Source organism: Agrobacterium sp. 22-221-1, assembly GCF_053522445.1.
The window spans coordinates 285176-379921 of sequence record NZ_JBNWCL010000003.1 but is presented as its reverse complement, the minus strand read 5'-3'; the positions used below and the strand labels follow the sequence as shown (position 1 = coordinate 379921).

Annotated in this window: 89 protein-coding genes and 1 riboswitch (1 of these 90 running past the window's edge); of the genes, 46 read left to right on the top strand and 43 right to left on the bottom strand. The window is 59.7% G+C overall.

What is annotated here, in order from left to right; genetic code table 11:
• Positions 1-351 precede the first annotated feature (351 nt).
• From ACQZ5N_RS07455 to ACQZ5N_RS07445, 3 genes are all read right to left on the bottom strand, one after another.
• On the bottom strand, positions 352-630 hold the full coding sequence (locus ACQZ5N_RS07455) for a tyrosine-type recombinase/integrase (protein ID WP_448732550.1): 279 nt from the start codon (positions 628-630) through the stop codon (positions 352-354).
• A gap of 339 nt (positions 631-969) precedes the next feature.
• Positions 970-2115 (bottom strand): DGQHR domain-containing protein, encoded by a 1146-nt coding sequence (locus ACQZ5N_RS07450; protein ID WP_448732549.1) that lies wholly within the window; start codon positions 2113-2115, stop codon positions 970-972.
• Positions 2116-2641: 526 nt separating this feature from the next.
• Entirely contained in the window at positions 2642-3490 is an 849-nt protein-coding gene (locus ACQZ5N_RS07445; RefSeq protein WP_448732558.1) for a DNA adenine methylase, read from the bottom strand.
• A 562-nt stretch (positions 3491-4052) separates the two neighbouring features.
• On the opposite strand from ACQZ5N_RS07445, the gene ACQZ5N_RS07440 reads away from it, so the two are divergent.
• Positions 4053-4568 carry a disulfide bond formation protein B gene (locus ACQZ5N_RS07440; RefSeq protein ID WP_448732548.1) on the top strand — a complete coding sequence of 172 codons (516 nt, stop codon included), beginning with the start codon at positions 4053-4055 and terminating at the stop codon, positions 4566-4568.
• Positions 4569-4598: 30 nt separating this feature from the next.
• Here the strand turns inward: ACQZ5N_RS07440 and ACQZ5N_RS07435 are convergent, their stop codons facing one another.
• On the bottom strand, positions 4599-5156 hold the full coding sequence (locus tag ACQZ5N_RS07435; protein WP_003585610.1) for an HNH endonuclease: 558 nt from the start codon (positions 5154-5156) through the stop codon (positions 4599-4601).
• A 348-nt stretch (positions 5157-5504) separates the two neighbouring features.
• On the opposite strand from ACQZ5N_RS07435, the gene ACQZ5N_RS07430 reads away from it, so the two are divergent.
• The 3 genes from ACQZ5N_RS07430 (at position 5505) to ACQZ5N_RS07420 (ending at position 7542) form a co-directional block, all read left to right on the top strand.
• Positions 5505-5804 (top strand): hypothetical protein, encoded by a 300-nt coding sequence (locus ACQZ5N_RS07430; RefSeq protein WP_448732547.1) that lies wholly within the window; start codon positions 5505-5507, stop codon positions 5802-5804.
• Positions 5805-5950: 146 nt separating this feature from the next.
• Positions 5951-6556: a transglutaminase-like cysteine peptidase gene (locus tag ACQZ5N_RS07425; protein ID WP_448732546.1), complete on the top strand. Its 606-nt coding sequence runs from the start codon at positions 5951-5953 to the stop codon at positions 6554-6556.
• A 194-nt stretch (positions 6557-6750) separates the two neighbouring features.
• Positions 6751-7542, top strand: coding sequence for a metallophosphoesterase family protein (locus tag ACQZ5N_RS07420; RefSeq protein WP_080854411.1), 792 nt, complete (start codon positions 6751-6753; stop codon positions 7540-7542).
• Between the two features lie 71 nt (positions 7543-7613).
• Here the strand turns inward: ACQZ5N_RS07420 and ACQZ5N_RS07415 are convergent, their stop codons facing one another.
• The 4 genes from ACQZ5N_RS07415 to ACQZ5N_RS07400 all read right to left on the bottom strand — a co-directional run bounded on the left by ACQZ5N_RS07415 (position 7614) and on the right by ACQZ5N_RS07400 (position 13043).
• Positions 7614-8840 carry a glycosyltransferase family 4 protein gene (locus tag ACQZ5N_RS07415; RefSeq protein WP_448732545.1) on the bottom strand — a complete coding sequence of 409 codons (1227 nt, stop codon included), beginning with the start codon at positions 8838-8840 and terminating at the stop codon, positions 7614-7616.
• Positions 8841-8848: 8 nt separating this feature from the next.
• On the bottom strand, positions 8849-10174 hold the full coding sequence (locus ACQZ5N_RS07410) for a polysaccharide pyruvyl transferase family protein (protein ID WP_448732557.1): 1326 nt from the start codon (positions 10172-10174) through the stop codon (positions 8849-8851).
• Complete coding sequence (locus tag ACQZ5N_RS07405; protein ID WP_448732544.1) at positions 10162-11646, bottom strand: lipopolysaccharide biosynthesis protein; 1485 nt, start codon at positions 11644-11646, stop codon at positions 10162-10164. Before ACQZ5N_RS07405 ends, ACQZ5N_RS07410 begins: the two co-directional genes overlap by 13 nt.
• A 161-nt stretch (positions 11647-11807) precedes the next feature.
• The gene (locus tag ACQZ5N_RS07400) at positions 11808-13043 is read right to left on the bottom strand and encodes a glycosyltransferase family 4 protein (RefSeq protein WP_020811771.1); all 1236 of its coding nucleotides are present in this window, start codon (positions 13041-13043) and stop codon (positions 11808-11810) included.
• Positions 13044-13537: 494 nt separating this feature from the next.
• On the opposite strand from ACQZ5N_RS07400, the gene ACQZ5N_RS07395 reads away from it, so the two are divergent.
• From ACQZ5N_RS07395 to ACQZ5N_RS07365, 7 genes are all read left to right on the top strand, one after another.
• A complete protein-coding gene (locus ACQZ5N_RS07395; RefSeq protein WP_448732543.1) occupies positions 13538-14866 on the top strand; it encodes a hypothetical protein in 1329 nt (442 codons plus the stop codon).
• A 144-nt stretch (positions 14867-15010) separates the two neighbouring features.
• Positions 15011-16123 carry an acyltransferase family protein gene (locus tag ACQZ5N_RS07390; RefSeq protein WP_448732542.1) on the top strand — a complete coding sequence of 371 codons (1113 nt, stop codon included), beginning with the start codon at positions 15011-15013 and terminating at the stop codon, positions 16121-16123.
• A gap of 181 nt (positions 16124-16304) precedes the next feature.
• Entirely contained in the window at positions 16305-17156 is an 852-nt protein-coding gene (locus tag ACQZ5N_RS07385; protein ID WP_448732541.1) for a hypothetical protein, read from the top strand.
• 130 nt (positions 17157-17286) lie between these two features.
• Complete coding sequence (locus ACQZ5N_RS07380; protein ID WP_448732540.1) at positions 17287-19545, top strand: polysaccharide biosynthesis tyrosine autokinase; 2259 nt, start codon at positions 17287-17289, stop codon at positions 19543-19545.
• Positions 19532-20209 carry a hypothetical protein gene (locus ACQZ5N_RS07375; protein WP_448732539.1) on the top strand — a complete coding sequence of 226 codons (678 nt, stop codon included), beginning with the start codon at positions 19532-19534 and terminating at the stop codon, positions 20207-20209. The genes ACQZ5N_RS07380 and ACQZ5N_RS07375 overlap by 14 nt, the downstream gene beginning before the upstream one ends.
• A 79-nt stretch (positions 20210-20288) precedes the next feature.
• Entirely contained in the window at positions 20289-21860 is a 1572-nt protein-coding gene (locus tag ACQZ5N_RS07370; protein WP_448732538.1) for an O-antigen ligase family protein, read from the top strand.
• Positions 21861-21916: 56 nt separating this feature from the next.
• Positions 21917-23116 carry a glycosyltransferase family 4 protein gene (locus tag ACQZ5N_RS07365; protein WP_448732537.1) on the top strand — a complete coding sequence of 400 codons (1200 nt, stop codon included), beginning with the start codon at positions 21917-21919 and terminating at the stop codon, positions 23114-23116.
• A 21-nt stretch (positions 23117-23137) separates the two neighbouring features.
• On the opposite strand, the gene ACQZ5N_RS07360 is transcribed toward ACQZ5N_RS07365, so the two are convergent.
• A complete protein-coding gene (locus ACQZ5N_RS07360; protein WP_448732536.1) occupies positions 23138-24238 on the bottom strand; it encodes a glycosyltransferase family 4 protein in 1101 nt (366 codons plus the stop codon).
• Between the two features lie 55 nt (positions 24239-24293).
• On the bottom strand, positions 24294-25442 hold the full coding sequence (locus ACQZ5N_RS07355) for a glycosyltransferase family 4 protein (protein WP_448732535.1): 1149 nt from the start codon (positions 25440-25442) through the stop codon (positions 24294-24296).
• A gap of 414 nt (positions 25443-25856) precedes the next feature.
• On the opposite strand from ACQZ5N_RS07355, the gene ACQZ5N_RS07350 reads away from it, so the two are divergent.
• Positions 25857-27194: an SGNH/GDSL hydrolase family protein gene (locus ACQZ5N_RS07350; RefSeq protein WP_448732534.1), complete on the top strand. Its 1338-nt coding sequence runs from the start codon at positions 25857-25859 to the stop codon at positions 27192-27194.
• A 130-nt stretch (positions 27195-27324) separates the two neighbouring features.
• Complete coding sequence (locus ACQZ5N_RS07345; RefSeq protein ID WP_448732533.1) at positions 27325-28743, top strand: O-antigen ligase family protein; 1419 nt, start codon at positions 27325-27327, stop codon at positions 28741-28743.
• A 9-nt stretch (positions 28744-28752) separates the two neighbouring features.
• On the opposite strand, the gene greA is transcribed toward ACQZ5N_RS07345, so the two are convergent.
• Positions 28753-29235, bottom strand: a complete 483-nt coding sequence (greA, locus tag ACQZ5N_RS07340) for a transcription elongation factor GreA (protein WP_080854398.1) — start codon at positions 29233-29235, stop codon at positions 28753-28755.
• A gap of 274 nt (positions 29236-29509) precedes the next feature.
• Here greA and eglC point away from each other — a divergent pair, with 274 nt between their 5' ends.
• Complete coding sequence (eglC, locus tag ACQZ5N_RS07335) at positions 29510-30907, top strand: endo-1,3-1,4-beta-glycanase EglC (protein WP_448732532.1); 1398 nt, start codon at positions 29510-29512, stop codon at positions 30905-30907.
• 78 nt (positions 30908-30985) lie between these two features.
• On the opposite strand, the gene ACQZ5N_RS07330 is transcribed toward eglC, so the two are convergent.
• The 3 genes from ACQZ5N_RS07330 to ACQZ5N_RS07320 all read right to left on the bottom strand — a co-directional run bounded on the left by ACQZ5N_RS07330 (position 30986) and on the right by ACQZ5N_RS07320 (position 33284).
• Positions 30986-31900 carry a TIM barrel protein gene (locus ACQZ5N_RS07330; RefSeq protein WP_448732531.1) on the bottom strand — a complete coding sequence of 305 codons (915 nt, stop codon included), beginning with the start codon at positions 31898-31900 and terminating at the stop codon, positions 30986-30988.
• Between the two features lie 422 nt (positions 31901-32322).
• Positions 32323-32631, bottom strand: coding sequence for a hypothetical protein (locus ACQZ5N_RS07325; protein WP_448732530.1), 309 nt, complete (start codon positions 32629-32631; stop codon positions 32323-32325).
• A 161-nt stretch (positions 32632-32792) separates the two neighbouring features.
• On the bottom strand, positions 32793-33284 hold the full coding sequence (locus ACQZ5N_RS07320) for a hypothetical protein (RefSeq protein WP_003520865.1): 492 nt from the start codon (positions 33282-33284) through the stop codon (positions 32793-32795).
• 172 nt (positions 33285-33456) lie between these two features.
• On the opposite strand from ACQZ5N_RS07320, the gene ACQZ5N_RS07315 reads away from it, so the two are divergent.
• From ACQZ5N_RS07315 to ACQZ5N_RS07285, 7 genes are all read left to right on the top strand, one after another.
• Complete coding sequence (locus ACQZ5N_RS07315; protein ID WP_059753647.1) at positions 33457-35409, top strand: BTAD domain-containing putative transcriptional regulator; 1953 nt, start codon at positions 33457-33459, stop codon at positions 35407-35409.
• A gap of 8 nt (positions 35410-35417) precedes the next feature.
• Complete coding sequence (locus ACQZ5N_RS07310; protein WP_003520863.1) at positions 35418-35846, top strand: hypothetical protein; 429 nt, start codon at positions 35418-35420, stop codon at positions 35844-35846.
• A gap of 37 nt (positions 35847-35883) precedes the next feature.
• Positions 35884-37083, top strand: a complete 1200-nt coding sequence (locus ACQZ5N_RS07305; protein WP_448732556.1) for a YcaO-like family protein — start codon at positions 35884-35886, stop codon at positions 37081-37083.
• Complete coding sequence (locus tag ACQZ5N_RS07300; RefSeq protein ID WP_448732529.1) at positions 37080-37793, top strand: TfuA-like protein; 714 nt, start codon at positions 37080-37082, stop codon at positions 37791-37793. The genes ACQZ5N_RS07305 and ACQZ5N_RS07300 overlap by 4 nt, the downstream gene beginning before the upstream one ends.
• A complete protein-coding gene (locus ACQZ5N_RS07295) occupies positions 37790-38935 on the top strand; it encodes a hypothetical protein (RefSeq protein WP_448732528.1) in 1146 nt (381 codons plus the stop codon). Before ACQZ5N_RS07300 ends, ACQZ5N_RS07295 begins: the two co-directional genes overlap by 4 nt.
• A 126-nt stretch (positions 38936-39061) precedes the next feature.
• Complete coding sequence (locus ACQZ5N_RS07290; RefSeq protein ID WP_003520859.1) at positions 39062-39499, top strand: helix-turn-helix domain-containing protein; 438 nt, start codon at positions 39062-39064, stop codon at positions 39497-39499.
• 94 nt (positions 39500-39593) lie between these two features.
• Complete coding sequence (locus tag ACQZ5N_RS07285) at positions 39594-39827, top strand: hypothetical protein (RefSeq protein ID WP_448732527.1); 234 nt, start codon at positions 39594-39596, stop codon at positions 39825-39827.
• Positions 39828-40018: 191 nt separating this feature from the next.
• Here ACQZ5N_RS07285 and metE read toward each other — a convergent pair whose 3' ends face one another.
• The 4 genes from metE to xylF all read right to left on the bottom strand — a co-directional run bounded on the left by metE (position 40019) and on the right by xylF (position 46075).
• Positions 40019-42367: a 5-methyltetrahydropteroyltriglutamate--homocysteine S-methyltransferase gene (gene metE, locus ACQZ5N_RS07280; RefSeq protein ID WP_448732526.1), complete on the bottom strand. Its 2349-nt coding sequence runs from the start codon at positions 42365-42367 to the stop codon at positions 40019-40021.
• Between the two features lie 100 nt (positions 42368-42467).
• A riboswitch (cobalamin riboswitch) is annotated at positions 42468-42679 on the bottom strand.
• A 61-nt stretch (positions 42680-42740) separates the two neighbouring features.
• Positions 42741-43523, bottom strand: coding sequence for an ATP-binding cassette domain-containing protein (locus ACQZ5N_RS07275; protein ID WP_059753655.1), 783 nt, complete (start codon positions 43521-43523; stop codon positions 42741-42743).
• An 18-nt stretch (positions 43524-43541) separates the two neighbouring features.
• Positions 43542-44855 carry a sugar ABC transporter permease gene (locus ACQZ5N_RS07270; protein ID WP_448732525.1) on the bottom strand — a complete coding sequence of 438 codons (1314 nt, stop codon included), beginning with the start codon at positions 44853-44855 and terminating at the stop codon, positions 43542-43544.
• A gap of 179 nt (positions 44856-45034) precedes the next feature.
• The gene (gene xylF / locus ACQZ5N_RS07265; RefSeq protein WP_020813430.1) at positions 45035-46075 is read right to left on the bottom strand and encodes a D-xylose ABC transporter substrate-binding protein; all 1041 of its coding nucleotides are present in this window, start codon (positions 46073-46075) and stop codon (positions 45035-45037) included.
• 242 nt (positions 46076-46317) lie between these two features.
• Here xylF and ACQZ5N_RS07260 point away from each other — a divergent pair, with 242 nt between their 5' ends.
• The gene (locus ACQZ5N_RS07260) at positions 46318-47550 is read left to right on the top strand and encodes an ROK family protein (RefSeq protein ID WP_448732524.1); all 1233 of its coding nucleotides are present in this window, start codon (positions 46318-46320) and stop codon (positions 47548-47550) included.
• Between the two features lie 19 nt (positions 47551-47569).
• Here ACQZ5N_RS07260 and ACQZ5N_RS07255 read toward each other — a convergent pair whose 3' ends face one another.
• The 3 genes from ACQZ5N_RS07255 to scpA all read right to left on the bottom strand — a co-directional run bounded on the left by ACQZ5N_RS07255 (position 47570) and on the right by scpA (position 51855).
• A complete protein-coding gene (locus ACQZ5N_RS07255) occupies positions 47570-49114 on the bottom strand; it encodes a glycerol-3-phosphate dehydrogenase (protein WP_448732523.1) in 1545 nt (514 codons plus the stop codon).
• 172 nt (positions 49115-49286) lie between these two features.
• Positions 49287-49703 carry a methylmalonyl-CoA epimerase gene (gene mce, locus ACQZ5N_RS07250; RefSeq protein WP_269831834.1) on the bottom strand — a complete coding sequence of 139 codons (417 nt, stop codon included), beginning with the start codon at positions 49701-49703 and terminating at the stop codon, positions 49287-49289.
• A gap of 13 nt (positions 49704-49716) precedes the next feature.
• A complete protein-coding gene (gene scpA / locus ACQZ5N_RS07245; protein WP_448732522.1) occupies positions 49717-51855 on the bottom strand; it encodes a methylmalonyl-CoA mutase in 2139 nt (712 codons plus the stop codon).
• A 141-nt stretch (positions 51856-51996) separates the two neighbouring features.
• Between scpA and ACQZ5N_RS07240 the strand changes: the two genes are divergently transcribed.
• Positions 51997-52443, top strand: a complete 447-nt coding sequence (locus ACQZ5N_RS07240; RefSeq protein WP_137453764.1) for a GIY-YIG nuclease family protein — start codon at positions 51997-51999, stop codon at positions 52441-52443.
• A 5-nt stretch (positions 52444-52448) separates the two neighbouring features.
• Here the strand turns inward: ACQZ5N_RS07240 and ACQZ5N_RS07235 are convergent, their stop codons facing one another.
• From ACQZ5N_RS07235 to ACQZ5N_RS07210, 6 genes are all read right to left on the bottom strand, one after another.
• Positions 52449-54452, bottom strand: coding sequence for an acetyl-CoA carboxylase biotin carboxylase subunit (locus ACQZ5N_RS07235; RefSeq protein WP_448732521.1), 2004 nt, complete (start codon positions 54450-54452; stop codon positions 52449-52451).
• 4 nt (positions 54453-54456) lie between these two features.
• Positions 54457-54855: a hypothetical protein gene (locus ACQZ5N_RS07230; RefSeq protein ID WP_448732520.1), complete on the bottom strand. Its 399-nt coding sequence runs from the start codon at positions 54853-54855 to the stop codon at positions 54457-54459.
• A gap of 35 nt (positions 54856-54890) precedes the next feature.
• Positions 54891-55451: an RNA 2'-phosphotransferase gene (locus ACQZ5N_RS07225; protein WP_448732519.1), complete on the bottom strand. Its 561-nt coding sequence runs from the start codon at positions 55449-55451 to the stop codon at positions 54891-54893.
• 35 nt (positions 55452-55486) lie between these two features.
• A complete protein-coding gene (locus tag ACQZ5N_RS07220) occupies positions 55487-55864 on the bottom strand; it encodes a hypothetical protein (protein ID WP_003520841.1) in 378 nt (125 codons plus the stop codon).
• Positions 55865-55967: 103 nt separating this feature from the next.
• Positions 55968-56864 (bottom strand): glutathione-dependent disulfide-bond oxidoreductase, encoded by an 897-nt coding sequence (gene yghU / locus ACQZ5N_RS07215; RefSeq protein ID WP_425646201.1) that lies wholly within the window; start codon positions 56862-56864, stop codon positions 55968-55970.
• Positions 56865-56955: 91 nt separating this feature from the next.
• Positions 56956-58488, bottom strand: a complete 1533-nt coding sequence (locus ACQZ5N_RS07210) for an acyl-CoA carboxylase subunit beta (RefSeq protein WP_448732518.1) — start codon at positions 58486-58488, stop codon at positions 56956-56958.
• A gap of 118 nt (positions 58489-58606) precedes the next feature.
• Here ACQZ5N_RS07210 and ACQZ5N_RS07205 point away from each other — a divergent pair, with 118 nt between their 5' ends.
• On the top strand, positions 58607-60025 hold the full coding sequence (locus tag ACQZ5N_RS07205; protein ID WP_448732517.1) for a helix-turn-helix domain-containing protein: 1419 nt from the start codon (positions 58607-58609) through the stop codon (positions 60023-60025).
• A gap of 6 nt (positions 60026-60031) precedes the next feature.
• Here the strand turns inward: ACQZ5N_RS07205 and ACQZ5N_RS07200 are convergent, their stop codons facing one another.
• Entirely contained in the window at positions 60032-60688 is a 657-nt protein-coding gene (locus ACQZ5N_RS07200; RefSeq protein ID WP_448732516.1) for a DNA-3-methyladenine glycosylase family protein, read from the bottom strand.
• A gap of 38 nt (positions 60689-60726) precedes the next feature.
• Here ACQZ5N_RS07200 and gluQRS point away from each other — a divergent pair, with 38 nt between their 5' ends.
• Positions 60727-61626 carry a tRNA glutamyl-Q(34) synthetase GluQRS gene (gluQRS, locus tag ACQZ5N_RS07195; protein WP_269831840.1) on the top strand — a complete coding sequence of 300 codons (900 nt, stop codon included), beginning with the start codon at positions 60727-60729 and terminating at the stop codon, positions 61624-61626.
• Here the strand turns inward: gluQRS and ACQZ5N_RS07190 are convergent.
• Entirely contained in the window at positions 61594-62511 is a 918-nt protein-coding gene (locus ACQZ5N_RS07190) for a YihY/virulence factor BrkB family protein (RefSeq protein ID WP_137453758.1), read from the bottom strand. The two genes, gluQRS and ACQZ5N_RS07190, sit on opposite strands and share 33 nt — an antisense overlap.
• Positions 62512-62690: 179 nt before the next feature.
• On the opposite strand from ACQZ5N_RS07190, the gene ACQZ5N_RS07185 reads away from it, so the two are divergent.
• The 7 genes from ACQZ5N_RS07185 to ACQZ5N_RS07155 all read left to right on the top strand — a co-directional run bounded on the left by ACQZ5N_RS07185 (position 62691) and on the right by ACQZ5N_RS07155 (position 68020).
• The gene (locus ACQZ5N_RS07185) at positions 62691-63524 is read left to right on the top strand and encodes an SDR family oxidoreductase (protein ID WP_448732515.1); all 834 of its coding nucleotides are present in this window, start codon (positions 62691-62693) and stop codon (positions 63522-63524) included.
• A 16-nt stretch (positions 63525-63540) separates the two neighbouring features.
• Complete coding sequence (locus ACQZ5N_RS07180; protein ID WP_003520830.1) at positions 63541-63738, top strand: twin transmembrane helix small protein; 198 nt, start codon at positions 63541-63543, stop codon at positions 63736-63738.
• Position 63739: 1 nt separating this feature from the next.
• The gene (locus tag ACQZ5N_RS07175; RefSeq protein WP_448732514.1) at positions 63740-64318 is read left to right on the top strand and encodes a cob(I)yrinic acid a,c-diamide adenosyltransferase; all 579 of its coding nucleotides are present in this window, start codon (positions 63740-63742) and stop codon (positions 64316-64318) included.
• A 32-nt stretch (positions 64319-64350) separates the two neighbouring features.
• Complete coding sequence (locus ACQZ5N_RS07170; RefSeq protein ID WP_448732513.1) at positions 64351-65124, top strand: rhomboid family intramembrane serine protease; 774 nt, start codon at positions 64351-64353, stop codon at positions 65122-65124.
• A 184-nt stretch (positions 65125-65308) separates the two neighbouring features.
• Positions 65309-66055 carry an electron transfer flavoprotein subunit beta/FixA family protein gene (locus tag ACQZ5N_RS07165; protein ID WP_020012152.1) on the top strand — a complete coding sequence of 249 codons (747 nt, stop codon included), beginning with the start codon at positions 65309-65311 and terminating at the stop codon, positions 66053-66055.
• A gap of 25 nt (positions 66056-66080) precedes the next feature.
• Entirely contained in the window at positions 66081-67022 is a 942-nt protein-coding gene (locus ACQZ5N_RS07160) for an electron transfer flavoprotein subunit alpha/FixB family protein (protein WP_304983710.1), read from the top strand.
• A gap of 116 nt (positions 67023-67138) precedes the next feature.
• On the top strand, positions 67139-68020 hold the full coding sequence (locus tag ACQZ5N_RS07155) for a 3-hydroxybutyryl-CoA dehydrogenase (protein ID WP_003523331.1): 882 nt from the start codon (positions 67139-67141) through the stop codon (positions 68018-68020).
• A gap of 18 nt (positions 68021-68038) precedes the next feature.
• Here the strand turns inward: ACQZ5N_RS07155 and ACQZ5N_RS07150 are convergent, their stop codons facing one another.
• Together ACQZ5N_RS07150 and tlpA are read right to left on the bottom strand one after the other, a co-directional pair.
• Positions 68039-69286, bottom strand: coding sequence for an MgtC/SapB family protein (locus tag ACQZ5N_RS07150; RefSeq protein WP_448732512.1), 1248 nt, complete (start codon positions 69284-69286; stop codon positions 68039-68041).
• Between the two features lie 136 nt (positions 69287-69422).
• Entirely contained in the window at positions 69423-70091 is a 669-nt protein-coding gene (tlpA, locus tag ACQZ5N_RS07145; protein ID WP_448732511.1) for a thiol:disulfide interchange protein TlpA, read from the bottom strand.
• 24 nt (positions 70092-70115) lie between these two features.
• Between tlpA and argH the strand changes: the two genes are divergently transcribed.
• The 4 genes from argH (at position 70116) to ACQZ5N_RS07125 (ending at position 75965) form a co-directional block, all read left to right on the top strand.
• Positions 70116-71516, top strand: coding sequence for an argininosuccinate lyase (gene argH / locus ACQZ5N_RS07140; RefSeq protein ID WP_448732510.1), 1401 nt, complete (start codon positions 70116-70118; stop codon positions 71514-71516).
• 94 nt (positions 71517-71610) lie between these two features.
• Positions 71611-71814, top strand: coding sequence for an LPS translocon maturation chaperone LptM (gene lptM / locus ACQZ5N_RS07135; protein ID WP_003497438.1), 204 nt, complete (start codon positions 71611-71613; stop codon positions 71812-71814).
• A gap of 13 nt (positions 71815-71827) precedes the next feature.
• Entirely contained in the window at positions 71828-73096 is a 1269-nt protein-coding gene (gene lysA / locus ACQZ5N_RS07130) for a diaminopimelate decarboxylase (RefSeq protein ID WP_448732509.1), read from the top strand.
• A 178-nt stretch (positions 73097-73274) separates the two neighbouring features.
• Entirely contained in the window at positions 73275-75965 is a 2691-nt protein-coding gene (locus tag ACQZ5N_RS07125) for a TIGR02302 family protein (RefSeq protein WP_448732508.1), read from the top strand.
• A gap of 268 nt (positions 75966-76233) precedes the next feature.
• On the opposite strand, the gene ACQZ5N_RS07120 is transcribed toward ACQZ5N_RS07125, so the two are convergent.
• The 3 genes from ACQZ5N_RS07120 to ACQZ5N_RS07110 all read right to left on the bottom strand — a co-directional run bounded on the left by ACQZ5N_RS07120 (position 76234) and on the right by ACQZ5N_RS07110 (position 78020).
• A complete protein-coding gene (locus tag ACQZ5N_RS07120; RefSeq protein ID WP_003497441.1) occupies positions 76234-76593 on the bottom strand; it encodes a response regulator in 360 nt (119 codons plus the stop codon).
• A gap of 142 nt (positions 76594-76735) precedes the next feature.
• Positions 76736-77278: a hypoxanthine phosphoribosyltransferase gene (gene hpt / locus ACQZ5N_RS07115; protein ID WP_004445644.1), complete on the bottom strand. Its 543-nt coding sequence runs from the start codon at positions 77276-77278 to the stop codon at positions 76736-76738.
• Between the two features lie 70 nt (positions 77279-77348).
• Positions 77349-78020: a hypothetical protein gene (locus ACQZ5N_RS07110; protein WP_448732507.1), complete on the bottom strand. Its 672-nt coding sequence runs from the start codon at positions 78018-78020 to the stop codon at positions 77349-77351.
• Between the two features lie 201 nt (positions 78021-78221).
• On the opposite strand from ACQZ5N_RS07110, the gene ftsE reads away from it, so the two are divergent.
• The 4 genes from ftsE to ACQZ5N_RS07090 all read left to right on the top strand — a co-directional run bounded on the left by ftsE (position 78222) and on the right by ACQZ5N_RS07090 (position 81639).
• Positions 78222-78881 (top strand): cell division ATP-binding protein FtsE, encoded by a 660-nt coding sequence (ftsE, locus tag ACQZ5N_RS07105; protein WP_003497447.1) that lies wholly within the window; start codon positions 78222-78224, stop codon positions 78879-78881.
• Positions 78874-79881 (top strand): cell division protein FtsX, encoded by a 1008-nt coding sequence (locus tag ACQZ5N_RS07100; RefSeq protein ID WP_065657057.1) that lies wholly within the window; start codon positions 78874-78876, stop codon positions 79879-79881. The genes ftsE and ACQZ5N_RS07100 overlap by 8 nt, the downstream gene beginning before the upstream one ends.
• Positions 79882-80009: 128 nt before the next feature.
• On the top strand, positions 80010-80726 hold the full coding sequence (locus ACQZ5N_RS07095) for a YdcF family protein (protein WP_059755508.1): 717 nt from the start codon (positions 80010-80012) through the stop codon (positions 80724-80726).
• A gap of 115 nt (positions 80727-80841) precedes the next feature.
• On the top strand, positions 80842-81639 hold the full coding sequence (locus ACQZ5N_RS07090; RefSeq protein WP_448732506.1) for a lysophospholipid acyltransferase family protein: 798 nt from the start codon (positions 80842-80844) through the stop codon (positions 81637-81639).
• On the opposite strand, the gene ACQZ5N_RS07085 is transcribed toward ACQZ5N_RS07090, so the two are convergent.
• On the bottom strand, positions 81612-82163 hold the full coding sequence (locus ACQZ5N_RS07085) for a gamma-glutamylcyclotransferase (protein ID WP_269831158.1): 552 nt from the start codon (positions 82161-82163) through the stop codon (positions 81612-81614). The two genes, ACQZ5N_RS07090 and ACQZ5N_RS07085, sit on opposite strands and share 28 nt — an antisense overlap.
• A 49-nt stretch (positions 82164-82212) precedes the next feature.
• Here ACQZ5N_RS07085 and ACQZ5N_RS07080 point away from each other — a divergent pair, with 49 nt between their 5' ends.
• Positions 82213-83214: a DUF2125 domain-containing protein gene (locus tag ACQZ5N_RS07080; RefSeq protein ID WP_020808960.1), complete on the top strand. Its 1002-nt coding sequence runs from the start codon at positions 82213-82215 to the stop codon at positions 83212-83214.
• A 171-nt stretch (positions 83215-83385) separates the two neighbouring features.
• On the opposite strand, the gene ACQZ5N_RS07075 is transcribed toward ACQZ5N_RS07080, so the two are convergent.
• The 3 genes from ACQZ5N_RS07075 to ACQZ5N_RS07065 all read right to left on the bottom strand — a co-directional run bounded on the left by ACQZ5N_RS07075 (position 83386) and on the right by ACQZ5N_RS07065 (position 86267).
• On the bottom strand, positions 83386-84315 hold the full coding sequence (locus ACQZ5N_RS07075; RefSeq protein WP_448732505.1) for a prephenate/arogenate dehydrogenase family protein: 930 nt from the start codon (positions 84313-84315) through the stop codon (positions 83386-83388).
• Positions 84315-85421, bottom strand: coding sequence for a histidinol-phosphate transaminase (hisC, locus tag ACQZ5N_RS07070; RefSeq protein ID WP_448732504.1), 1107 nt, complete (start codon positions 85419-85421; stop codon positions 84315-84317). The genes ACQZ5N_RS07075 and hisC overlap by 1 nt, the downstream gene beginning before the upstream one ends.
• A gap of 84 nt (positions 85422-85505) precedes the next feature.
• Positions 85506-86267: a class I SAM-dependent methyltransferase gene (locus ACQZ5N_RS07065; protein WP_003523306.1), complete on the bottom strand. Its 762-nt coding sequence runs from the start codon at positions 86265-86267 to the stop codon at positions 85506-85508.
• A gap of 106 nt (positions 86268-86373) precedes the next feature.
• Between ACQZ5N_RS07065 and gloB the strand changes: the two genes are divergently transcribed.
• Both gloB and ACQZ5N_RS07055 read left to right on the top strand, forming a co-directional pair.
• Positions 86374-87144 (top strand): hydroxyacylglutathione hydrolase, encoded by a 771-nt coding sequence (gene gloB / locus ACQZ5N_RS07060; protein ID WP_448732503.1) that lies wholly within the window; start codon positions 86374-86376, stop codon positions 87142-87144.
• Positions 87144-87584 carry a cupin domain-containing protein gene (locus ACQZ5N_RS07055; RefSeq protein ID WP_448732502.1) on the top strand — a complete coding sequence of 147 codons (441 nt, stop codon included), beginning with the start codon at positions 87144-87146 and terminating at the stop codon, positions 87582-87584. Before gloB ends, ACQZ5N_RS07055 begins: the two co-directional genes overlap by 1 nt.
• Before the next feature lie 5 nt (positions 87585-87589).
• Here ACQZ5N_RS07055 and ACQZ5N_RS07050 read toward each other — a convergent pair whose 3' ends face one another.
• On the bottom strand, positions 87590-88363 hold the full coding sequence (locus tag ACQZ5N_RS07050; protein ID WP_003523301.1) for a DUF3108 domain-containing protein: 774 nt from the start codon (positions 88361-88363) through the stop codon (positions 87590-87592).
• A gap of 252 nt (positions 88364-88615) precedes the next feature.
• On the opposite strand from ACQZ5N_RS07050, the gene rpmB reads away from it, so the two are divergent.
• The 3 genes from rpmB (at position 88616) to ACQZ5N_RS07035 (ending at position 90142) form a co-directional block, all read left to right on the top strand.
• Complete coding sequence (rpmB, locus tag ACQZ5N_RS07045) at positions 88616-88906, top strand: 50S ribosomal protein L28 (RefSeq protein WP_003509888.1); 291 nt, start codon at positions 88616-88618, stop codon at positions 88904-88906.
• Between the two features lie 162 nt (positions 88907-89068).
• Positions 89069-89713: a queuosine precursor transporter gene (locus ACQZ5N_RS07040; protein WP_003523300.1), complete on the top strand. Its 645-nt coding sequence runs from the start codon at positions 89069-89071 to the stop codon at positions 89711-89713.
• A gap of 90 nt (positions 89714-89803) precedes the next feature.
• On the top strand, positions 89804-90142 hold the full coding sequence (locus ACQZ5N_RS07035) for a pentapeptide repeat-containing protein (RefSeq protein WP_026364030.1): 339 nt from the start codon (positions 89804-89806) through the stop codon (positions 90140-90142).
• A gap of 2 nt (positions 90143-90144) precedes the next feature.
• On the opposite strand, the gene ACQZ5N_RS07030 is transcribed toward ACQZ5N_RS07035, so the two are convergent.
• The 4 genes from ACQZ5N_RS07030 to ACQZ5N_RS07015 form a co-directional block, all read right to left on the bottom strand.
• Positions 90145-91122, bottom strand: a complete 978-nt coding sequence (locus ACQZ5N_RS07030) for an esterase-like activity of phytase family protein (RefSeq protein WP_448732555.1) — start codon at positions 91120-91122, stop codon at positions 90145-90147.
• Positions 91123-91159: 37 nt separating this feature from the next.
• Entirely contained in the window at positions 91160-93064 is a 1905-nt protein-coding gene (cobT, locus tag ACQZ5N_RS07025) for a cobaltochelatase subunit CobT (RefSeq protein WP_448732501.1), read from the bottom strand.
• A 107-nt stretch (positions 93065-93171) separates the two neighbouring features.
• Complete coding sequence (gene cobS, locus ACQZ5N_RS07020) at positions 93172-94161, bottom strand: cobaltochelatase subunit CobS (protein WP_004445672.1); 990 nt, start codon at positions 94159-94161, stop codon at positions 93172-93174.
• Between the two features lie 68 nt (positions 94162-94229).
• On the bottom strand, positions 94230-94746 hold the 3' portion of the coding sequence (locus tag ACQZ5N_RS07015) for a J domain-containing protein (RefSeq protein WP_059755848.1). It continues 119 nt past the right edge of the window; only the last 517 of its 636 coding nucleotides appear in the window; its start codon lies off the right edge, out of view; it ends in the stop codon at positions 94230-94232.

Genomic DNA, 94746 nt, shown 5'->3' with positions numbered 1-94746 from the left:
AATGGCTCCGCACCGCACCCCGCCGCTACCGCCCCGAATACAGCAACCCAAAACCGCTGGAGCGAACTCAAAACTGGATAAAACTTGGGGGCAAGGTCAGTCCCATGTGGATCACTCCGTTGCCCCCGTCGCTCACCGCGTTGGGGGAAGGTTCACATGGCTCAATTCTCAATGGAAATTATGCGCCTAACCGGCTCAGTTCCGCGTGGAAACCAACAGGAGTGCTGGTTCGATCCCGGCTTGGGGTACCATTACCAGAAAATCGCATTGATTTTCTTGGGTTTTCCGCCTCTAGATGTCCAAGTAGTTCACATCGTATAGAAAAGTTGGACACTTTTGTTCTGCTTTTGGTCAATCGTCGCTGTCGTCGGCGGTCTGATCCCTAAGCTTGATAGCGCTCTTCGCCAGCACTTTTTGGCGAGCCGCCTTGGTGTAGCGGATCACTTGTTTCGATGTTGTATGGCCGGTGATTGCCATTATCTGGTGTTCGGTCGCGCCGCGATCCGCAAGGCGTGCCGCGGCGGCTTTTCTCAGGCCGTGGGCGCTGCAATGCGGAAGCTTTGCTTGATCGCACCGCTTCCGAAACCAGTTATCGTAGTTTTGTTGGCTCGCTTTGAAAGCGTGTCGCAAATCTCCCAAACGTTCGCTGCAAGGGAGTAAACAGCGATAGGCTCATTACAATACCAGTGGATGTGGATCGCTGCTAACAATTGTCGCCGAGCCGCGTCAAGCTTCGTGATTTGATCCATTACAAGCCTCAGTGTTTCAAGGCGGACGGCAAAGGCCAGTGGACGACGACGGCTTAGATGTCGTCGTCTGCATCACCAACTTGAGGTGGTCTGTAGTTACTCGGTTCCTACTTCCTGTGCGACAAACGTGAGCGGCGCCGATGCGTGAAAAGATCTGAGAAATGTGGCACACGCGACAAGATTCGAACCTGTGACCTTTGGACTCGGCGCACGCGCCAAACTAGCGGAAGAGGTCATTCTGATCGCTTTTTAACTTTAGTGAACCCGTTAGGATCCTGTAGAGTGCGGCTTCACCAGACGTGCCTGGTTTAAAAGTGTTGGTGTTGAAATCCTCGTCTTTCAGTGGAACTGCTTCAAGATAAGGTAAGAAGTCTTGCGCAGATGGGACTTGTTCTCGGGTTCCAGCGGTCAGGTCCAAGTAGACCGGGCGCAGAAAGCGCATCAACGCCTTGAAGCCGTTTGTTTTCGGCAGCACATTTCCGCTTCTTTGCATGTCATCCCAAGAAGTCGGCCAACGATCCCGCACAGCTGTGAAATAATTGAGGACGATCTGCGTTATTTCAGTATCCTTTTCCTTCAGAAATAATTGACGAAACGGATATCTCTGGTGTTCGTCATAAGAAGGTAACGGTAACGAAATAGTTCGCAGAAAAAAGTTGCGATCCGACATCGGATCTTTCGACATAAGATCCAACAGCGATTCGACGACGGCGGCTTGGGTCAACGATTCGCCCTCCCTCCCTGCGGTAGCGTTTCCTAGGCGCTTGATCCGCTTGTAGAATGGACTGAATTCCAGTTGATCTAATGCTACCGTGATGTGGTGAGCCGTCTTCTGAGGGCTTCTCTTCTTTTCGTAGTCTAGTAGATCGTAGACGAGGCTTCTGTTCACCTTGGTCTGTGCGAGATTAACGGTAGCGAAGATGTTTGCCTGCGTTGCAATGTCGGCGCCCACAAACACAGATACGCTCACTTCGAATGTCTCTCCGTTGAAATTGGTAAGGCCGTCCACTCGGTGTTGGCCGTCAATAATGCGTGCGACGTCGTTGAGGGGAACATCCGCTGACGCGAGCAGGGTAAGGGCGCGCTCATCAGGATCCCAGACCGCATTCGCCTCATCGACGGCGAGGATAATGCTACTAGGAAATGTAGCATCAAACGAATTCACATAGTCTTTTAATTCCCGAGAACGCGTTTGCGACAGACGACGCTGGATGCCGATATATCGGTCAATCTCGTTTTCCTCCAACCGCCGAATATCCGCGACAGCAACTTGCGCCAGGTCTTTGGAATTCATCACGCCGACATAGAAAGCGCCGATTGGCTGCTCAACCTTGAGTGCGGGAAATTTTATTGCATCAAAGGTCATTTTCTCGCTCCGTGACCGTCAGTCACATTCTTCATTATGTCTTTGATTTGATCCCCGTCCGAAAGTCGCAAAGACGGGATCGACCGCTGTTGGTACATTGAGACAATCCAGAGTGCCGCGGCGAAGCCAAGAAGGAACTTAACGTAGGCTTCAGCAAATTCGTGGTTTTCTACTGGCCCTTTTAGATCGCGAAAGTACATAGGCGAAGCAAAAAAGAATAAAAGCAGGGGAAGAACGATTAATGCCAAAATTGTTTTAGGTCTGTGCTTCGAGTAATGTAAATTGAGAAGAAACCACGCGGTAGATGACGCGAGCAATCCAGAGGTATATCCTAGTATATCCCCGTATCTGTAACTGGACATGAACATCGACCATGCAGCAGTCCAAGTCATCTGCGCAGAATCCATTCCTTCATATAGAAGCCGGAGCACGATTGGAACGTGCATAATGAGCAAAACAATCACTGCCTCAAATACCGAGGCACCTAGCATAGAGCCTCGCTCACGCAACAAATTTAAGTTGTCCATCACATTACAACCATTATCTCGTCTACTGCGCGTCGATTCGAACTGCTTGCCGCTAACACGCTGCTACGGCAGAGTTTATGAATTGTTCCCGTGCCTTCATAGAGTTCCAATAGGGAGTGATGAGCAGCGTTGGAAACAATAACCCGCGCACCCCTCTCTCTCGCAGCCACTAGACAATCCCGAAGCCTAATTTGGTCAGCCCAACTGAAGATGTGCTCGTTATACTTTAGAAAACCGTTGTCGTTGTGCTGAACGGTGTATGGCGGGTCCGCGTAGATAAGATCTCCTTGCCCGGCGCGGCCAATAGTCGCCTCAAAGTCGCAAGCCAAGACGTCTGCGGATTGGAGACGATCTGACACCCACCGAAAATTGTCGGTCGGAAGTACAACGGACGATTTCGTACCTTTTGGTACATTGAATTGCCCTCGACGATTTACGCGGTAAAGACCATTCCAGCACGTACGATTAAGATAAATGAATTGCGCCGCTCGCTCGACACTGGAACTAAGGTTCGCTCCCCGCATTTCGTAGTAGTACTTCGTATCATGCCTTGCTTGATGGTGTTCGAGTAGCACCTCGACGTCACGGTACGACGACTTGATCGTGTTATAACATTCCACAAGCCTCGGATTGAGGTCCGACAAGAGCGCGCGAGCAGGACTAATCTTAAAGAAGATTGAAGCTCCCCCCAAGAACGGCTCGACATACGAACCGTTGAAATTGGGGAAAAGGTTTATGTGGCGCTCTGCTAACCAACGCTTTCCACCGGCCCACTTCAAGAAGGGGGAGATCGTTTTGGGCTTTATTGGGCCGTAAAGCAAGTGATATGTCCCTAGTTCGTTTTTCATCATATTTACGATCAAAGCGTAATCAAACTCATAACGCGAGTAAGGCCCTGATAATTCTCTACTTAAACGGGATTGAGATCCTCGAAGCAAGTGGGGCTATCCTATTTTGCGGTATGACCTGGAAAAAGGTCGTCTCCAGCAAGTTGCCAGCAACCAATCGATGCAATGTTTCCTCCGAAATCAATGCTTGGACACTTTTCAAGAAAAGCTAATGGACGGGTGGCAGTGATCGGTGTTCAAGCATGGCGCAAGTCGCTGATTTTGTTCAAAATCAGCGGCCCGGCTTGGGGTACCATTTCCAAAAGTGCATTGATTTCTCTAAGCTTTGTCCAGCACGCGCCTGTGAACTCTTCGACAGTCTCACGCCACCAACAAGCTCACGAAACTTTGCTTGCGCACCCCCTGAATATTGCCAGGCTTTCATTTGCCAGATGCGGCGGACTCGATTAGACGAATCCCGTTACACCCCGTGAGGACCGGCGACTTAATTTCGCCATCACGCCCGCCTTTTTGAAAGCCCGTCCGGGATATCTGCTTCTTCGCGAAGTTTGAGGAAAACAACATGGCCAATGCGACCACCGCCGACAATAGCCGCACGCTCGCCGCTCTCGGCGTCACGGCGGGAATGATCTTCACCGTCGGCTCCGCCCTCGGTTTTCAGCATATTGGCGGTTATACGCCCTGTGCGCTGTGCCTGCTGCAGCGCGATCCCTATTATTACGCCATTCCGCTGGGCATATTGGCCATTGCGACCAGCATCTTCAAATTGCCGGTTCAGATCACCCGGCTGCTTCTTGCCCTTATCGGCGTGGCGATGCTGATCGGCGCCGGGCTCGGCGTTTATCATGCCGGTGTGGAATGGGGTTTCTGGGAAGGGCCGATCACCTGCGCCACCGGGGCGCCTTCCATCACCACCAATGCCGGCGATCTGCTGGGCAATCTGAACGCCATCAAGGCGCCTTCCTGCAACGACGCCGCTTTACGGGTGCTCGGCCTTTCCTTCGCGGGCTGGAATGTCATCGCAAGCGTTGCACTTACGGCAGTCGCCTTTTTTGGCGCGAGCCGTAAAAGCCGGTAAGCGGAAAACCGCGTTGCAGTCCTCGAAAGATCAGGGCTGCAGCTCGGTATCCCAGTAAAGATAGTCCATCCAGCTTTCGTGCAGATAATTGGGCGGGAACAGCCGCCCGTTATTGTGCAGATCCTGAACCGTCGGCTGGAAGGGCTTCTGCGCCGGGAACATACCCGCCTGCTTGGGAAGCTTGCTGCCTTTTTTAAGATTGCAGGGAGAGCACGCCGCAACGACATTGTGCCAGGTGGTTTCACCACCATGCGCGCGGGGAATCACATGGTCGAAGGTCAATTCGTCCCGCGTGCCGCAATACTGGCATTCGAACTTGTCCCGAAGGAAAACGTTGAAGCGGGTGAAGGCCGGGTTGCGGGTGGGCTGCACATAGGTCTTGAGGCTGACGACGCTCGGCAGCCGCATGGAAAAGCTGGGGGACGACACCGCGTGATCATATTCTGCAATGATGTTCACACGGTCTAGAAAGACGGCCTTGATCGCGTCCTGCCAGGACCATAACGACAAGGGATAATAACTCAGTGGCCTGTAGTCTGCGTTCAGAACGAGCGCCGGCAGGGCCTGTGGTGAAACTGCAATCGTCAAGGGCTTCTCCTGAGCGATTCGGCATCTGCACTTGTATATTAGGTCCGTTGTTACAGGATTGTGAAGCCTATAAATGCAGCGGCGAAGAGCTTAATTTTTGAGCCGTAGAATGGCCTTTTTCGCATTCCTGACGATCGAGCGGCACGGTGACACCTCCTGGCGTTGTGACACCGCTGGCCGATGCGGCAGGAAGGCGATTCGGGCCTTCGCCAGGCACAAATCCTTCTCACACCGGATGCACTATCGGTGATATGATTACCCCCGACGGACGACTGGAAAATCAATGCGCGCCGGGCGTGGCAAATGTGCGGCGGCGGCATTCATCATTTCGTCAATGGAGGAACGGTCATGAGGTTGGGCAGGCAGCAAGCGGCAGCATTGCGGGGCGGCCTAGCGGCCGGCGTTCTGACCGCCATGATCTGCCTCTCCGTGGGCGCCCATGCCCAGCAGTATCAGAATTTCGAAGTGACGCCGGATGGCCGCGGCGGGGCGCAGGGAACGATTGGCGGGCGCAATTTCGAAGTTTACCGAAATTACGACCGGCCACCGGCAAGCCGCGCCTCACCCGAGACCCGACGTGAACTCAGGCGGGCTGTCCCGCAGCAGACCTGTATTGTCGACACCGAGGGTAGAACCCGCTGCAGGTGAGCGCGAGCCCGGTTTTCCGGCTGTTTTCAGCGCGCTGTCACAAAATTAGATTTCGTTAAAATGCAATCTATCGACTTAAACGGCCCGCAAGAATGGGTCGCTATGGTGCCAGGCACAAGACAAGACAATTGTGCAGGGGCAAGGACATGGCGAAGAGAACAATCCGTCTGGCAAAGATTTTTGCCGTCGCTGCCGGCGTGGCGGCAAGTGTTGCGACAACGGCATCGGCCGTCCAGCTCGGTGGCCTTGCCCAGAAGCCCGGCGCCTCGCGGCCCGGCCAGTTCATGACCACGAGCCGTCCCACCATCGCACCCATCGCCTTTGCGAAATTCTGTGAAAACGCCGCCGACCAGTGCCTCCGTATTGGCGACCGCGATACGGTGGAACTGAGCAAGCAGAAGCGCACGGAACTCCAGCGCATCAACGCCGAGATCAACACCTCGATAATCTATGCCAGCGAACAGGACGGCGAAGACGACTGGAAACTGAACCCGGCAAGCGGCGACTGTGAAGATTTTGCGGTGACCAAGCGGCAACGCCTCCTGCGCGCCGGCTGGCCTTCGGGGGCCCTGCGCATCGCCACAGCCCGCACGACGGATGGCATAGGACATGCCGTTCTGGTCGTCAGCACCAGCCAGGGCGATCTGGTGCTGGATAACCGCACCAATGTCGTCAAGCCGTGGAAAGCGGTGGATCTGAAATGGATCAAGATCCAGTCGCACGAGGACCCGCGTGTCTGGCTGAAACTCTAGAACGCGGTTTCAGGCTGAAGCCGCCCTTTCGGACGGCAGGCATTTCGATTGCCGGTTTAAGGCAACGTATCTTTCGACCATCAAAGCGGGTATTCTTCCCCACAGAATCGGCGCGTCAACGCAGCTTTGGCGGGTGATGCGACAGCCGCCTTCAACGCTCTTGACCTTGTGCGGGAGAGACAGTATCGGCAGCTATGCCCAAGGTGCTCAACTGGATTCGCGGTCGTAAACAACCAGCCTCCCGCGACGACCGGAGGCGGCGCAGAATTGACCTTGGCGACAAGCCGGCCTCCTTCCCGATCTATGCCATTGGCGACGTGCATGGCAGCCTCGACCTGCTGTTGCAGGCGGAGCGGAAAATCCTTGCCGATCTGGGACCCGACCCTTCTCCCGCGCTGGTCGTTCTCCTCGGCGACTATGTCGATCGCGGACGCGATTCCCGTGGCGTTCTCGAACATTTGCTTCAGCCGCCGCCCGCGCCGCTGCGCCGTATTGCGCTTTGCGGCAACCATGAGCAACTCTTCCATGACTTTCTCGAAAATCCGCAGCAGAATATGCACTGGCTGGACTTTGGCGGCCGCCAGACGCTTTTATCCTACGGCGTCGATATCGACTATTTCCTGCAAAAGGGCCGCCTGAGACTGCAGCCATTCAGGGACGCCCTGCTCGGCGCAATTCCGCAGACCCACCGCCAGCTTTTATCCAGCCTGCCGATCTACGCCCGGATAGGACCCTATATTTTTGTGCATGCCGGCTTGAGACCGGGATTGCCGCTGGAGGCGCAGACCGATGAGGACATGCTCTGGATCAGGGAGCCGTTCCTGTCGCAGGGGGCCGGACTGGATCTCGTCGTCATCCACGGCCACACGCCGGTAACCGAGCCGGAAACCGGCCCGCAACGGATCGGCATCGACACGGGTGCATTCACCACAGGCAGGCTCACCGTTCTCAGGCTTTCGGATGCGGGCTTGCACCTGATCGGTTGAGCGCGCGTTGCCCACCCGCATCAGTCCACACTAACTGAACAAGGCCCGATGGCGGCGTCAGGGCTTTGGTTTCAACCAACCTGCCTGCCGCTCAGAATATCATCGAGGACCGCCATTTGCTCGCGATTCCATTCAACGGCGTCCTCAAACGCCCTGTTTCCCAGTTCCTGCCGCTGATCGCGGCTGGAGGCGAGCTGCAGGATCGCGTCGGCGAAAGCCCGATGGTCATTGTCCTCCACAATGACCACGCCGCGCCGGTATCGTTCCGAAAGCCCCCTAACACCTGTGCGGGTGCTGATCGTCGGCACACCGGCAGCCAGGGCATCGAGCAATTTTATATTGATGCCTGTTCCGAGCGTGATGGGATTGATGGAGAGCGGCGCGCGCGCGAAGGCGTCCTTCAAATTATCCACGCGACCGAGCTTGAGAATGCCTTCCCCGTCTTCGATCTTGCCGCATATGCCGCCCGCCAGAACCAGACGAATATCCGGCCGGGCAGCCCTGACCAGCGGCATGACGTTCTGGAGGAACCCCTTCAGGGAAATGATGTTAGCGTCGTTGCCGGAACCGAGGAACAAGAAGTCGCTCGGTGTTAAGTCTTCCACTCTTCCGCCGAGATCGAGAATATGGCTGACGGTAGCAACAACCGGCGGCTCCCCCCCCAGCCGCTGCCTGAACGTCCGCTCTTCTTCCTCCTGAATGGCGACAACCACATCCGCACGGCGGAAAGCCTTGCTTTCCACGGCCGGCGGAACGGAGAACCAGTATCCATATTTGTTCGCGGTATTGACGAAAGCCTTGTGTCGGTCAGCGAAGGAATCATGGGTATCGAGAATGCGCAGCACACCCTTCGGCAATCCCAGGAACGCCCGCGAATGAAAGGCATATTCGACAATGACAGCATCGAGACCAAGCCGGCGCTGAAGGTCCCGAACCTGCCGGCCGATTTCGGGATAATAGAACTCATCGAGGTAATTATAAAAACCGCTGTCGCGGCCAAATAACCGGTGGACCTTTCGGACGGCTCGAAACGCCGTCAAACCAAGGTCGAAACCGACGTCACCGGCAAGCCTGCTTCTCAAGCCGCCTGCATGCCGTGAAACAAGGTGCAGATGATCAGGCCCGAATTCCGCCTCATGCCCCGCCCGATCGAAATCGGCGGCAATCGTACCCGCGACGTGAACGAAATGCACCTCGTGACCGAGGCTGCGTACGGCGCGCGCGAGCTGGAGAATCCTGCTTCGCGCACCTTCATTGGCGGGAACGACCGGAAATGCCGAGACGAAAGCGACTTTCATGAACGAACTCAGGCCTGTGCCGAGAAGGTCTCGAACACCTGAAAATTGCTCTTGGACATCGCAAGAATATCCGGCAGCCTTTTCCCGACCCGTTCACGAATCTCGTCGGATTGATCGATAAATTCCACCAGAGCCTTCTTTATCCCGTCTTGAGTGTGGAATGCGGCCGGCGAAAGCAGATTGGCTGCAGACAGGCCAAAATGCCGATAAAGCCCTTCAAACTTACCCTGATAGGCGATGCATATCGCGGGAACGCCTTTCCCCAGTGCGGCGATGGCAAGATGCATGCGGCCGCTGACGAGACCATCAAGCTGGCCTGCGATCCCTTTCAAAACAGGCGCCGACCATTTTCCGTCGAGATATCGGACCCTGTCGGCTCGCGATCCCGGGACCAATTCGGTTATGGCTTTCAGATAGGCCTGGTCGCCGACATTGTCGCGGTAATCATGCGGGATAAGCAGCCAGCACACCGGCCGCGCATCGGTTGCAAATTGCAGTGCTTCCGCCGCATGCCTGATGACCGCCTCGGTCTGCGCGCGGTCGGCATTTTTGAACAGCATTGGATGCAGGTTGAAACCCATGACCCTGTATCCCTCGGCCCGCTTTCGCGCGATCCATGAACGTGTGTCCTCGTCAGGCTCCGATGGAACGAGACTGAACGCCGAATCGGAGACGAGCGCCGCATTCGTCTTCGCGAAGGATTGCAGACGCTCAAGCGAGATCACGTCACGCACCTTGAGCGAGCATTCCGGGTGAAGGGAACGATAGAACATTGCCAGAGGGGCATGCGGCGTTTCATTGAAACTGAAACCGAGAACGACGTTCCTTATTCCGGCAGCGGCGGCGAGATCCGCGCTTGCGAGAAGTTTCGCGCTGACCAACGGGTGGTAATATCCATCCATGACATCGGCGCCGACAACGACGACACAGTCGTATTTTCTTGTCGCAAACTGCTGCGCCAGGGCTTTAATGAAATTGGTCTTGCCAAAGATATCGACGGGAACGAAGCCCCTCTGATAAGCGGAATCAGCATAATCCATCCCATCGACAAGGATGTCTATCTCGACATCGGGATTGCTCGCACGGGCATGTTGCAGCGTCGCGGTAATCATGGCGTCATCGCCCAACGAGCCGAAAAGGGTGATCGGGTCGCCAGCTACGATCAAAAGCCGGCTTAACGGACCGCCGGCAGCGGCGGGTTTCATGCCTGCCTTCAATTCCTGCAGATCGTCAAAGAGTTGCCGGAAGGCGATATCCCGGTTGCGCCGCTCGATATATTTCACCGCTCTCTGGCGCAGCGGCGCCGGCAGTATTTTTTTTATCAGCTTGCGCATTTGCTTTCCTTTCGGGAAATGATTTTGCCCATGACGAGCGCGATGGCCGACCGGGCCTCGTTCCGCGCGGTGAGCACCAGAAGCAGAAGATAGGCCGCGCCGAAAATGCAGCCGAGCATGACGCCGGATATGAAATCCCCGGCGCCCAGCAGCTTGACCTCTGGACGCATCCATTGAACGAGCAGGAAGCAGAATCCGCTGGAGGCGAAGCTCGGCAGAAGCAGGAGGAATATTCGCCACAGCCCGATGCCAAGCTCGCGGGCGATGAAGAAAAAAGTGAAGGGCGTGGAGGTCAGTTGTCCGACCGCATAAACAATGACGATCTCCCTGATGCTGTCCGTTGGAACCAGCAGGATCAGCAGGATGGTGGAAATCGCCTTGATACTTCCGGCAATCAGCACCTTGTTCGGCTTGCCGCGCGCGGAAAGGAAAGGCGCGTTTTGAAACTGAACGCATTGCAGCGCGCCGAGCAGGAGCAGCGGTTGCGCCACCCCATCGGCACCCTGCCATCGCGCACCGAACAGGACGTTGCAGATTTCTGGCGCCAATGCCGCGGCCAGCACGAAGACCGGTGTCGAGAAGATCGCCGACATGGTGATCGACTGCTTGTAGAGCGCCGCCATTCGTTCCCGTTCGTGCGATATGCGTGAAAGCACCGTCAGCGAGACGTCATAGAGCGCCGCCTGAAGCAATTGCATCAGAAGTTGATAGAGCCTGCTGCCCACGGTGTAGAGGCCGAAGAGCGCGACCCCGTAATGTGCCAGGATCATGAAATCGATCAGGCGCGTAGCCGCGAAATCGACAATACGAAGGCCGAGCGCCGACGAACCGAAGCGAAGCAGTTCGACGAAGGTGCCGGGATTGAGAGTGGTGCCCGGCAGCCAGTGCGGCTTTCGCCAGAGCCAGATCAGCGTGACTAGGGTGGCGACATAGGTCTGCACGACGAGGCTCCAGACGCCCATGCCCATGATCGCGAAAACAATCGCCACGCCGCCGCCGACGATATTCGATATGAAGGTTCTGATTGCCAGCGGCTTGAAAGCCAGTGCGCGGCGATAATTCACCTCCTGAAACATCGATGCCGTGTTCAGCGGCAGCAATATGCAGATAGCCACGATGACCGGCGCCAGACCTTCGACCTCGAACCAGCGTTCCAGTTCCGGTGAAAACACACAGACGGCAATGGCCAGCAGCGTTGCAACCGCAACCGAGGCATAAAAGGGCAGATTGACATCGCCGGGTTCCAGGTTGAGTTTCTGCACGATCGCATCTGCGAATCCGAACTCCGACACCATCTGGATCAGCATCAGCACCAGCCCGGCGGTGGCGACCATGCCGTAGTCGGTGGGGCTGAGGAAACGGGCCAGAACGATGAAGAGAATGGAGGTGAAAAGCTTGCCGCCCCAGTTCTGGACGATGGACCAGAACACGCCTTTCAGGGCAGCATTGCCTATCGACGTAGCTTCGGACATCAATTCACCACCCGTAAAGCCGGCCGCGTTGACGCAACATGCGCAGCGACCGCAAAATAGTCTACGCCCAGGCCGTGAAAGCGGAGGCTGCCCTTATTGCTTCCCACCATATGCTCTCTCCTTCGAAGAAAACCGCTTCAACGGACCGGGTCCATTGCCGGTTAAGATGCACGCAGGGTTCGGCTTTGCCTGTAGCGCGTCAGGACGTCCTCATAGAGTTTCACATAATTTTCGCCGACCCGACGCGAGGTGGATTCCTCGACGATGTTTCCGAAATCCGCCTCCGTCGGCAATTCTTCGCGCGAGAGCGTCAGCACGCGGCGGATACGGGCGGCAAGGTCGCTGGCGTTGCCTGGCTCGAACAGCCAGTCATGGTTGGTCTCGCCAATCAGTTCCGGAATGCCACCGGAGGCTGCGCCGATGACCGGCACGCCCATGGCATAGGCTTCGTAGATCGTGCGTGGCGATGGCTCCGCCCAGAAGGAAGGAACGATGAGCACGTCGATCTCTTCGAGAAACTCCTTCGGTTTCGCCCAGCCGACGAATTCGATCGGCAGATCGCCGGCCTGAGCCGTGAAACGTTCGATGGAATCGTCCATCGCATGGCCAGCGACCAGACAGCGCCAGTTGCCGTGACCGATTTCCTTGAAGGCATCGACCATGTTGCCGACGCCTTTTTCCGTATTGATGCGGCCGATATAACCAAAGGTCAGCGGCCGGCCAGTGCGGTCGATCTGCCGGCGGGCGACGGGATCGCCCTCGGGAACCGTGCAGGAATAAAAGATGACGCGGCGCAGGCTTTCCGGAATGTGGTGGAAAAGCCCGTGATTGACATGCGTCTTGAGGATTTCCGTGCCGACGCTTGCGACAGCGCCGATATAACGCTGGGTGAATTTCTTGGTGAAATTCACCGCCTGACAGCCGAGATGAATGTGCTCGCAGGGCTTGCCGCCCTTGAACATGGCGGCGTTGCCGCACAGGAGATCATATTCGCAGATCGTGTGAACGATCGGAATGCCGCGCTTATGCGCCGCCCGCCACACCAGCGTCGTCACATCCAGAAGCGAGTGGGTGTTGAGAACGTCAGGCTTGAAATCGTCGAGAACGGCTTCGAACTGCTTTTCGACGTCGAAATTCCACTGCTGCTTGAGCTTCTGCATGCGCCGCTGCTGCGGCGAATATTGCGGCCAGTCCTCGAGCCAGAAATCGTTATTATGGAACATGCGGTAGACGGAGACGCCGTTGCGCATGGTTTTCGGTTCGGCCTGCCGCTCGATACAGGCGGCGCCGACCGTATGTCCCATGGAAACGAGTTCCTCGGCGAGATGTTCGACCGAGCGTTCGCATCCACCAACGATATGCGGCGGATAAAGGCTGCTAAGATGGAGAATTCTCATGCGGATACGCTCTGTTTTCCTTCATCGAAAATCTATGGCGTCCATCCCGGGCTCGTTCGTCTCCCTTCATTCCAGGAGACCAGTGAGACATCTGCAAAAATAAAAGAGCCGGAGCAGAACTAATGTTTGAAAATATGAATTACCAAAATCTACTTTTCAAAAAGCACGGGAATCGACGCTATTTCAAGTGATTTTTTTCGCGACGCGGCAAAAGTCATGCGGTGTTGCGAAAAGAACCGGTCTCGTGTTACGGTTTAGCCACTTTAAAGTGCAGGCAATCGGAAGAAATCGGTTGCGTTGCAGCTTTTGATCGTATTCCAGTTGATAATATCTGTTTTATTTCAAACACATGGATTTCAGGGCGATTGTAGATGCCGAAAACTTCCAAGACATTCTGATCTCGACGTGTTGAGAGGCATCATCGCCATTTAAACGGCGACGTCCATGTGTTGACGTCTGGCTTATATTTTCTCCGGACACACCAGGAGGCGCAGATGAATGGAAAAACGCCGATAGCCATGGGCAGCCTGACACGGCGCAACCTGCTTTCAGCCGCGCCGCTTGCATTGGTCGCCGCCTCCGGTTTGCAAGCCATTCCCGCACGGGCGCAGACGGTTGCTTCAGCCAGTACCGAAGCCTTTCTGGACAGCGTAGGGGTGTGCGGTCACTTCACCCGTCCCACGGGCGTCTATCCGGAACAGTTCGAGCGGATCGTGCCCGAACTCGAAGCACTGGGCGTCCGGCATCTGCGCGATGACGGGCTGATCACCGCGAGAGACAGTCGCGACAGCCCCGTCTTTCGGCGGCTGCGCCGGATCGTGGCGGCGGGCGTTCGCCTCACCATCATCTGTTACGACAATCTCAACCCTTACGTTTCCACGCCGCTCGACAGGCTGGCGGATTTCTACGACTGGTGCGACGCGGGTATCGATGTTTTCGAGGGCAGCAATGAACCGAACCTGACGAAGGATCCGCAAAATGCTCCGCGCATTTCGGCGGAGCATCAGGCGGCGCTGCACGACACCATCCGTTCGGTTCCGCGCCTGAGTGCGGTGCCAGTTGCGGCGCCAAGTTATGTCCTGTCGAACAGAGCGCTGGCGCTGGACCTGAAAAATGCCTGCGATTACGGCAATATCCACGCTTACGCCGGGATGGAGCATCCCGAAACGACCGGTCCGGGGGCACTCTCGAAATCCGTCGCCGCTTCGGCGCATATAGCGGCCGGCAGGCCGGTGCTCGCCACGGAAATGGGCTACCATACCTCGCTGCAAACCAAGACATTTCATTTCCCCGTTACCGAAGGCATCAAGGCGCGCTATATGCCGCGCATGCTGCTCTGGTGCTTCATCAGCGGTATCCGCCGGTCCTACATCTATGAAATGGTTTCAAGCTTCGCCGCCGATGAGACAAACCCGGAATCCTCCTTCGGCCTCCTGCGCCACGATCTGAGCCGCACCCCGGCCTACGAGGCCGTTCGCGCCCTTCTTTCCCTCTGCAGGGCAGAACGGCAAACCGGACCGGAGGAACGACAGCTCGATTTCCTCACCGCCGATTCCCAAAGATTATCCCTTCACCTTACAAGAACGGACGGTGCTTTGCTCGTGCCTGTCTGGCTGGGAATTTCCGGCTGGCAATGGCCGGCCCGCATCGAAAACCCGCCCGCCGAACGGATTGCGACATTTTCGGTGGCCGGCCAGCATAGTCATGTTATCGCACACCGTTTCCGCGATGACGGCTCCGTTAGCCAGCAGACAATCACGCAGGAAAGCGGGCAATACCGGCTTTCGGTCAGCGACCAGCTTACGGTTCTGGAAGTTTTCTGAATGGCGCGCAGGAAATGCCGCATCGCAAAATTGTGTGTATCGCGCCTGTCCATTGCATGATAGCCTGCTTGAATACTGGACTTCCGCCCCGCAAAAGCGGCCGCAATATAATACTAAATATATCTTTATTTTTATAGATTGACGATGATGAAAAACTTTAAAGAAGCGCCCGCTGCCGGGGCGCAGCGTCTTGATGTTCTTCAGGTGATGCGCGCCGTCGCGGCAACCATGATTGTTGCGCTGCACGCAGACGTGAACTGGCAATTCACGCTTTTCCCACTGCATCTGCTGCGGCTGGGTGGCGGTGTCGACCTGTTTTTCGTCATTTCCGGCTTTGTCATCGTTTATGCATCCCGGCCCTATTTCGCAGCGACAGGCGGTCGTTCGGCGTTTCTGCTGCGCCGGTTTCTCCGCATCGTTCCGCTTTACTGGTTTGTGCTGACCCTGCGGCTTGCCATGGCCGCCAGCGTGACCCTTATCAGTGCAAAGGCCTTCCCGCCGTTACAGTCGATCCTCACCTCCTACCTGTTTATTCCCTATGACAGCATGGGTTATGGCGACGCCTATCCGTTTCCGCTGATCGATCTCGGCTGGACGCTGAATTACGAAATGTTCTTTTATATCGTTTTCGCAGCGTTCATCTTCCTGCCGCTGGAGCGCGCGGTATTCACGACAGCCGGCGTACTGTTTGCCGCTGTCATGATCGGCTCCGCCTTCGATCTCGGCCTGCCGTTCAGCTTCTGGTTCCAGCCGATCATTCTCGAATTCGTCGCGGGCATGTTCCTGGCGGTCCTCTTCCTGAGAGGCGTTCGCCTGCCGCCCCTGCTCGGGCTTGCGACGGCCCTGTGCGGCCTGGCGCTCTGGATGCTGACCGATCTGAGCAGGATTGGGTTCCAATGCGATCCGGGCTGCTATTCCTTTTCGCGGCTGCTCGTTTTCGGCGGCGGCGCGATTTTGCTGATGACGGCGGCGACCTTGACCAGAAACATCTCCCTGCCCCGTTTCGCACAGCCGCTGGCAAAACTTGGCGATTCATCCTATGCGCTTTACCTGCTGCACCCGTTTATTTTCCGGGGCTTCAAAATCGCGCTCGGCGGCGTCACGTTCCCGCCCGAATGGAGCAACCTCGTTTATCTCGTCATCGTCGTCAGCACCGTCGCCATAGCCCACACCTTCCACGTCCTTGTCGAAACGCCGGCCAATATCTGGCTGCGTGACCGGCTGATAACATCGCCACGGAAAGTCGCCGTGTCATGAACAAACCGGAGAAAGGCAAGGGCGGCCGTTAACAATAGCTGAGGGTTTCCGACGCCGGTTTATTTTAGCGCTTGATCCTTTGCTTGGGCTGTGCGATTTAAAAAGAAATTTTAAATGTTGGGTAACCTTGCCCGGCATTGGATGTATTTAAAGTCGTATTTTAAAAGATTTGGAGAGTTGGATGCCCCGCATTCGTAACGGCTCGATGTTCGTTGGTGCGATGTTTATTGCCAGCATGGGTCTCTTTTCCGCTGTCGCCAACGCACAGAACGTGGAAACCGCACCGCCGGCCGCACCGCAACAGGCGCCCTCGGCCGAGAGCGCTGCAACAGGCGCGCCCGTCAAGGCCGCCGATGAAACCACCGCCGCATTTCTGAGCCGCGTCAACACCACCAATCCGGACACGGTTTCCATCGCCGCAGCGGAACTGTTCAAGCAGTCTCCGACACAGGGGACGATCAGGGATCTGGTCACCATCGCTTCCAGCACGGATGCAGCAGCGGCCGACGTAACCGGAAAAGTGACGAGCGGGTTTCCGATCATCGCCGTTTCCACCAGCGCGGCACAGTTCTCCGAACAGCTTTCCGGCCTCATCCTGAGTGACTCCGGCCAGTTGCCCACCATCGTCGCACTGGCCCAGAAGGTTGGTAACAAGGACTTCTCCGAAGTCGTCGGCGAAGGCCTAGCGCTTGCCCACGCCACCGCGATGAGGAACGGCAATACGATACTCGCAGCCGCCATCCAGTTGCAGACAAAGGGCGCCAACGTACCCGCCGATCTCCTGATCGCCTTTAGCGAAAATATCGAAGGAACGGCTGCCGGTCCGGCCGCCCCTGCGGCGGCAGCAGCAGCGGCCTCGCCGATCGGCGGCGCCGGTTCCTCGCCGGCAAGCGCCAACAGCATCGGCGGTTCGGGAACGGCAGGTGCCGCAGGCGGCACCGCACAGGCGGGTGGCGGAAGCCCGCCGGCTGGCCGCGGCAGATCGCTTTCAACCGGCAGCACCAGCACGACGACGAGCACAAGTCCCGTTTGAGTTTGGCTTTGTCGCCTTTCCCGTGAGGAAGGCTGCCGCCAGTTCTGTGATGCAACCGTGACTTGGCGGGCCCTGCGCCCGCCGAAAAGAGCGAGGCTGACAGTTGTTACAAAGGCACGATCCCCTGACGATGGCTGACTACGATAAAAGCGGGCTGACGGCCGAATTTATCGATATCGACGCCGTTCTTGCGATGATCCGCCGGCAGTGGCGCATCGTGCTCGCCGCCGTCGCAGTCGCCGGGGCAATCGGCCTCGCCTTTGCCGCAACGGCCGTTCCGATCTATTCGGCGACGGCGACGCTGCTGATCGACCGCAACAACAGCCAGATTGTCGAACAGCTTTCGACGATCGGTGGCGTCATAGAGGATGAAGCTTCCATTCTCAGCCAGGTCGAGGTTCTGCAATCGGAAACCATCGGGCTTGCCGTTGTCGATAGTCTCAACCTCACGGAAAATCAGGAATTCAGGGCAACACGCGCATCGCTTCTAAGCTCGATATTCGGCACCATCCGCTCGCTCGTCAATGTTTCGCAATGGTTCTCGCCAGCGAAGAAAAAAGAGGCGGTGGTTGACGATGGAACCCTGAAGAGATCGCTGTCGGACCAGCTGCTCAACGGCCTCAGCGTCAAGCGCATCGGCCGGACATATGCGCTGGAACTCACCTATAATTCGACATCGCCGGTTCTCGCCGCGCAGATCGTCAATGCCGTGGCCTCGGCCTATCTGGTGGACAAGCTGAATTCCAAATACGAGGCGACGCGGCGGGCCAGCGACTGGTTGTCCGACCGTATTGCCGAGTTGCGCCAGCGGGCGCTCGAAACCGATCTGGCCGTGCAGAAGTTTCGCGCTGAACATAATCTGATCTCGACCGGCAATGACGGCCTGCTCTCCGATCAGCAGCTGGCGGAATCCAACAGCGCGCTGATTTTGGCGCAGTCGGAAACGGCCAGGGCGCGGGCGCGGGTGCAACGCATCGAACATATTCTCGCCACCGACGATGTCGATGCGGTGGTTACCGATATTCTCGACAGCTCGGTCGCCAACGATCTGCGCAAAAAATATCTCGAAGCCTCCAAGACTGAGGCGGAAATTACCAGCAGGCTCAGCAGCAACCACATTCAGGCGGTGCGTCTGCGCAATGAAATGCAGGAATACCGACGGTTGATGTTCCAGGAAATCAGCCGCATCGCGCAAAGTTACAAAAGCGATCTGGAAGTCTCCGAAGCAAGGGAAAAATCGCTCGCCGAAAGTGTCGCCAAGGCGACCGACATTAGCAACTCGGCCAGCGAGACACAGGTTCAGCTGCGCGAATTGCAGCGTGAGGCCGAAACCTACAAGAACATGTACCAGACCTTCCTGCAGCGATATCAGGAAGCGATGCAGCAGCAATCCTTCCCCGTGACGGAAGCGCGCGTGATTTCCAAGGCGATGCCGCCCAGAATTCCGAGCAAGCCGAACAAGACCATCATTTTGGCCCTCTTCATGATCATGGGTGCCGCGGCCGGTGGCGGCATCGCCATGTTCCGTGAATTCCGCGACCGGTTTTTCCGCACTGGCGAACAGGTTCGCGATGTTCTCGGGCTGGAATTCCTCGGCAATACCCCACTCATCCAGAACAAGGCCGTAATAGAAGATCAGGAAGGCGGCCATCCGGCCCTGACGCGCCCCACCAGCGTTGCGCGCTACGCGGTCGACCATCCGCTCTCCTCTTTCGCCGAAACCCTGCGCAGCACCAGACTTGCCATCGATCTCGGTATTCCCGCCAAAAGCGGAGCGCGCATTGTCGGTGTCGTCTCAGCCTTGCCGAGCGAAGGGAAATCCACGATCTCCATCAATCTGGCACAGTTGCTTGCCGGGCAGGGTGCGCGGGTCCTGCTGCTGGATGCCGATATTCGCAATCCCGGCGCCACGCGCGCCATGGCGCGTCACGCGAGCGAGGGCCTGCTCGAAGTATTGCTGGAAGGCCGCAGCGTGCAGGATGTGCTGCTTCGTGACGAAAAGACACGGCTCGCTTTCCTGCCCACGGTGGTCAAACAGCGTGTCCCTCATTCCTCCGAACTGCTGACCTCAGCGCAGATGCACAAGCTGCTGGCCGAAGCGAGCAATGCTTTCGACTATATCATCGTCGACCTGCCCCCGCTCGGGCCGGTGGTCGATGCCCGCGCCATGGCGGGGCGGATCGACGGTTTTATCTTCGTCACCGAATGGGGCAAAACCGCCCGCAGGGCAGTGCGGAACACGGTGGAGAACGAGGTTCATATCCGCAAGAAGTGTCTCGGCGTCGTCCTCAACAAGGTGGACACCGAAAAGCTGAAGCTTTACCGCGCCTATGGTTCGAGCGAATATTATCATTCGCGCTATACTCGATATTACCATGACCAGGCGTGACGGCGTGATGCGCCTGCGGAAAATCCTCGCGGTCGTACCGGTCCTCGTCATTTCCATCTTTGTCCTGTCCGTCGCGGCGCAGGCCTTTTCACAAAGCCGACGTTTTTCCGATATTGTCGCATTGGCGCGGATCGCCGACGACAATAATGGCCTCGCGCCAGATCTCCTTGCGGAAACGGTCCCTGAACTTCAGCCCATCGTTACCGAAAAAATCTGCCGTTCGGATATCGTCAAGGCCGGACTAAGGCTCGTTCTGGCCGATCTCGATGCAAATGGCGTCGATCCGGCATCCGATTCCGGCGCGGCGCGTCTCGGTTTTGCCGAGACCTTTATTCGCCATTCGCTCTCTTGTTTTCCCGCAAATGGCGACGTCTGGCTGCGTCTTGCCATGCTCCGTTCATTGCGCAACGCCTCACCCATGGAAGTGGCCGTGCTGATGAACTTCTCCCAGCTCTATGGGCCTGCCGATGCCAATCTGATCCGTGGGCGTTTCGTGATGTGGCAGCAGTTTCCGAAGAACACCTTGACCGAGGCCGAGCCGGCCCGCGAGGCGGATACGGCCGTCGTCTGCGGCAAACAGGGAGAAATCCTGCGATGGACCCTGGCGGAAGTCTGCCCAAAGCCACCGCCGGCAGACACAAAACGCTCCGCGCCGCTGTCATGATCTGAAACGATGAAACGGCTGAGCCTCGTCGATATTCGCGGCATAGCCACCACAAACAATTCCGACAAAGCCCAAAGATATGTCGCTCACCGAAGCCCGATCAGAACCGCTCTCCTCCTCGCAGCCCCCACTGGCGGCGGTTCGGGACTATGTTCGGCCTGTTGCAATAGTCGCATTCTGGGCAATATTTCTGCTGGCGCTTCTCAATAGGGGCGCAACGGAAATCGAAAGTCGCATCGTCGTCACGACCGCGATCTATCTCCTGCTGGTGCCATCGATCCTCCTGTTCGGACCTCCGAAGGCCGGTGCGGGCAAGGTACTCGCGGTGGCCTGCCTTTTATTGGGAGCGCTCATCGTTCAGGTGCTGTTGCAGACATCCTCCATACCCGGCATCGCGCGCGCCAATCCGGCATGGTCCACCGCCGCCATGTTCATGCAGACTGCGCCAGCCGCCACAATCTCGCTGACACCTGCGGATGACCGGCTCGGCCTCATGAGCGCGGCCCTGCCCTTCGGCGCCTTCATGACCGGCCTCGTGCTTTTCGACAGCGACGAGCGTGCGGCGAAGACGCTGCGATGGTTCGCAATCGCCGGTGGCTGGCTCGCGCTGTTTTCCATCGTGCAATTCGTGCTTTTCCCCGAAGCTCTCGGCTTCATCCAGAAGCGTTTCTACCTCGGCAGCCTCACCGGCCTTTTTGTCAACCGCAATACCGCCGCGACCTTCTTCGGTCTCATCCTTCTCACGCTCGCCGCATTGTTACATAAAAGCCTCCTCGCTCCAGATTGGGCGAGAGTAAAGGCGCTCGTGGCAAATCGCCTGACCGTGCCGGCGGAGCAGAAACAGCTCATCCGCAGGGCCGCTTTTCTCAGCGTCCTCGCGGGCTTTTGTTTCATCGCGTTGATGTTGACGGGATCGCGTGCCGGCATCGGCTCAAGCCTCGTAGCGCTGATTTTGCTGATCCTGCTGATTGTGTTCAACTCTCCCGCCAGAACCGGCCGCAATGGGGCCTCCAGCCGGCGCAGGCAGCGCGGGACGAGACGTCGTGCCGCGCTCCTGATCGCAATCGCCATCGCCCTCTTCGCGCTTTTCGCCAACCGGGTGGCGCTTCGCATGGAAACGCGTTTGGAAGACGATATGCGCTTCTGCTACATGCCGGGCATCGCCCGCGCCATCGCCGACAATTGGCCGCAGGGGTCGGGCCTTGCAAGCTTTACGGAAATCTATGCGCCCTATCATGTGGCGCGATGCGGGGTGGACGCCGTCGTCACCCATGCCCACAATGTCTACGCGGAGGGATTGCTGACACTCGGTGCGGCCTTCCCGTTTTACCTCGCTTTTTTTGTGCTCATCCAACTGGTGATTTTCGTTCGCGGGGCACTGAAGCGCAGAAATTATCGTTATGCCTCTCATCTCGGCCTTGCCGCGCTGCTGCTCGTCCTGCTGCATTCGACGCTTGATTTTTCGCTGCAGATTCCGGGCTTTGCCATGGCCTATGCCGTTTTCCTCGCCCCGGTCGTCACGCTTTGCCTGAACCCGCCCGGAATGGAGCGGGAGGGTCGCAAAAGGCGGAGACAATTTCCGGAAGACGCTGCAATGCCGGCGCCGGGCCATTCAGACCAGACAGTACAAACGCCGCTTCGTCTGCAATAACGGATCTCGCGGATGCAAAACAGGTTTCGTGATCTTAAAGGCGCAGGAATTTGAGCATGCGGATATTGCAAGTAACCTCGCTGTTTTCTCCGGATCGGGTGGGCGGTGCGGAAATATTCGTGGAAGACCTTGCGCGTGGACTTGCGGATAAGGGGCACACGGTCACAGTGGCCGCCATCTCGCGTGAAGAGCAGACAGCGGAACAACGCGATGGTTTCACCATTCACCGCCTCGGGCATACCACGCCGTTCTTCATCGGCGACTGGGGGCAACAACCGGAATGGAAACGAAAATATTATAAGATCGCCGTGCAACTGGATCCGCGCCTCGTTCGCCGGCTTGCGCGTGTGATCGATGATTTCCGGCCGGACGTGGTCAATACCCATTCACTATCGGAACTGACGCCGCTGATCTGGCCGATGATCCGCAAGCGCGGCGTTCCGCTGGTTCATTCGCTGCATGATTTCACGAGCATGTGCACCAATGGCTCCCTGTTTCATGATGGGCATATCTGCGATGGCAGCAGCAAAAAATGCCGTGCCTTTTCCTATCTCCACCGGCGTTGCCAATGCGCAGTCGATGCTGTCTCCGGCGTTGGTCGCGATATCGTCGAACGCCATGTGCGGGCCGGCTTTTTCACCCATGTTCCCGAAAACCGCCGCACGGTGATCTGGAACGCCATCTCACCGCCAGATTCGCCAGAACCGCGTATTGCCCGCGCGCCCGGCGAGCCGCTGGTTTTCGGCTATCTGGGCCGCATCGAAGCAGCGAAAGGGGCTGACTTGCTGATCGAAGCGTTGCGGCTTTTGCCGCCGCAGGGCTGGCGGGCGGTCATGGCAGGCCGCGCGCCGGATGGTATCGAGACCTATCAGCAAAAGGCAGCCGGCCTGCCGGTCGAATTTCCGGGCTATGTGGAAGCCGATCATTTCTTCGCCGGCATAGATTGCCTCATCGTACCGCCCCTATGGCCGGAGGCCTTCGGCCGCACAGTCGCTGAAGCCATTCTGCGCGGCGTACCCGTCATCGGCGCAAATCTTGCGGGTGTCGCCGAACAGATCGGCGCGGACAGGCCGGAACGCCTGTTCGCCCCGGGCAATGCCGCCGAACTGGCCGCTCGCATGGCAGAGGCGATGCGCAATCCCGCCATGCTTGCGGAAACACCTGAAACCCGGGAGCGAATTCGCCAGGGCGTTGAGCCTGAAGGGGTCGTCGCGGCCTATGAAAAGCTCTATGCGGATGTGTGCAAAACCGCATGACCGTGACGACAGCGTCCCTCCTCAGGCTGCGGCTCCTTGCTTGAAAAGCCGCGCGTAGCTCTCCGCCGCCTTCCGCCACGAATATAATTTGCGGTTTTCATAACCCGCCTGGCGGAGATTTTCTGCCAGTTCCGGATTGTCTAAAAATCGCTCAAGCGTGTCGACAAGGCTTTGAGCATCCGCCGGATCGAAAGTCAGGGCGCCTTCGCCGGCAATCTCCGGTGTTGCGGAACGATTGGAGCAGACGACCGGGCATCCCAGCTGCTGCGCTTCCAGCACCGGCAGGCAGAAGCCTTCATAGGTGGAGGGGACGCAAAGGCAGGCTGCGTGACGGTAAAGTTCGGCCAGTTGCCGGTCATCTATGCCAGAAAGCCGGATCAACCGGCCCTGCAGCTCCGGGTCGTCCAGCGCGCTGGCGATTTCCTCCGCCTCGTCGCGGCCAACATGCACGATGCGCAAATCCGGCCATTTTTTGCCAAGTATGGCAAAGGCTTTGCCCAGGAGAGCGAAATTCTTATTGGACGTCGCGTTTCCGACCGCCAGTATGTAGCGTCCAGGAACAGGCGGCACCGTGTCGAAAGCCCCGGGATCGACATTCAGCGTGCTGTCGGAATGAATGGTAAGGCTCTTATCGGCAGCGGCTGGATAGAAACGTCCAAGATCCTTCCGCGTCGCTTCGGATACGCAGATGACCCGATCCGAACCGGCCATCATCAGCTTGAAGATGAAATCGGTCGTCAGGGTCGCCCGCCAGCCGATCTGTTCGGGAATGGTTTTGAAATAAAGATCATGAACAAGGGTGAGACGCCGTTTGCCGCCGAGGGGACTTCCGAAAGGATCAGCATTAAACAGCACATCGATACCGTGCCGGCGGCAGAGCGCGGGCAGCATCGCAGCCTGACGCACCACATCGAAAACCATGACGCGCGGCCGCGGAGTCTCGATGAGCTGCAACCGGCTGTCGCGCAGGTTTTCAGGCAGTTGCGCCCGCGTCCAGGGAGAACGCAAAACATAATCGTCGGTCGTCTGTTCCAGCAACCGCTCCAGCAGGCTGAAGGTCACGCGGGCCACACCGGAGGCCTTGCCGCCATATTGGCTAGGCATGTTTACGAGAATGCGCATCCTGACCCTTCCGCCTGCCGGCATTGCCTGTTCCTGTCGATCGCCGGGCGAAACTTCACGCCGCCTCCGTCAGCAGCGCAGAAACGGAGCGGCAGGTTTCCTCCAGCGAGAAACGCTGGCTCACATCCTCCCGCCCCTTTTGCGCCAGCCTTTCCGCCAGAGCAGGTTGCGACAGGACACAGCCGATCGCCGCTGCCAGCGCCGATGCATCCCCCGGCGGCACGAGAAGGCCGGTTTCGCCGTCACGGATGATTTCGGTAACACCGCCGCCGCGCGTGGCGACAACCGGACGCCCGCACATCATTGCCTCCACCACCACACGGCCGAAGGGCTCGGCAACAATCGAGGTATGAGCAACCACATCCATCGCCGCCATCAGTTCCGGCACATCCGGGCGGAAACCGAGGAAACGGACGCGACCGTCGAGACCGAGACGGGATGCCTGTTCGCGGATGCGCGTCTCATAGGCCTCCTGCCCGAAAAGCGCGCCGCCGACGATGACCGCCTGCACGCCCTCCATCGCCGCAATCGCGTCCAGAAACACATGTTGTCCCTTCCATTCGCTCAGCCGGCCAAAAAGGCCGACAAGCGGTTGCGGACCAAGGCCCAGTTCCGCGCGCAGCCGCCCGGCCTTGCCGGGCTCGTAAAACCTTGCTTTCGTAGGGTCGAAGCCATTGTAAACGATGCGAACCTTATCCGCCTCACCGCCGGCCTCGATGAAAGCCCGGCCCGTCTCTTCGGAATTGACAGCCACCAGCCTGGCGAAAAGGCGCGCAAATGCCAGCGAGGCGCGGCGGTTGGTGGCGCTGAAAGCCGGATCGGTGACGATGTCGTGCAAAATCCAGACAAGCGGCCGACGGCTGAGCTTCGCGGCCAAGGCACAGACAAAAAGCGCCTTTTGCGAGTTGGCGCAGATCACATCATAGCTCCTCGCCTCCCGGCTCAATTGCCAGGCAACCGCCATCACGTCGGCCGCTCCGCGCAACAGAGCCCCGAAGGACGCATTGCGGCGGATCGACAGCATTTTTTCTCCGGCGGACAGCATGACCGGAGCCCGCCCCGCATCAACGAGATCGTCTGCGGCCGCACCGCCGCTGAGAAAACAGGCACGCCAGGAGTGCGGACCCGCCTTGACGAGGTCCGTTAGAAAAAGTTCGGCGCCGCCCTTCTCTCCGGTATGGCTGACGAAAAGAGCGGATGTCATGGCGTCTCCCCTGCCGGATGAGAGGACCGACGATGCATCTGTCTGTGATTGCGGGCATGAGCAGCCGACCGGCAAAAACAACGAACCTGCCCGAAAGCGACAGGAATATCTTCACCGAAAGCTGCGCGGAAACGCATGTCGCTAGATAAAAACACCAGCATCAAAACCTTTATTCGTAATAAAATTCAATAATAACAATAATAATTAGAAGAATATTCTATTTTTACACTTCAAGCGAGATCGAAGAAAAATTCATGACGCTCGTTTTCATGCGCTGTTTTCTGTTTCGCTCCCGGCATTTTTTCCCCGGGCCTCGTGGCGGAACTATTCTGAAGCCAGACCAGGAGAACGAACGATGACACTGCCCGAACACAACATATGCATATATACGGCGCGAACGGAAGAGGTGGCCGCATGATCGGCTTAACGCTCGGCATACGTTCCCGAAACATGGGTGACATCGGTTTTCCCCTGACCGCTTTCTCGCCCCTGCGGGCCCGTCTGGCAGCCGGCCAGAATGCCACGATCTTCGTGAACGGCGACAGCACCGCCCATGCCGAAGCCGGACCATTTCAGCAATTTGCGATGATGCTCGGCGATCTGCACGATACGACTGTTGTGTTATACCGCTGGGCGGAATGGGAGACGAGCGCCGCCACCGGGCCAAAAACCTATGCGCCCCCGGTCACGCTGCGCGCCGGCAAAGGAGCGACGCTGACGCTCTATCTTGCGACGCTGCCCGGCGGCATGGCGGGTTACATGCTTGCGGAACAGCGCACAGCGGCGCTGAAGATTCCCCGCCCCGATCTCTGCATCATGCATCATGGCCACAATATGCAGACCTTCGAAGCGCCCGGCGGCATTTTGAGCTCTGGACGGTCCACCCTGCTCGGACCGCTGGGAATGACCGAATGGCAATGGCCAAATGCTCCGCAACTCATCACCACGCAGAACCCGTGGCGGGATGGGACGGGTTACGACAAGGTCTATCAGGCAATACTCGATCTGGCCCGATCCCATCCGAACCTCACGCTGGTGGATACGAATGCCGCATTTCTGGCGAAGGGCAAGGACACCGCCCTTTATCGGGACAATGTTCACCCGAACGAGGCGGGCTCCCGGCTGATTGCCCGGACCCTGTTCGATTCCTATCTGGGATCGGCACGCGATAACAGCTTCCAGACACCTTGCTGGCCAAAGCTGCCTGCCGCCAATCTCATCGGCAATGGCGATTTTACCGATTGGACTGGTTCCGTTCCGACGGGCTGGGGAATGACTTCACCAGGTTCCGCCACCAAAGCCACCGAAATCATCTTCTCCCCGTCCTTCGCAAGCAGCCTCGCCCTCTATCCAAATGGCAGCCAGATCGCCGGGCTCACGCGCTATTTCCGCAATACGGAAGCCATAGCGATGATAGGCAGGACCGTTTCTTTCGCCGTACTTTACAAGAACAACGAGAAGCAGCGTCTGCCCTACATAACGTTGGTTACGAAAAGTGGCAGCGCAGTCCGGACAATCGTTTGTTCCGCCCTGCAATTCGGAGGTGCCAACATCTTCGGCAATAGCGGTTGGATGTGGGCGATAGCCAACGGGGTCGCCATAGACCACGATATCAACCCGGCGGGGTATAATTTCTATCTGCGAATCCTTCCGGCATTCGGTACCAGCGCGCCCACCTCAAATGAGCCAATTCACATTCAGCGCATTATCGCGGTCGAAGGGGATTTGCCGAAAGGCAATCTGATCTCATGACGAAACGATAAAATATCTTGCGCGGCGACGTCATCGAGCCCAATAATGGTCGCCATATTATATTGATTGCCGCGCGGTAGCGCTGTCCTGTGGACAGTCGAAATCCGCCCACAAAAGATAGAAACCGCGGATGAAAAGACCAGCAAATCATGCGGCATCGCACCAGCCCACTATACCGGGTTTTGTTTTGGCAATGCCGCTTTACCCTTCAAAGACAATTAATATCCCCGGCATCTTTCTCGCGATATTCGTTTTCGCCATTGGTTTCTTCATTCAATGCAATGTGGCGACCAGCAATATTGGCCTGCGTTTCCTCAATATTACCGACATGCTGGTGCTGATGACGCTGCCCGTCATCGCGCTGCTTTACATTCGCTGCCTGACGCCTTCGATTATCCTGTTTTATCTTCTTCCGCTAACGGTGCTGTTTGTTCTCACGACGCTCTTTGCCGACGCGCGCGGCGATGGCGAGTTTTATACGACGGCGATGACCTATTTTTATGCGGTCTATTTTCTGTTCTTTGCCTATCTGCTGTTCAAGGAAAACCTGCTCGAACTGTTCTGCTGGGGCATATTTGCGGGCTTCATAGCGGTGACAATCCTGCTTTTCCTGGACATTGTCATCCATGACCAGCTCGCATCCCTCGGATTGTCCTTCATGTTCGATGAGGCGGGCGTGCTGGAGCTTGCGGCGAAAGGTGAGATAACCCCGCTGCTTTTGCGCGTCGAAAAGGCAGGCGGCATCTGGCCCGTCGGCAACACGGCTGGACCGGTCTTCGCGCTGGCCGGAGCAGCAGTGGCCTATGTCGCCGAACGCCACAAGCGCCCCGCGCTGTTTGCCGTGTTTCTGCTCGTGTATTTCGCCAGCTTTACCCTCACGCTTAACCGCTCGGGGGTGTTTGCCGTCCTCGCCATCGGGCTCTATTTCTACGTCCGGAATTTTTCGATCAAAATGCTGCTCAGTACCTATTTCGGTTTTGCCTTGTGCGCCCTCGTCATCGCCGCCGTTTTGCCGCTCGGCGCTTTCGACTTTGCGGAACAGGCCTTTTCGAAACGTTTTCTCGAGGACAGCAATAGCAGCAACAACTTGCATGAGCGGTGGGAGACGATCACCGGCGGTTTTCAGGTCATGTTCCAGCATCCCTTGGGCATCGGATTTACCGCACGATACGAAGAGCTTGCGCAGATATCGAGGATCGGCACGCCACATAATGGTTTTATGGCCACCGCCTATGCTTCCGGGTTGGGATTTTGCATCATGAGCGCCTTCGCGCTTTTTTATGCAATTTTCCGGAAACGGAAAATCGGCTTTTTCGCCTATTCGGCAATCGGCGTCATTATCGGCTATCAATTCGAAGAGCTGAATTTCAACCCCGTCTTCATGGCCCATGTGGGACTTGCGCTTGCCTATGCCGCCATTGATCTGGATTTCAGGCTTTTCCTGAAAAACACGATGATGCGGATGCTGGGCACGGCAGACAATGCGCGCAACCGGGAAGAAGAAAACCTCATCGGAAACAGGCCGGGTCTAAGTCCGCCTATGTTCTGACCGAACGCTTCAGGCGACGTCGACGATCTCGATCTCCCTCCCGCCCAAACTGACGAGATCGCCGGCCGCTTTTCCCATCAGCACCCTTGCAACCGGGGAAACGTAGGACATCGTTCCCGCAGCGGGATCGGCCTCATCTTCGCCGACGATCCGGAACCGTTGCGTTCGCCCGTCATCGCGGCTGAACGTCACCAGGCTGCCGAAAGCGACGACGCCATCCATTGTCGGATCAGGCATCAATTGCGCGGTGCGGACCCGCTCGGAGAAATATCGAAGATCACGTAGCGGGCTGGCGGAAATGCGTCGCCTTTCATTGATGTCTTCAATGGCATTGGCCGCCTCACAGGCTTCGCGCGCCAGCCGCAACTGCTCTTCCAGCGCCTTCAGCCCGGACTGCGTTACCAGATTGGGATGAGGCGAGATTACCCGATCCGGCAGAACGGTTTCGGCTGCGGTTTCCGCACTGTCTTCCTTGGTAAAGGCTACGCTCAATCCTGACACTCCATTCCCGATATGCCCCGCGACATATCTGCGATCCGCCCCAATCCTGCCATCGCCCGCAGGGGCACCGCAAGACCGCGCTGCCGGTTCAAAAACGAATATGTAACAGGCGGAAGCGGATCATGACAACGCGCCCGTTCAACAGCTGAATGCAACCGCAACGGAACATACCCCTCATATTTCGGCCTAACAGGAGGCTTTTTGCCCTGTTAGGGTGTGCAGCAGGAGGAGTGAGACACCAACGCTAACGGACAGGAGACGGTTCATGGCCCGGACAGTAGTGAATGCGCTTGGAGACACACTCTATTACAGCGGCAGTTCCACGGGATTTTTCTCCGCCACGGGTTCCGGCCCGCTGCTCACCGGCACCGCAGGCAATGATTCCATGTGGGGCGACAGTTCCGTCAACGTGACCATGGCGGGCGGCACGGGCGACGATATTTATTATCTCTATTCGAGCATCAATCGCGCCACCGAAAATGCCGGGGAAGGTATCGATACCATCGATACCTGGATGAGTTACACCCTGCCCGACAATTTCGAGAATCTGCGTGTGACGGGTGACGGGCGTTATGCCTTCGGCAATTCGCTCGACAATATCATCACCGGCGGGTCGGGCAGCCAGACGATCGATGGCGGGGCTGGCAACGATGTGCTGATCGGCGGCGGCGGGGCCGACACCTTTGTTTTCACGAGCGGAAACGGCACCGATCTCATCACGGATTTCAGCGCCAATGATACGATCCGGCTCAATGGCTACGGCATCACATCTTTCGACCAGCTTGTCGGCAGCGCCACGCAGCAAGGCAGCGACCTGTGGCTCAATTTTTCGAATGGCGAGGCCATCGTTCTTGCTGGAACGACCATAGACGACCTTCAGGCCGACCAGTTCGAGCTCAGCCTCGACCGATCCTCCCTCACCCAGACCTTTGCCGATGAATTCGATGCGCTCTCGTTGCGCAGCGGCGATCAGGGCACCTGGGACGCCAAATATTGGTGGGCGCCGGAAAAGGGAAGCTCGCTGACGACGAATGGCGAAGCGCAATGGTATATCAACCCGGCCTATGCCGGCACATCGGAGGTCAACCCTTTCAGCGTCGAAAACGGCGTCCTGACCATTACCGCCGAGGAAACCCCGCAGTCGATTGCCGACGAGGTCGAGGGTTATGATTATACCTCGGGGATGCTGAACACCTATTCCTCCTTCAGCCAGACCTATGGTTATTTCGAAATCCGCGCCGATATGCCGACCGACCGGGGCGCCTGGCCTGCCTTCTGGCTCCTGCCCGAAGACGGCTCCTGGCCGCCGGAACTCGATGTCATCGAAATGCGCGGTCAGAACCCCAATACGCTCATCATGTCCGCCCATTCCAACGCCACCGGTGAACAGACCTCAGTCATCAACAATGTCAGCGTGCCGAGCACCGAAGGATTTCACACTTACGGCCTGTTGTGGGATGCCGAGCATATAACCTGGTATTTCGACGATGTCGCCGTGGCGCAGACGGATACGCCTGATGATATGCATGACCCCATGTATATGGTCGTCAACCTTGCCGTTGGCGGCACGGCAGGAACGCCATCGGACGCTGATTTCAGCGACGGCTCGCAGATGATGATCGATTACATCAGGGCCTATTCGCTCTCCGACTGGGCAGTATGAATTAAAACACCGGCAGTCGCATCGGGACTGCCGGTGTTTCAAACATCAGCCTCTCGGCTTACGCCTCGTTCAGGCCAATCACTCGGCCGCGAGCTGGGTGTGGGCGCTATTTAGCGAGATCAGGTGCCGCGCCGTTTCGAGGCTTGCCGGCTGCTCGGCGCGATAACGGCGGCCGATTTCCATCATCAGCACGGTATCGGGCAGGAAGGAAAGTTCCGAGAAGATATCCTGCCAGTCGATATCGCCCCAGCCGAGCGGCATGTGCAGATCGCCGATGCCGAGTGCTGTGTTTTCCTGCGGGAAATAGGGCTGATAGAAGCCCTGCGGGCGGCCGAAGGAATCGTGCACATGCAGATGGCCGGCAACCGGCGCCATGGCGCGAAGCTCATCGCGGAAATCGAGACCACGATAGGTGGATTCGAGATAGGCATGGCTGAAGTCGATCAGCGCAACGAGATTGTCGTGACCGACAGCCTTCACGGTCGCTGCCACTCCGGCCGGCGTCTGGCGATATTGGCCGGGTTCGGTGGAGAAGATATTCTCAAGGGCGATGCGCACGCCATAGGGCCGGCAGAATTCCGCCAGTTCGAAAAGCGCTTCCCGCTCGCGGCTGTCGGCATCGGCCCGTTCGGCGATCTGGTCGGCACGCAGCGCGCCGCTATGCTGGACGAGAATGCCCGCGCCAATACGCTCGCATAGAACGGCAAGCGCCTTGGCAGCATCAATCTGGTAACGGCATGTCACCGGATCCATGAAATTCGAAGAAACGAGACCGTGCACGGTGTAGCGAAAGTCGAACTGCTTTGCGAGCGACACGAAACGGTCGGCGCGCTCTTCGATTATCCGGCCGCCGGCGATCATGTCGAGGCTTGTTGCGGCGATTTCCACGGTATCGCAGCCAATTTCGGCAAGCGCGCGCAGATCGCTTTCGAGGGTGGCCAGTTCGCCATCATCCGAGCCGGCGTTGAAGCCGGTACCTATAAGATTGCTCACTTCGTCATCTCCAGGGCTAGAAAGGTCATAGGAGTTCGGGCGCGCACATGCCACGCCACTTCAAACAGGTCCGGGCGGTCGATATTGACGTCGTCTATCCCGGGCGGTGCGATGTCGTAAGAAAGTCCGAGGCCGCCGCCATGTTGGTAAAAAGCGACCGGGACATGGTGGTCCGTTTCCGTTGAAACCGATCACTCAATTAAGTTTCTTCATTTACAGCTTTATGACATTTCCGCAGGCAAACAGCAGGGAGAGCGGACCTTCGCGGCTGGACAGGCGACGGCATGAAGAAGTGCGTGGGAGGCCGTCGGAAGGTCAGGTTGCGGACGCTCGGGTTCGCTCAAACGGCGAAATGGCCGCAAATTGCGGCGATGGTTCTGCGCGCCAGAACGTCGAAACCGGATGTCTTCCGGCGGGAGGTGCTAACCGAGATTGTGAACCATGAAATAAATCAGCCAGCAATGCGCAATGGCCAATATCGCCCAGGCCCATTTTGCGGCCCTGATATCGGCATCCACAACCCTGTTTCGGATCTCGGTCCTGCCCGGCGCCTCTTTTCCGGCTCGATCATCGCCGACGGCGGATGCGGGCAATGTCTGGGAAACGGGCTCGCCGACAACGTAGAGCCTGTCGCTGCGCAGAAGCGGGCGCGGCTCGTCCTCAACGCTCTCCGCATCGGAAAGCGTATCGTCGCCGGAAGCGCAATTCACCGCCACAAGCTGCGATGACATCCCCCTGTTACGCACTTTACCTCTATTGGGCATCATAATGTTCCACACAATAAAAATAAAAATATTCCCGGGTGACTTCCGATAAAGCCGCGCTTTACCGGACATGCCGCAATACGCGCATCCATGCCTTCCGCCCGTTGACCCAAAGGGCGCCCCCGCGATCAGGCCACCGGAACTCCCGGCAGACCACGCCTGCCCGCATAGGGTTTTGCCTCCCGCTGGATCAGGAAGACGGATTTTTCCACCGGCAGCGGCTCGATCGTCCGGTAACGCTGAAACCGCCTGGAATATTCGAACCGGATGAGCCTGTCGTCGAACTTCCCCGCCAGAACGCGATAGCCGTTGACGAATTCATTCAGGATTTCCAGTTCTTCTCCCCACACCCAGCCGCCGTAGGACGTCCCCTCATTCGAACGCAGCACGATCTCGAAAAAGTGCCCGCCCGCCACCAGCGGCATACGAAAGAGAATATCGAGATTATCCTCGTCCTCGTCGTCGCCCTTTTCCGCCGACAGCCTGGCATGCGCGACCTTCGCATGGACCAGCGCCGAGACCGGATAGAACGGACGGCCCTTGAACCACATGAATTCACTGACCGCATATCCGACATCGTCGGCACGCTGGTAAGGCTCGATACGCGGCTCGAAGGCCATGTAGCTTCCGTTAAACGCTATCACTGTCGAAAATTCCCGATGCCTGCCCGTCGCATGTCCGCTGTTTTCCACCCGTCATTCATGCTTCTGTCTGCGACAATAGGCAGGCCGCGTCACACCAGCGTCAAATGGAACGCTATGATGACTTTCAATTTCCCGGACACGTTGTTAGATGATGATTCATGAGGGGACGAAAGTGGCTGGGAACGCTGAACTGATACCGATCCGGCTTTTTGGCACCCCGCGCTGTGATGCGGTGCGGGAGGCATTTTTTCCGTCCAAGGGCTTTGCCCTCACCGCCGCCCTCATCCTTGCGCCGAACCAGTCTCTTTCCCGCCAGCACGCCGCATCGCTGCTGTGGGAAAATGTCGAGCAGAAAAGGGCTCTCGGCAATTTGCGGCAGCTCATTCTCCGCCTGCAGAAACTGCCCAATGAGGACGATGCCATCCTTCTGACCGAAGGAAACGACCTGAAGGCCGGCAAGCTGGCGCAGCGCACCGACCTTGCCATCTTCCTTGCCGGCGCAAGGGCCGAAGACCCGATGCGGCGGCTCAATGCGCTGCTCGAATTCGGCGGCGAGTTGCTGGAGGGGCTGGAGGCCGGGCAGGACCATCTTTATCTCTGGCTGCTTTCGGAGCGCCGCCGTCTCAGGGACCTGTTCTTTTCGAGCTACACCCAGCTTCTGGAGGAATTGACGCGGTTCGGTCGCGCCAGCTCGAACGACATCGCCAGACTTGCCGAATGCGCCTGCAAGATCGAACCGGAGCGCGAAGAAACCTACCGCGCCGCCATGGCGGCCTATGCGCGGATCGGAAATATCAGCGCCTGCGAGGGCATGTACCAGCTTCTGATGGAGCAGCTTCGTCAGGAGGGTCGTTCGCCGGAAGCGGAAACCGTGGCGCTGAGGCGGAGAATACAAAGTCTGGCCGCCACGATAACGGCCCCCGCCGAGCCCGAAGAAGGCAGTCGCCGCAAATCAATGGCAAAACCGCGTGTCGCATTCGTCCGCCCGGCACGGGTCGACGGGCAGCCGGTCTCGCCGGTCATGCACGCCTTCGTCGAGGATGTCGCCAACAGCCTTGTTCGATACCGCACCTTCACCGTCCTTTCGCCGCACAGCACCTTTGCGCTGGCGCATGACCGGGCCGATGACGGCTACGCCATGCTGCGGGCGGATTACCGCATCATTTCGACCGTGTTCGACGAAACCCGCATGTCGGTTGCGCTGATCGAGGATGCGAGCGGTGAAATCGTCTGGTCACTGGAAGCGGTCCTGACCGAACGGCATATCCACGCCGCCTTCCGGCTGCTCTCCAAACAGGTGGCGGCGGCGCTTGCCCGCGAAATCGAGCGGCTTCAGGTGGAGCCCGACCGCAACCACAGCGGCGAGGCCTACCGGCAATTGCTGGAAGGCCAGCAGCTTCTGCGCGGTAAATGCGATCTGCCGCTTCTCAGAAGAGCCCGTTCGATGTTCCGTAAGGCCGTCGATCTCGACCACAGCATGGCGGTTGCCCGCGCCCGCGTGGCACAGAGCCTGCAACTGGAATGGCTGATGCTGGGCGGCAACGACCCCCATCTCCTGCACCGCGCCAAGGCGGAGGCCGATTCTTCCGTCGAGATCGACCCCGCCCTCGGGGTGGGCCACTGGATGTGCGCGGTGGTGGCCCTCTACCAGCGGGACTTCGACATCTCCGCCGAAAAATTCTTCGAGGCGGAGGCGCTGGCGCCCAACTCGGCCGACCTCCTGCTCCAGCATGCCGATGCGCTCGCTCATTTCGGCGATGCGGAAATCGCCTGGGAGAAGTTTCAGCAGGCCATCGACCTCAATCCGCTGGCACCCGACATCTACTGGTGGGCCGGCGCCAGCATCGCTTTCAAGCGCGAGGATTACGGCACGGCGGTGGAACTGTGCGGGCGGATGGAAAATGACGAGCCTGCGCTGCGCGTTCTCACCGCAAGCCACGCGCTGCATGGCGATCTGGCCTCCGCCCGGGAATCCGGCAACAGGCTTCAGGAAAACTATCCGGGTATGACGGCGAGGGAGATCAGCAGCCTGTCTCCAGACCGGGACCCGATAGCGAATGAAAAATTCTATCACGCACTTCGATTAGCTGGGATCAAATAGGAGATACTATGTCCTCGCATTTCTTCATTGTCGGAAAAAAGGGTTTCGGCGTTCTCTTCATTCGCACGGCGCCGCTCAGGGTTGCGTCCGTGTCGCATGAGACGATTGCCGCCTATGAAGCCAGCCATCCCGGCGTGGATGGCTATGCCCGCGTGGCAGCCGCCGCAAAGTCCATGCTCGTTCGCCAGAACGGCCAGCCGGAAGCGGAACTGGACCAGGTTCAGATTCAGGGCATCGAAGCCCTCGTCTCCGGCGGCGCGGTGGTTTCCGAAGCCGATTTCGCCTTCATCGGCGAAGTGAACGACGCCGGCTGGGATTTCAACCGCATGGTACAGGCGCCGATCGAAGCCGCCCTGAAGGCGGTCGGCCCGGCCGGCTCCGTCACCGGCGAGCTGTTCGACGCCATCCTTGCCGACGACAGCAACACGGCGCCCTGATCGCGGTCTCGCAGCCTTGACCGGCGCCGATGCTCCCATATCAGCGACAGCGGCTTCAAGGCATGTCGACGCTTCGTTCTTCGATCCCGGACTGCTTCGGCGGTTCGGGATTACCCGTGTCGGCGACGTGACCGGCCTCGATATTATCGGCATTCCCGTCTGGTTCGCGGCCCGACCCAATTCGCGCGGGCTGTCGGTCTCGCAGGGCAAGGGGCTTGTCGCGGAACAGGCCCGGCTATCGGCGATCATGGAGGCGATCGAAGGCGCGGTCGCCGAAGAAACCCGCAAACATATCGCCGCCTTCAGCTCCGTTCAGGAGATGCGGGACAAAGGGGTTCCTCTCATTCCCTTCGAAACCGTTGGCAGGGTCGATCCGGACGCGCTCGATCCGCGAAAAGAACGCGCCTGGGTGAAGGGCACATCCATTCGCCGGCAGGGGGAGGTTTTTGCGCCTTACGAACTTGTCGGCATGGATTTCCGGGTGGATTTCCCATGGGACCGGCAGGCCTTCCGCATGAGTTCCCAAGGGCTCGCGGCGGGGTTCGACCCTGACCATGCGGTCCTCCATGCCCTGCTCGAACTCATTGAAAACGATGCCTGCTTTCTCGTTGACACTTTCGAGACGCGCGCCATCGCACCGCGACCGATCCTCATTCCGGCGGGCGTCGATCCTTCCTTCGACGGTCTTGTTCAGCACCTGTCGGATATCGGCCTGCCGCCGTCCTTCTTCGACATGACGAATGGGCTTGGCGTGCCGGTGGCGATGGCGAGCCTGCCCCGGTCGCTTCAGGCGCAGGACGGGCCAGGCACCCGCAGCGCCGCAGGGGCTGCCTGCCGGCCTGATATCCATGGCGCTGCCATTGCAGCCTTGCTGGAGGCGATCCAGTCGCGATTGACCGATATCAGCGGCGCGAGGGACGATCTTTCCCCTCTCCGCTACCAGCGGGATATGGTTGCGGTCGGGTCTTCGGCCCCCGGCGTGCAGCCGATGGAAAGGGTGCCGGCCAATCTCGATTTTATACATGACGCCGCGTCTTCGCCGCCATGGCGTCAGCTTGCGACGCACCTGTTCGCCGGCGGCATCGAGGATATCTATGTCTTTCCGCTGGAAACGGAGGTATCCGGCCTGCATGTCGTGCGGGTTCTGGCAAGCGGCCTTGCTCCGGCCGGCGGCGGCCTGCAACATATCTCGCAGCGCACTCTCGATCACCTGCTGACCGTCGGAGGCCTCGGATGAAACCGGTGGTTTTTGCAGGCCCGTCCATCCACGGCATCGCAGCCGAGCATATATCCGGTCTCGATCTTCGCGGTCCGGCCGCCTGCGGCGATATTTTCGATGCGGTTCGGCAAGGCGTCGGAACAATCGGGCTGATCGACGGGCTTTACGGCGATTGCGCCGCCGTCTGGCACAAGGAAATCCTGTTTGCACTGTCGAGCGGCGTCACCGTTTTCGGCGCCGCCAGCATGGGAGCGCTCAGGGCGGCGGAATGCGCCCCCTTCGGCATGATCGGCATCGGCGAGATTTTCGAGGCCTATCGCGACGGACGGCGTTTTTCCGATGCCGATGTGGCGGTGAGCCATGCACCCGGCGCGCTCGATTACCGCCCGCTGACAGTCGCGCTGGTCGATGCCGAGGCGACGCTTGCCGCCTGCCGCGATACGGTCGCTCCAGAGGAATATGACGCACTCACCCGCGCAGCCAACAATCTGCATTTTACCCGCAGGACGTGGCGCGCCATCGCCACGGAAGCGGGCCTCGGATCCGCGACGGCGAATCTGCTCGCGGCCAATGCGGTTTCCGTCAAAAGAAACGATGCGGCCAGGCTTCTGGTAACGCTCAAGGGCGAAACGTTGCCATCCCCACCGCCGCCATCATGGAAGCTTCAGAATACGATGTTTTTCCAGCAATTGGCGGCAAGGCGGGCGGCAGGGGACGAAGCGTCTTGAGCGCCATCCAGCCCTTGCCTCTGATGCCCGATTGCGGCGGGCTGATCCGCACGATTGCGCTCGCACTACCCGCCTCTTTTTTTGCGGAAAACAGGGCCGCTGACATTGTTTCACCGCTCGTTCCAATCGGAAACCTGCTCTCGGCCCTGCCTGCGGATATCACCGCCGTTATCGTGACCGATCGAGCCAGTCTCGGGTCAGCACGAGACTGGCTCGGCAGCCTGCCAGCCTCTTGCAGCACCGCGCTTATACCCCTTGCCGGAAACGACAGCATTTCGCATCCATGGATACAGGACATGCTCCATGTGCGTGCGGTTGATGCTGCGGCGGAATTCGTCCTGGTGGCGGAGAAGGCCATCGGTGTCAGCCTGGCCGAATATCTGGGAGCGGCAACCACGCATTCGGATGTCGCCTTGGCAGGGGGCAACCAGCTTGTCGGCCCGGATTTTCGACTGGTGGGCCATTCCAGCCTGCAGGATGACAGGGGGATCGGAAGGAATGCCGCCATCCCTTCGCAGCGGTGGCGAAAAATTCAGGCTCTCGACGGCAGAAGCATCTTCAGTTTCGGATATCGGCCGGAAGATCTCGGCAAAGTCCCGGTCTCTTCCGATTTTTCCGCGATGGAAACTTGCGGAGCGGAGATTGCCGGCAAAAAAATGCACCAATGCGGCTTCCACGTTGACCAGTTCGTTTCCGTCACCGGTCTGAGAAGCGGCGGCCGGCCGCTATTGCTCGTTGCCGACCCTGTCGCGCATGGCGGATGCAATGCCCGCGCCGCAACCGAGCTGAAACGAAAACTGGACGCCTCGGCACTTTGGCTCGCACGGCAGGGCTTTGCGATAGAACGAAATCCCATCCCGCTTTCGCCGGCCATCGACACCAACAAATGCCTGCCCAGACTTTACAACAATGTCCTTCTTGAAAATGTCATACGTTCCGGTCAGAAACGGCCATTCGTCTGGGTTCCGCATTTCGGCGATACCGAGTCGCTTGAGGAATTCGATGCAATGAACCGAGAAATTTGGGACAGAATCGGCTTTCAGACCATCGGCGTGGCCGGATGGAGCCATCTTTCCAGCCGCAACGGTGCGTTGCGTTGTGCAACAAAAATAATAAATCGCGGCCCATACACGCGATTATGAACGAAAAATCGTGCAATTTCGTCAATAAAGCGTCATAATACCCGTGGAAATTGTGTTGAATGTATACCTTCAACAATATTAATTGATAATCATCGGATTTAAGAACCTCAACCGGAGGAATTTGTAATGCACGCCAAACTACCCAGCCCGATCGACGTCCATGTCGGCGCACAAATCAGAATGCGCCGCAAGTCGCTCGGCATGAGCCAGAGTGCGCTGGCCGGGCGATTGGGCATCACCTTCCAGCAGGTCCAGAAGTATGAAAAGGGCGCCAATCGCGTCGGCGCGTCCCGTCTGCAGGCCATTGCGTCGATTCTCGGCGTTGAGGTCAGCTCCCTGTTCGCCAATGCCACGCCCGATGGCGACCCGGCCAATCCGGCCCTTGGCACGATCAATGCCATGCAGACCTTCGTGGCCTCGAATGAAGGCTTTTCGCTCAACCAGGCCTTTTCGCGCATCAAGAGCGCCGCCGTGCGCAGAAGCATCGTCGCTCTCGTGACATCGCTCGCCGCGACTGAAGCGGCGGAAAATGCCGCCGCGCCGGCGGACAAAAACGACGATTGACGCAGGTGTGACGCTCGCGTGACGCTCGATGTGGTCGAAAATGAACAACGCAACATTATCGCGTTTTCATACTGTCGACTGTCGAGAGGGAATCATGGCGGCGTCTACCACAGCTATACTTGAACAGGACAATGCAGACGAGATTCTGGCGCTCGGGCGGATGGTTTCCTATCTTTGCCAGCGCTCGAAATCTCTGGAACTGGGCATGTCGACCTATTTCCTGGAGATGGCATTGTTGTCGCTGGCCCAGGACATCAATCAGCAGGGTCTGCCGCCGGTAAGCGCAGAGCTGAATGTCGGCGTCTTCGCACAGGCCGACCTGCATTGAGCGCTTTCGCAACGGCGTAAATCCGCCGGGATTGAGCGTTTCCACACCGATCTCCAGTCGTAGGCCCGGAAACGTTCATCTGCCTGTCCGGCTGGCTCCATCCTCCCGGAGAGGCATTCATATGCCCTCCCCCACATTTTCCCGGCGGAAGCCATGATGGAGGCCCGGTTCTCGCCGGGCCTCCATTCATATCAGAGCACCGCGCGGCGAAGCTTGGCAGCGGCGGCGACCATGTTGACCAGGGCCGGCCTGACCTCTTCCCATTTACGCGTCTTCAGGCCGCAATCCGGATTGATCCAGAGCTGCCGGTCGTCAAGCCGCTCTCGCGCCAGCGCCAGAAGATCGACCATTTCTCCAACCGCCGGCACACGCGGGGAATGGATGTCGTAAACGCCGGGACCGATCTGGTTCGGGTATTTGTAGGTCCGAAACGCATCCAGCAATTCCATCTTCGAACGCGAGGTCTCGATGGAGATCACGTCGGCGTCCATGGCAGCAATGGCATCGATGATCTGGTTGAATTCGGAATAGCACATATGGGTGTGAACCTGTGTGCGGTCGCCCACACCGCTGGAGCAAATGCGGAAGCATTCCACCGCCCAGCCGAGATAATCCTGCCAATGCCGGTGCCGAAGCGGCAGTCCTTCGCGAAGAGCTGCCTCATCGATCTGGATCATCTGCGCACCGGCCGCTTCGAGATCATTGACCTCATCGCGGATGGCGAGCGCGATCTGGCGGCATGTCAGGCTTCTGGCGATATCGTCGCGGACGAAGGACCAGTTGAGGATCGTCACCGGCCCGGTCAGCATGCCCTTGACGGGTTTGTCGGTGAGCGACTGCGAATATTCCCACCAGCGAACCGTCATCGCTTTCGGACGCGACACGTCGCCGAAAATAATGGGTGGACGCACATAACGCGAGCCGTAACTCTGCACCCATGCATGCTGGGTGAAAGCGAAACCGGAAAGCTGTTCGCCGAAATATTGCACCATGTCATTGCGCTCGAACTCGCCATGCACGAGAACGTCGAGACCGATTTCCTCCTGCCAGCGAATGGTCATTTCGGTTTCCTTCTGCAGGAATTTTTCATATTGCGCATCCGTCAGCGCGCCCTTGGAATGCGCCGATCTGGCCTTGCGCACCTCCGGCGTCTGCGGGAAGGAGCCGATGGTCGTCGTCGGGAAAAGCGGCAGCGCAATGGCCTGCGACTGCACTTTCTGCCGCTCGGCAAACGGGCTCACCCGCTTCCTGTCGGCCTCGCCAATCGTCGCGATACGCTTCTGCACGGCGGCGTCCGTCACCTTCGGCGAGGATGCACGCGCGGCAACGGCCTTGGAGGCAGCCTCCAGTTCCGTCGCGACAGCAGCCTTGCCCTCACCGAGAGCCCTGCCAAGCGTGGCAAGTTCGCCGAGCTTCTGGGTGGCGAAGGAAAGCCAGCTTTTCAGATCGGCATCGAGGCCGGTTTCCAGTTCGAGATCGACCGGGACATGCAGCAGCGAGCAGGACGGCGCGATCTGAAACGCCGCCGCACCGCGTGCCGCGATCACCGGTTCCAATCGGGTAATAATTGCAGCGAGATCAGCGCGCCAGATGTTGCGGCCGTCGATGACACCCAGCGACAGGACGCGATTTCCCGGCAAAGCCTTCAACACCGCCTCCAGCGCATCGGGTGCTCGCACCAGATCGATATGAAGGCCCGCGACCGGAAGCGCTGCGACGGCTTCGAGATTATCCTCAAGCCCACCGAAATAGGTGGCGAGCAAGATTTTCAAATCCGGCGCGGCCTTCGACAAAGCCCGATAGGCTATAGCCAGCGCGTGCCGCTCCCCCTCGGAAAGATCGAGCACGGCGACCGGCTCGTCGATCTGCACCCAGTCGGCACCGGCCGCTCGCAGGCGACGCAGCAGCTCTTCATAGATGGGCAGCAACCTTGCCAGCAGATCGAGAGGCTTGAAGGCTGCCTCGCGCGCCTTGGCAAGCTTCAGGAACGTGACCGGGCCGAGAATGACCGGACGCGTATGGATGCCGAGCGCCTTCGCCTCAAGGAAGTGGTCGACCGGCTTTTGCGAGGTGAGCACGAAATGCTGATCCTCTGAAACCTCCGGCACCATGTAGTGATAGTTGGTGTCGAACCATTTGGTCATTTCCAGCGCCGGAACGCCCTGACCATGATGCGAATGTCCTTCATGCCCATGGCCGCAGCCTGCATGCCCTTCGCTCTGGCTGCCGCGCGCCATGGCGAAATAGTTGGAGAGGGAAACATCCCCACCCGCCCATCCATAAAGGGATGGAATGGCGCCCACCATCACGGCCGTATCGAGGACATGATCGTAGAGGGAGAAATCGTTGGACGGGATATGGGTAATCCCCTTCTCACGCTGAAGCGCCCAGTTTTCGGCACGCAGCCGGGCAGCGGTTTCGAGCAGTTCCGTCTCGGAAATCTTGCCGGACCAGAAGCCTTCAAGCGCGAACTTCAGTTCGCGATGGCGTCCGATCCTCGGAAAACCGAGCGATGCGACTGGAATGGTCTTGTCTGGCATTGTCATACCCCATTTGGTTGTGGGGGCATGGGTAAAGCGGACGCGTGCAGGCCCGGCCTTTGCCGGACCATTGCAGCAACCACCGGGACACCCCGCCCGTGGACGTTATTTTGTCCTGGCAGGTCTCCTGGCTTACGGGTCGTCGCCTTTGTCCGTCTTCCCGGGGGTTACCCAGTGACGTGTTGGACAAAGGCTCGCCGCTTACAGTTGCGGGGGCAGCTCCGGTCTTGCCGATCGTCGGCGCACCGGATTCCCTCTTAGCTCCAGGATTGAAATAATCAGGCCCGGAGAACCATGACACCCGCATTTCTCACCACGGGCGTCACGATGTCAATAGACATAAAGAAATCTTTATATCTTTATTTCACCTAATTCAGAGCGCGACCGCACCCGGCCCCGGCACCGCACCGGCCGGCACCTTGCCCAGAATGATCATGCCAAGCACTTCGTCCTTGGTGACATCCTGCGTGCGGGCATGGCCCACCACCTTTCCGTTCTTCATCACGAAAACCCTGTCGGCCAGATCGAAGACATCGTGAATATCGTGGCTGATGAGGAAGATGCCGATGCCCTGCCGTTTCAGCTCCTTGACGAGATCGCCCACCTGCGCCGTTTCCTGCGGCCCGAGTGCGGCCGTCGGCTCGTCCATGATGAGGATGCGGGCATCGAACAGAATGGCGCGGGCGATGGCGACAGACTGCCGCTGGCCGCCGGATAACGCCTTCACCGGTTCCTTGAACCGCCGGAAATTGGGGTTGAGACGCCCCATCACCTCGCGGGCCGAGGCTTCCATGGCGACATCGTCAAGCGTGCCCCATTTCGTCTTCAGCTCGCGACCGAGATAAAGATTGGCGGCCGCATCGACATTGTCGGCCACGGCGAGCGTCTGGTAGATGGTCTCGATACCGTATTTCTTGGCGTCGCGGGGATTGCGGATATCCGCATCCTCGCCATTGATGAGGATATCGCCGCCATCGCGCCGGTATGCGCCGGAGAGAATTTTGATAAGGGTCGATTTGCCCGCGCCATTGTGGCCGAGAAGGGCGACCACCTCACCGGGGAAAAGATCGACAGAGGCGTTTTCCACCGCGTGGATGCCGCCGAAGGAAATGGAAATATTGCGCATTTCCACGAGGGGCGTGACTTGGTCCGTCATAGGAGTTCTCCTCGGTTCTTACTTGGCGCGGGCGCGGTAGATGGTGTCGAGCCAGACGGCGACGACCAGAACCACACCAACGACGATGCGCTGGAAGGGCGTATCGATGCCCACCAGCACCATGCCGGATTGCAGCGACTGCATGACGAGCGCGCCGAGCATCGCGCCCGCTATGGTTCCGACACCGCCGGCAAGCGAGGTGCCGCCGATGACGGCCGCCGCGATGGTGTAAAGCTCGTCCAGCTCGCCCTGGGCATTGGTGGCCGCGTTGAGGCGGGCGGTCGAGATGGCCGCCGCGATGGCGCACAGAACGCCCATCAGCGTGAAGATTTTCACCGTCACCCAGCGGGTCTTGATGCCGGCGAGTTCGGCCGCTTCCGGATTGCCGCCGATGGCGAAGACATAACGCCCGAAACGCAGTCGCGTGGCGATGAAGGTCATGACCGCACCCACGGCAAGCGCCATCAGCACCGGAATGGCGATGCCATGCGAAATGAACAGACCGCCTTCAGGCCAGGCGATGCCATTGGCATCGGCATAGTTGCGGGCGATGTTGACCGGCCATGGGTAGCTGTTGACCACCGCCACGAAACCGATGACGACGAGGCAACCGAGCGCGGCCAGAAAATATTCCGCCCAGACGGGCCGCAACGGAAAGCCGAAACGGCGGCGCTGATGGCGGGAGTTCAGGATGACCGCAATGATGGCGACGCAGGCGATGACCGCGGCGATCCAGCTCCATGTCGCGCCGATCGAACCGCTGGTGCCGCCGCCCATCAGGCGGAAGGTTGAATCCATCGGCGCCACGGTGCGGCCGCTGGTGATGAACCATGTGCCGCCGCGCCAGACCAGCAGACCGCCAAGCGTGACGATGAAGGACGGCACGTTGAGGAAGGCGATGATGGAGCCCTGCAACATGCCGATGGCGCCGCCGACGAGAATGCCGACCATAAGCGTGACGATCCATGTCGCCCAATGTTCGAAGCCGAGGATCTGCGGCAGGATTTCCGCCTGCATGACACCCATGATCATGCCGGAAAAACCGAGGATCGACCCGACCGAAAGGTCGATATTGCGGGTGACGATGACGAGCACCATGCCGGTCGCCATGACGGCCACGGACGCGGTCTGCACGGAGAGGTTCCAGAGGTTTCGCGGCGTCAGGAACAGCCCGCCGGACAGGATATGAAATCCGATCCAGATCAGAAGAAGCGCGCCGACCATGCCGAGCAGCCTGGTATCCAGCTCGGTGGCGTTGATGAAGCGCGTTATCGAGCCTGTTTTTTCCGTCTTTTGCGACGTTGTGGAATTGGATTGGGTCATATCGGCCATGAACTGCCGGTGCTCCTCACATCTTAGAGCGTTTTCGCTTTCCCTGAAACGCGAAAACGCTCCAAATCTTTGTTCTGGCGCATTTCCGAACGGAAAACCGGGGCCCACTTTTCCTGGAAATGCTCTAAAGGCGCCGCGCCATGAACCATGGCGCAGCGCCCGAACCGGGACCTATTCGATCAATCGCAGGCTTTGACGGTTCCGGCCTTCACACCCTGGCAGGCCGTTTCCTTCTTGATCCAGCCGGCATCGATGACGACGTTCAGATTGTCCTTGGTGATGGCGATCGGCTTCAGGAAGACCGACTGCATCGTGACCTTCTTCGGGCCGCCATCAAAGGCCGTGACGCCCTTGATCTCCGTCATTTTCTTGCCGCCGGCCAGTTCCAGCGCGATACCGGCCGCTTCCTTGCCGAGTTCACGGCTGTCCTTCCAGACCGACACCGTCTGCGTGCCGAGCGCGACGCGGTTCAGCGCGGCGAAATCGGCATCCTGACCGGAAACGGGAACCGAACCGGCCATGCCCTGCGCGGCGAGAGCGGCGATTGCACCGCCAGCCGTGCCGTCATTCGAGGCGACGACCGCATCGACCTTATTGTTATTCTTGGTCAGGAACTGTTCCATGTTCTTCTGGGCATTTTCCGGCTTCCAGCCATCGGTATAGGCTTCGCCGACATTCTTGATCTTGCCTCCGTCAATGGCCGCCTTCAGCACTTCCTGCTGACCGGCGAACAGGAAGTCCGCATTCGGATCGGAAGAAGAGCCCTTGATGAAGACGTAATTGCCTTCGGGCTTCACCTTGAAGACTTCGGCAGCCTGCAGACGGCCGACTTCCTTGTTATCGAAGGTGATGTAGAAGGCGTTCTGGTTTTCGATCAGGCGGTCGTAACCCACGACCGGAATGCCCTCGGCAACGGCCTTTTCAACGGCTGGGCCAATCGCGTCGCTGTCCTGCGCCAGAATGATCAGCGCGTTGGCGCCCTGCGAGATCAGCGATTCCACGTCGGTCAGCTGCTTTGCGGCGGATGATTGCGCATCGGCGGAGATGTATTTCGCGCCGGCCTTGTCGAGCGCCGCCTTGATGGCTGCCTCATCCGTTTTCCAGCGTTCTTCCTGGAAATTCGACCAGGAAACGCCGACGACGAGATCAGCGGCCATGGCGGCAGTGTGCAGTGAAACGAGTACGGCTGTACCCGCCAAAAGCTTGGCAAAAGAATTCATGATGTCCTCCCGGTAAGGGCGAAGCCTGCACCTCCATGCAGGAAAAACGCCCGGAAAAAGCTGCCGGTCTCTGTGGTTTCACAATTTTCTCGACAGTCGAGAAAATTAATGTCAGAGATTCCCCATGCTGTCAACAACGGCTGCGGGCAGCATCCGGGTGCCTTGATCTTCGCTCTGGCATGCGCCATCAGAGTGGATCAGCACGACAGGAAAAAGGCCGTTCAGGGAGCATGCCCCAGCCCATGTCCGCCATTGCAAGTACGGAACTGGTGCGCCAGAAAAACAGCCTGTCGGTGATGGCGGCGCTGCGCCTGCACGGCAGCCTTTCCCATACCGACATGTCGTCCTTCACCGGGCTTGCCTCCGCAACCGTCTCCGCCATCACCACCGAGCTTGAGCGGGCCGGGCTCATTTTGCGGAAAGAGCAGCTAGCCACCGCCGGCCGTGGCCGGCCACGCATTCTCTTCGGCCCGCGCGGCGCTTTCTGCCATGTCGCCATCGTCATCATCTCTTCCGACAGCGTGCAATATTCGCTGGTCGATTATGCCGGCAAGCTGGTGGACCGCTTCACCGAACAGAGGATTACGGCTGAAAAAGGCACATTCGGCGGCGCGATCCTCGCCGGCCTCGCAAGACTTGCCGATCGCTCGCGCATCGACCGGCACGATATCCTCCAGGTCTCGATCAGCAGCAAGGGGCTGGTGGATGCGGCCACGGCAACGCTCGTCTGGTCGCCGGTTCTCGGTGACGAAAGGATCGATTTCCAGCGGCTCGTTTCCGAGGACGGCCGCATTCGCGTGACGCTGAACAACGAGACGCTGCTGGCCGCAAAAGCCATCTGGATGCGGGAGCAGGCACGGGAAAACCCGGCGCCGGAGGCCCTCGTCACCCTGTCGCTCGGCCACAGCATCGGCCTTGGCATCGCCCGCTCGACGGGCGGCGCAATCGAGGTCAGCGCCCCCAATTTCGGCCATATGCTGCATCTGGCCGACGGCGCACTGTGCCGTTGCGACACCAAAGGCTGCATCGAGGCCTATTCCGGGTTTTACGCCATCCTGCGTTCTGCTTTCGAAGCCCCGCCGCAGGCGGAACCGGCGAAATTCGTGCCGATCGCCGAGGTGGACAAGATCGCCGCTTCGGCCCGCACCGGCGCCCGCATGGCGCGGTTCGCCTTCCGCACCGCCGGCCTTGCGCTCGGCAACGGCCTTTCACGCCTCTTCAGCCTGCATGGCCACATGCCGGTCTTCATCACCGGCCCCGGCACCCGCTATTTCGATCTTCTGGAAAGCGGCCTGCGCGACGGTCTGGCGCAATCGCAGGCGGTGCGTTTCGGCGGCATGCCGAAAATTGCGATAGCGCCCAACGAACCGGAACTGGTGTTCGAAGGGCACATGGAACACGCGCTTTCAGCGGCAGACGACTATATCCTGAGCGCCGACGGCCCGGAGAGACCGGCGAAGAGTTCCGGGAGCTGACGGGGCAACCGGCGCATTTTCAGGCCCGCTCCGCCAAGGCTTCAGCCTTTTGCCTGCCGCCCGTCAGCACAGCCACGAATTCATCGAGACCGGCAGCCTCGTCCTTGCTCAGGCGCAGGCCCTGTTTCGTGCGCCGCCAGAGAATGTCCTCGGCCGCGCAGGCCCATTCGTGCTCAACCAGCCAGCGCACCTCGCATTCATAAAGCGTGCCGCCGAAATGCCGGCCGAGGCCGGAGACATCGGTGACGCTGCCCAACAGTTCCGCCGCCTTGGTACCGTAGTTTCTGACAAGCCGCTCGGCATGGCGTCCGTCAAGGAAGGGATAACGGGAGACGAGCGCCCGCACCTGCGCCTCATATCTCTCAGCGCCGAAATCGCCGCCCGGCAGGTGGGAGCCCGCCGTCCACGGCTTGCCCTTTTCGCCAATCGCCGCACCGATCTTTTCCAGCGCATGTTCCGCCAGCCGCCGATAGGTGGTGAGCTTGCCGCCGAAAATATTGAGGAGTGGCGCCTCACCCTCTGTCTCTTCAACCTTCAGCACATAATCACGCGTCGCTTCCTGCGCTTTCGATGCACCGTCATCGAAGAGGGGCCGCACGCCGGAATAGGTCCAGACGATATCTTCCGGCCGGACCGGTTCGCTGAAATAGTCGCTGGCCGCGTTGCAGAGATAGGAAATCTCCTCCTCAGAGATGCGAACGCTGGCCGGATCGCTCTTGTAATCGCGGTCCGTGGTGCCGATCAGCGTGAAATCGCGCTCATAGGGAATGGCGAAGATGATGCGGTTATCAGGGTTCTGGAAGAAATAGGCGCGCGGATCGGAAAACTTCTTGCGCACGATGATATGGCTGCCCTGCACGAGCCGGACGTTGTGCACGTCGTTGCGGCCGAAGACGCCGGAAAGCACCTTGTCCACCCAGGGACCCGCGGCATTCACCAGCATGCGTGCTTTATGTGTCTCCGCACGTCCAGTTTTTTCATCCAGTGTCTCGATGAGCCACAACCCGCCTTCGCGCCGTGCGGAAACGACCCGCGTGCGGTTCATGATCGTCGCGCCGCGATTAGCCGCATCGCGCGCGTTGAGGACCACGAAACGGGCGTCATCCACCCAGCCGTCGGAATATTCGAAAGCCCTGGCGAAAGCCGGCTTCAGCGGCTTGCCTGCCGGGTCCTTGCGAAGATCGAGCGTGCGGGTCGCCGGCAGAAGCTTGCGGCCGCCGAGATTGTCGTAAAGAAACAGGCCGAGCCGCACCATCCAGGCCGGGCGCACGCCGCCTTTCTGGATGGGCAGGACGAAACGCATGGGCCAGATGACATGCGGGGCCATGGCCCAGAGAATTTCCCGCTCCATCAGTGCTTCGCGCACCAGACGAAACTCGTAGTGTTCAAGGTAACGCAGGCCGCCATGGATGAGCTTGGTGGCGGCGGAAGAGGTGCCGGAAGCGAAATCGCCCTTTTCCGCAAGCGCCACGGAATAGCCCCTGCCCACGGCATCGCGGGCAATACCGCAGCCATTGATGCCGCCACCGATGACAAAAAGATCGAAAATATTCTCGCCAGACATAGAGCCTCCACGACAGCGTCGGGGGATCGCGTCCCCATCGTTGAAAGACAATTGCCATAAAAACGAAAACAAAACGAATGTCAAAAGAAAACAAACGAAACACGTTCCGGCAAAGGCGAACGGCCGCTGCGCGCCGTCCACCGTATGGCCAGCCTCTTACGGGGTCTGTGTTTCAGCCATGTGTCGGGGAAACTTGCTCAAGCTCATAGAGCACGCCACCCATATCCTTCGGATGCAGGAAAAGAACGGGATTGCCATGCGCGCCGATCTTCGGCTCGCCATCACCCAGAATTCGAACGCCCTTTTTGACGAGATCGTCGCGCGCCGCGACAATGTCAGGCACTTCGAAGCAGAGATGGTGCGTGCCGCCGCCCGGATTTCTCTCGAGAAAAGCGGCAATCGGCGAATTTTCGCCGAGCGGATAAAGAAGCTCGATCTTGGTATTTTCAGCCTGAATGAAAACCACCGTCACACCGTGTTCGGGTAGCGATTGCGGTTCCGAGACATCTGCGCCCAGCGCCCTGTATCGGGCAACGGCGGCATTAAGATCGGGCACCGCGATGGCGACGTGATTCAATCTTCCGAACATGGCCGTCTTCCCCTCACGCGTTGCGCCTGACGCCTTCGAGCAGGTCGAGGACCTTGTTTGCAGCATCCATGACATTGGTGCCGGGGCCGAAAATTGCCGAGACACCGTGGTCGAGCAAGAACTGATAATCCTGCCGCGGAATGACGCCGCCCACGACGACGATGATGTCTTCCGCGCCCTTCTGTTTCAGCGCCTCGACCAGCTGCGGCGCCAGCGTCTTGTGACCGGCGGCGAGTGACGACATGCCGACCACATGCACCCTGTTCTGGACGGCGAGATCGGCTGCTTCAACGGGTGTCTGAAACAGGGGTCCGGCCAGCACATCGAAACCGATATCGCCGAAGGCGGAGGCGATGACCTTCGCGCCGCGATCATGCCCGTCCTGCCCGAGTTTGGCGACCATGATGCGCGGCTTGGTGCCGATCCTCTTAGCCACACCGGAAAGCCGGGCGGCGAGCGTGGCGAGTTCCGGCTCGTCCTTATAGGCCTCGCCGTAAATATCGCTCACCACCTCCGGCACGGCGGCATGGTCGCCGAAGGCCGCACGCAGCGCATCGGAAATCTCCCCAACCGTGGCGCGGGCGCGGGCGGCAACAACGGCGGCTTCGAGAATATTGCCCTTGCCGCTGCGGGCGACTTCGGAAAGTGCTGCCAAAGCGGTGGTCACGTCCTTGCCATCGCGGCGGCGGCGCGTTTCTTCGATGCGGCGGATTTGCGCGGCGCGCACGGCGGCGTTGTCGATATCGAGAACATCGATATCCTCTTCATTTTCGAGACGGTAACGGTTGACTCCGACGATGACCTCCTCGCCCTTGTCCACCGCCGCCTGCCGTCGCGTTGCCGCCTCTTCGATCAGCCGTTTCGGCAGGCCTTCCGCCACCGCCTTGGTCATGCCGCCAAGCGCCTCGACCTCCTCGATCAGCGCCCAGGCCTTCTCGGCCAGTTCGTCCGTCAGGCTCTCGACATAATAGGAGCCGGCCAGCGGATCGACCACCTTGGTGACACCGGTTTCATGCTGCAGGATAAGCTGCGTATTACGGGCGATGCGGGCGGAAAACTCCGTCGGCAGGGCAATCGCCTCATCGAAGGAATTGGTGTGCAGCGACTGCGTGCCGCCAAGCACGGCGGACATGGCCTCAAAGGCGGTACGGACGATGTTGTTATAGGGGTCCTGCTCCTGCAGCGAGACGCCCGACGTCTGGCAATGGGTGCGCAGCATCAGCGATGAGGCCTTTTGCGGCTTGAACTCCTCCATGATGCGCGACCAGAGCAGGCGGGCGGCACGCAGCTTGGCAGCCTCCATGAAGAAATTCATGCCGATGGCGAAAAAGAACGACAGGCGCCCGGCGAAATCATCGACATTCAACCCCTTGGCCAGCGCCGCCCGCACATATTCGCGGCCATCCGCCAGCGTGAAGGCCAGCTCCTGCACCAGCGTCGCGCCCGCTTCCTGCATGTGATAGCCGGAAATGGAGATGGAGTTGAATTTCGGCATCTCCTTCGCCGTATATTCGATGATATCGGCAATGATCCGCATCGAGGGTTCCGGCGGATAGATATAGGTATTGCGGACCATGAACTCCTTGAGGATATCGTTCTGGATGGTGCCCGAAAGAGCGGCGCGGGGCACCCCCTGCTCTTCCCCCGCAACGATGAAACTGGCGAGCACGGGAATGACCGCGCCATTCATGGTCATCGACACCGAGACTTTTTCGAGCGGAATGCCATCGAACAGGATTTTCATGTCCTCGACGCTGTCGATCGCCACGCCCGCCTTGCCGACATCACCTTCAACGCGCGGATGATCGCTGTCATAACCGCGGTGGGTGGCGAGATCGAAGGCAACCGAAACGCCCTGCTGGCCGGCGGCGAGCGCCTTGCGGTAAAAGGCGTTCGAGGCTTCGGCCGTGGAAAAACCGGCATATTGGCGGATCGTCCATGGCCGGCCGGCATACATGGTGGCGCGCGGGCCGCGCGTGAATGGCGCAAAACCCGGCAGGCTGTCCAGATGGGAAACCTTTTGCAGATCGTCAGCCGTATAGAGCGGCTTGACCTCGATGCCTTCGGGCGTGTGCCAGACGAGTGTGTCCGGTGAACGCTTCAGCTCTTTCTCGGCAAGCTGCAGCCAATCCCGCACTGACTTCTTTGTCATCTCACGTCCCTCCTCATCTTGCATAATCAATATCTAGAGTAACGAGCCGGAACAAAAAAAGAACCGGACTACATATTGTACAGGCATCAGCCTTGATGTATATCTTGCTTCATAACTCGTTAACTCTTCTTGAGGGTGGCTATGAGCGAAGTTGTGACAGGCATATTCGGTGGACTTTTCGAACTCGGACGGCTTACCCCTGCATTGCCGACGTTTTTTGGGAACGTTTTTCTTGATGACGGGATTGGTACCCAGTACCGCTTTGAAAGCTTTGGAATTCGAGACAAACTCTACGGCGTTAATGTGGTCTATGCTTTCGCAGTAGAACATTTCGGATCCCATTCAATAAAATATATCGGCAAAGCCAATATACTAAGCGAACGAATAAATTCTCACGAGCGACTGGCTGAAGCTATAAGAGCTGGAGCGAATCGACTCCTTATTCACACGCCGACGCCATATGATCGTGTCTCTCACGAAGAAGCTGAGAAGCGTTTGATCCGTCGTTATTCTCCATCAATGAATACGCAGCACACCGCCTCAAACGAATTCAGCCAAATGATTATTGGCTTGGGACTTTTGACGTAACTTCGCTACTCGAATTCGAGGATGACTTCATCCACCGCGAGGCTGTCGCCCGGTTTTGCCGCCACTCTGGCAACGCGGCCGCGTTTTTCCGCGCGTAGAATGTTTTCCATCTTCATGGCTTCCACAGTCGCCAGCGCCTGCCCGGCCTCCACCTCATCGCCCTCCCCCACGGAAATACCGGTGATGACGCCCGGCATGGGGCAGAGCAGCAGTTTCGATGTATCCGGCGGCAGTTTTTCCGGCATCAGCAGCGCCAGTTCCGCCACACGCGGGCTACGCACATGGGCACGAATATCCATGCCGCGCCAGCGCAGGCGGATCGCAGCACCTGCAAGATCGACCTTGGCGGCGATAACCTCACCCGCGACCGTGAACAGGCCAAGGCTCTGGCCGGGAAGCCAGCCGGTATCGACGCTAAGCGCTGCCCCGTCTTCAAAACGGACCGCCGTACCATCCGTGCCGGTTTCAACGCTGACCCTGTGGCGGGATGCGCCAAACGACACCACCCAGTCCTGACCGACAATGCGGCGGTGATTGCCGATGGTGCCGGAAATTTCGACTGCGCGGCTCTGCAGCCGCTGATGGATGATGGCGGCGATGGCGGAAAGCTGGCGCGCCGTGGCCTCATCCGGCTCCACGCCGGAAAATCCTTCCGGAAATTCTTCCGCGATAAAACCCGTCGTCAGCCTACCGGCGCGGAAACGCTCATGCTGCATAACGGCCGACAGGAAAGGCAGATTATGGCCGATGCCCTCCACCTCGAAACGATCCAGCGCCTGCCCCATGGCATCGATGGCGGTTTCACGATCCTTGCCCAGAGCGCACAGCTTGGCGATCATCGGATCGTAATACATCGAAATCTCGCCGCCTTCGAAGACGCCGGTATCGTTGCGGATGACCGTTCCGTTCTCCTGCGCACCTTCCTGCGGCGGGCGATATCGCGTCAGCCTGCCAATGGAGGGAAGGAAGTTGCGATAGGGGTCTTCGGCATAAAGCCGGCTTTCGACCGCCCAGCCGTTCAGCTTCACATCCGCCTGTCCGAAGGAGATTTTTTCCCCGGCAGCGACACGGATCATCTGCTCAACCAGATCGATGCCGGTGACGAGTTCCGTTACCGGATGTTCCACCTGCAGGCGGGTGTTCATTTCCAGAAAGTAGAAATTCCTCTCCCCATCGACGATGAATTCCACCGTGCCGGCCGAGTGGTAACCGACGGCTCTCGCCAGCGCCACGGCCTGCTCGCCCATGGCTTTGCGGGTCGCTTCGTCCAGAAAGGGCGACGGCGCTTCCTCGATAACTTTCTGGTTACGGCGCTGGATCGAGCATTCGCGCTCACCCAGATAAAGTGTGTTGCCGTGCTTGTCGCCCAGCACCTGAATTTCAATGTGGCGCGGCTGGGTGACGAATTTTTCGATGAAAATACGGTCATCGCCAAAGGAGGATTTCGCCTCGTTTTTCGAGGACTGGAAACCCTCGCGCGCCTCGGCATCGTTGAAGGCGATGCGCATGCCCTTGCCGCCGCCGCCGGCCGACGCCTTGATCATGACGGGATAACCGATCTGCGACGCGATCTTCACCGCCTCATCCGCATCCTCGATCAATCCCATATGGCCGGGGACGGTGGAAACGCCCGCTTTTGCGGCCAGTTTCTTGGAGGTGATCTTGTCGCCCATGGCCTTGATGGCGCCAACAGGCGGACCGATGAAGACGACGCCCGCCTTTTCCAGCGCCTCGGCAAAGGCCGCATTTTCCGACAGGAAACCGTAACCGGGATGAACAGCATCCGCCCCGGTCTTCGCGATTGCCTCAAGAATCCTGTCGATGACGATATAGGACTGCGAAGAGGGGGCCGGGCCGATATGAACGGCCTCATCCGCTTGTCTCACATGCAGCGCATTGGCATCCGCATCCGAATAGACCGCGACAGTGGCGATGCCCATCTTCTTCGCGGTCTTGATGACCCGGCAGGCGATCTCGCCGCGATTGGCGATGAGGATTTTCTTGATCATGCGGTTATTCTCCCCTCGCATCGTCATCATCGTCGCGGAATTTCTTTTCATAGGGCATCATCAGGATCGCCGAGGCGGTGGCGGTCGCGCCGAACAGGGATGCAATGGGCATGACGACCAGCAGCACGGGCACGAGCGGATTTGCGGCGCGGCCGATGCGCGCGCCCAAACCGCCAATGTCGAGAAAGATCAGCGCTGCACCGACGCAGACACCGATCAGCACGCCAACTGCCGCATTGAGCGCCATGAACCGCAACATCTGCCGGTGATCGAGGCGGGCGGCTTCCGGCGTCATTCTGGGTTTGAGGTTGCGGTTGCCGGGCTTACGGACACCGCCGCCACGCCGCTGCCTTAGCCAGCGATGCAGCCAATCCATATCGATCTGAAATATGCCGACACCCATTTCGCCTCCCTCCTCCATTCCCAAACGTCAGCCCGTCACCCGTCGCTCTCCGCTGAGGAATCCTCGAACGGGGTCAGATAGGCAAATGGCACGGCGTCCGTCAGCCAAACGCCGTTGTCGGCTTGGTAGAAATTACAGCCATCCGCAAACATCCGGCCGGCATCGACAATCAGGACCACAGGTTTTCCGTGCCGTTGTCCGACGGCAATCGCAGTCTTCCGGTCAGCGGAAAGATGAACCTGCTGCCTTTCCCCCGAACGCAAGCCTTCCCGCAAAATGGAATCGAGAAAGCGGGTCGCCGTACCGTGAAACAATTGCGGCGGCGGCTCGACTGGCGGCTGGCCAAGATCGACCTTAACGGAGTGCCCCTGCGCCGCCCGGATGCGGCGGCCGTCTTCCGACAGCGTGAAGCGCTTCTTGTCGCTTTCTGCGACGACCGAAAAGAGGCCTGCCTCATCGAGCGGCGTGCCGCTCGCATTCGCTTTTGCCAACAGATCTGCGACATCCGCCCAACCCTGAGCATCCAGGGTCAGGCCGATACTTTCAGGCGCATGGCGCAGAACGTAACTCAGAAATTTGCTGGTCGCTGTCGACATCGAATTTCATTCCCCGTTGGCGGATGACAGCACACTCAAATCTCGAAGAAATTCTCGAAGGATTCCGGGAAGTTCTGCCGCGCGACGCGCTCGTCAATCACCAGCATCGCCTGATAGGAAAGCGGATCGAAATTCTTCTCCGCCGGCACGACCTCGCGGCCGAAGAGCAGGTTGAGGCGGGCGGCGTCGAGATTGCCGCGTTCGAAGGGCTCGGCACCGAAATGGTGCCAGAGCGAGTGCAGGAAGGCGGCATCGATGCGATGCTCCTTGGTGTCGTTGCGCGCCCGGCGGGGTATCATCTTGATAGGCGTTACCCCTTTGGGATTGGCGCGGCGGATGGTGAACTGGACACCCGTGCTCGGCATGCCGGAGGGAAATCCCTTGTGTTTGGTCATTTCGGGCAGGTTCGCCATCTTTTGTCCTTCCAGAACATCTCCAGTAAAAGCTGCCTTGCTTTTACGTCCGGAAATGCGCCAATTCAAATAGTTAGAGCGCTTTTGGCGCTCTAATCTTTCCTTATGCCTTGCCGATCTTGTCCTGCGTCTTCGTCTCGAAGTCGGAGGCATCGTGGCGTTCATGCAGTTGTTCGGACGGATCGCCCGAGGTCTTGTTGACGATCACGCCACGCTTGACCGCCGGGCGTTCGCCGATTTCGAGCGTCCAGCGCATGACGTTTTTGTAACCGTCCGCCTCAAGGAAAGCACCGGCATCGCCATAGGCCTGGCCGAGCGCGATCTTGCCGTACCACGGCCAGACAGCCATGTCGGCGATCGTATATTCCGAACCCGCCAGATAGCGGTTCTCAGCCAGATGCCGGTCCAGCACGTCGAGCTGGCGTTTGACTTCCATGGCGTAGCGGTCGATGGCGTATTTGATCTTCACCGGCGCATAGGCATAAAAATGGCCGAAACCGCCGCCGAGGAAAGGGGCGGAGCCCATCTGCCAGAACAGCCAGTTCAGCGCCTGCGTGCGGGCATTGCCCTCTTTCGGCAGGAAGGCGCCGAATTTTTCTGCGAGATAAACGAGGATCGAGCCGCTTTCGAAAACGCGTGTCGGCTCAGGCGTCGAGTGATCCATCAGTGCCGGGATCTTGGAATTCGGATTGACGCCGACAAAACCGGAACCGAACTGGTCGCCTTCGCCGATCTTGATCAGCCACGCATCATAGTCTGCGCCCTTGTGGCCGGCGGCCAGCAATTCTTCCAGCATGATGGTGACCTTCTGGCCATTCGGCGTCGCCAGCGAATATAGCTGCAGCGGATGCTTGCCGACCGGCAGTTCCTTTTCATGGGTGGGACCGGCAATCGGGCGGTTGATATTGGCGAACTGGCCGCCATTGCCCTTGTCCCAGGTCCAGACCTTGGGCACTTCATATCCGGCGGGGAAATTATCTGCGGAGGAATTTTCGGCCATAAAATCTGTCCTTGTGCGTTTCGGGAGGACATCCGGACATCCGGGCGCCTGAACAAACATATAGTAAGGTGGCCGAAGCATTTTTCCAGTCTCAGAGCGGAATAGTGTCGTGTTTCTTCCAGCGGGTTTCCACGCTCTTGTTACGCAGCGACGCGAAGGCGCGGGCGATGCGGCGGCGCGAGGAATGCGGCATGATGACCTCATCGATAAAACCGCGTTCCGCCGCCACAAAGGGATTGGCGAAACGCTCTTCATATTCCTTCGTGCGCGCGGCGATCTTTTCCGGATCGGCAAGCTCGGAACGATAGAGAATTTCCGCAGCACCCTTCGCGCCCATCACGGCGATTTCCGCCGTTGGCCAGGCATAATTCACATCCGCGCCGATATGTTTCGAGGCCATCACGTCGTAAGCGCCGCCATAGGCCTTGCGGGTGATCAGCGTCACCATCGGCACCGTCGCTTCCGAATAGGCGAAGAGAAGTTTGGCGCCGTGCTTGATGACGCCGCCATACTCCTGTGCGGTTCCCGGCAGGAAACCCGGCACATCCACCAGCGTCAGCAGCGGAATGTTGAAGGCATCGCAAAAGCGCACGAAACGCGCCGCCTTGCGCGAACTGTCGATATCGAGGCAGCCGGCCAGCACCATCGGCTGGTTGGCGACAACGCCCACCGTCTGGCCTTCGAGGCGGATGAAGCCGGTGATGATGTTGCGGGCAAAGGCCTCCTGCAACTCGAAAAAATCGCCCTCATCGGCCAGCGCGTGGATCAGTTCCTTCATGTCATAGGGCTTGTTGGAACTATCAGGGATTAGCGTATCGAGACGTGCTTCCAGCCGCGCCGGATCGTCGTGGAACGGGCGCACCGGCGGTTTTTCGCGATTGTTCAGCGGTAGGAAATCGAACAGCAGCCGCACATGTTCCAGCGTCTCGATGTCGTTTTCATAAGCGCCGTCCGCGACGGAGGATTTCTTCGTGTGGGTGGAGGCTCCGCCCAGTTCCTCAGCCGTAACGATCTCGTTGGTCACGGTTTTGACCACATCCGGCCCGGTCACGAACATGTAGGAGGTATCGCGCACCATGAAGATGAAATCGGTCATGGCCGGCGAATAGACGGCACCACCGGCACAAGGCCCCATGATGACGGAGATTTGCGGCACGACGCCGGAGGCGATGACATTGCGCTTGAACACATCGGCATAACCGCCGAGCGAGGCCACGCCTTCCTGAATACGCGCGCCGCCGCTGTCGTTGAGGCCGATCACCGGCGCGCCGTTGCGCACGGCCATATCCATGATCTTGCAGATCTTCTGGGCATGGGTTTCCGAGAGCGAACCGCCAAGCACGGTGAAATCCTGCGAAAACACATAGACCTGTCGGCCATTGATGGTGCCCCAGCCGGTGACGACACCGTCACCCGCCACCTTCTGCTCCGCCATGCCGAAATCCACCGCCCGGTGGGTGACGTACATGTCATACTCTTCGAAGGAACCTTCATCCAGGAGCACGTCGATACGCTCGCGCGCCGTCAGCTTGCCCTTGCCATGCTGCGCCTCGATGCGCTTGACGCCGCCGCCGAGCCGCGCCTCAGCACGCCGCGTTTCCAATTGCTCCAGAATGCCGGGCATGTTTCCTCCATGCGTTGTGCCACGATCAATAGCCCAGAAAACATTCGCCAAGAAGCCTTGATCGTGCGCGTATGCGTGCCATAAATATTTGCAATGTTTAATTTTGCAAAGTTGCAACATGGCGACGGAAAAACTCTTCATCGGCCGCAAGGTTCGCGGCCTTCGCGAAAACGCCCGCGCCACGCAGGCGCAATTTGCCGAACGGCTTGGCATTTCTGCGAGCTACCTGAACCAGATCGAAAACAATCAGCGCCCGGTTTCAGCCAGCGTTCTGGTGACGCTGGTGGAAAAATTCCAGCTCGACATGGCAGAACTGGCGACCGGTGAAAGCGACCGGCTGGTTTCCGCCGTGCGCGAGGCGCTGAAAGACCCGCTGTTCCTGAATTACGAGCCGGGGCTTCAGGAGCTGAAACTGATCGCCCAGAACGCGCCGGGTTTTGCCCATGCCTTGCTGCGCGCCCATCAAGCCTATCGCCAGAACAGCGAGCAGCTGGTGCAGCTGGATGACCGGCTGGGGCGGGGAACCGCGCAGGTGGAAAGAACCCCCTATGAGGAGGTGCGCGACTTCTTCCACTTCGTCGACAATTACGTTGCCGAGATCGATCTTCTGGCCGAGGAGCTGGCGGAAGAACTGGAGATAGAAGGCGGCGAGACCTATGGCATTCTGGCGGCGCATCTGAAGAGCCGTTACGGCATCCATATCACCCGAACCGAGGCGGCGGGCGGTCTGATCCGGCACTTCGATCCTGCCGGCAAGACCCTCGCCCTCAGCTCCTACATGGCCGCGCCGACCCGCTGTTTTCAGCTTGCATTGCAGATCGCCCAGCTTCACGCCGGTGCGACGGTGGGCAGGGTGCTGGCCGGCGCCGGTTTCCGCAATGCGGAAGCCGCGGAAATCTGTCGTATCGGGCTGCACAATTATTTCGCCGCAGCCCTCATCCTGCCCTATGGCCGCTTTCACCGGGCGGCGCAGGAACTGCGCCACGATCTCGAGCTTCTCGCCGTGCGTTTCGGCGCGAGCCTTGAACAAGTAGCCCACCGGCTGAGCACCTTGCAACGGCCGGGCATGAAAGGCGTGCCGATCTTTTTCGCCAAGATCGACCGCGCCGGCAACATCACCAAACGCCACAGCGCCACGCGGCTGCAATTTGCCCGTTTCGGGGCGGCCTGTCCGCTGTGGAATATCCATCAGGCCTTCGAAAGCTCCGACAGGATCGTGCGGCAATTGGCGGAAACGCCTGACGGCGTGCGCTATCTTTCCATCGCCACGCAGATCGAAAAGGCCGGCGCCGGTTTCAACACGGAAAGACCGCGTTATGCCATCGCTCTCGGCTGCGAAATTTCCCATGCGCAGAATTTCGTTTATGCCGATACGCTCGATCTCGGCAATGCGGCCTCCTTCAAACCCATCGGCATTTCCTGTCGGGTCTGCGAGAGGGTTGATTGCGTGCAGCGCGCCGTGCCGCCGCTGAAACGCAAGCTGCATTTCGACCATCTTTCGCGCGGAGCCCTGCCCTACAGTATCGCCGATTTTTAACCCCGCTCAGGGCAGCGGCACCATGGCGCGCCGCATGATATTGGCATAGTAACCCCAGAAAAGCCGCGCGGCCACGGAGCGCCATGGCGACCAGATTGTCGCCCGCTCCGCCAGCCACTTCGCTTCCGGCCTCACCTCCAGGCTAAGCGCATGCGCCACCGCGGATCTCAGCGCCACATCGCCGACCGGAAAAATATCCGGATGCCCGCCGCAGAACATCAGATAGACCTCCGCCGTCCACGGGCCGATACCCCGAAGCGCCACCAGCTCGGAAAGGGCGGCGCGCCCCTCCTTGCGCACCACGCCGTCAAGATCGATCTGCCCTTCCATGACGGTGTGCGCCAGCCCTTCCAGCGTCGTCGCCTTGGCCCGGGAAAGGCCGAAAGTGGCGCGCAATTCCTCCGGTACACCGAGATAATTTTCCGCCGTGACCACGCCGCCGGTGCCGGCAAGAATACGCGCCCATATGGCATTGGCGCTGGCGCGCGACACCATTTGCGAGACGACGATATGGGCAAGGCCGGAAAAGCCGGGCTCATGAATGCGCAGTTCCAGCGGACCGGCTTTTTCGATGACGAGACCGAGAGCCGGATCGAGGCGGGCGAGATGCTCCAGCCCTTCGCTGATGTCATCCATCCCGGTGATGATTTTCATGTCCGTCATTCCATATGCCGCCAGCCGCTGGCGGGGTGCTTTAAAACATGGCAGAAGAAACCATGCCTTCGCCTCTCCGTCAAAAACCGGTTTACCGTTTCGCACCGAGCCCCAATGGCCTGCTGCATCTCGGCCACGCGCTTTCCGCCTTCCTGAACCACGATATGGCGCGAGACAATGGCGGCCGCTTTCTGCTGCGTATCGAGGATATCGACCAGACACGCTGCACCCCGGAGCTGGAACGGGCAATCTATGATGACCTTGGCTGGCTGGGTCTCGACTGGGAGAAACCTGCGCGGCGGCAATCGGAGCATTTCGAAGAGTACCGCGTGGCGCTGGACAGGCTGATCGAGGCAGGACTTGCTTACCCTGCCTTTCTGAGCCGTGGAGAAACCAAGGCAATCGTTCGTACTTTCGAGGCGGAGGGAGGGTTGTGGCCCCGCGATCCCGATGGCGCGCCGCTTTACCCGGCCATCGACCGGGAGAGGCCAAGGGTGGAACGGGATGCGCTGCTCGTCTCCGGCCGGCCGCACGCCTGGCGGCTCGACATGGAAAAGGCGATCCACGCCATCGGCAGCCCCCTGTTCTGGCAGGAGAGCGGCGATGGCGAGACGGGGCAGATCGAGGCCCTGCCCGCGCTTTGGGGCGATGTGGTACTGTCGCGTTCCGACGCGCCGTCGAGTTATCATCTTTCCGTTGTGGTGGATGATGCGCTGCAGGGCATAACCCATGTGGTACGCGGCATGGATCTCTATCACGCCACCGCCATTCACCGGCTGTTGCAACACCTGCTGGACCTGCCGCAACCGGCCTATCACCATCACCGGCTGATCTTGGGCGCGGACGGGCGCAAGCTCTCGAAAAGCGAAGGCAGCACCGGGCTTTCCGCCCTTCGTTCGGAAGGTGCTGCGCCCTCAGATATCCGCCGGCTTGTCGGTCTCCTCTAGAACCTGCTCGCGACGCGCGCTGTTGCCGCCGATATTGCGGCGGATGATCTGGCGGACCTTGTATTTCATCAGCGCCGCATTCACCTCCGCACCGAGCATGAAGATGACACCGACCATATAAAGAAACACCAGCACCACCATCACCGAGGCGAGACCGGCATAGGTGGCGGCATAATTGGCGAAGGTGGAGAGATAATAGGCGAAGATCGCCGCACCGATGACCCAGAAGATCATCGTCAGGAGAATGCCCGGCCAGACATCCCAGATGCGGCGCTTGCCGGCCGGAAGCCACAGATGCGCCGCCACCAGCCCCGCCGTCAGCACGACGATGGTGCCATAAAGACCGAGGCTGGAGATGGTGTTCAGCACATCCGTCAGCCACGGAAACCGCTGCTCGGCAAAAGATGTGGCGACCGGCACGGCGACCAGCACGATGCTGATGCCGGCAAAGACCACGACGGCGATCAGCACATAAAGCAGGCTGAGTAGGCGGGTGACATACCACCAGCGCGTTTCGGTGACACGATAGGCGCGGTTCAATGAAATGCGCAGCGCCTCGACACCATTGGACGCAAAATAAGCGGCCGCCAGCACCGAAATCGTCAGCAGCCCGCCGCGCGGAATGGTCAGCACCTGCTGCACCTGCGCCGCCAGCGGCCCGGCAATCGCTTCCGGCCAGGTGTCGAAAATCAGATGCACCGCCGTTTCGGAAAACTGGTCCGCCCCCAGAAAACCGGCGAGAGCCGTACCGAAGATCAGGAACGGAAACAGGGCCAGCAGGATCGACAGCGCCATATGGCTCGCCATCGCCCAGCCGTCATCCTCGGCAAAATGGGAATAGGCATCGAAGGCAACCTTGCCTGCCAGGCGCACTGCGGCAACCATGTCACCTCCATTCATCGGCATTTCATTTGTAACTTCGAGCCGAATATGGGAAATCAGCTTCGCTTTGTACAGCGCGCAAGCTGGCCTTTCGGTTCCAGAAGGGCACGGATTTCGCGCGATCGGATTTTAACGGGCCGGGCAATCGGGCCAGAGCAACAGTCAGTTTCCCGGAGCGGCAAATGTCTGAAAAACCCGTCATCATCATCACCGGATGCTCCTCGGGCATCGGCGCCCATTGCGCCGGCGCGCTCCACCGGGACGGCTGGCGGGTTTTCGCCACCGTGCGGCGCATCGCCGACATGGCGGCGCTTGAAAACCAGGGCATCGAGACCCTGATCATGGATTACACCAAGCCGGAAACCATCGCCGCGCTGGTGGACACTGTCGCCGCCCGGACGGGCGGCCGCATCGATGCGCTTTTCAACAACGGCGCCTATGGCCAGCCGGGCGCGGTGGAGGATTTGCCCGTCGAGGCGCTGCGGGCACAGTTCGAAACCAATGTCTTCGGCTGGCACGATCTGACGCGGCGGGTCATTCCCTTCATGCGCGCCCGGGGTGCGGGGCGCATCGTGCATTGCTCCTCCATCCTCGGCCTTGTGCCTTATCGTTATCGCGGCGCTTACACCGCCTCGAAATTCGCCCTCGAGGGGCTGGGCGTCACGCTGCGCATGGAGCTTCAGGGCAGCGGCATCCATGTCAGCCTGATCGAACCGGGGCCGATCACCTCCAAATTCACCGCGACGGCACTTGCCCATATCAACGACCACATCGATCTCGAAAATTCCGCCCATGCGGCGGAATATAAACGCCAGTTGGCGCGCATGGATGGTTCCGGCCCCGTCAACCGCCACAAGCTTGGTCCGGACGCCGTTTATGCCGTGTTGAAACATGCCCTGACGGCCAAAAGGCCGAAACCGCATTATCCCGTTACCGTGCCGGCCAAACAGGGGCTTGTGCTGAAACGGCTCTTGCCTGCCGGACTTTTCTATCGTCTGCTGCGCAGATTCGATTGAGGAGGAGTAATACCGCATGTCCGGCTTCACCACCGTTCTGGCCCTTATCGTCATGGGCCTCGTCGTCATCGTGCTGATACGCGGCCTCTTCAACATGCTGAAGGGACAGGACGCCAACCGCTCCAACAAGCTGATGCAGCTTCGCCTGCTTTTGCAGGCTGTGGCGATTGTGCTGATCATGTTCACCCTCTGGCTCACCGGCGGTGGCCGCTGACATGGTGAAGCTGAACAAGATCTACACCCGTACCGGCGACAAGGGCACCACGGCGCTGGTTTCCGGCCCGCGCCGCCTGAAGCACGATCTTCGTGTCGAGGCCTATGGCACGGTGGACGAGACCAATTCGGCCATCGGCGTCGCGCGGCTTCATACGGGCGGGATGGAAAAGCTGGATGCCATGCTTTTCCGCATCCAGAACGATCTTTTCGATCTCGGCGCCGATCTCGCCACGCCGGATAGCGGCGAACCGCTTTCCTATGAGCCGCTGCGCATCGTCGAAAGCCAGGTCACGCGGCTGGAAAACGAAATCGACGATCTCAATGCCGCCCTTGAACCACTGACCTCCTTCGTGTTGCCGGGCGGCAGCGCTGCGGCGGCCAGTCTGCATATGGCGCGCACCGTCTGCCGGCGCGCGGAAAGACTGATGGTGGAACTCTCCGTCACTGAGAATGAGATCGTCAGCCCGGCGGCGCTGAAATATGCCAACCGCCTGTCCGACTTCCTGTTCGTCGCCGCCCGCTTCGCCAATGATGCCGGCCAGCCCGATATATTGTGGGTTCCCGGCAAGAACCGCTAAAGCGTTTCAATGACGCAACCAAAGGGCGTTCGATGTTCATACCGCTGCACGATGCGAATTCCCTCAAACATATCCGGCTGCAATATGTCACCATCGGCCTGATCGTGGTCAATGTGCTGGTCTGGCTGTTTACCGGGGTGCTGGCCAGCGACACACAAGCCAATGCCGCAGCGCTCGGCCTCGGTTTCATTCCGGCAGTGGTGTTCGACTACGCCTATCTGGAACCCGCCCTGCAGGTCGTGCCCGATGACCTGACCGTCGTCACCTATGCTTTCCTGCATCTCGATTTCTGGCATCTGGCCGGCAATATGCTGTTTCTCTGGGTCTTCGGCGACAATGTCGAGGATGCGCTCGGCCATTTCCGTTTCCTGATTTTCTACATCGCCTGCGCCATCGCCGGCGCGCTGTTTCACGGTTTCGTCGCCCCCACCTCGGAGGGGCCGCTGATCGGCGCTTCGGGTGCGGTCTCCGGCGTCGTCGCGGCCTATTTCCTGCTGCATCCCAGGGTGCGCGTCTGGGTGCTGGTTCTCATGCGCATTCCGCTTCCTTTGCCCGCCTTCATTCCGCTGGCGCTGTGGATCGGCCAGCAGTTCCTGATGCTGGCGCTCGGGTTCGAGGAAAACGTTTCCTGGGGCGCGCATGTGGGTGGCATCATGGCGGGCGCAATCATGGTGATCTTCATGCGCAGGCGGGGCGTTCCCCTGTTTGATCGCACCATTGTTCCGCCGAGGGCGGCACAGTTCAAGAATCCGTCGCAAACGGCGGGGTTGTCGCAAATCGAACGGGGCTATGACGGGAGCAGATGAGCTCTTGCGAAAGAGATAGAGTATTTACGTGAACGTCAACGTAAGATATGCCTTACGTGCATGTGATAATGAAGATTGCTCCGTTGTAATTGCGGGAAAAATGCTTATCCATGTCGCCAACCTGTTTTTGGAGGTCCGCGCGGTCAACTGGCCAAAGCGGACAGGAGTTTGAGGAAAGCCGCCGATGAAGATCCTTGTCCCCGTCAAACGAGTCGTCGATTACAACGTTAAGATCCGCGTAAAATCGGATGGTTCAGGCGTTGAGCTTGCGAATGTGAAGATGTCGATGAACCCGTTCGACGAAATCTCGGTGGAAGAGGCGCTGCGCCTGAAGGAAGCCGGCAAGGCCGAAGAGGTTGTGGTCGTCTCCATCGGCCCGGCCAAGGCGGAAGAAACGCTGCGCACCGCGCTCGCCATGGGCGCCGACCGCGCCATTCTGATCGAGACCGACGAGACGGTCGAGCCGCTCGCCGTCGCCAAGCTTCTGAAGGGCGTTGCCGAGGCTGAGCAGCCCGGCCTCGTGATCGTCGGCAAGCAGGCGATCGATGACGATTCGAACCAGACCGGCCAGATGCTGGCAGCATTGCTTGGCTGGGGCCAGGGCACCTTCGCCTCCAAGGTCGTACCGTCCGACGGCAAGGTCGCAGTCACCCGTGAAGTCGATGGCGGTCTGCAGACGGTGGAGCTGAAGCTTCCCGCCGTCGTCACCACCGATCTTCGTCTCAATGAGCCGCGTTATGCATCGCTGCCGAACATCATGAAGGCGAAGAAGAAGCCGCTCGACAAAAAGTCGCCGGCCGATTTCGGCGTCGACGTTTCGCCGCGCCTGAAGGTGCTGAAGACCGAAGAGCCGGCAGGCCGCAAGGCCGGCATCAAGGTCGGCTCGGTTGCCGAACTGGTCGAAAAGCTCAAAGCCGACGGCGTCCTCTAAGGTTTCGGAAAAGGGAGATATTCTCATGGCCATTCTTCTTCTGGCAGAACACGACAACGCAACCCTTTCCGACCTGACGGCAAAGACGCTGACGGCGGCAACGCAGATTGCCAAGGGGACGGGAAGCGACGTCCATGTGCTGGTCGCCGGTTCCGGCGCCAAGGGTGCCGCTGACGCTGCCGCGAAACTCTCCGGCGTATCCAAGGTGCTGCTCGCCGACGACGCCTCCTATGCCAATGCCCTGGCAGAACCGCTGGCGGCGCTGATCGTTTCGCTCGCCCCTTCCTATGACGTCATCATCGCGCCGGCGACCGCCTCGGCCAAGAACGTGACGCCGCGCGTTGCGGCGCTTCTCGATGTGGCGCAGGTCTCGGAAATCATCGAGGTCGTCAGCCCTGACACCTTCAAGCGGCCGATCTATGCCGGCAACGCCATCCAGACGGTGCAGGCGACCGATGCGAAGAAGGTCATCACCGTGCGTCCGACCGCCTTTGCGGCGGCGGCCGAAGGCGGTTCGGCAGCAGTTGAAACCATCGGTGCGGCCGCAAACCCCGGCCTTTCCAGCTTCGTCTCCGATGCACTGGCGTCGTCCGACCGTCCGGAACTGACATCGGCCAAGATCATCATCTCGGGTGGCCGTGCGCTCGGTTCGTCGGAGAAGTTCAGGCAAGTCATCCTTCCCGTCGCCGACAAGCTGGGTGCCGCCGTCGGCGCCAGCCGTGCGGCTGTCGATGCCGGTTATGCACCGAACGACTGGCAGGTGGGCCAGACCGGCAAGGTGGTTGCGCCGCAGCTTTACATCGCCGCCGGCATCTCGGGTGCAATCCAGCACCTGGCCGGCATGAAGGATTCGAAGGTCATCGTCGCCATCAACAAGGACGAGGAAGCGCCGATCTTCCAGGTGGCCGACTACGGCCTGGTCGCAGACCTGTTCGAGGCGCTGCCCGAACTCGAGAAGGCGCTGTAGTTTAAGCATAAATTGGAGGCGGCGCGTTTTTTAAACGCGCCGCCTTCTCTTTTTCGGCGATATGCGTAACATCGCCGGCAATAACGCAGACAAAATCCCTGAGAGGAGACCAGCCTATGACCGCCCCCTTTAAGAACATCGGTGTCATTGGAGCCGGTCAAATGGGATGCGGCATTGCGCATGTCTCCGCCATTGCCGGCTACAAGGTCCACATTTACGATCTTTCCAAGGAAGGCATCGAGGCCGGTCTTGCCACGATCAACGGCAATCTCGCCCGCCAGGTCACCAACGGCAAGCTTTCCGACGACGCCCGCAAGCAGGCGCTGGCGCTCATCAGCGGTTCGACCGACATCAACGATCTGGCGGCCATGGATCTCGTCATCGAGGCCGCGACGGAAAACGAGGAAATCAAGCGCAAGATTTATGCGCAGGTCTGCCCGATCCTGAAGCCCGAGGCGCTGCTCGCCACCAATACCTCGTCGCTCTCCATCACCCGGCTTGCATCCGCCACCGACCGTCCCGAACAGTTCATGGGCATCCACTTCATGAATCCGGTTCCGGTGATGAAGCTGGTGGAACTGGTGCGCGGCATCGCCACCAATGAAAAGACCTTCGACGCGGCCAAGGACTATGTGCGGACGCTGGAAAAGGCGATCACCGTCGCCGAGGATTTCCCGGCCTTCATCGTCAACCGCATCCTGCTGCCGATGATCAACGAGGCGATCTATACGCTTTATGAAGGCGTCGGCTCGGTGGAAGCTATCGACACCGCCATGCGGCTCGGCGCCAACCACCCGATGGGACCGCTGCAGCTTGCCGATTTCATCGGTCTCGACACCTGTTTGTCGATCATGCAGGTGCTGCATGACGGCCTCTCCGACAGCAAATACCGCCCCTGCCCGCTGCTGGTCAAATATGTCGAGGCCGGCTGGCTCGGCCGCAAATCCGGTCGCGGCTTCTACGACTATCGCGGCGAGACGCCGGTTCCAACGCGCTGAACCCCTTCACCTGAATCCTCAGGCAATGACCAGATAAATGATCGCTCCGACGCCGGCGGCGGCGACGGATGCGGCCGTGAGCAACCCGCAATAAACGAGCGTTCCGGAAACGGCGGCGACGAATACGCGCCCTACCGCGTTGGCGGCGAGTGCAGCGAGGATCGCGCTCGCCACGATATCCGGCGACAGATTCTGTGCGCTGGTTCGCAACGCACTGAGAACCGCGACATCGGCATCGAATATGGCCGACAAGGCCGTGAGGGCGATGAAGCCGCCCGCGCCGATCCAGACGAGAAGAACAGCATTCAGCGTTCTCGTCGCGGCAAAGAGCGTGGCGAAGATGGCAAGCGGCACCAGTTCGAACGGGTTCTTTGCGTCGATTTCCTGCCCGGGCTGCATATCCTGCAGCCTTATCAGGCCGGCGCCGCTCAACCCGAGAACCAGTGCAGCGGCCAGTACGGCCGGTGCGATAAGGGAAAATGTCGTCAGCGAAAGGGCAAGAACGATAACGAGAACCCGGAGCAGCGATACCGCCGCGGCCAGCGCCGCCACACCGGCCAGAGGCCACACGTTTTCACCGCTTTTCGCCTTCTGCCCGAAACTGGCGGTTACGGCGGTCGATGAAACGAGGGCGCCCGCCAGCCCGGTCACCAGCAGGCCACGGGTTGAGCCGAGGAGGCGCACGGCAATATAACCGCAATAGGAAATCGTGGCGCTGATCACGGTGAACAACCATATTTCCCAAGGGTTGAAGCCGCCCCACGGATCGATCGTCCGGTTCGGAAGGATCGACAGGCCAACGGCGGTCATCACGGCAAGCACCAGCGCGGAGCGCAGTTCGATCCATGTCAGCCGTTTCAGCAGGCGGTGGAGAACCTCCCTGCCAGCGAGCAATGCCGCAAGCGCAGCACCACCGGCCGCCGCCGCCTGATATTGCGCCGTTACCGCAAGCCCGCCGAGGGCAAAGACGCAGAGCGCCGCAACCACGCCGGTGACACTGAAATCATTGTCATGGCGCGCCTCGCGCAGCTTGAACCATGAAAAACTGAATGCGAACCCCAGAAAACCCGCCGCGAAGGCGAAGGCGCTGTTCTGCTCGGCGGCCAATACGCCGAAGACGCCACCCAGCAGGCCGGCAATGCCATAGGTCCTGATCCCGGCGGTGCGGCTGCCCGCCGGCGCATCGCGCTCCCGCCAGCCGCGCTCAAGACCGACAAGCAGGCCGATAGCGAGGGCAAGACCAAGCCGGGGAATAAGCAACTCCATATCGGCACCCATTCATGGCGGAAGCCAAGATCATTATACGAGGCGGGTACGGGCTTGTCTGCACCGGCCCGTCCGCTGGAAAGGTCGGCTTTGCAGGCGGTTGCGGCTCACAGCCCTCAATGTCCAGCCGCCGGCATTATTTTCCGGTGGCAGCGGTCACCAGCGCCTTGGCATCCCCGCTGTCCCACGCCGCCGGGCCGTTCATGGCCGCAAGCAGGCAGCCGTTTTCGTCCAGCAGCAGGGTTGCCGGCAGGCCGAAGGCGAGGCCTTCCTTTTTCAGCACGTTGAAGACGCCCATGGAACTGTCGCGGTAGTGCTTCAGGGCATCGATCTTGTATTCTTCCATGAAGGCTTTCGGTTTTTCATCCGCGCCGGTATCGATATTGACGGCCACGACCTCGAAAGCGTTACCGCCCTTTTCCTTTTCAAGCGCGTTCAGCGCCGGCATCTCTTCGCGGCAGGGCACGCACCATGTGGCCCAGAGGTTGAGCAGAACCGCCTTGCCCTTGAGATCGGCAAGCGTCATGTCCTGCGCCTCCGGCCCCTTGAAGGAGAGAGGAATGATGCGCGGCTTGTCCGTGGCCGACATGGCCGCCACCTGCCCCTTCAGAAACGGCTTCAGCGAGGCGATGCGCTTCGCCGCCCCCTCACATAAACCGGCGTCAGTCACCGCTGCCCCTTGAACCGGGCTCTCAGACCCAATATGCCTGAACCAGACCGCGCCCGCGCCGCTTAAGACACCGGCTACGGCAGCAATTGCAACCAACTTGGCGGAAGGAAGCCTGAACGGCCTTTTTTCTGTCATCGAATACTCCAGGGCACTGCGAACATGGCTGACGGCACAGATCAGAAATCCTCCAACCAGATGTGGGGCGGGCGTTTCGCTTCCGGGCCATCTGCCATCATGGAAGAGATAAATGCCTCCATCGGCTTCGACAAGAAGCTTTACGCCCAGGATATCCGCGGCTCTATGGCGCATGCCGCCATGCTGGCATCTAAAGGCATTATTTCGCCGGAAGATAAAGACAAGATCACCGATGGCCTGAACACGATCCTGTCAGAGATCGAATCCGGCAGCTTCGAATTCTCGCGCAAGCTCGAAGACATTCACATGAACATCGAAGCGCGGCTTGCAACGCTGATCGGCCCCGCCGCCGGCCGCCTGCACACCGCCCGCTCGCGCAACGACCAGGTGGCGCTCGATTTTCGCCTGTGGGTCAAGGAAGAATTGCAAAAGACGGAGGGCATGTTGACCGCCCTCATCGCCGCCTTCCTCGACCGCGCCGAAGAAAATGCCGATACGGTCATGCCGGGCTTCACCCATCTGCAAACCGCCCAGCCCGTCACCTTCGGCCATCATTGCATGGCCTATGTGGAAATGTTCGGCCGTGACCGCGCCCGCGTGCGTCACGCCATCGAGCACATGGACGAAAGCCCGATCGGCGCGGCCGCACTCGCCGGCACTGGCTACCCCATCGACCGTCATATGACGGCGAAGGCACTCGGCTTCCGCGAGCCGACCCGCAATTCCATCGACACCGTCTCCGACCGCGATTTCGCGCTGGAATTCCTGTCTATCGCTTCCATCTGCGCCACGCATCTGTCGCGCCTCGCGGAAGAAATCGTCATCTGGTCGACGCCGCAATTCGGTTTCATACGCCTGTCGGATGCCTTTTCCACCGGCTCCTCGATCATGCCGCAGAAGAAGAACCCGGACGCCGCCGAGCTGGTGCGCGCCAAGACCGGCCGCATCAACGGCTCGCTGATCGCTCTTCTGACGGTCATGAAGGGCCTGCCGCTCGCCTATTCCAAGGACATGCAGGAAGACAAGGAACAGGTTTTCGATGCCGCCGAGAGCCTGGAACTGGCGATTGCCGCCATGACCGGCATGATCCGCGACCTTGAAGTGCGCAAGGACCGCATGCGCGCCGCCGCCGGTTCAGGCTATTCCACCGCCACCGATCTTGCCGATTGGCTGGTGCGCGAAGCGGGCCTGCCCTTCCGCGATGCCCATCATGTGACCGGCAATGCCGTGGCGCTGGCGGAAAAGAAGGGCTGCGATCTTGCCGATCTTTCGCTTGAGGAATTGCAGGCCATCTACCCCGGCATCACCAAGGGTGTTTTCGACGTTCTTTCCGTCGAGGCATCGGTCGCCAGCCGTACCAGCTTCGGCGGCACGGCCCCTTCCGAAGTGAAGAAGCAGATCGCCTGGTGGCGCGGACGCAACTGATAAAATCGCGTTACGCTGCGATCACAAGAAACAGGGTGCACAAGCGCCCTGTTTTTCGTTATCAGAGAGGCACATATTTCCTTTGGACAGGCCCATGCTTTCAAAAACCGCGCGCAAACTTATCGTTCCCATCGGCATGACGCTCGCCGTCAGCCTTGTTCTCAGCGCCTGTGGGCGTAAGGGCGACATCGACCCGCCGAGCACGCCGGTCGAAATGCGCAACAAGCGCAATGCCGACGGAACGGAGACAAAGCCGGCGACGGCGGAACGGCCGTTCATTCTCGACAAGCTTCTCTGACGGATAAAAGCCTGTGAACCATTTCGGCTATATCGACGGCGTGCTGCACGCCGAAAACGTGCCCGTGCCTGAGATCGCCAAGGCGGTCGGCACGCCTTTCTACGTCTATTCGACCGCGACGCTGGAACGCCACTACAAGGTGTTTTCCGGCGCCTTTGCGGATGTGGACGCTATGGTCTGTTACGCCATGAAGGCCAATTCCAACCAGGCGGTTTTGAAGACGCTGGCAAAGCTCGGTGCGGGCATCGACGTCGTCTCGGGCGGCGAATTGCGCCGTGCGCTTGCAGCCGGCGTTCCGGCAAGCCGCATCATGTTTTCCGGCGTCGGCAAGACGGTTGCGGAAATGGATTACGCGCTGGAAGCCGGCATCTACTGTTTCAACATCGAATCCGAGCCGGAACTGGAAGTCCTCAACCTGCGCGCCGTGAAAGTGGGCAAGCGGGCGCATGTCTCCTTCCGCATCAATCCGGATGTGGATGCGCGCACCCACGCCAAGATTTCCACCGGCAAGAAAGAAAACAAGTTCGGCATTTCCTATGAGCGCGCCCGCGCGGTCTATGCCCATGCCGCCACCCTGCCCGGCATCGAAGTCACCGGCATCGATATGCATATCGGCAGCCAGATCACCGAATTGCAGCCTTTCGAGGATGCCTTCCGGCTGCTGCGCGAACTTGTCGAGGCGCTGCGCGGCGACGGCCACACGATCAGCCACGTCGATATTGGCGGCGGTCTCGGCATCCCCTATCGCGATGACAACAATCCGCCGCCGCTGCCGGATGCCTATGCCCATATCGTCAAGAACGAGCTGAAGAGCCTCAACTGCAAGATCGTCACCGAGCCGGGCCGCCTGATCGTCGGCAATGCCGGCATTCTGGTGACCGAAGTGATCTATGTGAAGGACGGCGGCGAAAAGACCTTCGTTATCGTCGACGGCGCGATGAACGACCTCATCCGCCCGACGCTTTATGAGGCCTATCACGGCATCCGCCCGGTGGTGCAGCCGGCAGAGAACACGCCGCGCATCAAGGCCGATATCGTCGGCCCCGTTTGCGAGACCGGCGACTATCTGGCGCTCGACCGCGAGATGGCTGCGCCGCAGCCGGGCGATCTGATCGCCGTCAGTTCCGCCGGTGCTTATGGCGCGGTGCAGGCCGGCACCTACAACTCGCGCCTGCTGGTGCCGGAAGTGCTGGTGAAGGATGACAAGTTCCACGTCATTCGCCCGCGCGGCACCTATGAAGAGTTGATCGCGCTCGATTCCGTGCCCGCCTGGCTCGATTGATCTCGCCTGCATCACCGGTTGGCCGATCACAATCAAGCGAAGCTGCCTAAAAAATGGGGGTGAGGGCTTGGGCGCCCTCGTCTTCGCCACAAAGAATGTTATCCTTGCTCCGTGACATGAAACAGCTCGCCGTTCCGGGAATGGCGTTCGACGTGGCCAGAACCGGGAGAACGGATTGATGACCACAGCCGGAGAGGACAGGACAGGCAGAAAGCGCCCGACCGGCGCATTCGCGCAGCGGCCGGACCTTGCCCGCCGGGTTGCCGCCAAGCGCTTCTTCGCGAAAATTGTGCTGCTTTCGGAGAAAATTGCGCCGAAAACGCTCTGGCCGCTCTCCATCGCCGCCGTGTTTCTGGCGCTTGCATGGTTCGGCCTCTACCGGCAGATGCCGGATTTCCTGCGGCTCGGCGTTGTTTTCGTGCTCGTCTTCTCCTTCATCGCCACTCTCCTGCCAATCGTGCGGCAGAAATGGCCGACGGACCACGATGCATCCCGCCTGCTTGAAGACCGCAACGGTCTCGCGCACCAGCCGGTTGGCGTGCAGGAGGACGAACCGGCCTTCGATACGCCTTTTTCCCGAACGCTGTGGAAAGAACACCAGATCCGCATGGCGGAGCGCATCGCCGCGCTGAATGCCGGCCTGCCGAAACCCGATATCGCCCGTTATGACCGCCTTGCGCTGCGCGCCGTTCCGGCCCTTCTTCTCGCCGCCGCCTTCGGTTTTTCCTATTCCAACGGCGCGGGCACGATTGCCGATGCCTTCCGCAGCCGGCCGGCTGTCGGTCCGCTCAATCCGGATATCCGTCTCGATGCCTGGGTCACGCCGCCATCCTATACCGGCCGCGCGCCGATTTTCCTGACCGGACGCGACGCAACCAACCGTGACGCGGTTTCCGTGCCGCAATCCTCCAAGCTGACGATCCGCATGACCGGCGGCGATGGCGGCGAGGAAGTGACTTTCGAGCCTGAAATGGCAGGCGCGCTGCAAAAGCTTGCGCCGGAAGCGGCGCGTGCCGATAGCGCAAGCGGCGATATCGCCGTTCAAACGCCGGTTCGTTCGGCGGATCAGCCCGTCGCGCCGCGCACTTTCGCCATGGATGTTACCGAAAGCGGCATGATTACCGCCAATGGCGAACAATGGGTGTTCAACGTCATCCCCGACCAACCGCCCAGCATCGCCTTCGACAACATGCCGCGCCGGGCCGTCAATGGCGCGCTGGAAGTGGGCTTTACCGCCAAGGACGATTATGGGCTGAAGGAAGCCCACGCCATCATCGAGCCGATTGGCGTTGCGGAAGGTGCGACCGCGCTTTATCCGCCGCCGGAATTCAAGCTCGATCTGCCGCGGCAGAACAATCGCGAGATCAAGGGCCTCACCAGCCACAACCTGACCGAACATCCGATGGCGGGAAAACGCGTGCGCATCACGCTGGTGGCGACGGACGGCGCCGGCCAGACCGGCCGCAGCCCCGCGCATGAAATGGTGCTGCCGGGCCGTAATTTCTCCGAACCGCTGGCCGCCTCCATTGCCGAGCAACGGCAGATATTCTCGCTCGACACGCGCCAGATGCCGAAGGCGATCGCCTATAACGACGCGGTGGGCCTGCGCCCGGAAGAGACCATTCCCAACACCACCCATTATCTCCTGCTGCAATCGGCGCAGACCCGCATGCGGCTCGCCTATAATGAGGAGATGCTGAAGGACACGGCCGATTATCTCTGGGAAATCGCGCTCGGCATCGAGGACGGCGATCTTTCGCAGGCCGAAAGACGCCTGCGCGATGCGCAGAATGCGCTTTCCGAAGCGCTTCAGCGCAATGCGTCCGATGAGGAAATTGCCAAGCTGATGCAGGAACTGCGGGAAGCCATGCAGCAGTTCATGAGCGAGCTTGCGCAGCGCATGCAGAATGCGCCGCAGGCCAACATGAACAGCCAGGCACAGAACGTGCTGCGTCAGCGCGATCTGGAAAACATGATGAACCAGATCGAAAACCTCGCCCGCTCCGGCAACCGCGACGCGGCGCAGGAAATGCTCTCGCAGCTGCAGCGCATGATGAACAATCTGCAGGCAGGCAGGCCGCAGCGTCAGGGCCAGCAGGGGCAGCAGCAGAGCAGCAAGATGCGCCAGCAGATCGACAAGCTGGGCGAAATCCTGCAGCAACAGCAGAAGTTGATGGACGAGACCTTCAAGCTGGATCAGGCGCTGCGCGACCGCATGCAGCGCGGCGACCCGCAGCAGGGCGGTGAAGACGAACAGCAGATGGGTGAAAACGGCCAGCAGCCGCAAGAGGGGCAGCAGGGCCAACAGGGTGAGAACGGACAGCAGGGCGGGCAGCCAAGCGACCAGATGACCGCCGAACAATTGCGCGAGGCGCTGAAAAACCTGCGGACGCAGCAGGATGCGCTCGGCAAGCAGCTCGGCGAATTGCAGCAGGGGCTGCGCGATCTCGGCATGGAACCGGGCGAAAACTTCGGCAAGGCGCAGCAGGAAATGCAAGGCGCCGGCGAGGCGCTGGGCAAGGGCCAGGGCGAGCAGGCCGTCGAAGGTCAGGGCAATGCGCTGAATGCGCTGCGCCAGGGCGCACAGGACATGATGGGCCAGATCATGCAGGCCATGCGCCAGCAGGGCCAGCAGCCGGGACAGGGTCAGGAAGGCATGGCAGGCCAGGGCGGCCAGAACGGCCGCGACCCGCTCGGCCGTCCGCGCAGCACCACCGGCCCGGATTTCGGCGATCAGGTGAAGGTGCCCGATGAAATCGACGTGCAGCGCGCGCGCGAAATCCTCGAGGCGATCCGCGAGAAGCTCGGCAACAATCCGCCCGGTGAGATCGAGCGGCGTTATCTGGAGCGGTTGCTGGATATACAGTGAGGATCGGAAGCCATTCACGGCGAGCCGGCCCTTCACTTTAATCTCGCAGCTTTCCGGAAAAGCCGGCAGCGGGAAATGTGTTCGGCAATCGCCAAACACTCTACGTCATCCTCGGCCTTGTGCCGAGGATCTGCCAACCTCCCATGAAACCGATACGTCGCAGATGCTCGGGACAAGCCCAAGCATGACGGAGGAGAGAGTTGACAACTACGCAACAAAAAAGGCGACCCAAGGGGCCGCCTTTCTCAAATCTGTGTAACGTTATCACTCAGGCCGCAAGCGCCCGCGCCACAGCCTTGCGAATATCCGGAAGCGCAAAGGGTTTGGAAACCACGTCCACGATCTTCTCCGCAAGATCGTCAGCCCGTTCGCGCTGCTCGGCATAACCCGTCATCAGCAAAATGCGCATGGCCGGGAAGCGTTCGGCGGCGCGGTGCGCCAGCTCGATGCCATCCATGACCGGCATGCGGATATCCGAGAGAAGAAGATCGAAACTGGTTTCCTGAAGCTTTTCCAGCCCCTGCTCGCCATCCGCCGCCTCATGGGTCTCGTGACCGTCGAGACGCAGCGCGCGAGCGACGAAAGCCCGCAATGCATCCTCGTCTTCGGTAATCAGAATCTTCGCCATTACTCATTGCTCCTGGGCATCATTTCCAGCCGTGAGCAACATCGCAGGCTCCTCTTTTCAAGAGGTAAACACCCAGCCCTTCGCTGGGTGAATGGTTAATGAGGCGTCTCCGCGCTGTGCCGTTCCGGCACGACAAAAGTGCTCAGGCGTCGCCGGTCACGACGCCGACAAAGGGCAGTTCGCGGAAGGCATAAGCGACATCCATGCCGTAACCCACGACGAAATAATCGGGACACTCGAAACCGACATAATCGGCCTCCAGATCTTCCTTGCGCTTGACCTTCTTGTCGAGCAGCACGGCGATGGTGACGTTGCGGGCGCCACGCTCGTAAAGCAGTTCCTTGGCAAAACGCAGCGTGCGGCCGGATTCGAGAATATCGTCGATCAAGAGGACATCGCGGTCCTTCACGTCGCTGTCGATATCCTTGACGATCCTGACGCCTTGCGAAACCGTGCCGGTGCCATAGCTCGACAGCGTGATGAACTCGACTTCAGGGGCAAGGCCGCTGTCATGCAGCGCGCGGATAAGATCGGCCGCGAAAATGAACGATCCCTTGAGCACGGCAATGACCAGCAAATCCTTGGTCGGGCCGCTGGCGATGTGCTTGGCCATGTCGCGATTGCGCTCGGCGATCTGCTCGGCGGTATAAAGCGGCTCGATGTTTTTTCCACGGACGACGGGCATTCTTACTCCTGTGCTGCGCCTTGCCGATTTTACCTTTCAGTAAAAATACGAAGACCACGCGTTAGCACAGTCAGCGTTCGGACGCACCCGCCTCAACGAAGGAAAGCTTGATCTCGGGCGTTTTTCCACCGGGATGGCGCAACTTTGCCGAAAAACCGTGGCTGAAACCGGGCTGCATCTCCTTCACCGGCGGTTCGATGACCATGCTGGCCACCAGTTGTCCCTTGGCGGCGAAGAGATCGGCGCGGAGAGCCGGCACCTCTTCGAGATTGCCGCCATTATTTTCGACAATGCCGTTGATGAGCAGAGTATCCATGCCGTCCGCCTCCATCGGGGTCACGGTGACATGGGAAATGGCGAGAGGATTCACCGAAGCGGCAACAGTCGGCTTTTCCGGCACGACCACCGAGAGACCGCCCGAGCAGACGAAGACGAAAATCGCAAGCCCCGCCACCAGCGCCGAATAGGCGTCCGCCGAAAGACGGGATAATCTGCGGTCCAGCCAGCCGATGAAGGCGAGGCCGAGCGCACCGATGGTGACGGGAGGTTTTGCCGCCTGCCGGCGCGCAGCACCACGATTGTCGTTTCCGGGTTGCCGCGAACGGTTTTCCTTGATGGTGACAAATTCCGCGTCTACCACATCGCGGTCGGGATTTGCCGCCCGCGCCGTGCGGCGCACCGGCGTTTCCGGCATCAGGAGGTCGAAATCGAATGCCGCTTGCCGGCGAGATGAACGGAACATAGCCATAGAATTCCTTGGGTGAGGTTTTCCGGCCCGCAAAACTGGGCATTGCAACGAATCCTGCCAAGTTTTAAATTTAATTGGTTAATGCTTCGCAAAAACGGCTCGCACAGGCTGCCGGATCCGGGTTAAACCCCGACATCCGAACCCCACGCGCCAGCGGCTTGCGAACCACCACGAAACGAAGAGACTGGAAGTCCGTTGATCCATTTCGAAAATGTCGGGTTGCGTTACGGCATGGGACCCGAGATCCTGAGGGACATGACCTTCGATATCCCCAAGGGTTCGTTCCAGTTTCTGACCGGCCCGTCGGGCGCCGGCAAGACGACGCTGCTCCGCCTGCTTTTGATGTCGCTGCAGCCGACGCGCGGCAATATCCGCATGTTCAACCGCGATGTGTCGCGCATTCCGCGCAGTGAACTGCCGATGCTGCGCCGCCGCGTCGGTATCGTGTTTCAGGATTTCCGGCTGCTCGATCATCTGACGACCTATGAAAACGTCGCCCTGCCGCTGCGCGTGCGCGGCAAGGAAGAAAGCGCCTATCGCAACGATGTGATCGAGCTTTTGAAGTGGGTGGGGCTCGGCGAGCGCATCAATGTGTTGCCGGCCATCCTTTCGGGCGGGGAAAAGCAGCGCGCCGCCATTGCCCGCGCACTGATGGACCAACCCGAAATCCTGCTGGCCGACGAGCCGACCGGCAACGTCGATCCGCCGATGGCCAAGCGCCTTCTCAACCTTTTCCTGGAACTCAACCGGCTGGGCACGGCCGTCGTCATCGCCACCCATGATTTCGGCCTGATGGACCAGATCGATGCGCGCCGGATGATCCTGACCGAAGGGCGGCTCGACATCTATGAATGAGATCAACCGCAAACAATTGAAGCCGGAAGCGGCGCAGCCGAAGCGCCCGCCCATGCGCATCCGCCCGATGGCGCCGATTCTGCCGCCATCCAATATTCAGGGCAATGCGCTGATGGTGGTCATCGCCATCATGGCCTTTCTCGCCTGCCTGACGCTGGGCGCCGTCTCCATGGTGCGCGCCACCGCCGCCACCTGGCAGAGCCAGATTTCCCGCGAGATCACCATCCAGATCAAGCCCGAGGACGGGCTGGACATGGATGCGGCGCTGAACAAGGCGCGCAATCTGGCGCTCACCTTCGTCGGCACGCGGGATGGCACCATCCTCGACGATGCGGCGACATCGCGCCTGCTGGAGCCTTGGCTCGGCAGCGGTCTCGATCTTTCCGAATTGCCGGTGCCGCGTCTCGTCGTCATCACCATCGATGAAAACAATCCGCCCGATTTCCAGGCGATGCGGGATATGCTGAAGGCCGAGATTCCGCAGGCATTTCTGGACGACCACCGCACCTGGGTCGACAGGCTGGTCTCCATGGCCAGAACCACTGTCATGATCGGGGTCGGCGTTCTTATCCTCGTCTTCACCGCCATGGTGCTGACGGTGGTGTTCGCGACGCGCGGCGCGCTTTCCGGCAACCGGCATATCGTCGAGGTTCTGCATTTCGTCGGCGCGGAAAGCAGTTTTGTGGCGCGCGAATTCCAGAAACACTTCCTGAAGATCAGCCTCAAGGGGGCGGCGGCGGGCAGCGCGCTGGCCGCGGCGGTTTTCCTTGTCGCCGGTTTCTGGCAATCGAGCACGGTCGCCACGCCGCAGAGCGATCAGGCGAGCGCGCTTTTCGGCTCGTTTTCGGTCGGTCTCGGCGGTTATTTCGGCATTGCCATGACGATGATCATCATCGCGCTTTTGACCACAATCACGGCGCGCGTGACCGTCATCCGCACCATCGACGATATCGACCGCGTCCGCTCCGATCCATCGAAAAGCGACGGCCTTGCATCGTGAGAACACCCCCGGAATCCTGCGGTAAGACTGAAACCGTCACAAGCCGGATGTAACCTGCAGACGGTGGACAAAAATGCCTGTTCCTTGCCTTAATCGGCGAGTATTCAGGAGGAATGTTTGTGAGTCGGATGGACCAGGATCAGACGACAGCGCGACCGGCCAGAAAGGGCCTGTTGTCGCGGCGCGGTCCTCTGCGCCGTTTTATTCGCGGCCTCATCCTGCTTTGCGTCATCGTGCTCGGCGCATTTTCCGGCGGTTTTCTGTGGTTTGCCGATTCCGTCGCCTCCATGCGTCCGCCGGAGGGGGCAAGAGGCGATGCCATCATCGTGCTTACCGGCGGTTATCAGCGCATCGAACAGGCGGTCGGCCTGCTGAGAGACGGCGTGGGCAAGCGGCTTCTGATTTCCGGCGTCAACCCGGCCACCACCCGCTCGCAGATCCGCAAGATGACGCAAGGGTCATCCGACATGTTTTCCTGCTGCGTGGATATGGGCTACAAGGCGATAGACACGATCGGCAACGCCAATGAGGCGGCAAGCTGGATACGCGACCACAATTACTCCTCCATCGTCGTCGTCACCAATAATTATCATATGCATCGCAGCCTGCATGAATTGCGCAGCGCCAGCCCGCAGACGCAATTCATCGCCTATCCCGTCATCAGCGCCGACCTCGCCCGCACCAACTGGTTCGTGGAGCCGGATGTGGTGAGAACCATGCTTTACGAATATCTGAAGTTCGTGGCGGCGGCGGGACGCGACCTCACCGGCTTCGGCAAGGGCGACGGTCTGCGCAAGGCCGCCGCCGATCATTCCCGGATAAAGACGACAACCGCTTCGTCCTGACCGGCGAGAACGCGCTTGCTGCGGCCCCTTGTTTTCGTGTAGGCGTCTGGCATCGGCATCCGGCATCGAGGCCTGTTCAAGGCTTCGGAACGGCTGCGCTCCGGGAAGGCTGTTGATGCTCAAGCTGCGCTCTTTTCTTTTCAATACGCTGTTTTATCTCAACCTGATTGTCCGCATGATCGTGCTGACGCCGATCTATTTCATTCTGCCGCGCAAGATCGCCTTCGAAATTCCGAAGAACTGGGCGCGGTCCAATCACTGGCTGATGAAAACCATCGTCGGCACCACCTTCGAGATCGAGGGGCTGGAAAACATCCCCGAAACCGGCTGCATCTTCGCACCCAAACACCAGTCCTTCTGGGACACCTATGCGCTGCTGCCAAATCTTCCCGATCCGGTCTATATTCTGAAGCGCGAGCTTTTATGGATTCCGCTGTTCGGCTGGTACGCCATGAAACAGCGCATGATCCCGGTCAACCGCGCCGCACGCGGCAAGGTGATGCTGAAGGTGATGGAGCGGGCGAAAGAGGAAATGGCCGCCGGTCGCGAGCTCATCATCTATCCCGAAGGCACGCGCCGCCCGCCGGGCGCCGAACCCGAATATCGTTACGGCATCGCAAGGCTTTACCGCGATCTGCAGGTTCCGGTCATTCCCGTCGCCATGCATCCCGGCCTCTTCTGGCCGCGCCGTTCCACCATGCGTTATCCCGGCCATTTCAAGGTGCGTATCCTGCCGGCCATCGAACCGGGGCTCGACCCCGACGTGTTCTTCAAGCGCCTGATCGATGTAACGGAAAAGGCGAGCGACGAGTTGCTGCTGGAAACCGTGCGCAACAACCCGCATTTGCCGCTGCCGCCGACCGCTGTGAAGCGGATCGCCGAACTTCAGGGCAAGGAAACCGCCGCCGGCTGAGCGGCGAGCGTGCCGACATTTTTGGCGATGCTCTCCAGCAGGGAATCGCGAATGCCCATCTCCTGCAGATGCTGCACGGTGTTGAAGACATAATCCGTATTCGGCCCGGATCGGCCCGATGCGGCTGCAACGATGGTCGCCGATTCGGCAACGCCGAGACCGCCGATATATTGCTCATGGGCGGGATCGGCCACATAGGTCACCGCGCTGCTGCGCCTGCCATCGGAAAGTGCGATGGAAACCAGCCGCTCCTTATAGACATTCGTCACCAGTTCGCGCTCGCGCAGATAGATCATGACCGGGTCGCGGTCCTGCCCACGCACGCGGAAAGCGACGCCAAGGCAGGAGCCGCCGCGCTCCAGACCGAGAACGAGACCGGGCTTTTCTTCGGTGCCTCTATAAAAGTTGGAACTGATGCAGAGCGAGCGCCGATACCCGTGCAGCCGCGCCTGCTGCCGCTCTTCAAAGGCGAAGCCGGGGTTCCACATCAACGAACCGTAGCCAAAGACCCAAAAATCGTCCATATCCCAAGCCAAATCGAAATTGTCTGAAGTCTGTTCATCGGAGATCAATATGGCAGCGTCAAGCCAATCCGGCACCGCCAAAAAATTCCTCTGGCTCGCCATCGCCATCCTCGTGGTCATCGGACTTTATACCGCCGGGTGGTTTTACGCCGCCGACAGGCTGAAGCAGACGGTTCTGAACGTCATTGCCCCCTCGCAGGCCCGCAGCGTCAGCGGCGAATGCGGCGATATCGCCTTCAAGGGTTATCCCTTCCGCATCGGCCTCTTCTGCTCCAAAGTGACGGTGGATGACAAGGAGAACGGCGTTTCCGCTTCCTTCGGCGAACTTCGCTCGGCGGCGCAGGTCTATAATCCCGGCCACATCGTCTGGGAACTCGATTCGCCGGCGGAAATCCGTTCCGCCCATGGCCTGACGATTTCGGCCGCCTGGCAGAACATGCAGTCCAGCATCGTCACCAAGCTGAAGGGCATCGACCGCAGCTCGCTCGTCATCGACGGGCTGAAAGCGCAGGCGGTTTCTTCCGTCACCGGCCAGACCATCGATTTCGACGCGGTAAAAACGGAAATGCATCTGCGCCAGAACGGCGCCGATCTCGACGGGGCCATCACGCTCACCGACTCCGCAACCGTCATCAAGGACTGGCCGCAGCTTCTGCCGCGCCTCAACGCCATTGCCGATGTCACGCTTGCCGGCAAGGCGGGCATGGTGGATGGCAGCGACAGATCGGGCCTTTATGGCGCGAGCGGCGAGCTTCGCCGGCTGGTGGCCGATATCGGCGAAGGCCGCACCATGCGCATCAGCGGCCCCTTCTCCTTCGACAATGAGGGCTATCTCTCCGGCCAGTTCAAGCTGGAAATCGAAAAGCTCGGCGCATGGTCGGACAATGCCAAGCAGGTCTTCCCGCAGTTGCAATCCACCATCGATACGGCCCGCAAACTGCTCGGCGCGCTGGCCGGCGGCGGCGACCGGGCATCCGTCGATCTCGTTGTGGATCGTGGCCGCGCCACGGTCAGCGGCTTTATTCCGCTTGGGAAAATCCCGCCGATCTGAAGGATTGATTTATACTCGGCGTCATCCTCGGGCTTGACCCGAGGATCCATGGCGCGTCGGATCGTGGATCCTCGGGTCAAGCCCGAGGATGACGCCGGGGAGGCTTTGGCACTTTGCCGGCGGGCGCGATAGGCCGGATCAAATCCCATCACGACCTAAGCTAAATGCGATTTACTTCTTCTGGTCCAGCGCGTGACGGCCGAAGTCCGGTGCGTCGACATCCTGGCCCGCCTGCACGATAGAGCGGCGGATGGCGCGGGTGCGGGAAAACAGCTCGAACAGCTTGTCGCCCTCCCCCCAGCGGATCGCCCTTTGCAGGGAGGCGAGGTCCTCGGAAAACCGCGCCAGCATCTCAAGAATCGCATCCTTGTTATGCAGGCAGACATCGCGCCACATGGTGGGATCGGAGGCGGCGAGACGGGTGAAATCACGGAAACCGGAGGCGGAATATTTGATGACTTCCGATTCGGTCACCGTCTCCAGATCATCCGCCGTGCCGACGATATTGTAAGCGATGATGTGCGGCAGATGCGACACGATCGCCAGAACCTTGTCGTGGTGTTCTGCATCCATCTCATCGACGCGGGAGCCGAGCGCCCGCCAGAAATCCTTCAGCCTTTCCAGAGCCTCGGCATCCGTGCCCGGCAGCGGCGTGAAGATGCACCAGCGGTCGCGGAAGAGACCGGCAAAACCGGCATCCGGGCCGGATTTTTCCGTACCCGCCAGCGGATGGCCGGGAATGAAATGCACATTGTCAGGCATATGCGGGGCCATCTGCGCGATGACCGATGCCTTGGTGGAGCCGACATCGGTAACGATAGCGCCCGGCTTCAGATGCGGCGCGATCTGCTGCGCCACGCCCTCGGAAGCACCGACCGGCACCGAGACGATGACGAGATCGGCATCCTTTACCGCTTCCGCCGCCGAAACGGTGTAATCCGTGCCAAGCGCCAGTTCTTCCGCCCGTTTCAGCGTGTCTTCGCTGCGGGTGGAAATGGTCACATGGCGGGCAAGCCCCAGTTCCCTGATATCGCGGGCAATCGACGAGCCGATCAGGCCGATGCCGATCAGCGCGATGCGTTCAAACATGATCTCAGCCATCACGCCTGCCCCATGAACTCGGTAAGGGCCGCGATGACGCCGAGATTGGCCTCTTCCGAGCCGACCGTCATTCTCAGCGCATTCGGGAAACCGTAGCCACGTACCGCACGCAGAATGTAACCGCGGCGGCTCAGGAACTCGTCCGCATCCGCCGCGCGCTTGCCGTCCTGATCCGGGAAATGGATGAGGATGAAGTTGGTAACCGAAGGCGTGACGGTGAGGCCAAGGCGGGTAAAGGTCGTGACCAGCTTTTCCATCCACAGCGCGTTATGCGCCACGGCCTTCTCTACGAAGGCCTGATCGCGGATGGCCGCAGCACCCGCCGCGATAGCCGGCGCGCTCATGTTGAACGGGCCGCGCACGCGGTTCAGCGCATCAATGACAGCAGCAGGGCCATACATCCAGCCGACGCGCAGGGCGGCAAGGCCGTATACCTTGGAGAAGGTACGGGTCATCACCACGTTGCGGTTGCCGGAGACCAGCTCGAGACCGGCCTCGTAATCATTCTTGCGAACATATTCGGCATAGGCCGCATCCAGCACCAGCACGACATGTTTCGGCAGGCCGGCCTGCAGGCGGCGGATTTCCGCCACGGGAACATAGGTGCCGGTGGGATTGCCCGGATTGGCGACAAAAACCATCTTGGTCTTCGGCGTCACGGCGGCGAGGATCGCATCCACATCCACCGCACAATCCTTTTCCTTCACCGTCACCGGGGTCGCGCCCGCACCCATGATCTGGATCTTGTAAACGAGGAAACCGTGTTCGGTAATGATCGCCTCATCGCCCGCGCCCAGATAGACGTGGCAAAGCAGGCCGAGAAGCTCGTCCGAACCGTTGCCGCACATGATGTTCGCGATGTTGAGACCGTGCACGTCGGCAATCGCCTGACGCAGCGCGACCGCCTGACCATCCGGATAGATTTCCAGATGGCTGGCAGCCGTGCCGAAAGCCTCTATCGCCTTCGGGCTCGGCCCAAGCGGCGTTTCATTGGAGGAGAGCTTATAAACCTTCGCGACGCCGTCCACATGTTCCTTGCCGGGAACATAAGCGGCGATATCCAGAATACCCGGACGCGGAACAGGTTGGCTAAGCTCTGCACTCATTTGATCGACCTTTGGAAAAGCGCCGGAGAACCCGGCAAAAGCAATGCCGGAGGCATTAGACCGGAATGGGCGCTTTGTCGAGGGTCAGCGCGGCTTTCCTTGGCTTGCGGCAGTGCGGGTGGTGGGCACCCCCTGCGGGGCCAGCACCGGCACAAAAACGCGACGTGAGGCGCGCTGGGTGACGGGCAATCCCTGATAGAGACGCTTCTGGGCTTCCACCACGATGACGCCCGAAAAAAGCGGCCACAGCCGGCGGCCGGTATGTTCGAGATAGCGGCGGAATTTCAGTATCGGCCGGCTGGTGGTGGGCGGGAAGAACAGCGCCTCGGCGGTGGCGCCCGGCGTAAAATTGGTTTCGCGCAAAAGCGCCGTCAGCTGTCCGCGTGAATAGGGTCTTCCGGAACCGAAGGGCGTATGTTCCATGCGCGCCCAGACGCCGCGCCGGTTCGGCACCACGATCACCAGACGGCCGCCGGGCGCCAGCACCCGCCACAGTTCCTTCAGGCTTTCACGCGGATTTTCGGCAAATTCCAGCGCATGCACCATCAAGACCCGGTCTATCGACGCATCGGGCAGGGGCAGTTCCTCGTCGAACACCAGCGCGGTGGAAGACAGCTCGCCCGCCGGCCAGTTCACCGCCCCCTGCCCCGCCGGCATGAAGGCGAAGGTGCGCTCCGTATCGCGGCGGAACCGCTCCAGAAACGGCACCGCGTAGCCGAGCCCGACCAGCCGCTCTTCCGGCAAGGGCGGCCACAGCGTCGAAAGCGCCATGGTGATCGCCTGCTCGGCCGAGCGGCCAAGCGGAGAATGATAGAATTCGCGCAGATCGACGATATCGGTATTCATGGGCGAGAATGTAGCATCAGGCGGTTGGACTTCAAGGCGTCTGCCCTTACATAGAAGGTCAGGCGGGCGAATGCGCCGGTTTTGGCCGGCAAATGGAGAGGATAAGATGAAACCTTTGGAAATAGACGTCTTTCTTTGCCGCAGCGACAATTTCGGGGTTCTCCTGCACGATCCCGAAAGCGGCGCGACGGCCACCATAGACGCACCGGAAGAAGGACCCATCCTGCAGGCGCTCGATGGCCACGGCTGGAAGCTCACCCATATCTTCACCACCCACCACCATCAGGACCATGTAGAAGCCAATCTGGCCCTGAAAGACAAGTTCCGCTGCGAAATTCACGGCCCCTACGACGAAGCGGTTGCGATCCCCGGTCTCGACCGTTCGCAGGCCGATGGCGACGAGTTCGAATTCGCCGGCCGCCGCGTTCAGGTCATCGCCACGCCCGGTCATACGGCGGGACATATCTGTTATTATCTGCCCGATGACGGGCTGCTGTTTGCCGCCGATACGCTGTTTGCCATGGGCTGCGGCCGCCTGTTCGAACGTCCGGCGGCGGATATGTGGCATTCCTTCCAGAAACTCATGGCGCTGCCGGATGAGACCAAGGTTTATTTCGGCCATGAATATACGCTGACGAATGCCCGTTTCGCCCTCACCGTCGATCCGGAGAACGCTGTGCTGAGCGAGCGCGCGGCCCTCATCGAGAGGGCGCGGCAGGCGAATGAATTCACCATTCCCACCACCATCGGGCTCGAAAAACAGACCAATCCCTATATGCGGGTGGCCGATGCCGGTATTCGCAAATATCTTGGCCTTGAAAGCGCCACCGATGCCGATGTTTTCGCGGAAATCCGCACACGCAAGGACAATTTTTGATGGGAACGGATATATCGGCGCAGGCGATCATTCGCGAACTGGGGCTGGAGCCGCATCCCGAGGGCGGTTTTTACCACCAGACGTTCCGCGACAAGGCAGGCGGTGAGCGCGGCCATTCAACGGCGATCTATTATCTTCTGGAAAAGGGCGACCGCTCGCACTGGCACCGGGTCACCGATGCGGTGGAGGTCTGGCACTATTATGCCGGCGCGCCCATCGCATTGCATCTTTCGCAGGACGGCCGGGAGGTGCAGACCTTCACGCTCGGCCCCGCCATTCTTGAAGGCGAGCGCCCGCAGGTCATCGTTCCCGCCAATTGCTGGCAATCGGCGGAAAGCCTCGGCGACTTCACGCTCGTCGGCTGCACCGTCTCGCCGGGCTTTGCCTTTTCGAGCTTCGTTATGGCAGAGCCCGGCTGGGCGCCGGGAGATGCGCCGTAATTGCGTCAGCCGCCGTATTTCGTGGCGGTGATGTAAACCTGCCCCACCCGGGTCGGAATGATGGCATAGACGGGCGCGTAGACATCCATGTTGTTCGATTTGGCGAACCAGATCTCCATGGAGATGGATTTCAGATATTCGATATCCTTGCGCCCCTGCCTGTAACCCGACTTCGGCACATACCGCGCCTTGCAGACGATGGCGTCGCCATTAAAACCATTGGTCTTGAACGGCTTGGTGCCGCTGGAGCTCAAAACCAGATCGAGTCGCGATTCGCCGTCATAGATCGGCAGGCGAGTCGGGCAGATGCGGCCGCCCGCGGGAATGATGAGGCCGGAGATCGGATCGAGAACCGAGCGCAGGTCGCGGTCCTTCACGTCAACCCAGTTGTCCGGCCGGGCTTTTGGCTCAGGCTTCACCGTCGTCGATGTGACGTTGCCGTTGCGATAGACAACGTCATAGGTGCGCACCCGCTTGCCATCCTTGTAGACCAGCGAATATTCGTTGGCCTGCAGCCGGTGGCCGCGCTTGGCGCCGGAAACGGTCGTCTTGCCGGAAATATCCTTGAGGATGCTGGCAAGACCGGCGGCGCTGAAGGAACCGGAGATTGAATAATTCGGTCCATCCATGCGAGTCGAGAAACTCGCCCTGGCAATCGGCAAAATGCCGAGATTGATGCTGTATTCGCTTGTGTGGCGCGCTTCGGCGGCGAGCGAGGGGGAGACGCCCGTTAACGCTATTGTCGCGGCCACGAAAATGCTTTTTCCTCTGGCAATCATTTCGATATCACCTTAAAAGAGGCGCGGAAGCGGCCTTATCGGGCGATCATATACGCTGACTTGTGGCAATAAAAAAGCGGATGCCGGTTGAAAACGCCGGAATTTCCTTTCATTTGATCGCGAGCGGCTTGACTGTTAAGTCTCGTCTGACTATAGAACCGCAACTTTCCAATCATGGCCAGTTGGATTGCCACCCCGGTTTTGCCGGTGGCGAGCCAGTGGTGAAACAGACGAAACGAAATAGGTGTACCCATGTCCCGTGTATGCGAATTGACCGGCAAGGGCGTCCAGACGGGCAACAACGTCAGCCACGCCAACAACAAGACCAAGCGCCGGTTCCTTCCGAACCTCTGCCAGGTCACGTTGATCTCCGATGCTCTCGGCCAGCGTTTCCGCCTGCGTGTTTCCGCAGCCGCTCTGCGCTCCGTTGAACACCGTGGCGGCCTCGATGCCTTCCTTCTGAAGTCCGGCGAAAACGAACTGAGCATGCGCGCTCGTCTCCTGCGCCGCCAGATCGCCAAGAAGACGGCCGAAGCTGCTTAATAGCGGTTTCGACATCATCTGAATTCAGAAGGCTTGAATGGCTTTGCCGCTCAAGCCTTTTGTTTGTTCCAGATTTTAGTTGCATCGGGTTTTGCGAAAACCGTTTGAGACGTTTTCCTCCGATGCTTGGCTCCAACTGGTGGCATCACCCAGGATAAAAAAATGCCCTATCTGCGCTTTACGCTTATCTATGTTCTGCTGATGACACTGGTGGTCGTCGCGTCCAATATTCTGGTGCAATACCCGCTTTCCGGCTCGCTGTTCGGCGTCAATCTGGGCGACCTTCTGACCTGGGGCGCATTCACCTATCCGATCGCCTTCCTCGTTACGGACCTGACCAACCGCCAGTTCGGCCCCTCCATCGCACGCCGCGTCGTGCTTGCCGGCTTCGTCGTTGGTGTCACACTATCCTTCTGGACATCAATCCCACGCATCGCGGTCGCTTCCGGCACCGCCTATCTGATCGGCCAGCTGCTGGATATTTCCGTTTTCAACCGCCTGCGCCGCCAGCGCTGGTGGCACGCGCCGCTCGCCGGCTCCATGCTGGGATCGGTGCTGGATACGGCCCTGTTCTTCTCCATCGCCTTTGCGGCAAGCTTCTCCTTCGTCGGGCCCAACGACGCCTTCGCCATCGAAAACGCTCCCATTCTCGGCGTCTTCGCCGTGGAAGCGCCCCGTTGGATTTCCTGGGCGCTGGGTGATCTCTCGGTGAAGGTTCTCGTCGGCCTCATCATGTTGTTGCCTTACGGCGCGCTGATGAACACGCTGAAGCCGATGCCGGGCGCCGTCAAAACGGGCCGCGTTTGAGGCCGGGCAAGCGCGGATCAAATCGCGCTTGCAAGCCAGCCGTCAGCATTGCAGTCTGTCGTCCGTGGCACAGCGCGGAGGCAGGTCGACATGCAGATCAAGGACGTTATAGACATCGTGGAGGCCGCCAGCGCCACGCTTTCAGGGTCAACCTTCAACGACGTCAATCTATCCGGCACGGTCTTCGACAATGTCAATCTTTCCGGGGCGAGCTTTAACAATATCAATTTGTCGGGTGCGTCGTTCACGGATAACAACATGTCCGGCTGGTCGATCGATGACGTCAATTTTTCCGGTCTGAAACTGAGCAACTCAAATCTGTCCGGTGCGCAGATAACGTCATGCCGGATGACCGGCATGAAGATCGACGGCATTCCCGTCGAGGACCTGATGGCAGCCTACAAGGCGGCACAGCAGCAGCAGGCCTGATTTCACTCCACCAGCTTGAATTCCAGCATCAGGTTGCGCTGGAGGAACGAGTGATTGTCATCGGAAACGATGATGAGGCGCGTCGAGCCGTCCGGCCCCTTCACCACATCCATGCCTTCCATATTGTCGATCTGGTAGGCCATGCCGGCTTCCATGAGGATTTCGCCATCCACCACAGCACCCGGCTGGATATCGGCGCCACGGATGCGACGGATGCGCATGCCCACGCCTTCGGCGAAATTGAAGCGGCGCTCAAGAAGCAGCAGGTCGCCATTGGGCAGGAACGCGCCGTCCGTCACGTCGAATGACGGATGATGCGTCACGGCAAATGTGCCCTTGCGCGGGCCTTCCAGTATGGCGGCGAGAAGATTGCCGTCCGTATCGATGCTTTTTTCAGCCACCACGACCAGAGCGCCGGCAAGCGGCGAATCGGCCGGCGATACCGCGAGAGCTTCCAGTCCGCCATTGTGGCGCAACTCGTTGCTGGGGATGAGATATGGCAGGCGGTCGAGCGGCTTTGAGGTGGCGAAGCCCGGATCGGGATAGATATCGATCCTGTGGCGCTGCTCGTAACTGACGAAAACCTTGCCGTCGCGCAGCGCCAGTCCTTCCGCATCCATCTCCATCTTGCGCGGCAGTTCGCGGCCGCTCATGTCCAGCATGGGGGTGATGCGGGCATCGGCAAGCCCGGACAAAGCACCGCGAGCGTCGCGCAAGACCCTGCCCGTCAGCCAATGGCCGGTATCCAGCACCGCAACGAAATCCTCCCCATTGGGGCGGAAACGGATGGAGGATATCGCCCCGAACAGCTTTTCCGGCGCGCTCATCACCATGCCGCCGATAAATTCCAGCTTGCCGAAACGTTTTTCGCTGGTACCGACCTCGAAAGAGGAGAGCAGACGCACGCTCACCGGCACATCGATGGTGGAAGCGCCGATGGAAACCGGACATAGCGATGCGGCCGCCAGAATGGCGGCCATCGCAAGCGTTTTGCAGGCGGAAGAAGCCCGGCCCCGCTTATCCCGCACGGCGAACCCTGCGGGACGAACCGGAAGCGCCGCTCGTATCCTCGAAGAGCGCCGCAAGCTGCTCGGTCATCGCGCCGGCCAGCTCGTCCGCATCCACGATGGTCACGGCGCGGCGATAATAACGCGTCACGTCGTGGCCGATACCGATTGCCAGCAGTTCCACCGGCGAGCGCGTTTCGATCTGCTCGATGACGGCGCGCAGGTGCCGCTCCAGATAGTTGCCCGGATTGACCGACAGCGTCGAATCGTCCACCGGCGCACCGTCGGAGATCATCATCATGATCTTGCGCTGCTCGGGGCGACCGATCAGGCGATTATGCGCCCACATCAGCGCTTCGCCGTCGATATTTTCCTTCAGGAGGCCTTCGCGCATCATCAGGCCAAGATTGCGCCGCGCGCGCCGCCACGGAGCGTCCGCCGACTTGTAGATGATATGGCGCAGATCGTTTAGACGGCCCGGCGACGCCGGCTTGCCATTGGCGAGCCACTGTTCGCGCGATTGTCCGCCCTTCCAGGCCTTGGTGGTGAAGCCCAGAATCTCCACCTTCACGCCGGAGCGCTCCAGCGTGCGCGCCAGAATATCGGCGCAGGTGGCAGCCACGGTAATGGGACGGCCGCGCATCGAACCGGAATTGTCGATGACCAGCGAAACCACGGTATCGCGGAACTTGGTGTCGCGCTCCTTCTTGAAGGAAAGCGGCTGCATGGGATCGATGATGAGCCTGACGAGGCGGGCCGGATCGAGATAACCCTCTTCCAGGTCGAAATCCCAGGAGCGGTTCTGCTGCGCCATCAGGCGGCGCTGCAGCCGGTTCGCCAGACGCCCGACGGCGCCCTGAAGATGGGCGAGCTGCTTGTCGAGGAAGGCGCGCAGACGGTCCAGCTCAGCCTCGTCGCACAGTTCCTCGGCATGGATTTCCTCGTCGAATTCCTGGCTGAAGATGCGGTAATCGACCTTCTCGTTGAAATCATCGAAAGGGCTGTTGGGACGGCGGGTTTCGCCGGGCGTTTCGGAATCCTCGTCGAGATCGTCGGACATTTCCTCGTCCGACATCTCGGCGCCGTCCATCTCGCCTTCTTCCATTTCCTCCTGCGAGGCCTCGTTTTCATCGGCAGGCGTCGCGTCCGAGCCGGCCTCCTCCTCGACCTGCTCTTCTTCGGTCTCGTTGGTGCGCGGCTGGTCCTCGTTGGATTCCGCCTCCTGGCTCTCGGGCTCGTTATCCTCGTCGCCGAAATCTTCCGCCATCTGCATGGAGGTCAGCATCTTGCGCACCAGCCGCGAAAACGCCTTCTGGTCGGTGATGACGCTGGAGAGATCCTTGAGGTCACCGGCCGCCTTGTCCTCGATGAAATCGCGCCACAGATCGACAACCTTGCCGGCGCTTGCCGGCGGCTTCTCACCCGTCAGCTTCTCGCGCACCAAAAGCGCCACTGCTTCTGCAAGCGGTGCATCGTCCTTGTTGTTGATGCCCGCGAAGTTGGCCTTGGCGTATTTTTCCGTGTTCATGGCATGGATGTTGGAAGCCATGCCCGGCATGCGCAGCGCGCCGATGGATTCCACGCGCGCCTGTTCCACCGCATCGAAGATCAGCCGCGCTTCGGCGCCCTGCGGCGACATCACCGCATGGGTGTCGGCATCATGGCAGGCAAGGCGCAGCGCCATGGAATCACCGAGGCCGCGGGTGATGGCGATTTCCTGCGCCGTCGGTTTCTTGGAAATTTCCGGCAGGCGCATGCGCTCACCGGCAAGACCCGGCCGCTCATTGGCGAAGACGACCTCGACTTCGGCATCGCCAGCGACGGATCGCACGCATCCGGCAATCGCCTGACGCAACGGTTCCGTATCGACCGCCGTACCCGGTTTCGCTCTGGAATTGTCGCCGCGCGCTGCCATTGTCTTTCCTGTCATTTGTCGGCGCCTGCGGCACGCGATCGGAAGATCGCGCGCCCCACCGGCGTCTTCAAGTCATCGGTGATCTTCTCCGGACAAGCCGGGGACGATCAGGCGCTGAGAACGATGTTCGCAGCGCTTTCCTTCAGCTCGACGCCGAAAGCCCGCTGATATTGCTCGGCCACCAGCGTGCGCTCCAGTTCGTCGCACTTGTTGAGGAAGGTCACACGGAAGGCAAAGGCGAGATCGCCGAAGATTTCCGCATTTTCCGCCCAGGTGATGACGGTACGCGGGCTCATGACCGTGGAAAGATCGCCATTGATGAAAGCCGAACGGGTGAGATCGGCCACGCGCACCATCTTGGAGACGGTTTCACGGCCCTTCGGATTGTCGAAGCTCTTCACCTTGGCGGCGATGATGTTCACTTCCTGCTCATGCGGCAGGTAGTTGAGCGTGGTGACGATGGACCAGCGGTCCATCTGCGCCTGGTTGATCTGCTGCGTGCCGTGGTAAAGGCCGGTCGTATCGCCAAGGCCGATGGTGTTGGCGGTTGCGAAAATGCGGAAGGCCGGGTGAGGACGGATGACGCGGCTCTGGTCGAGCAGGGTCAGGCGGCCGGAGGATTCCAGCACGCGCTGGATGACGAACATCACATCCGGGCGGCCGGCATCATATTCGTCGAAGACGAGCGCCACATTGTGCTGGTAGGCCCAGGGCAGAATGCCGTCCTTGAATTCGGTAACCTGCTTGCCGTCTTTCAGAACGATGGCGTCCTTGCCGACGAGGTCGATGCGGCTGACATGGCTGTCGAGGTTGACGCGCACGCAGGGCCAGTTCAGGCGGGCGGCCACCTGCTCGATATGGGTGGATTTACCCGTCCCGTGGAAACCGGAGACCATGACACGTCGGTTGTGAGCAAAACCGGCAAGGATCGCAAGCGTCGTGTCGCGATCGAAAAGATAGTCGGGATCGAGGTCAGGCACATAGGCGTCGCCCTGGGAATAGGCGGGAACCCGCAGATCCGTATCAATGCCGAAAACCTCCCGCACGGACACCGTCGTGTCGGGCAGGTTGGAAATATCAAGGTCGATTTTGCTCATCACGTCTCCAAGGCGGGCGGCAGCCACCCGGCCACATCATCAATCAGGCGGTAAACACATAAGTTGGCTTAGCAGAAACCTGACTGCTTTAACAATTGATATGCTTGAACAACAGCCCGAAAACGCTCTTCCGAACCACGATCGCCACCATTAGCATCAGGATGGTGCTTTTTGACAAGCTCCTTGTAGCGCCTTTTTATGTCTTCCTGCTTCGCGGTGGAAGAAAGACCGAGCGTATCGAAGGCTTTTGCCTCCAGCGTCTTCAATTTTCGGTCCTGCTGCATACGGGTGCCGCCTGCCCTTGCGCCGCCCGCAAAACCGCCGGCGAAGCCGAAAGGATCGCGGATACGGGCGTTCCCGCTCGCCGTGCCGGAACGCAGCGTGGAGTGCAGCGGGCTGTCGCGCGCCGTCTTGTTGACGCCCACCGTCCAGGTGGGGCGATGGCCGGTAATCGCTTCCTTCTGGTAACGGGCGATCTCGCTGTCGGACAGGCCGGAAAAATAATTATAGCCCTTGTTGTATTCCTTCACGTGCTCAAAACAGAACAGGAAGAATTGCCCCTCGGCATTGCGGCCGACGGGTGCC

What these genes read in the sequence shown, in the direction of transcription:
- ACQZ5N_RS07450 (WP_448732549.1), bottom strand. Translation starts at nt 2,115, where the DNA reads ATGACCTTTGATGCAATAAAATTTCCCGCACTCAAGGTTGAGCAGCCA.
- ACQZ5N_RS07445 (WP_448732558.1), bottom strand. Translation starts at nt 3,490, where the DNA reads ATGAAAAACGAACTAGGGACATATCACTTGCTTTACGGCCCAATAAAG.
- ACQZ5N_RS07440 (WP_448732548.1), top strand. Translation starts at nt 4,053, where the DNA reads ATGGCCAATGCGACCACCGCCGACAATAGCCGCACGCTCGCCGCTCTC.
- ACQZ5N_RS07430 (WP_448732547.1), top strand. Translation starts at nt 5,505, where the DNA reads ATGAGGTTGGGCAGGCAGCAAGCGGCAGCATTGCGGGGCGGCCTAGCG.
- ACQZ5N_RS07425 (WP_448732546.1), top strand. Translation starts at nt 5,951, where the DNA reads ATGGCGAAGAGAACAATCCGTCTGGCAAAGATTTTTGCCGTCGCTGCC.
- ACQZ5N_RS07420 (WP_080854411.1), top strand. Translation starts at nt 6,751, where the DNA reads ATGCCCAAGGTGCTCAACTGGATTCGCGGTCGTAAACAACCAGCCTCC.
- ACQZ5N_RS07415 (WP_448732545.1), bottom strand. Translation starts at nt 8,840, where the DNA reads ATGAAAGTCGCTTTCGTCTCGGCATTTCCGGTCGTTCCCGCCAATGAA.
- ACQZ5N_RS07410 (WP_448732557.1), bottom strand. Translation starts at nt 10,174, where the DNA reads ATGCGCAAGCTGATAAAAAAAATACTGCCGGCGCCGCTGCGCCAGAGA.
- ACQZ5N_RS07405 (WP_448732544.1), bottom strand. Translation starts at nt 11,646, where the DNA reads ATGTCCGAAGCTACGTCGATAGGCAATGCTGCCCTGAAAGGCGTGTTC.
- ACQZ5N_RS07400 (WP_020811771.1), bottom strand. Translation starts at nt 13,043, where the DNA reads ATGAGAATTCTCCATCTTAGCAGCCTTTATCCGCCGCATATCGTTGGT.
- ACQZ5N_RS07395 (WP_448732543.1), top strand. Translation starts at nt 13,538, where the DNA reads ATGAATGGAAAAACGCCGATAGCCATGGGCAGCCTGACACGGCGCAAC.
- ACQZ5N_RS07390 (WP_448732542.1), top strand. Translation starts at nt 15,011, where the DNA reads ATGATGAAAAACTTTAAAGAAGCGCCCGCTGCCGGGGCGCAGCGTCTT.
- ACQZ5N_RS07385 (WP_448732541.1), top strand. Translation starts at nt 16,305, where the DNA reads ATGCCCCGCATTCGTAACGGCTCGATGTTCGTTGGTGCGATGTTTATT.
- ACQZ5N_RS07380 (WP_448732540.1), top strand. Translation starts at nt 17,287, where the DNA reads ATGGCTGACTACGATAAAAGCGGGCTGACGGCCGAATTTATCGATATC.
- ACQZ5N_RS07375 (WP_448732539.1), top strand. Translation starts at nt 19,532, where the DNA reads ATGACCAGGCGTGACGGCGTGATGCGCCTGCGGAAAATCCTCGCGGTC.
- ACQZ5N_RS07370 (WP_448732538.1), top strand. Translation starts at nt 20,289, where the DNA reads ATGTCGCTCACCGAAGCCCGATCAGAACCGCTCTCCTCCTCGCAGCCC.
- ACQZ5N_RS07365 (WP_448732537.1), top strand. Translation starts at nt 21,917, where the DNA reads ATGCGGATATTGCAAGTAACCTCGCTGTTTTCTCCGGATCGGGTGGGC.
- ACQZ5N_RS07360 (WP_448732536.1), bottom strand. Translation starts at nt 24,238, where the DNA reads ATGCGCATTCTCGTAAACATGCCTAGCCAATATGGCGGCAAGGCCTCC.
- ACQZ5N_RS07355 (WP_448732535.1), bottom strand. Translation starts at nt 25,442, where the DNA reads ATGACATCCGCTCTTTTCGTCAGCCATACCGGAGAGAAGGGCGGCGCC.
- ACQZ5N_RS07350 (WP_448732534.1), top strand. Translation starts at nt 25,857, where the DNA reads ATGATCGGCTTAACGCTCGGCATACGTTCCCGAAACATGGGTGACATC.
- ACQZ5N_RS07345 (WP_448732533.1), top strand. Translation starts at nt 27,325, where the DNA reads ATGAAAAGACCAGCAAATCATGCGGCATCGCACCAGCCCACTATACCG.
- eglC (WP_448732532.1), top strand. Translation starts at nt 29,510, where the DNA reads ATGGCCCGGACAGTAGTGAATGCGCTTGGAGACACACTCTATTACAGC.
- ACQZ5N_RS07325 (WP_448732530.1), bottom strand. Translation starts at nt 32,631, where the DNA reads ATGTCATCGCAGCTTGTGGCGGTGAATTGCGCTTCCGGCGACGATACG.
- ACQZ5N_RS07320 (WP_003520865.1), bottom strand. Translation starts at nt 33,284, where the DNA reads ATGGCCTTCGAGCCGCGTATCGAGCCTTACCAGCGTGCCGACGATGTC.
- ACQZ5N_RS07315 (WP_059753647.1), top strand. Translation starts at nt 33,457, where the DNA reads ATGATGATTCATGAGGGGACGAAAGTGGCTGGGAACGCTGAACTGATA.
- ACQZ5N_RS07310 (WP_003520863.1), top strand. Translation starts at nt 35,418, where the DNA reads ATGTCCTCGCATTTCTTCATTGTCGGAAAAAAGGGTTTCGGCGTTCTC.
- ACQZ5N_RS07300 (WP_448732529.1), top strand. Translation starts at nt 37,080, where the DNA reads ATGAAACCGGTGGTTTTTGCAGGCCCGTCCATCCACGGCATCGCAGCC.
- ACQZ5N_RS07290 (WP_003520859.1), top strand. Translation starts at nt 39,062, where the DNA reads ATGCACGCCAAACTACCCAGCCCGATCGACGTCCATGTCGGCGCACAA.
- ACQZ5N_RS07285 (WP_448732527.1), top strand. Translation starts at nt 39,594, where the DNA reads ATGGCGGCGTCTACCACAGCTATACTTGAACAGGACAATGCAGACGAG.
- metE (WP_448732526.1), bottom strand. Translation starts at nt 42,367, where the DNA reads ATGCCAGACAAGACCATTCCAGTCGCATCGCTCGGTTTTCCGAGGATC.
- ACQZ5N_RS07275 (WP_059753655.1), bottom strand. Translation starts at nt 43,523, where the DNA reads ATGACGGACCAAGTCACGCCCCTCGTGGAAATGCGCAATATTTCCATT.
- ACQZ5N_RS07270 (WP_448732525.1), bottom strand. Translation starts at nt 44,855, where the DNA reads ATGGCCGATATGACCCAATCCAATTCCACAACGTCGCAAAAGACGGAA.
- xylF (WP_020813430.1), bottom strand. Translation starts at nt 46,075, where the DNA reads ATGAATTCTTTTGCCAAGCTTTTGGCGGGTACAGCCGTACTCGTTTCA.
- ACQZ5N_RS07260 (WP_448732524.1), top strand. Translation starts at nt 46,318, where the DNA reads ATGTCCGCCATTGCAAGTACGGAACTGGTGCGCCAGAAAAACAGCCTG.
- ACQZ5N_RS07255 (WP_448732523.1), bottom strand. Translation starts at nt 49,114, where the DNA reads ATGTCTGGCGAGAATATTTTCGATCTTTTTGTCATCGGTGGCGGCATC.
- mce (WP_269831834.1), bottom strand. Translation starts at nt 49,703, where the DNA reads ATGTTCGGAAGATTGAATCACGTCGCCATCGCGGTGCCCGATCTTAAT.
- scpA (WP_448732522.1), bottom strand. Translation starts at nt 51,855, where the DNA reads ATGACAAAGAAGTCAGTGCGGGATTGGCTGCAGCTTGCCGAGAAAGAG.
- ACQZ5N_RS07240 (WP_137453764.1), top strand. Translation starts at nt 51,997, where the DNA reads ATGAGCGAAGTTGTGACAGGCATATTCGGTGGACTTTTCGAACTCGGA.
- ACQZ5N_RS07235 (WP_448732521.1), bottom strand. Translation starts at nt 54,452, where the DNA reads ATGATCAAGAAAATCCTCATCGCCAATCGCGGCGAGATCGCCTGCCGG.
- ACQZ5N_RS07230 (WP_448732520.1), bottom strand. Translation starts at nt 54,855, where the DNA reads ATGGGTGTCGGCATATTTCAGATCGATATGGATTGGCTGCATCGCTGG.
- ACQZ5N_RS07225 (WP_448732519.1), bottom strand. Translation starts at nt 55,451, where the DNA reads ATGTCGACAGCGACCAGCAAATTTCTGAGTTACGTTCTGCGCCATGCG.
- ACQZ5N_RS07220 (WP_003520841.1), bottom strand. Translation starts at nt 55,864, where the DNA reads ATGGCGAACCTGCCCGAAATGACCAAACACAAGGGATTTCCCTCCGGC.
- yghU (WP_425646201.1), bottom strand. Translation starts at nt 56,864, where the DNA reads ATGGCCGAAAATTCCTCCGCAGATAATTTCCCCGCCGGATATGAAGTG.
- ACQZ5N_RS07210 (WP_448732518.1), bottom strand. Translation starts at nt 58,488, where the DNA reads ATGCCCGGCATTCTGGAGCAATTGGAAACGCGGCGTGCTGAGGCGCGG.
- ACQZ5N_RS07205 (WP_448732517.1), top strand. Translation starts at nt 58,607, where the DNA reads ATGGCGACGGAAAAACTCTTCATCGGCCGCAAGGTTCGCGGCCTTCGC.
- ACQZ5N_RS07200 (WP_448732516.1), bottom strand. Translation starts at nt 60,688, where the DNA reads ATGACGGACATGAAAATCATCACCGGGATGGATGACATCAGCGAAGGG.
- gluQRS (WP_269831840.1), top strand. Translation starts at nt 60,727, where the DNA reads ATGGCAGAAGAAACCATGCCTTCGCCTCTCCGTCAAAAACCGGTTTAC.
- ACQZ5N_RS07190 (WP_137453758.1), bottom strand. Translation starts at nt 62,511, where the DNA reads ATGGTTGCCGCAGTGCGCCTGGCAGGCAAGGTTGCCTTCGATGCCTAT.
- ACQZ5N_RS07185 (WP_448732515.1), top strand. Translation starts at nt 62,691, where the DNA reads ATGTCTGAAAAACCCGTCATCATCATCACCGGATGCTCCTCGGGCATC.
- ACQZ5N_RS07180 (WP_003520830.1), top strand. Translation starts at nt 63,541, where the DNA reads ATGTCCGGCTTCACCACCGTTCTGGCCCTTATCGTCATGGGCCTCGTC.
- ACQZ5N_RS07175 (WP_448732514.1), top strand. Translation starts at nt 63,740, where the DNA reads ATGGTGAAGCTGAACAAGATCTACACCCGTACCGGCGACAAGGGCACC.
- ACQZ5N_RS07170 (WP_448732513.1), top strand. Translation starts at nt 64,351, where the DNA reads ATGTTCATACCGCTGCACGATGCGAATTCCCTCAAACATATCCGGCTG.
- ACQZ5N_RS07165 (WP_020012152.1), top strand. Translation starts at nt 65,309, where the DNA reads ATGAAGATCCTTGTCCCCGTCAAACGAGTCGTCGATTACAACGTTAAG.
- ACQZ5N_RS07160 (WP_304983710.1), top strand. Translation starts at nt 66,081, where the DNA reads ATGGCCATTCTTCTTCTGGCAGAACACGACAACGCAACCCTTTCCGAC.
- ACQZ5N_RS07155 (WP_003523331.1), top strand. Translation starts at nt 67,139, where the DNA reads ATGACCGCCCCCTTTAAGAACATCGGTGTCATTGGAGCCGGTCAAATG.
- ACQZ5N_RS07150 (WP_448732512.1), bottom strand. Translation starts at nt 69,286, where the DNA reads ATGGAGTTGCTTATTCCCCGGCTTGGTCTTGCCCTCGCTATCGGCCTG.
- tlpA (WP_448732511.1), bottom strand. Translation starts at nt 70,091, where the DNA reads ATGACAGAAAAAAGGCCGTTCAGGCTTCCTTCCGCCAAGTTGGTTGCA.
- argH (WP_448732510.1), top strand. Translation starts at nt 70,116, where the DNA reads ATGGCTGACGGCACAGATCAGAAATCCTCCAACCAGATGTGGGGCGGG.
- lptM (WP_003497438.1), top strand. Translation starts at nt 71,611, where the DNA reads ATGCTTTCAAAAACCGCGCGCAAACTTATCGTTCCCATCGGCATGACG.
- ACQZ5N_RS07125 (WP_448732508.1), top strand. Translation starts at nt 73,275, where the DNA reads ATGACCACAGCCGGAGAGGACAGGACAGGCAGAAAGCGCCCGACCGGC.
- ACQZ5N_RS07120 (WP_003497441.1), bottom strand. Translation starts at nt 76,593, where the DNA reads ATGGCGAAGATTCTGATTACCGAAGACGAGGATGCATTGCGGGCTTTC.
- hpt (WP_004445644.1), bottom strand. Translation starts at nt 77,278, where the DNA reads ATGCCCGTCGTCCGTGGAAAAAACATCGAGCCGCTTTATACCGCCGAG.
- ACQZ5N_RS07110 (WP_448732507.1), bottom strand. Translation starts at nt 78,020, where the DNA reads ATGTTCCGTTCATCTCGCCGGCAAGCGGCATTCGATTTCGACCTCCTG.
- ACQZ5N_RS07100 (WP_065657057.1), top strand. Translation starts at nt 78,874, where the DNA reads ATGAATGAGATCAACCGCAAACAATTGAAGCCGGAAGCGGCGCAGCCG.
- ACQZ5N_RS07095 (WP_059755508.1), top strand. Translation starts at nt 80,010, where the DNA reads ATGGACCAGGATCAGACGACAGCGCGACCGGCCAGAAAGGGCCTGTTG.
- ACQZ5N_RS07090 (WP_448732506.1), top strand. Translation starts at nt 80,842, where the DNA reads ATGCTCAAGCTGCGCTCTTTTCTTTTCAATACGCTGTTTTATCTCAAC.
- ACQZ5N_RS07085 (WP_269831158.1), bottom strand. Translation starts at nt 82,163, where the DNA reads ATGGACGATTTTTGGGTCTTTGGCTACGGTTCGTTGATGTGGAACCCC.
- ACQZ5N_RS07080 (WP_020808960.1), top strand. Translation starts at nt 82,213, where the DNA reads ATGGCAGCGTCAAGCCAATCCGGCACCGCCAAAAAATTCCTCTGGCTC.
- ACQZ5N_RS07075 (WP_448732505.1), bottom strand. Translation starts at nt 84,315, where the DNA reads ATGGCTGAGATCATGTTTGAACGCATCGCGCTGATCGGCATCGGCCTG.
- hisC (WP_448732504.1), bottom strand. Translation starts at nt 85,421, where the DNA reads ATGAGTGCAGAGCTTAGCCAACCTGTTCCGCGTCCGGGTATTCTGGAT.
- ACQZ5N_RS07065 (WP_003523306.1), bottom strand. Translation starts at nt 86,267, where the DNA reads ATGAATACCGATATCGTCGATCTGCGCGAATTCTATCATTCTCCGCTT.
- gloB (WP_448732503.1), top strand. Translation starts at nt 86,374, where the DNA reads ATGAAACCTTTGGAAATAGACGTCTTTCTTTGCCGCAGCGACAATTTC.
- ACQZ5N_RS07055 (WP_448732502.1), top strand. Translation starts at nt 87,144, where the DNA reads ATGGGAACGGATATATCGGCGCAGGCGATCATTCGCGAACTGGGGCTG.
- ACQZ5N_RS07050 (WP_003523301.1), bottom strand. Translation starts at nt 88,363, where the DNA reads ATGATTGCCAGAGGAAAAAGCATTTTCGTGGCCGCGACAATAGCGTTA.
- rpmB (WP_003509888.1), top strand. Translation starts at nt 88,616, where the DNA reads ATGTCCCGTGTATGCGAATTGACCGGCAAGGGCGTCCAGACGGGCAAC.
- ACQZ5N_RS07040 (WP_003523300.1), top strand. Translation starts at nt 89,069, where the DNA reads ATGCCCTATCTGCGCTTTACGCTTATCTATGTTCTGCTGATGACACTG.
- ACQZ5N_RS07035 (WP_026364030.1), top strand. Translation starts at nt 89,804, where the DNA reads ATGCAGATCAAGGACGTTATAGACATCGTGGAGGCCGCCAGCGCCACG.
- ACQZ5N_RS07030 (WP_448732555.1), bottom strand. Translation starts at nt 91,122, where the DNA reads ATGGCCGCCATTCTGGCGGCCGCATCGCTATGTCCGGTTTCCATCGGC.
- cobT (WP_448732501.1), bottom strand. Translation starts at nt 93,064, where the DNA reads ATGGCAGCGCGCGGCGACAATTCCAGAGCGAAACCGGGTACGGCGGTC.
- cobS (WP_004445672.1), bottom strand. Translation starts at nt 94,161, where the DNA reads ATGAGCAAAATCGACCTTGATATTTCCAACCTGCCCGACACGACGGTG.